The following is a 114813-nucleotide window of genomic DNA, read 5'->3' as shown; positions in this document are numbered from 1 at the left end:
CTGCCGCGTCCTTCGCCGTCATCGACCTGACGCCCTGCTTGGGCAGCCAGTGGTACTTGACCAGCTTGGTCTCGCCCTCGGCGTTGACCCACTTGTAGGTGTTCACGCCGAAGCCCTGCTGGGTGCGGTAGCTGGCCGGCAGACCGCGGGGGCTGAAGACCAGGGTGAACATGTGGATCGACTCCGGCGTCTGCGACGCGAAGTCGAAGACCCGGTTGGCGACCTGGCGCTCGAAGGTGACCGGGTCGGGCTTCTGCGAGTGGATGAAGTCGGGGAACTTGATGGCGTCGCGGATGAAGAAGACGCCCAGGTTGTTGCCGACGAGGTCCCAGTTGCCGTCCTCGGTGTAGAACTTCACCGCGAAGCCGCGCGGGTCGCGGGCGGCCTCGGAGGAGTCGCGGCCACCGGCGACGGTGGAGAAGCGGACGGCGACCTCGGTCTCCCTGCCCTTCTCCTGGAAGAGCTTGGCGCGGGTGTACCTGCTGATCGGCTCGTCGCCGACCGTGCCGTCGGCCACGAAGACGCCGAACGCGGTGGCGCCGCGGGCGTGCACCACGCGCTCCGGGATGCGCTCGCGGTCGAAGTGGCTGATCTTCTCGAGGAACTGGTAGTTCTCCAGCGTCGCCGGGCCGCGGGCGCCCACCGTCCGCTGGTTCTGGTTGTCGTAGACCGGGTGGCCCTGACGGTTGGTCAGGACGGCGCGGTCGGCCTCACTGGCGGCCGGGCCCTGCGATGCGACGTCGGTCATGCGTGTGCTCCTCCTCGGTTGTCGTGCTGAAGGACCTGAGCGGTGCCCTCCGGCGTCGGCACCCGGCACTGCCGGCACAGACCCCAGAAGACGACCTCCGCCTCGTCCACGACGAAACCCGCCGTGTCCGAGGGCGTCAGGCACGGGGCCGCTCCCACGGTGCAGTCGACATCGGCGACCGCGCCGCACGAGCGGCAGACCAGGTGGTGGTGGTTGTCCCCGACGCGGACCTCGTACAGCGCGGGGGCGCCGGCGGGCTCGACCCGCCGGGCCAGGCCGACGCCGACGAGCGCCTTGAGCACGCCGTAGACCGCCTGGGGCGAGAGCGTGGGGTGCGCCTGGCGGGCCACCGTGACCAGCGTGTCCGCGTCGGCGTGCGGGTGTGCGCCGAGGGCGTCGAGCACGGCCAGGCGCGGCCGCGTCACCCGCAGCCCGGCGTCCCGCAGCCGGGGCGCCCACGTCGTGTCCATCGGGTCCCACCCAACCCGCTGTTCTTGAACTAGTCAAATCAAGAACCCACCGGCGCCGTCCCGGGTCCCGCCCCGAGCTCGCGAGCGGTGGGGAGGACGGGGTCCTTCAGGCGAAGACGATGGTGCGGTCGCCCTCGACGACGACGCGGTCCTCGACGTGCCAGGTCACCGCCTGGGCGAGCACCTGCCGCTCCACGTAGCGGCCCACCCGGCGCATGTCCTCGACGGTGGCGCGGTGGTCGACCCGGGCCACCTCCTGCTCGATGATCGGGCCGGCGTCGAGGTCGGGGGTCACGTAGTGCGCCGTCGCCCCGATGAGCTTCACCCCGCGGTCGTGCGCCGCCCGGTACGGGTTCGCGCCGACGAAGGCCGGCAGGAAGCTGTGGTGGATGTTGATCAGCCGCTCGGGGAAGCGGCTGCAGAAGTCCGCCGAGACGATCTGCATGTACCGGGCCAGGACGACGAGGTCGACGTCGCCCACGAGCTCCAGCGCCCGCGCCTCGGCCTGCGCCTTGGTCTCCGGCGTCACCGGCACGTGGTGGAAGGGCACCCCGGCCGCCCGCGCCACCGGCTCGAGGTCGGGGTGGTTGGACACGACGGCGACGATGTCCGCGCGCAGGTCACCGGCGCGCACGCGGTAGAGCAGCTCCTGCAGCACGTGGTCGGTGCGCGACACGAAGACCGCCACGCGCGGGCGGGTGACCGCCTCGGCCAGCCGCCAGGTCAGCTGCCACTGCTGGGCCAGCAGCTCCAGCGCGCCCTCGAGCTGGGTGCGGCGGGCCGCCAGCCCCGGCAGCACGAACTCCAGCCGCAGGGTGAAGGTGCCGCCGGTCGGGTCCGAGGAGTGCTGCTGCGACTCGATGATGTTGGCCCCGACGTCGGCCAGCAGCCGGGACAGCACCGCGACGATCCCGGGGCGGTCGGGGCAGCGGACCACCAGCCGCCCGACGTCGGCGGTGGCGGGGTCGTGCGCGAGCGGGGCGGCGGACACGGTGCCACATGGTCGCAGAACCGCAGCGTGCCCCTGCGGCCCCGTCCGGAGGCTCGCCGCGAGCGTGCGAGCGGTGAGAGGGACGGGGTCCTTCACACAGCGGGCAGCCGGGCGCGGGTGCGGTCGGCGACGTCGAACAGGTCGCCGTACTCCTCCACCCGGGCCAGCACCTCCTCGGTGCGGAACCGCAGCTCGCCGGGGTCGGCGCCGCCGGCCCGGACGGCGTCCACCTCGTCCCACCCGATCGGCGTCGACACCGTCGCGTCGGGCCGCGCCCGCAGCGAGTAGGGCGCCACCGTGGTCTTCGCCGGGTTGTTCTGGCTCCAGTCGATGAGCACCTTGCCCGACCGCAGCACCTTCTCCATCCGCCAGACGACCCGGTCGGGCGTCTCGGCCGACAGCTCCTGCGCCAGCGCCCGGGCGTAGCGGCTGGGGTGCTCGCGGTCGGTGACGCGGATCGGCGCGTACACCTGCATCCCCTTGGAGCCCGACGTCTTCACCACCGGGTCCAGTCCGTCGTCGACCAGCCGCTCCCGCAGCCGCTCGGCGACCTCGCAGCACTCCCGGATCCCGGCGTCCGGTCCCGGGTCGAGGTCGAGCACCAGCAGGTCGGGCAGCGTCGGCTGCAGCCTGCTGCCCACCTGCCACTGCGGGACGTGCAGCTCCAGCGCGGCGAGGTTGGCCGCCCACGCGAGGTCGGCGACGGTCTCCAGGACGACCATCTCCAGCACCTCGCGGTCGCGCGAGCTGCCGGGGCTCGGCACGGTCACCTTCCGCACCCAGTCGGGCGCGTGCCGGGCGCTGTTCTTCTCGAAGAACGCCTGACCCTCCACCCCGTCGGGCCAGCGGGTGAAGGTCACCGGCCGACCGGACAGGTGCGGCAGCAGCACCGGCGCGATCCGCACGTAGTAGTCGATGACCTGCGCCTTGGTGAACGAGACCTCCGGGAAGAGGACCTTCTCCAGGTTGGAGACCGACAGCTGCCGGCCGTCCACGCGCACCCGCTGACGGCTCACGCGCTCCACTCCACCACGACGTCGTCGACGTCGAGGTCCTCGCGCAGGCCGCGCCACGCGGGGTGGCGCATCCGGCCGTCGGCGGTCCAGGCGGCGAAGGCGACCTCCCCGACCAGCTCCGGCTCCACCCACCGCGCGTCGCGGGCGACCTCCCGCGGGATGGCGTCGGCGAACGGCGGGGTCCGGCGGGCGGTGACCAGGCTCCCCAGCTCGCGCAGCACCGCGTCGGTGAGACCGGTGCCGACGTGGCCGGCGTAGACCAGCCGGCCGTCGTCGTCGTGGACGCCGACCAGCAGCGAGCCCACTCCCCCGGCCCGCCGTCCCTTGCCCGGCCGCCACCCGCCGACGACGACGCTCTGCATGCGGACGTGCTTCACCTTGCGCCACTCCGGCGCGCGCACGCCCGGCCGGTACGGCGAGTCCAGCCGCTTGGCGACGACGCCCTCCAGGCCGTTGTCCCGGCTGGCCGCGTGCACGTCGGCGCCGCCGCCGCGGAACCACGGCGTCGTCACCCAGTGCCGCCCCGCGGCGCCGAGGTCCTCCAGCCGCTCCCGGCGCTCCTCGTAGGGGTGGTCGAGCAGGCTCCGGCCGCCGACCGTCAGCAGGTCGAAGACCAGGTAGGTGACCGGCGCCGCGGCCGCCAGCCGGGCGACCTCCGCCCCGCCGGTGCGGTGCATCCGGTTCTGCAGCAGGCCGAAGTCGGGGCGGCCCCTCCGGTCGAGGGCGACCACCTCCCCGTCGACGACGAGGTCCACGCCGGTCAGCGCGTCCGGCAGTCGACCGAGTTCGGGGTAGCGGGCGGTGGTGTCGGTGCCGCTGCGCGCCCAGAGACCCAGCCGGCCCTCGCGGACCGCGGCCAGCGCGCGGACGCCGTCCCACTTGAACTCGTAGCCCCAGGCGGCGTCCTGCCCGGCCGGCGGCAGCTCCCCGGCGACGGCGAGCATGGGCGCCGGCACCGGGGGCTCGGGCAGGACCGGGGACACCGGATCAGGGCACCGTCAGGCGCTGCGGCGCGGTCGGGTCGTGCGCTTCTTCGGCGCCTCGTCGGCCGGCGCGGCCTTGGCCGCCGTCACCTTGCGCGCCCGCGGACGCGCCGGGGCCTCCTCGGCACCGGCGGCCGCCGACCGCCTCCTCCGGGTGGTCGGCGCGGCGGCCTTGCCGGCCGCGGTCTTCTTCGCCGGGGCCTTCGCGGCCGGCGCGCGCTCCGCCGGAGCGGGCTCCTCCGGCTCCGCGGCACGGGCGGCCCGCCGGACGCGCGGTGCGGGCTCGTCCTCGGCGTCCCCGCCGCCGCGGGCCCGCTCGACGCTGCGCCGCAGCGCGCTCATCAGGTCGACCACGGCCGCACCGGGATCGGCGGTCTCGGGCACCGGCTGCACGTCACCGCCGGTCCGCTTGGCCTCCAGCAGCGCGGTCATGGCCTCGCGGTAGTCGTCGGTGAACTCGCCCGGGTCGAACTCGCCGGCCATCGAGGTGATCAGCGCCTCGGCCATCTGCAGCTCCTGCGGCCGGACGGCGACGTCCTCGTCGAGGAACCCGAAGTCGGGACGGCGGATCTCGTCGGGCCAGCGCATCGTGTGCAGCACCAGCACGCCGTCGCGCACCCGCATCGCGGCCAGCGACTCCCGCTGCCGCAGCGCGATCTTGGTGATCGCCACCTGGCCGGTGTTGTCGAGCGCGTCGCGCAGCAGCACGTAGGGACGCGTGGCCGGGCCGTCGGGCTCGAGGTAGTAGGTCTTCTCGAAGTGGATCGGGTCGATCTCGCTCTGCTCGACGAACTGCAGGACCTCGATCTCGCGCCGGGTCGACAGCGGCAGCTCGGCGAGGTCGTCGTCGGTGAGGATCACCAGCTGGCCGTCGGGGAGCTCGTAGCCCTTGGCGATGTCGCCGTACTCGACCTCCTCGCCGTCGATCGAGCAGACCCGCCGGTACTTCACCCGCCCGCCGTCGACGGCGTGCACCTGGTGGAAGCGGACGTCCTTGTCCTCGGTCGCCGAGTACAGCTTCACCCCGATGCTGACCAGGCCGAACGACACCGCGCCGCGCCAGATCGAGCGCATGTCCACTCCTCTTCCCCGGGTCTCCGGACTCCCGGATGGCCGGGCCCGCAGGATAGGTGCGGGCTCCGGTCACCGGCAGCTCCGGAACGGCGGTCTCCTCCGCCCGGGGGAAGCGGGCGCTGCGGGTCAGTCCTGCTCGGCGTGCTTGCCCGCGGTGTCGGCGTCCTCGTCGCCGGCGTCGTCCCCGCCGCCGGTGACGCTGCTCTGCAGGGCGTCGTAGGCGAACTGCAGGACGTCGGAGCCGGCGACCATCGTCATGGTCAGCGCGGCCAGCCGGGTCGCCCTCGGCGCGGCGACGTAGCTGAAGACGAAGGCGGTGCCCACCCACTGCGCCAGGCAGAAGGGGCAGGTGACCAGCTCGCCGACGGCGTGCTTCCAGCCGTGCTCGACGCGCACCTGCTCGGACAGCTCGGCCTCGCCGGAGGCCCCGTCGAAGCGGGCGAACGGGGCGCGCAGCGGGCTGGTCACGGGGTCCTTGGCGATCCGGCGGGCCAGCCGGAACGTGCCGACGGTCAGCAGGACGGCGTCCCCGAACGGGATGCGGCCGGGCAGCTCGCGGCCGGAGGCGCGGACGACGGCGGCGCCCGTGGCCACGGCGGCGCTGTAGACGCTCATCGCCCCGAGGAACCCGCCCAGCGGCCGTTCCTCCCCGCCGGTGTAGGCCCGCCCCTGGTCCTCCGCCCAGCGGCGGACCGGCCGGCTCATCCGCAGCACCTCGTCCTGGATCGCCATGCAGGGCCGCTACCCGGCTGGGCGGTGACCCATGCCGCCGCGGCGGGCCCGTCGGTCCCGTCCCGGTGGAGCGGTCGGGACGGCCACCCCGGCACGGCCGCATGACACGGCGGGGCCCGGGTAGGCGGGGGAGCGATCGCTCCCGCCGGCACCGACCGACGCCCGGCGTCCGCGCGCCGAACGGGAGCCCCGACAGAGAGGACGCACGATGACAGAGCCGGGCCGGACCCAGCCGGAGGGCCAGACCGCCCGCGACGTCTTCCCCGAGGACGAGGGCATCCCCGAGATCGCCCAGGACGACTCGCCCACCATGCAGACGGCCGAGGACCCCCAGTTCGCGCCGATGCCCGGTGAGGACCCCGGTGCGGTCACCGACTTCGGCACCACCGCGTTCGAGCAGTCGCAGGGCGAGTCCCTGTCGGGCCGCCTCGACCGCGAGGAGCCCGACGTGCAGCCCGGCGTGCGGGCGGCCGAGGACCCCCAGGCGGCGACCCTGCAGCTGGAGCAGGACACCTCGACCACGCCGGACAGCGACTCCGGGACCAACCGGACCGCCGACGACGTCGAGGCGACCGCCGACGTGCGGGCGGGCGGGGAGGGCCCCGAGGAGGGCGCCGTCCACGTGATCGACCCCTGACGCCGGCCGCACCGACCGAGCACAGCACGCCGGCCAGCCCGGTGGGACGCCCCCGAGGCGTCCCACCGGGCTGGTTGGCGTCTCGCGATCCGGTTGTCTACGTTTGAGGACGCGGTTGAGCAGTCAGCCGTACGCGCCGGCCGGCCCACGGCCCCCGGTGCACCCTGGAGGACCACCGGTCCACCCCGGGGGTGACCACGTCCCGGCGCGCGCGTCGGTAGATTGACCGGTGGCCGCGCCGATCGGTGCGACCACTGAGAGGAGCTGCGTCCGTGACCGCATCCGACCTGCCTGCCGGAGGGCAGCACGACGTGTCGAACGACGGCACCGAGGCACCCTTCGACGACGTGATCACGCTCGCCACCTCCACCGGTGAGGACGGCGCGGTCACGGTGACGGTCGTCGGCGAGGTCGACACGTTCACCGCCCCGGTGCTGCGCTCCTCGCTCGACACCCAGCTCGAGCAGCAGCCCCGCGAGCTGGTCATCGACCTGTCCGGCGTCCAGTTCCTGGGCTCCGCCGGCCTGGCCGTCCTCGTCGAGACCCAGAAGTCCGCCCGCTCGCGCGACGTCGACCTGCGACTTGTCGCCACCACCCGGGCGGTCACCCGCCCGCTGGAGGTCACCGGCCTGATCGACCTGTTCACGATCGTGGACAGCAGCGCCCGCTGAGGGAGGACCCCGTCCTCCGCACCCTCCGCACGCTCGGGGCGGGCCGCGGGACGGGGCCGTGCCACACGGAGGCCCCGCCGGCGGCGGGGCCTCCGTGGCGCTTCAGGCCGACAGCATCTGGCAGACCGCGGCCTCCAGGACCTTCTGCGCCTCGCGGTCGTCGTCGGCGTCGGCCAGCCCGGCCAGGGCGTGGGCCACGGTCTCCCCGTGCTCGTACCGGTCGACCACCCGCGGGTCGACGTAGCTCGCCTTGCACACCGCCGGGGTGTTGCCCAGGTGCTCGGACACCCGCACGTAGGCGGCCTTGATCGTCTTCTGCCGCGCCGTCTTGTTCCTGGGCGGCGGCTCCTCGGCGAGCGCCGCGGCCATCAGCACCGTCGCGTTCCAGGTCCGGAAGTCCTTCGCGGTGATCTCCGCCCCGCTGACCTCCTTGAGGTAGGCGTTGATCTCGTCGCTGGTGACGTCGCGCCAGGAGCCGTCCTCGAGCTGGTAGGCGAGCAGCTCGTCACCGGCGTCGTCGGGCCGCTCGAGCAGCTGCCGGACGACGGTGGCGGTCGGCCGGTCGGTGATCTCGACCTCCCGCTCGATGCCGCCCTTGGCGGTGTACCGGAAGAACGTCCGCTCCCCGCGCACGGTGACGTGCTCCCGGCGCAGGGTCGCCAGCCCGTAGGTCCCGTTCTCCTCGGCGTACTCCTCGCTGCCGATCCGGAAGGTGCCCAGGTCCAGCAGGCGCAGCGCGCAGGCCAGCACCCGCTCCCGGTTGGGCCCGCGGGTGCGCAGGGCGGCCGCCACCCGCTCGCGGACCTCGGGCAGCTCGGCGGCGATGGCCAGCACCCGCTCGTGCTTCTCCGCGTCCCGCCGGGCCCGCCACGCGTCGTGGTAGCGGTACTGACGCCGACCGGCGGCGTCCAGCCCGGTGGCCTGGATGTGCCCGTTGGGCCACGGGCAGATCCAGACGTCCTTCCACGCCGGCGGGATCGCGATCGACCGGATGCGGTCGATCCGCTCGGGGTCCTTGATCAGCGCGCCGGTCTCGTCGCGGTAGGAGAAGCCGCGGCCGGCACGGCGCCGGGTCCAGCCGGGGCCGTGTACGTCGCTGCGCCGCAGTCTCACCCTCCGTGGATGGTCACCGGGGACGCGCGCCAAACCGTCAGCGCAGCTCGACCAGCCGTTCGAGCCCGCTGACCTGCAGGATGTGCCGGGTCACGCCGCCGACGGGCGCGTGCACCACCAGCCGCCAGCCCTCGGCCTCGGCGATGGCGGCCACGGCGAGCACCACCCGGACCGCCGCGCTGCTGAAGAGCGTGACCGCGGTGAGGTCGAGCTCGACGCGGACGGTGCCGCCGTGGCTGGCCTCCAGCAGCCGGATGCGCAGCTGCTCGGCGCTGACCATGTCCACCTCGCCGGCGGCCCGCACCACCGGGCTGCTGCCCGTCCGGTCGACCACGACGGCCACGCCGGTGCCGGCGGCGAGGTGCTCGGGCTCCTCGTCCGGCGACTGCCGAAGCCGGGTGCGCAGGGTCACGGTGGTGCCGTGCTCCCCCTGCACGACCATGCCGTCGACGAGCTGGCGCATGATGAGCAGCCCCCGGCCGCGGTCGCCGGGGTCGCGGTCCGGCGGGCGCCACGTGCCCTCGTCGCGGACTGTCACGGTCAGCACGCCGTCGACGTCGACCGCCGCGGTCACCTGCACCGGGCCGGGCTCGGTGTCGCGGTAGGCGTGCTCCGCGGCGTTGGCGCAGGCCTCCCCCACGGCGACCATGACGCCGACCCGGTCCTCCTCGCCCATGCCCAGCGCGGTCAGCCAGGCGCTCAGCCGCCGGCGCACGGCGGGCAGGGACGCCGGGACGGCGAGCAGGTCCAGTTGCAGCGGCTGTACCGAGTGGGCGAGGCGGTGGGTGACCAGGACCGCGATGTCGTCGGGGCGGCCGCCGTCGGTGAGCAGGCCCTCGGCGATGGTGCCGGCCAGCCCGGCCATGGCCTCGCCGTCGAGGACGGCCGGCTCGGCCAGCGCGGCCCGCGCCACCTCGGTGAGCCGCGAGATGCCCTGGGCCGGCGGCGGTCCGCTGGCGGCGACCGCGCCGTCGGAGTAGAGCACCAGCGTCGCGCCCGGCTCGAGGTCCGCACGGGCGACCGGGTTCGGGGCGCCGCGCAGCGTGCCCAGCGGCGGCCGCGCGGTGACGGGCAGGTAGACGGTGGTGCCGTCGGCGTGCACGAGCAGCGGTGCCGGGTGACCGGCCGCGGCGTAGGTGAGCCCGCCGGTCTCGGCGTCGAGGACGGCGTAGAAGACCGACGCACCCTGAACGTCGTCCATCTGGGCGGCGAAGTCGTCGAGGGCGGCGAGCACCGACGCCGGGGAGGGGTCGCGCAGCGCACTGGAGCGCAGCGCCCCGCGCAGCCGGCTCATCGCCGCCGCGGCGGGGACGCCGTGGCCGACGGCGTCGCCGATGACCAGCGCCAGCCGGCCGTGACCGAGGGACACCGCGTCGTAGAAGTCGCCGCCGGCCGCCCGCACCGAGCTCGCCGGGTGGTAGCTGCCGGACAGCCGGACGTCCGGCAGCAGCGGCAGCGAGGGGGGCAGCAGGGAGAGCTGGGCCTCCCCGACGGCGTCCTGCCCGGCGGGGTCGTGCGCCGCGTACCCGGGGCCGGCCGCGACGTCGTCGGGACGCTCGTCGCGGCTCTCGGCCACGAGCACGACCCCCGGCCCCCCGCCGGTCGGCAGCAGGCGCAGCGTGACGGTCATCGGCGCCTCGCCCCCGGGGAGGACGCCGGTCAGCGTCTCCGGCCGGCCGCTGTCGAGCACGGCGGCCGCGACATCGGCGACCCCCCGCCCGCCGGCGACGGGCAGGTCGGTGTCGTCGGGCACCAGCGCGCGGGCGCGGGCGTTGGCCCACAGCGTGCGCGGCCCGGGGCCGGCGAGGAACCACAGGGCCGACGGCGCGTGCTCGAGGGCCGCCAGGAGTGCCGCAGGGCCCGCGTCCTCGGCGGGACGGGGGCCCGACGGCGGTGTGCCCTGGCTGGCGTTCATCCGGCACAAGCAGACAACAGGGCCAGCGCCCCGGCAACCGCGCTCCGCCGCCTCGGCGGACCGCCACCGGGACGGCCACGTGCGTGTTTGGCCACCCGGCCCGGGCGGGTAGGCGTCCGTGCTGGACAGCGGGGCCCGCCCCGCGCGCGGCCCGGACCGGGTGGCCGGGCAGGATGGGGCACCAGCAGCCGCGGCCCCCCGTGCCGGTGGTCCGCACGGGCCCCCGCGCAGTCGACCGGCCGCAGCAGACGGATGAGGAGCAGACGACGGATGGCGGACTCGAGGAGTGCCCTCGCGCAGGACGGCCGGCGCGCCGAACGACTGGAGCTGCGCGTGCCCAGCACGCCGACCCAGCTGCCCGCGGTGCGCGCGATGGCCGGTGACCTGGCCATCCGCATGGACTACGACCTCGACTCGGTCGAGGACCTGCGCCTGGCGGTGGACGAGGCGTGCGCGACCCTCGCGGCCATCGCCCTCGGGGACGCCCCGCTGACCGTGGTCTTCGAGACCACCCGCGCCGGGCTGCACATCGACGCCTGGGTGCCGGTGGCCGACGGGACCGACGTCCCGCGCGACGGCTTCGGGTGGACGGTGCTGCAGACGCTGGCCGACAACGTCGACGGGCGCACCGCGACGCAGGGCGAGGTGCCCGCCGGCGACGGCGGCAGCGCGCGTGTCGCCGTCATCTCCCTGGACAAGTACCTGCCCGGCCGGCGCCCGGGCGAACTCGTGGGCGGTGCGGGCCAGAACCGCTCGGTCGCCCCGTGACCCCGGCGGCCGCCAGCCACCGGGCCGTCGAGGAGGACCCCCTGTCCGACCACACGTCCGAGGTCCCCGAGGGTCCGGCCGAGGAGACGGCGCCAGCACCGGTCCCGGACGTCCGCGAGGCGGAGCCCGACGCACCGCCCATCTCGGACAACCGCCGCCGCGCCGAGCGGACCGCCCCGCTGTTCGCCGAGCTCGCCACCCTGGCGAAGGACGACCCGCGCCGGGAACGGCTGCGCGAGATCCTCGTCGAGGAGCACCTGCCCCTCGTCCGGCACTTCGCCCGCCGCTTCAGCAACCGCGGCGAGCCCTTCGACGACCTGCTGCAGGTGGGCACGCTGGGCCTGATCGCGGCGATCGACCGGTTCGACCCGAACCGCGGCGTCGAGTTCCTCTCCTTCGCCGTCCCCACGATCACCGGCGAGATCAAGCGGCACTTCCGCGACCAGGGCTGGTCGGTCCGGGTGCCGCGGCGGCTGCAGGAGCTGCACCTGTCGCTGAACTCCGCCGTCGGCGAGCTCGCGCAGAAGAACGGCCGCGCGCCGACGCCGTCGGAGCTGGCCGAGCACCTCGGGATCCCGCGGGAGGAGGTCCTCGAGGGCCTCGCCGTGGCCAACGCCTACCGCAGCAGCTCGCTCGACGAGCGGCTCTCCGGCGAGGACGACTCCCCCACGCTGGCCGCCACGCTCGGCGAGGAGGACGCCGCGCTTGAGGGCGTGGAGTACCGCGAGTCGCTGCAGCCGCTGCTGGCCACGATCCCGGCCCGCGAGCGCCGCATCCTCATCCTGCGGTTCTTCGGGAACATGACGCAGTCGCAGATCGCCGCCGACATCGGCATCTCGCAGATGCACGTGTCCCGGCTGCTCAGCCAGACCCTGGCCAAGCTCCGCGAGGGCCTGCTCAAGGACTGAGGCCCCGCCCTCCCCGGTCGCTCACGGGCGGGACGGCTCCGCGCCGTCCTGCCTCGGCGCCGGCCGGGCGGAGACCTCGTCCTCGGCGACGCGTGCCAGGGACGTGGTGTCCGGGATCGCCGGCGCGGGGACGGCCGGCGTGCTGTCGGTGATGCTGGAGAGCTCGATCTTCGCCTCGGGCTGGTCGGCGGCCCGGGGCAGCGCCGACTCGAACCAGCCGGAGGTGTCCATCTCGGCGGTCGGCCTGCTCACGCCGTTCCGTGACGGGTCGACGTCCATCCAGGAACGTCCGTCGCCGTCCGCACCGCCGAGCTTCGCCAGGCCGTCCAGGGCCTTGCTGAACTCGCTGGGGACGATCCACATCTTGTTGGCGTCGCCCTGGGCGATCTGCGGCAGCGTCTGCAGGTACTGGTAGGCCAGCAGCCCCTGGTCCGGCTTGCCGTCGTGGATCGCCTGGAACACTGTCTCGATGGACTTGGCCTGGCCCTGCGCCTGCAGGTAGAGCGCCGCCCGCTCGCCCTCCGCGCGCAGGATGCGGCTCTGCCGCTCGGCCTCCGCCTCGAGGATCGCGGCCTGCTTCTTGCCCTCCGCGGAGAGGATCGCCGAGGCCTTCTGCCCCTCGGCCGTGGTGATCGCCGACTGCCGGGCCCCCTCGGCCTGCAGGATGATCGCCCGCTTGTCGCGGTCGGCGCGCATCTGCTTCTCCATCGAGTCGCGGATGGACGGCGGCGGGTCGATCGCCTTGATCTCGACGCGGGCGACGCGCAGCCCCCACGGGCCGGTGGTGCCGTCGAGCACCTCGCGCAGCTGGCTGTTGATGCCGTCACGGCCGGTCAGCGCGCCCTCGAGGTTGAGCCCGCCGACGACGTTGCGCAGCGTCGTGGTGGTGAGCTGCTCCATGCCCTGGATGTAGTTGGCGATGCCGTAGGTGGCCAGCCGCGGCTCGGTCACCTGGAAGTAGACGACGGTGTCGATGCCGACCTGCAGGTTGTCCGAGGTGATCACCGGCTGCGGCGGGAAGGAGATGACCTGCTCGCGCAGGTCGATCGTGGCGCGCACGCGGTCGATGAAGGGCACGAGCAGGGACAGGCCCGGCGAGAGCGTGCGGCTGTAACGACCGAGCCGCTCGACCACCTTGGCCTGCGCCTGCGGGACGATCGTCACGCTCTTGGCGACGACCACGATGAACACCAGGGCGACGACGACGAGGGCGATCAGGGCGGCACTCACGGGATCCTCCGATGCGTCGCGGACGGTGCTGGCACCGATACTGCCGCGCGGGGGACCGCCGGTCACGCCCTCGCGGCGTGGCTCACCCCAGTTCGAGGGCGTCACCCACGACGGCGGTGGCGCCGTCGACCTGGAGGATGCGCACGGTCGCGCCGACGTCGAAGGTCTCGCCGCCGTACTGGCTGCGCGCGCTCCACTCGTCGGCGCCCACCTGGATGCGGCCACTGGAGGCATCGACCGGGCGGGTGACCCGGGCGGTCCGCCCGATGAGCGCCTGCACGCCGTCCAGGTGCTGGGGCATCCGGTTCTCGAGGTGCGCCTTGGCCGCCGGCCGGACGACGGCGACCAGCAGCGCCGAGGCGGCGATGAAGGCCAGCACCTGCACGGCGACCGCGCCGCCGGCCAGCGCGACGAGCATCCCGCCCAGGGCGCCGCCGGCGAACATCAGGAGCACGAGGTCGCCGCTGGCCACCTCACCGGCGACGAACAGGCCCGAGGCGATCATCCAGAGCAGCCACGCAGCCATGCCCACAGTCTCCCAGAGCCGCCGGTCCTCGCGGGGACCTCCCGGCGCCGACGTAACCTCACCCGGTGCACGACCTCCCCGCCGGCCGGTTCGCGGTCTGGGCGACCGCGTGGCTGTCCGGACGCACCGCCTACGACACCGCGCTCGACGCGCTGTCCGACGACCGCGCGCACCGCGTCACCGGCCTGCCCGGCAGCGACGGCGCCGTCCCGCTCGGCTGGGCGCTCACCGCGCTGCGCGGCCTCGGCGAGCGCCGGCTGCGGGTGGTGCTGCCCGTGCCGGGCGACGTCCGCGGGCTGCCGCGCGCACCCGGGCTGGCCGCGCTCGCCACGGGGGCCGGGCAGGCCGCCGTCGGTGAGCACGTCGCCCTGGTGCCCGAGGAGCTCGGGCCGGAGGTGACCGCGTGGACGGCGTTCGACCTCGACGGGCTCCCGCCCGCGCCGCCGCCGGTCGAGGGGTCGCTGCGGCAGGTGTCGGGAGCGCTGGACCTCGCCGTGGGCGACGCCGCCCGCACCCTGGTCGCGCTGGACCTGGCCCGCTGGAACCCCGAGGTGCCGGCGCTCCTGGCCGGGCTCGGTGCCGCGCAGGCGCCGGGCCTCCCGCCGGACACCGACCCGCTGGCGCTGTCGGTGCTCGCCCGGGCCCGGCGGCTGGCGCGGGTCCTCGACCTCGCCACGGCCGACGCGCCCGGTGCCGCGGTGACCCACGCGCAGGCCGCCGCGCGGGACGACGCGCTGCGCCCGCTGGCCGCCGCCGTCCGCGAGGCCACGGTCGCCGCCTACAACGCCGTCCCCCGCTGACCGCTCCCGCCTGCCGCGCGCGGCGGCCGGCAGCGCGGGAGGGCTCACGCGCGCGTGGCCGTCACCAGCCAGGTGGCCGAGCCGAACTCGACGCCGTTGGGGCCGGCATGCGCCTCGATGCGCCGCCGCATGTCGTCCACGGCCCGGGCCCGGGCGACGTCGTCGAGCCCGTCGAGCAGCCAGCCGGCGAGGCCGAGCACGAACCCCAGGGCGTCGTCGGCGTCGGCGCCCCACCACTCCGGCTCGGCCAGACCCTCGACCTCCACCTGACGGTGACCCGCGGCGGTGAGGACGTCCCGGATGCGCGCGGGGTCGGCGAGGGAGAACGGCCCGGGCGCCCCGGGTGGCGGGGTGGGCAGCGGGCGCCCCGCGGCCAGGGCGCCCAGGATCTCGGTCATCCACTCGTTGGCCTCCAGCGCCTGCCACACCAGCAGGACCAGCCGCCCGCCCGGCACGAGCGCGCGGCCCACGTTGGCCAGCGCGGCGACCGGGTCGGCGAAGAACATCGCGCCGGTCCGGCTGACGGCGACGTCGAACCCCTCCGCAGTGAAGGGCGCGACCTGGGCGTCGGCCTGCTCGAAGCGGACGTTGGCCAGGCCCTCGTCGGCCGCCCGCCGACGGGCGACCTCGAGCATCGCGGCGGAGAGGTCCACGCCGAGCGCCGAGCCGCGGACCGCGACCCGGGCGGCGTCCCGCGTCGTCCGGCCGGTGCCGCAGCCGACGTCGAGCACCCGGTCGTCGGCGCGCAGGCCGGCCGCGGCCAGGAACGGGGTGTCGTAGCGGGCGATCGACCGGTCGAAGCGGTCGGCCTCGGCGGCCCAGTACGCGCCCTGCGAGCCGTCCCAGGCGCCGAGCTGACCGGCGTTGCCGGGGTCGACGTCGACAGCAGGGGTCACGCTGCACCGTCCTCGTCCGGCCCCCGATGGTCCGACGGTCTACTCCCGGACGGCGGCCGGGTCAACGCCCCTCAGGACGGGCGGGCCGCCGGACGCTGGACGAAACAGCAGGCCGCCGGGCAGTTGGTGCCCAGCCGGGGCTGCCCGCCGCCGCGGCGCTCCTCGAGCAGCTCGCGGACCATCGCCACGAACGCCGGGTGGGTGCCCGCGGTGCCGGCCCGCACGAACGCCATCCCGAGCTCCTCGGCGGTCTCGCGCGCCTCGTTGTCCAGGTCCCAGACCACCTCGAGGTGGTCGCTGACGAAGCCGACGGGGAACAGCACGACCGCCGTCTCGCCGTTCTCGTGCAGCGCCCGCAGGTGGTCGTTGACGTCGGGCTCGAGCCACGGCACGGACGGCGGGCCGCTGCGGCTCTGCCAGACCAGGTCGAAGTCCCGGCCCGGGTCGACGGCGTCCACCACGGCGCGGGCAGCGGCCGTCAGCTCGGCCTCGTAGGCGTGCCCGTCCGGCCCGGCGACGGCGGCCATGGAGTCGGGGATCGAGTGCGCCGTCGCCACCAGCCGGGCGGAGGCCCGGACGTCCGCGGGGAGCTGCTCGAGCGCGGCGGCGAGCGCGTCGGCGTTGGCCCGCACGAAGCCCGGCGCGTCGAAGTAGTGCGGCAGCTTCTCCGCCGTGGGGCCCCCGCCGGTCGCGATCCGCGCCCGGGCGACGTCCTCGTGGTACTGCCGGCAGCCGGAGTAGGAGGCGTAGGCCGAGGTGGCCAGGACGTAGACGTGCTCGATGCCGTCGTCGGTCATCTGCTGCCAGGTGTCCTCGACGTAGGGGTCCCAGTTGCGGTTGCCCCAGTACACCGGCAGGTCGGTGCCCGCGGCCGCGAGGTCGGCCCGCACCGCGGCGATCAGCGCCTGGTTCTGCTGGTTGATCGGGCTGACGCCGCCGAAGTGGTGGTAGTGCTCGGCGACGTCGAGCAGCCGCTCGGGCGGGATGCCGCGGCCGCGGGTGACGTTGTCGAGGAACGGCATGACGTCGTCGTGGCCCTCGGGCCCGCCGAAGGACAGCACCAGCAGCGCCTCCCGGCGGCCGGCCGGGGCGGGGGCGGACGGCGGCGGCACGCCCCCGTTGTTGCGGACGGCCAGCGACGGGTCCTCGTCGGGGCGCTGGCCGGGGTGCAGGTCGACGGTGGCGCGGGGCACGGACTCTCTTCTCGGTGTGGGGCGGCGGCGGATGCGGTCACACCCCGACGGCGTGACCGCGTGATCTCACACGCCCACGGCGTGGAAGCCGCCGTCGACGTGGACGATCTCCCCGGTGGTGGCCGGGAACCAGTCCGACAGCAGCGCGACGACGGCCTTGCCCGCGGGCTCGGTGTCGGTGACCGACCAGCCCAGCGGCGCCCGGCCCTCCCAGGCCTCCTCGAACTGGGCGCTGCCGGGGATGGACTTCATCGCCATGCTGCGCAGCGGGCCGGCGGCGACGAGGTTGACCCGCACGCCCTCGGGACCCAGCTCGCGGGCGAGGTAGCGGGAGGTCGACTCCAGCGCCGCCTTGGCCGCGCCCATCCAGCCGTAGACCGGCCAGGCGACGGTGGCGTCGAAGGTCAGCCCGACGACGGAGGCGGTCTCGCCGAACAGCGGCCGGCAGGCCTGGGTGAGGGAGGCCATCGACCAGGTCGACACCTGGAAGGCGGTGGCCGCGTGCTCCCACGCCACCTCCGGGAAGCCCTCCCCCATGGCCTCCTGCGGCGCGAAGCCGATGGAGTGGACGACGCCGTCGAGGGTGTCGCCGACGTGCTCGCGCAGCCGGTCGGCCAGCGTCGCCAGGTGCTCGGTGTTCGTCACGTCGAGCTCGACGACCGGCGCCTCCTGCGGCAGCCGCTTGGCGATCCGCTGGCACAGCGACAACGCGCGGCCGAAGTTGGACAGGACGACGGTGGCGCCCTGCTCCTGCGCGATCCGGGCGGTCGCGTACGCGATCGACGCCTCGGTGAGGACGCCGGTGACCAGGATCTTCCTGCCCGCCAGGATCCCGCTGCCCGCCATGCCGCTCATCAGTGCCCCATCCCCAGTCCGCCGTCGACCGGGACGACCGCCCCGGTGATGTAGCCCGCCGCGTCGCTGGCCAGGAAGCGCACCACGCCCGCGACCTCCTCCGCCGAGGCGTACCGGCCCAGCGGCACCTGCCCGAGGATCTCCTGCTGCCGCTTCTCCGGCAGCTGCGCGGTCATGTCGGTCTCGACAAAGCCCGGGGCCACCACGTTGGCGGTGATGCCGCGGCTGCCGAGCTCGCGGGCGATCGAGCGGGCCAGGCCGACCAGGCCGGCCTTGCTCGCCGCGTAGTTCGCCTGCCCGGCCGAGCCCAGCAGCCCGACGACGGAGGAGACGAAGACCATCCGCCCCGAGCGGGCGCGCACCATCCTCGCCGCGGCCCGCTTGGACACCCGGTAGGCGGCGGTGAGGTTGGCGTCGAGGACGTCGGTGAAGTCGTCCTCCTTCATCCGCATCAGCAGCCCGTCGCGAGTGATGCCGGCGTTGCTGACCAGGACCTCGACCGGGCCGTGGGCCTCCTCGACCTCGCCGAAGGCCCGGTCGACGGCGGCGGCGTTGGTGACGTCGCACTGCACGCCGAGCAGCCCGTCCGGAGCGCCGCTGCCGCGGTGGGTGACCGCCACCCGGTCGCCCTGTTCGGCGAAGGCCCGCGCGATGGCCAGCCCGATCCCCCGGTTGCCGCCGGTGACCAGCACCGACCTGCCGGACTCCCCCATCCGTGCCCTCCTCGACGTCGGCTCGTGTCGGCTCCCGAACCTAGTCGCTGGCCGCCGGTCCCACCCGGCCGCCGCCGGCCGTCCGGCCCGGCCCGGGACGGCGACCCGAACGACGTCCTGGTCGTGCGGATCCGCCCGGTCCGGGTTCCTGACACCGCTCACGCCGCTCCGGAGGTCCACGGGACGACGCCGCCGCCGTCGTCGCGCCGGTGCTGACCGCCGAGGGCACCCGGCCGGCCGGGCAGGTCCTCGTCCACCCCGCCGTCGACGCGATGGGCGAGCACCCCTCCCGCGTGGAGAACGCGCGCGGCTCCTTCCCCGGGCAGCCGACGACGGACTGGTTCCACGGGCACCACGCCGGCGCGGTCGAGGACGCGAAGGACCCGCGCCCGTCGCCGCTGCACGCGGCCGACCTCTCCGGCCTGCCGCCGGCGATCGTCGTGACGGCGGAGTCCGGCCCGCTGCGCGACGAGGGCGAGGCCCACGGCGAGGCCCGGCGCGCCGCCGGCGTGCCGGCCAGGCGGCGATCGACGAGAGCAGCGCCCGCTCCGGGGAGCTGCTGCACGCCGACCGCCCGGCCCGGGCCCGGTCCTCACCCGAGGCGCAGCGGCAGCTCCCGCGGGCCGCGGATCTGGCCGGTCGACCACCGCACCCCCGCCGGGTCGGCGAGGGAGAACTCGGGGACCCGGTCGAGCCAGACGTCGAGGGCCACCCGCAGCTCCATCCGGGCCAGGTGGGAGCCGACGCAGCGGTGGATGCCCAGGCCGAAGGCGGCGTGCCGGTTGACCTGCCGGTCGATGACCACCTCGTCGGCCCGGTCGAACTGGGCGGGGTCGCGGTTGGCGGCGGGGAAGGACAGCAGCACCCAGTCCTCGGCCCGCAGGTCGACACCGCGCCAGTGCACGTCCTCCTTCACCAGCCGGGCCATGGTCACCGGCGCGTACGCGCGGAGGAACTCCTCGACCGCGGTCGGCCGCAGCGCGGGGTCGGCGACGAGGCGGCGCCGGTCCCCGGGGTGCCCGGCCAGGTGCCACAGCGAGGCGCCGATCGCGCTCCAGGTGGTGTCGATGCCGGCGATGAGCAGCAGCGCCATGGTCCCGGCCACGTGCGCCGGCGCGAGCTTGCGCCCGTACAGCTCGGCCTCGAGCAGGTAGCTGGTGAGGTCCTCGCGCGGGTGCTCGAGGTGGTCGCGGATCTGCACGAGCAGGTACTCGAACAGGTGGCTGCTGCGCTCGATCCGCTCCTGCGGCGGCAGGTTGATCGCCTCGAGCGCGTTCTCGACGAAGTGCCGGAACCGCGGCCCGTCCTCGGGCGGGAAGCCGAGCATGTCGGCGATCACCCGGACCGGGATGTGCTGGGCGTAGTCGGCGGCCGCGTCGACGACGTCCCGGCCGGCGAGGTCGTCGACCAGCGCGTGGCAGTAGGCCCGGGTCGGCCCCTCCTGGCGGCTCACCGCGCTCCTGGTGAAGGCCGGCAGCAGCAGCTTGCGGGCGTCGTGGTGGAACGGCGGGTCCGACGAGATCGGCGGGGTGCCGCCCACCGGGGCCAGGGCGCGGGGTGGTCGGAAGTTGCCCGCGACGATCGCCCGGGAGGAGAAGTGCTCGGTGTCGTAGGCCACCGCGGCGACGTCCTCGTAGCGGGTGGGCAGCCAGGCGCCGCCGAAGCGCTCGGTGTGCGCGATCGGGCAGCGCTGCCGCAGGTCGTCCCAGATGCCGATCGCGCCGTCGGCCCACTCCTGGTCCACGTGGGAGAAGTCGGTGGCCCAGTCGCTCACCGGCCCGGTCACCGGCTCGGTGAGGGAGCCGAGCGCGGGGTCCGAGCGCAGCGCGCCGGCGTCGGCGGTGAAGCGGTCGTCGACGCTCACGGCGCCGCCTCCTCGTACACCAGGACGGCGGCCTCGGGGCAGTTGTCGGCGGCCAGGCGGACGTCGTCCTCCCGGTCGGGCGGCACCCGCCCGCCGGCGGTGAGGTCGGTCAGCGTGGCGTAGCCGTCCCCGTCCTCGCCGAACAGGTCCGGCGCCAGGTCGTAGCAGCGGCCGTGGCCCTGGCACAGGTTCGGGTCGATCTGGACTCTCATGGACGGCTCCCCATCTGTTCTCCGGTGGTGGCTGGTGCGCGCGCCGGTCCCAGGGACTCGACGAGGCGGGCGAGCAGGGCGGTCCACTCCTCGTCGTCGACCGGGTCGACGTCGGGGCCGACGAGCGCGGTGCCGACGGCGAGTGCGAGGCAGAGGTGGGCGACGGCGTGCGGGGACAGCGCGGCGTCGATGCCGCCGTCGTCCTGCCCCCCGCGGACCAGGCCGGCCAGCCAGTCGACCCGCTCCTGCACGTAGCCGCGCACGGGCACGAGTACCTCGCCGTCGCGCCGGGCCGCCACGAGCGCCTCGACCAGCAGCTCGCCGTCGGGCTCCCGCCGCCGGCGCAGCGACCGGCCCCCGGCGAGCAGCAGGTCGGGCAGCGACCGGGTGGGGTGCGCGGCGACGAGGTCGGCCAGCAACCTCCGGCCGTGCACGCGCAGGGCGTCGACGAGCAGCTCGGCCTTGGACCCGAAGTAGGCGTACATCGCGCCGTTGCTCAGCCCGGCCGCCTCGGCGACCTCGGACACGCGGGTGCCCTCGTAGCCCCGGCGGGCGAAGACGTCGGCGGCCGCCCGCAGCAGGCGGTCGCGCGTGCCCGCGGCGGTCGCGCCCGGAGTGCGACCCACGTCACGAATCGAACAGTGGTTCAATTCCCGCCGTCAAGGGGCCGCGGCGCGGGAGGCGACGATGACCGGGGTCGATCGCGCACCGGACCGGGCCGGCGGCCTGCTGCCCCTGCTCGACCTGCGGCCGGCCGGGCCGGGCGCGTTCACCGCCGGACCGCGCCGGACGTCGCCCGAGCGGGCCTTCGGCGGTGCCGTCGTCGCGCAGGCGCTGCTGGCGGCCGGCCGCACCGTCCCGGCCGACCGGGCGGTGCACTCGCTGCACGCGTACTTCCTGCGGGCCGGGGAGGCCGCCGAGCCGACCGGGCTCACCGTCGAGCACGTGCGCGACGGCGGGAGCTACGCCACCCGCCGGGTGCGGGCCGAGCAGCGCGGGCGGACGACGCTGGAGCTCACCGCGTCCTTCCACCGGCCGGAGACCGGCTTCACCCACCAGGTGCCGGTGCTCGACGCGCCGCCGCCGGAGGACCTCCCCGACCCGGTGGCGGCCGGGGCCGGCGCGCGGGGGCTGCTCCGCGAGTGGTTCGACCGGCTCGCCGACCGCCACCCGTTCGAGCTGCGCCTGGACGGCGAGCTGCCCCGCCTGGCGGCCGCGCGGGGCGAGGCCGCGCCGCCCCGCCAGCGCTTCTGGCTGCGCTGCCGCGAGGCGCTGCCGGACGAGCCGCTGCTGCACGGCTGCGCGCTGGCCTACGTGTCGGACCTGCTGCTGCTGTCCACGGCACTGGCCCCGCACCGGACGATGGTCGGCGCGCCGGACGTCGCGGCGGCCAGCCTCGACCACGCCGTGTGGTTCCACCGCCTCGCCCGCGCCGACGACTGGCTGTACTACGAGCAGGAGAGCACCTGGGCCGACGGCGGGCGGGTGATGTGCTCGGGCCGGGTCTTCGACCGCGCCGGCCGGCTGGTGCTCACCGTGGCCCAGGAGGGGACGGTGCGTCCGCTGGGCGGGCGCTGACCTCCTCGCCGATGACCTGGGTCAGCACGGGGACGGTGGGGCGGCCGAGGGCGTGGTCCGGCGTCCGCAGCAGGACGGCGTCCTGCCGCAGCCACTCCGAGGCCCGGCGGCGGCGCAGAGCTCGAACCCGGGCGGGCCGTCGCGTCGACGAACAGGCCGCCCACGGCCCGGCCCTCCCGGGACCCGCGCAGGGAGCCGCGGGCGCCGGAGACGAAGAGCGCGAGCGGCCGGGTCTCCCCCGCCGCGCGCGCCGCGGCTCCCGCGCGGGCCGCGCGCTGCCCCTGGTCGCCCTGCCCGTCCTCCCACGGCGCCAGGAACAGCTCGCTCTCGCCGCCGAGGTGGTGGTACGGGCTGCCCACGCTGGAGCCGGCCCGCTCGACGACCTCGGCCACCCCCGCGTCGGCGAAGCCGCGCTCGGCGAAGACCGCGCGGGCGCGTCGAGCAGCACGCGGCGGGTCTCCCCGGTGCGGCTCCACGTCCACGGGCTGCGGCCCGGAGGTCCCTCGACGTCGCCGGGCACGCGCCCTCCGCCCGGGTCCGGCCCGGCGGACCCGGGCGGAGCAGAGCGTGGGGCGCGGCGCCGGCCACGGGCGGGCGCCGGCGGGCCCGCTGCCTACGCTGGCCCGGTGTTCCTCCTCTTCGGCCTCCGCACCCGCCAGCAGGACCTGGGCCCCGGGGACGTCCGCACCTGCCCGCGCTGCGGCAACACCACGCGGTGGGCGCGGGTGCGGCGGTCCCGGCAGCTGACGGTGTTCTTCGTGCCGGTCGCCCGGTGGGGACGCCGTCGGCTCGAGGTGTGCGGCATCTGCGGCACCGCCGTCGAGGTCTGAGCCCGGTCGCCCCGGTGGCCCGCGCGACGGACGCCGACACCCGTGGCGGCTGGGCGTAGCGTTCGGGCACGGAGCCGCTCAGGCTCCCGACCAGGGAGCGCCTCATGGCCGACAAGTCCCCGCGACACTCGATGTCGAAGAAGTCCGGCAAGTCCCTCAAGGAGAAGCGCTCGGAGCGCAAGGTCAAGGCCGACAGCCGGTCGCAGATGGACCGGCTCACCACCACCGACAAGAAGAGCTGACCGCCTCCGGCGTTCCGCGGGGCCGGTCGCCAGGACCAGCGCGGCCGGCTCCGCGGCCGTACGCTCGGTCCCACGCCCGCGCGAGCGGGCACTGCCCCGGACCCGGCAGCGGCACGTCCGACTGCCCGGGGGCGAGACGTCACATGGCTGCACGGTCACGGCACGGTCTGCACGTGGTCCGGGAGGACCTCCCGCCGACCGGTCCCCCTCCCCCGCCGGCCCACCCCGAGCGCCTCGTCCTGAGCCTGCACCAGCAGTCCGTGGTGCTGCGCATCGGAGGTCAGCTGAACGCGGACACCGCGGGCCGGCTGCGCCTGTTCCTGTCGATGTTCACCGTCGACGGCGGCCCCGAGGAACTCGTCCTGGACCTCGCCGGGGTCCACGCCGTCGACGAGGAGGGGATGGCACCGGTCCACGAGGCCGACGACTGGATGCGCCTGCGGCAGGCGTCCCTGCGCGTGGCGGCGGTGTCGCCGGCGGTCGCCGCCCACCTCGGCGACGCCCGCTGCTCCCGGACGCTCGACACCGGCCCGCCGTTGGAGCGGTCCGACCGCTGAGGTCCCCGCTCAGCCTCCGTGCACGGGGCTCGCGCCGCCCTCCTCGCCCAGTGCCCACCACGCGAGCTGTCCCGGGGCCAGGGTCACGTGCGCGAACTCCCGCTGCCCCGGCAGCCGCGCCATGATCGTCACGACCTGGTTGCTCGCCCGCGCGGTGACCATCTCCTCGGCACGGCTCGCGAGGTCGACGGAGTCCTCGACCTCCCACACCAGGTCCGTCCCGGCCATCCGCAGCGTCTTCGTCACGTCGACGGCGACGCGTCGGCAGCCGGGGTGGGCCGCTCGACCGGCGGACCGGCCGCGCCGAGCGCGTCGAGCAGTGCGGTGGGGGTCCGCCGGTCGGCGCGGTCGCCGGCCGCGGCGAAGGCCTGCTCCGCGGACGCCGCCGTCGTCTCGGGCGGGATCACCAGCAGGTCGACCCGGCCGCGGGCCGGGTCACCGGTGAGGTTCAGCTGGTGGGGGTCGAGGCCGCGGAACCAGCCAAGGCGGATGGTCCGCCCGTCGGCCTCCAGCCGCCGTGGCGTCGGGCCCCAGGCGGTGGGGTGGTAGCCCACCCGCGTCACCGTGATCCCCCTGCGGTGCAGCTCCTCGACCAGGCCGGACAGCTCCCGCGACAGGTCGGTGGTGCGGGGCCACCACGCCCCGTCGAGCGTCGTCCGTGGGGCCACGGGTTCGATCAGCTCGAGCCGGACCCGGTGCCGGCGGGTGACCCGGATGGTGGTCACGACCGGGCCGTTCCGGGCCGGGGGGACGTGCGTGCAGTGGTGAGCCCCATGGAGGGACCGCCGATCTCCCTCCGCCGGCGGAGGGGCATGACACCGAGCTGGCGTCACTGCCGAACCTACTCGCTCCCGCCGGTCCGCAGGCGCTGCGCGCACCGCTCCAGGTAGCGGCGTTCCGGCAGGTTCAGCGTGCCCGCCGCGGCCCGGCCGTACTCGCTGCGCGCGGCGTCCGGCCGTCCCGCCCGCTCCAGCAGGTGGGCGCGGACGGCGGCGGTCCGGTGGTGTCCGGCCAGCGGTGACCCGGCGACCAGAGCGTCCAGCTCCGCCAGGCCCGCCTCGGGTCCCCGGACCACGGCGAGGGCGACGACCCGGTTGAGGGCGACCATGGGGCCGGGGTCGATCGTGCGGAGCAGCTCGTACAGCCCCAGGACCTGCAGCCAGTCGGTGTCCTCGACGCGGGCGGCCTCGTCGTGGACGGCGGCGATCGCGGCCTGCAGCTGGAAGGCACCGACCGGCGCCGTCGCCAGGGCGGCGGAGACGAGCGCGACCCCCTCGGCGATCGCGGCCCGGTCCCACAGGCCGCGGTCCTGCTCGGCCAGGGGCACGAGGCCGCCGTCGGGCCGGGTCCGCGCCGGGCGCCGGGCGTCCGTGAGCAGCATCAGCGCGAGCAGGCCGGCCGTCTCGCCGTCCCCGGGGAGGGCTGCGTGCAGCTGCCGGGTGAGCCGGATCGCCTCGCTGCTGAGGTCGACCCGGTGCAGGGCGGCGCCGGCGCTGGCGGTGTGCCCCTCGGTGAACACCAGGTAGAGCACGTCGCGGACGGCGGCCACCCGCTCGGCGCGGGCGTCGGGCGCGGGCAGCTCGAAGCGCGCGCCGCCGGCCCTGATCCGCTGCTTCGCCCGGCTGATGCGCTGCCCCACGGTCGCCGGGGGCACGAGCAGCGCGCCGCCGATCTCCGCGGTGGTCAGACCGCCCACGGCGCGCAGGGTGAGCGCCACCCGGGCGTCCGCGGTCACCGCCGGGTGGCAGCAGAGCAGGAGCAGGGTCAGCGTGTCGTCGGCCGCGCGGGCGACGACCGGCTCGTCCGGCTGCTGCGCCGCCACCGACTCCTCCCGGCGGCGGCGGGCGACGTCCTGCCGCCACGCGTCGGTCCACCGGCGGGTGGCCACGGTGACGAGCCACCCGGCGGGGTTGCGCGGCACGCCGTCGGCCGGCCACCGGGACGCCGCCGCGACGAGGGCCTCCTGGACGGCGTCCTCGCACGTGTCGAAGGAGCCGCCGCGGCGCAGCAGGGCCGTCAGCACCCGGGGCGCGAGCGCGCGGAGCAGGTCCTCGAGCTCCGGCGTGCCGACCGCCCGGCCGCCGGTCCCGGTCACAGGTCGAACGCCCTGAGGTCGTGGACCGGACGGACCTCGACCGAGCCGGTCGCGGCGTCCGGCGCCCTCGCGGCGATCTCCACGGCCCGGTCGAGGCCGGCGACGTCCACGAGGTAGAACCCGGCCAGGTACTCCTTGGCCTCCGCGAACGGGCCGTCGCTGGTGAGCGTCCGCCCGTCGCGCACGCTCACGAGGGTGCCGGCCGAGGGGTCGGGCAGCCCCTCGGAGACCACCAGCTCGCCCGTGCCCACCAGCTCGTCGGTGAGCGCGAGGTGGGCCCGCCCGAAGGCAGCGCGCTGCTCGTCCGACAGGCCCTCCCAGACCTCGCGGGAGCGCGGGTTGCTCTGGATCAGGATCAGGTACCTCACGGGTCCTCCTCGTGCCGTGTCCTGCACCGACACCACCGTGTCGAGACCGGCGTCCCGGCTTCGACACCCCGGTGACAGCACCGGCGGAGGTGCTGCGGGACGCAGGAGGCAGCGATGGCCAGCGTGCAGCACGGACCGACGGCGCAGGGCACGGCGACGCGTGACGAGCAGCGGGTCCGGGCGGTGATCGAGGACAGGGACCGCGCGGTCGCCGACCGGGACGCCGAGCGCTTCGTCGCCTCCTACACCCCCTCGGTCGTCGTCTTCGACCTCGCGCCGCCGCTGCGCCGGCCGGCGGCCGAGGTGCTCGACCCCGGCGGCAAGCGGGCGTGGATGGCCGGCTTCGAGCCGGGGATCGCCCACGACACCTCCGACCTCACGGTCACGGTGGACGGGGACGTCGCCGTCGCCCACGGCCTGGTGAGCATGACCGCGACGCCGAAGGGGTCGGCCCGGGGCTTCACCGTGTGGTTCCGGGCCACGCTGGTCCTGCGCAGGAGCGGCGACACCTGGCTCGTCACCCACGAGCACGTCTCCACGCCGTTCCACATGGACGGCTCGTTCCGCGCGGCGGTGGACCTCGTGCCCTGACCCGTGCCCTGACCGGCGCGGCGCCGTCCCCGCCGGGTGGGGCAGGATCGCGGCGTGCTGAGCGACGTCGACCGGGCCCACCTGCGCCGCTGCGTCGAGCTGGCCGCCGGGGCGCTGGACGCCGGGGACGAGCCGTTCGGGTCGGTGCTGGTCGGCCCGGACGACGCCGTGCGCTGCGAGGACCGCAACCGGGTGGCCGGCGGCGACGCCACGCAGCACCCGGAGTTCGCGATCGCCCGGTGGGCCGCCGCGCACCTGTCGCCGGAGGACCGGGCGGCGAGCACGGTCTACACGTCGGGCGAGCACTGCCCGATGTGCGCGGCCGCGCACGGGTGGGTCGGCCTCGGCCGCATCGTGTACGCCAGCTCCTCGGCGCAGCTGACCGGGTGGCTGGCCGAGCTCGGCGTCCCGCCGGGGCCGGTGCGCCCGCTGCCGGTGACCGAGGTGGCGCCGGGCGTCGCCGTCGACGGTCCGGCGCCGGGCCTGGACGAGCAGGTCCGGGAGCTGCACCGGCGGCTGCACCGCGGCTGAGCCGCACGCGCCGGCACGGCGGGGGGTGCCGGGGTCACACCGAGAACTGCGCCACCAGGCCACGCAGCTGCCCGGCGAGGGCGGCGAGCTCGTCGGAGGCGCGCTGGGTGCTCGCCGCTTCCTCCTGGGCGGCGTCGGCCGCCGAGGCCAGGCCGCCCACCGTCGCCGAGATCGCGCTCGCTCCCCCGGCCACCTCGCCGACGCTGCGGCTCATCTCCTGGGTGGTCGCCGTCTGCTCCTCCACGGCGGTGGCGATCGCCGACTGGAAGGCGTTGATCCGGTCGATGGTGTCGGAGACCTCGGCGATGGCGCGGGTCGCCTGACCGGTGTCGGCCTGGATGGCCTCGACCCGCCGCGCGATGTCCTCGGTGGCCTTCGCCGTCTCCTGGGCCAGCTCCTTGACCTCGTTGGCCACCACGGCGAACCCCTTGCCGGCCTCCCCGGCCCGGGCGGCCTCGATGGTGGCGTTGAGCGCCAGGAGGTTGGTCTGCTCGGCGATCGAGGTGATCACCTTGAGCACGTTGCCGATCTCGGCCGAGGACTCCCCGAGCTTGGCCACCGTCGCGCTGGTGTCCCGGGCGGTCTCCACGGCGGCGGCGGCGACCTGCGCCGCCTGCTGGGCGTTGACCGCGATCTCGCGGATCGAGGCACCCATCTCCTCCGCGCCGCCGGCCGTGGTCTGCACGTTGCGACTGACCTCCTCGGCCAGGCCGGCCGAGCCCTGGGCCTGGTCGGAGACCTGCGCCGCCGAGGAGGACAGCCGGGTGGCGACGTCGGACAGCCCGGTCGAGGCGCTGCTGAGCGTCTCGACGCTGCGGCCGATGTCGGCGACGGCCTCGCGCATCCCGCCGCCCGCCTCGTTGAGGGCGTCGGCCATCTCGCCCATCTCGTCGCGGGTGCGCAGGTCCAGGCGGGCGGAGAGGTCCTTGCGGCCGAGCGCGCGCAGCGCCGCCACGCACCGCTGCAGGGGACGGGTCACCGACACCTGGACGGCGTGGGCGAGGAGGAGCGCGGCCAGCAGCGCCAGGCCCAGCGTGACGAAGGTGGCCGTCCGGTAGGCGCTGGCCTGCGCGGCCGCGTCGGCGGCCGTCCGTGCCGCGCGCTCCTGCACCTCGGTGACCATGGTCGCCGAGACCGCGGTCAGGTCCAGGTAGACCGCCAGCTGGCCCTGCTGGTCGTCGTTGAGCCACGTCACGAGCCGGGTGGTGGCGTCCGGCGCCCCCGAGGTGAGGATGGCCCGCGCCTGGTCGGCGGTGGCCAGGAAGCCCTCCCACTTCTCGGTCAGGAGGGCGAAGTCCTCGCGCTCGGCGGCGGTCATGTACTCGGTGTGGACCGAGGCCAGCATCTCCCGGGCCGCGGCGAGCTCGCCCTGCAGCCCCTGCCAGTTCGGCCCGTCCGCGGAGACCGCCTGCCGGGGGCCGAGGGCGAAGGCGTCCGTGCTGAGGCCCATCTCCCACGCGCCGATGCTGGCGGTGTAGTAGGCCGACTGGTCCATCTCCTGGACGAGCACGCGCAGCCGGTCGGCCTCGACCGCCGCGGCGTGCTGCTCGCTCAGCCCGACCAGGCCGACCACGGTCGCCACCGAGGAGAGGCCGAAGACCAGCAGGAAGGCCAGGAACAGGCGGGGGCCGGTGCGCAGGCGGCTGAGCAGGCTCACGGTGTGGGGTCTCCAGGGGCGCGGGCGGGGAGGACGGTCAGACCATCGGCGCCCCCGCCCCCGGGTTGAGCCGAGCCGGCCTCCCCGCGACGTCAGGCCATGCTGGCCGCGCCCACCCGCACGTCCGGCGCGCCCAGGCGGGCGGCGTCGGCGGTGCGGTCGTCCACCTGCTCCTGCGACTCCCGCTCGGCCTGGACCCGCAACCGGTAGTGCGCCACCTCCCGCTCGACGTGCTCGGCGTCCCAGCCGAGCAGCGGCGCGACGATCTCCGCGACGTCACGGGCCGCGGCGACGCCACGGTCGGGCACCTCGATCGAGATCCGGGTGCGGCGGGTCAGGACGTCGTCCAGGTGCAGGGCTCCCTCGTGGCTGACCGCGTAGAGCGCCTCGACCTTGAGGTACTCGGGTGCGCCCGCCAGCGGTTCCCGCAGTGCGGGGTGCTCGGAGACGAGGTCGAGGAGCTCCCCGCTGAGGGTCCCGTACCGCCCCAGCAGGTGCTCCACCGTCGACAGCGGCAGGCCCGTGCGCTCGGCGGTGAGCCGGCGCGCGTTGTGCGCGGCGAGGTAGCCCTCCGCGCCGACCAGGGGGATCCGCTCGGTGATCGACGGCGGCACCGTGCGCTCCAGGCCGTGCACGGCGGAGTCGACGGCGTCCTTGGCCATCACCCGGTAGGTCGTGTACTTGCCGCCCGCGATGACGGTCAGGCCACGCACCGGACTGGCGACGGCGTGCTCGCGGGAGAGCTTGCTCGTCGCCTCGGACTCCCCGGAGAGCAACGGCCGCAGCCCGGCGTAGACGCCCACGACGTCCTCCCGGGTGAGCGGGTCCTCCAGCAGCCCGTTCGCGTGCTCGAGCAGGTAGTCGATGTCGTTGCTGCTCGCGGCCGGGTGCGCCAGGTCGAGGTCCCACTCGGTGTCGGTCGTCCCGATGATCCAGTGACTGCCCCACGGGATGATGAACAGCAGGCTCTTCTCGGTGCGGGTGATGACGCCGGTGGCGCTGTTGATCCGGTTCCGGGGGACCACCAGGTGGACGCCCTTCGACGCGCGGACCTGGAACTGTCCCCTCCCGCCGACCATCTGCTGGATCTCGTCGGTCCAGACCCCGGCCGCGTTGATCACCTGCTGCGCCCGGATGGCGAACTCCCCGCCGCCCTCCAGGTCGCGGACCCGGACACCGGCGATCCGGTCGCTCTCCCGGAGGAACTCGGTGACCCGCGTGCTGTTCACGCACAGCGCGCCGTACGCGGCCGCGGTCCTGGCCAGCATCATGGTGTGCCGCGCGTCGTCGACCTGGCCCTCGTAGAAGCGGACGGCGCCCCGGATCGCCGACCGCCGCCCGGACGGGAAGGACTCCGCCGTCTTCCGGCGGCCCATGTGCCGGAGGTGTCCGGGCACGCCGCGCCCGGCACCCATCACGTCGTAGACGCCGATGCCCAGCCCGACGTAGGCCCGGTCGATGCGCTTCTGCAGGGGGTAGATGAACGGGACCGGCCTGGCCAGGTGCGGGCAGAGGGTGTCGAGCACCAGGCGGCGCTCCCGCAGCGCCTCGAAGACGAGGCCGAAGTCGAACTGCTCGAGGTAGCGCAGGCCGCCGTGGAAGAGCTTGCTGGACCGGCTGGAGGTGCCGGCGGCGTAGTCCCGCGCCTCCACCAGTCCCACCTTCAGTCCCCGGGTGACGGCGTCGAGCGCGGCGCCCGCGCCGACGACGCCGCCACCGATGACCAGGACGTCGAGCTCCTCCGCCGCCAGCCGCTCGAGGGCGGCGGCGCGGTTCCCGGGGCTGAGCCGTTCGGAGATGGGCACGGTCGCTCCTGTGCTCGGGTGGCGCCGGACGTCGCGGCGCCCGGTCAGTGGCGGATGAGGTTGGAGCGGCTGCGGTCGTGCCGGGTCTCGATGACGCGGATCGCCCCGGACCTCGAGCGCATGGACAGCGACTGCGTGACCACCGCGTCCCGCTGGAAGCGGACGCCGCGCAGCAGTGCGCCCGTGGTGACACCCGTGGCGCCGAAGAACACGTCGTCGCCCGACACGAGGTCGGTGGTGGTGAGGACGCGGTCGAGGTCGTGTCCGAAGTCGAGGGCGGCGGCCCGCTCGCCGTCGTCCCGCGGCTGGAGCCGGCCGAACAGCTCGCCGTCGCTGCACCGCAGCGCGCAGGCGGCGATCACGCCCTCGGGCGTGCCCCCGACGCCGACCAGCAGGTCGACCCCCGAGTCCGGCTGCCCCACGGCGATGGCACCGGCGACGTCGCCGTCGAGCAGCGACCGGACCGCCGCCCCCGCGCGGCGGATGTCCGCGACGAGGTCTGCGTGCCGGGGGCGGTCGAGGACGGCGACCGTCAGGTCCTCCTGGCGCTTGCCGAGCGCGCGGGCCACCGCCGCCAGGACGTCGGCGATGGGCGCCTCGGGGTCGACGGCGCCGGCGGCGGCGCCCGGGACGACCAGCTTGTACATGTAGACGCAGGGCCCCGGGTCGAACATCGTGCCCCGCTCGGACAGGCCCACGACCGCCACCGCGTCGGGCAGCCCCTTGGCGGCGGCGGTGGTGCCGTCCACCGGGTCGACGGCGATGTCGACCTCCGGGCCCGAGCCGTCGCCGACCTGCTCCCCGTTGAAGAGCATCGGCGCCTCGTCCTTCTCCCCCTCGCCGATGACGACGACCCCGGACATGCCGACGGTGCCCAGCACCGGCCGCATCGCATCGACGGCCGCCTGGTCGACCTGGTTCTTGTCCCCCCGGCCGACGTAGCGGGCCGAGGAGATGGCCGCGGCCTCGGTGGCGCGGACCAGCTCCAGGGCGAGGTTGCGATCCGGGTCGAGCGCAGTGCCGGGCCTGCGGAGTTCGGCGGACATGCCAGCACCTCTGCTCGGGTGATCCGTGGCGTCTGGGTCCCATCGGGAGCTCGCCGCCCCCACGGAGACGACCCTCGTGGACGGTAACGTCCTGTGATCCCGATCACAACAGCCCCGCGGTCAGGCCGTCGCGACGACGACCTTGACCTGCCCGGGCGCGGGACGGACCGCGTGCTCGAAGGCCGACTGGGCGGCGTCGACCGGGAACACGTGGCTGACGTAGCACTCCGCCAGCGCAGGGTGCTCGCGCAGGTACTCCTCGGCCAGCGCCAGCACCCGCCGCCGCTCCAGCGTCACCCCGGCCCGCAGCGTGAGGTTCTTGCGCAGCATCAACCGCATCGGCAGGGGGTACACCAGCTCGTCCGGGACCCCGAAGTAGAAGACCTCGCCGCCGGACGCCACGGCCTCGACCGCGTGGGTCAGGGTGGCCGTCTGGTGCCCGACCGCCTCGACGACCAGGTCCGGGCGCTCCCCGGCGGGCAGCGACGCCGCCCACAGGTCGCTCGAGGCCAGGACCGCCTCGTCGACCCCGAACACGGCGGCGGAGTCCGACCGGTCGACCCGGTCGACACCCACCACGCGCGCGGCACCGGACGCCTTCGCGACGTGGCCGAAGAGCGACCCGATGGGCCCCTGGCCGATCACCGCGACCGTGCGGCCGGCAACCGGGCGCACCTGCTCCATGGCGTACAGGACGCACGCGAGGGGCTGGATCATCACCGCGGTGCGCGCCGGGAGCCGGCGGTCGTGGGCGTGCAGCCCGTCCCCGTCGCAGACGACGAGCTCGGCCAGGCCGTCGAAGCGGGGCGCCCACCCGACGACGTCCTCGCCCACGCCGATGTCGGGGTGCCGGGAGGCCACCACCGCGCCGGCGACCTCGTGCATCGGGAACCCCGGCGTGCCGAACTCGCGGGCGTCCGGGCCCGCGTCCGGCGAGATCCCACCCCGGAACAACGGCAGGTCACTGCCGCAGATGCCACCGGCGGCCACCGCGACGAGGACCTGCCCCGGCGCGAGCGCGGCCTCCTGCGGCGCCGGGACCTCCGTCGTCTCCAGCCGCTGAGGAGCCACCAGCCGGTGTGCCCACATGCCCGCCTCCGCTCCTGCCGCGCTCACCGTGGCGGACGAGCCGCCGTCGCGTCATCCTCCTGCACCGCCCGGGAGCCGGCGCCGCGACGGGAGCGGACGGCCTCGGCCAGCTCCGCCAGCATCTCCTCGGTCGTCCCGGGGTCGACGCAGGCGTCGGTGACGCTCTTGCCGTACTCCAGCCGCTCGGGGTGCCGCTGGTCCAGGTCCTGCCGGCCCGCGACCAGGTGGCTCTCGACCATCACCCCGCGGATCGCCCGCTCACCGCCGGCGACCTGCCCGGCCAGGTCCCGCACGACGCCGGGCTGGCGCCGGTGGTCCTTCCGGCTGTTGCCGTGCGAGGCGTCGACGACGACCACCTCGGGCAGCCCGCGCGCCGCCAGCTTGCGCCTCGTCTCGGCGATGTGCGCCGCGGAGTGGTTCGGGCCGTCCTCGTCGCCGCGCAGGATGACGTGGCCGGTGTCGTTGCCCGTGGTCGACAGCTGGGCGCTGACGCCGTGGTGGTCGACCCCCAGGAACTCGTGCGGCGCCCGCGCCGTCAGCACGGCCGAGACGGCGGCGTCGATGCTGCCCTCCGGCGAGTTCTTGAAGCCGACGACCGACGAGAAGCCCGACACCCGCTCCCGGGCGGTCTGGTCGGTGACGTTGCGGGCCCCGACGCCGTTGTAGGTGACCAGGCCGTTGACGTACTGCGGCGTCAGCGCGTTCAGCGGCTCGGCGGCCACCGGGACGCCGAGAGCGGTGATGCGCGACATGAGCACCCGGGTCGCCACGAGGCCGACGCTGATGCGGCTGGACCCGTCGAGGAACGGGTCGTAGGCGAAGCCCTTCCAGTCGACCTCGGTCCGCGGCTTCTCGGTGTAGGTCCGCATCAGGATCTCCAGGTCGTCGCCGTGCCGCTCCCGCGTGCGGGCGAGGAAGCCGGCGTACTCCAGCGCGGCGGCCGGGTCGTGGATCGAGCACGGCCCGGCGATGACGACCAGGCGGTCGTCGTCGCCCCGGACGATGTCGGCCACGGCGCGGCGCCCGGCCCGCGTCGTCGCCGCGGAGGCGGCCGACAGGGGGACGACGGTCGCCACCGCGGCCGGTGTGACGACGACGCTGAGGCCGGTGATCCGGGCGTTCACCAGGTCGGAGAGGTCGGCGTCCTCCCCTCCTCCGACGCCCAGCCGCTGCCGCACGGCCGGCAGCAGCTCCGCCAGCGCCGCGTCGATCTGCCCGTTCACTCGCGTCTGGACGTCCAGCAGGTGGTCGGCGATCCGCGTCGCCTCGTCCAGGATCTGGTCAACCGGAATGGGAGCCTCCTCGATCGTCACCACTCTCCTCGACCGGCCGGCGGCCCGCGCGCCCGGCCGCGACACGTCGTCTCTTGACCGGCTCAAGAGTGACCGACACGATGAGCCCGTGCCGGACGCCGCAGACCTCGAGCGCGTCCTGCGCGCGGCGGGTCTGCGGGTCACCCGTCCGCGCCTGGCGGTGCTCGACGCCGTCCACGCGCACCCGCACGTCGACACCGACGCGCTGATCGGTGCCGCCCGCGCCCGCCTGGGCGCGGTGTCGCACCAGGCGGTGTACGACGTGCTGCGCGTCCTGACCGACAGGGGCCTGGTGCGGCGCATACAGCCCCGGGGCTCGGTCGCGCGCTACGAGGCACGGGTCGGCGACAACCACCACCACCTCGTCTGCCGCTCCTGCGGCTCGATCGTCGACGTCGACTGCGCGGTCGGCCCGGCTCCGTGCCTCGCCCCTCCCGACGACGCCGGCTTCGTGGTCGACGAGGCCGAGGTCGTCTTCTGGGGCCGCTGCCCCGCCTGCGCCACCGCCTGACCCGTGACCGTCCAGCCCACCCCGACGCCCAGGAAGGCTCGCTGTGACCGACGAGTCCGACAAGCTCACCACCGACAGCACCAGCGAGAGCGAGAACCCGGCGATCCCGTCGCCGAAGCAGGTCACCGACCGCCGACCGCAGAGCAACCGGGACTGGTGGCCCAACCAGGTGGACCTGTCGGTGCTCAACAAGCCGTCGAAGGACTCCGACCCCCTGGGCGAGGACTTCGACTACCGGGCGGAGTTCGCGGAGCTGGACGTCGAGGAACTCAAGCGCGACGTCACCCGGGTGATGCGCACGTCGCAGGACTGGTGGCCGGCCGACTGGGGCCACTACGGCCCGCTGTTCATCCGCATGTCCTGGCACGCCGCCGGCACCTACCGCATCGCGGACGGCCGGGGCGGCGGCGGCGAGGGCGCGCAGCGGTTCGCCCCGCTCAACAGCTGGCCGGACAACGCGAACCTGGACAAGGCCCGCCGCCTGCTGCTGCCGATCAAGCAGAAGTACGGCCGCAGGCTGTCCTGGGCCGACCTGCTCGTCCTGGCGGGCAACGTCGCGCACGACGACATGGGCCTGAGGACCTTCGGCTTCGCCTTCGGTCGCGAGGACACCTGGCAGCCGCAGGAGGTCTTCTGGGGCCCGGAGGACACCTGGCTGGGCGACGAGCGCTATGCCGACGAGGTCCCGCTCGACCTCGACGAGGGCCACCTCGCCGCCGTCACCATGGGCCTGATCTACGTCAACCCGGAGGGTCCGAAGGGCCGGCCCGACCCGGTCGCCTCCGCCCACGACATCCGCGTGACCTTCAGCCGCATGGGCATGACCGACGAGGAGACCGTCGCCCTCATCGCCGGCGGCCACACCTTCGGCAAGACGCACGGCGCCGGCAACCCCGAGCTCATCGGCCCGGAGCCCGAGGGCTGCCCGGTCCACGGCAACGGCCTCGGCTGGATCAGCCAGCACGGCACCGGCAAGGGCGCCGACACCATCACCAGCGGTCTCGAGGGTGCCTGGACCCCGACGCCGACGCAGTGGGACAACTCCTACTGGGAGACCCTCTTCGGCTTCGAGTGGGAGCTCACCGAGAGCCCCGCCGGCGCCAAGCAGTGGAAGCCGAAGGACCCCGAGGCGCAGGAGCTCGTCCCCGACGCGCACATCGAGGGCAGGAAGAACCCGCCGATGATGGCGACCACCGACCTCGCCCTGGTCATGGACGCCGGGTTCCGCGCGATCTCGGAGCGCTTCCGCGACGACCCCGAGTACTTCGCCGACCAGTACGCCCGCGCCTGGTTCAAGCTGCTGCACCGCGACATGGGCCCGAAGAGCCGCTACCTCGGCCCCGACGTGCCGGACGAGGAGCTCATCTGGCAGGACCCGGTCCCCGCGGTCGAGCACGAGCTGGTCGGCGAGGCCGAGGTCGCCGACCTTAAGCAGCGCCTGCTCTCCTCCGGCCTGACCGTGTCGCAGCTGGTGCACACGGCCTGGTCCGCCGCCGCCTCCTACCGCGGCACGGACAAGCGTGGTGGGGCCAACGGCGCCCGGCTGCGCCTCGAGCCGCAGATCGGCTGGGCGGTCAACGAGGGCGTGCGGGACGTGCTGCCGGTGCTCGAGCAGGTGAGGGCGGACTTCGAGTCCGGGACCGGGAAGCGGATCTCGATCGCCGACCTGATCGTGCTCGGCGGCAGCGCGGCGGTCGAGCGGGCCGCGGCGGACGCCGGCGTGCAGGTGACCGTGCCGTTCACGCCCGGCCGCACCGACGCGTCGCAGGAGCAGACGGACGTCGAGAACTCCCGCTGGCTCGAGCCGCGGGCCGACGGCTTCCGCAACTGGATCGCGCCGGGCAGCAAGCTCCCGCCGGAGACGCTCCTGGTCGACCGCGCCTACATGCTGGAGCTCACCGCCAAGGAGATGACGCTGCTCGTCGGCGGCCTGCGGGTCCTCGGCGCCAACACCGGCGGCGTGCGGCACGGCGTCTTCACCGACCGCCCGGGCGTCCTGTCGCAGGACTTCTTCCGCAGCCTGTTGGACCTGGGCACCTCGTGGCGCACCTCGGTGGACGCCGAGGACGTCTACGAGGGCCTGGACGCCGACGGCACCGTGGTCCGCACGGCCACCGCCGCCGACCTGGTGTTCAACTCCAACTCCATCCTCCGCGGCATCGTCGAGGTCTACTCGGCCGACGACGCGAGGGAGAAGTTCGTGCGGGACTTCGTCGCCGCGTGGGTGAAGGTCATGGAGCTCGACCGCTTCGACCTGCGGTAGGCACTCCCCGTCCGGATGCCCCGGCCTGCCTCGTGCGGACCGGGGCACCCGCGCGTCCGGCGGCGCCCGCTCGGCGGGGCTCCGGCCGCCGCCCGCGCGGGCTCAGGTCCGGTCGCTCGCCGGGGGGGACGCGTCGCCCGCGGTCGACGCCGCGGAGGTCGCCGCCCAGCTGGCGAGCAGCTTGAGGCCGTCCTCGGAGGGCGTCCCGGGCTCGGCGGTGTAGATGGTCAGGCGGAGGTCCGCGTGGTCCTCGGTGGGCAGGTCGAGGGTGCAGTACCCGAGGTCGAGCGTGCCGACGACGGGGTGGCGGAACTGCTTGGCGCCGTTGTGGTGGATGCGGACGTCGTGCGCGGCCCAGCGCGTCCGGAACTCCTCGCTGACCGTGGACAGCTCCCCGACGAGCTCGCGCAGCTGCGCGTCGTGCGGGCGGCGGCCGGCCTCGGCACGGAGCAGGGCGACGGTGACGTTGGCCGCGCTGCCCCAGTCCAGGTAGTAGTCCCCCGCCTGCGGGTCGAGGAACTGGAAGCGGGCGAAGTTCGCCGGCCGCCGCGGGTCACCGAACAGCGGTGAGAGCAGCGCCCGCCCCAGGGTGTTGGTCGCGAGCACGTCCAGGCGGCCGTTGGCGACGAACGCGGCCGACCCCGTCATCGAGTCGAGCATCCACTGCACGCGGGGCTGGATCGGCGCCCTGCCGCCACGCCGCTGCGGCGCGCGGGACGGCCGGGCGGCGGCGCGGGCCAGGTTGAACAGGTGGGCCCGCTCGGCCTCGTCCAGCTGCAGCGCCCGGGCGACGGCCTCGAGGACGTCCTCGGAGACGCCGGCGATGTGGCCCTTCTCCAGCCGGGTGTACCAGTCGGTGCTCACCCCGGCCAGGACGGCGACCTCCTCGCGGCGCAGACCGGTCACCCGCCGCCGGCCTCCGCCCGGCAGCAGCCCCGCCCGCTCGGGGGTGATCCGCGCCCGGCGGGTGGTGAGGAAGTCGCGGATGTCGGCGCGGTTGTCCACGCCGTCGACGCTACGTCGCCCCGCCGGTGGAGGGAGGTCGAGCTTCTCCCCCCCACAGACCCGACCTCCCACACGCGCGCCCGGAGGCGTTCCGTGGAGTCCAGTCCCCCCACTCCACGAGGAGCACCGACATGCGAGCAGCCGTCCTCCACGCCCCCGGCGACGTCCGCGTCGAGCACCGGCCCGACCCGACGATCGAGCAGCCCACCGACGCGGTCATCCGGCTGGCCGCCACCTGCGTGTGCGGGTCGGACCTGTGGCCCTACCGCGGCGTCGAGGCGGTCGACGGGCCCTCCCCGATGGGCCACGAGTACGTCGGCGTCGTCGAGGAGGTCGGCAGCGACGTCCGCGCCATCCGCCCGGGGCAGTTCGTCGTCGGCTCCTTCTTCGCCAGCGACAACACCTGCGAGATCTGCCGGGCCGGCTACCAGTCGCGCTGCGTGCACGCCGAGCCCATGGGCGCCATCGGCACCCAGGCCGAGTACGCCCGCGTCCCGCTGGCCGACGGCACCCTCGTCGCCACCTCCGACACGCCCTCGGACGACCTCGTCCCGGGTCTGCTCGCCGCCTCCGACGTGCTGGGCACCGGCTGGTTCGCCGCCGTCGCCGCCGAGGCGGGGCCGGGGAAGACCGTCGCCGTCGTCGGCGACGGCGCCGTCGGCCTGCTCGGCGTCCTCGCGGCGAGGCAGCTCGGCGCCGAGCGCATCGTCGTGTTCAGCCGGCACGGGTCCCGGCAGGCCCTGGCCCGTGAGTTCGGCGCCACCGACGTCGTCGCCACGCGCGGCGACGAGGGCGTGGCCGAGGTCAAGGAACTCACCGGCGGCCTCGGCGCGCACTCGGTCATCGAGGCCGTCGGCACGCAGGAGTCGATGCTGCAGGCCATCCGCGCCACCCGTCCCGGCGGGCACGTCGGCTACGTCGGCGTCTCGCACGACGTGCAGCTGCCCGGCGACGAGCTGTTCTTCTCCGGCGTCCACCTGCACGGCGGGCCCGCGCCGGTGCGCCGCTTCCTGCCCGAGCTCGTCGACCTGATCACCGACCGGGCCATCGACCCGGGTCGGGTCTTCGACCTCGACCTGCCGCTCGAGCAGGCGGCCGAGGGCTACCGCGCCATGGACGAGCGGCGCGCGATCAAGACGCTGCTGCGTCCCTGACCGACAGCCGAGGAGGAGCACCGTGCAGATCACCCGCAGCTCCATGGACACCGTCAGGGGCCCCGCGGACCGGTTCACCGGCGACGTCCGGATCGACGCCGTCGCCGCCGCGCCCAGGCCGTCCCGGGTGACCGCCGACCCGGTGCACTTCACGCCCGGCGCGCGCACCCGCTGGCACCGCCACCCGCTCAGCCAGACCGTGCTCGTCACCTAGGGCGTCGGCCTGTGCCAGCGCCGCGGCGGACCCGTCGAGGTCATCCGCCCCGGCGACCGCGTCCTGTCCGGGGCCGACGAGGAGTACGCCGCCGGCCCGGCCGCCGACCGACGCCCGCCCCACCCCGACCACCACCGCTGAACGAGGAGCACTCCCCCATGCGCGTCCCCGCCTACGCCGCCCCCGCCGCCGGCCGGCCCCTGGCCCCCACCACCATCGAGCGCCGGGCCGTCGGCCGCCACGACGTCCTCATCGCGATCGAGTACGCCGGCATCTGCCACTCCGACATCCACACCGTCAACGGCGACTGGGGGCCCCAGCCCTTCCCCGTCGTCCCCGGCCACGAGATCGTCGGCGTCGTCGCCGAGGTCGGGCCCGAGGTCACCACCCACCGGGTCGGCGACCGGGTCGGCGTCGGCTGCATGGTGGACTCCTGCGGGCAGTGCACCAACTGCCGCAACGGAGACGAGCAGTACTGCCTCGACGGCATGGTGCCGACCTACGCCGGCACCGACCGCGACGGCACCACGACGCAGGGCGGCTACTCCACCCACGTCGTGGTCGACGCCGGCTTCGTGCTGCGCGTGCCCGACGGCATCGACCCGGCGTCCGCCGCGCCGCTGCTGTGCGCCGGCATCACCACCTACAGCCCGCTGCGCCGCTGGGGCGCCGGGCCGGGCAGGCGGGTCGCCGTCGTCGGCCTCGGCGGGCTGGGTCACATGGCCGTCAAGCTCGCGCACGCCATGGGTGCCGAGGTGACGGTGCTGTCGCAGTCGCTGAAGAAGCAGGAGGACGGCCTGCGGCTCGGGGCCGACGCCTACTTCGCCACCGGCGACCCGGCCACGTTCGACGAGCTGGCCGGGCGGTTCGACCTGATCGTCAACACCGTCAGCGCCACCATCGACGTCGACGCGTACCTGTCCCTGCTGGCCGTCGACGGCACGCTGGTCAACGTCGGCGCGCCCGCCGAGCCGCTGAGCCTGAACGCGATGTCCCTGATCGGCGGCCGCCGCTCCTACGCCGGCTCGATGATCGGCGGCATCGCCGAGACCCAGGAGATGCTCGACTTCTGCGCCGCGCACGGCATCGGCGCCGAGGTCGAGGTCGTCCCCGCCGACCGGGTCAACGAGGCCTACGAGCGCGTGCTGGCCTCCGACGTCCGCTACCGGTTCGTCATCGACGCCGCGACCCTGCGGTGACCGCGGACCAGCTGACGCACCCGGCCGGGCCGGCGGCACCGCCCGCCGGCCCGGCCGCCGGGGCCCGGGGACCGCTCCCGCTGGTCGTGTACGTGCTGGCGGCCGGCACCTTCCTCATGCTCACCACCGAGTTCGTGGTGGCGGGACTGCTGCCGGAGATCGCCGGCGACCTGCAGGTGACCGTGGCGCAGGCCGGGCTGCTGATCACGGTGTTCGCGGCCGGGATGATCGTCGGCTCACCGGCGATGGCGCTGCTGACCCGGCGGATGCCGCGACGGACGACGCTGCTGCTGGCCCTGGTGGTCTTCGCCGCCGGGCACGTCGTCGTCGCCCTCGGCTCCAGCTTCGAGCTGCTGCTCGCCGCCCGGTTCGTCACCGCGTGGGCGACCGGGGCGTTCTGGTCGGTGGCGTCGGTGGTGGCCACCCGCGCCGCCGGTCCCGGCGCCGGCGCCCGCGCGCTGGGCCTGGTGGGCGCCGGGGGCATGCTGGCCAACGTCCTCGGCGTGCCGCTCGGCGCGTTCGCCGGGCAGCTGAGCGGCTGGCGGGGACCGTTCTGGGCGCTCGCGGTGCTCGCGGTGGCCGCCGTGGCGCTCGTCGCCCGCCAGGTGCCCGACGACGGCCCCGACCGGCAGGCGGTGTCCCTGCGGTCGGAGCTGGGCGCGCTGCGCTCGGTCCGGCTGTGGCTGGTGCTGGCCGCCTGCGCGACCACGACCGGCGGCGTGCTGTCGGCCTACTCCTACGTCTCCCCGCTGCTGACCGACCGCGCCGGTCTCGCGGCCGGCCTGGTGCCGCTGGTGCTCGTCGGCTTCGGCGTCGGCTCCCTGATCGGCACCGTCGTCGGCGGGCGCCTCGGCGACGTCCACCCGCACGTGACCACGATCGCCGTCCCCGCGGTCACGACCGTCGTCCTGCTGGCGATCACCCTGCTGTCCCCGCTGGCCGTGCCCGCGGTGGTGCTCGTCGCCCTGCTCGGCCTCGTGGGCCTGAGCGCCAACCCGGTGCTGTCGGCGATGGCCGTCCGCTTCGCCGGCGTGGCACCCACCCTGGGGGTGGCGATGTCGGTCGCGGCGTACAACCTCGGCACCGCCGCCGGCTCCGGGATCGCCGGGCTCACCCTCGGCTCCGGCCTCGGGGCCGCCGGCCCCGCGGCCGTCGGCACCGTCCTCGCCGCACTCACGCTGGTCCCGGCAGTCGCCGTCCTGCTCGTCCAGCGCCGCCGCGGCGCCGGGGGGACGCCTGCGACCGGCGCGCTCTCCGGCCCGCGGGTCGGCTGATGGACTGGCTCAGCACCCTGCCCGCGTGCACCGTGCCGGCGGTGGTCGCCGTGGTGCTGGTGGCCGAGTCGGGCCTGATCATCGGCCTGGTGCTGCCCGGCTCGTCGCTGGTGGTCGGTGTCGGCGTCCTCGCCGGTGCCGGGCTGGTCCCGGTGCCGGTGGCCGCCCTCACCGTGGCCGCCGCCACGGTGGGAGGCGCCGCGCTCGGTCACCGCCGCGCCGCGCGCACCGGCCCCGGCACGCTCCTGCCGACCCGCGGGCCGCTCGGACGGCTGCTGCCCGGGCCGGTGCGGGCGCTGGTCGACCGGTCGGCAGGGCCGTGGTCGGACGCCGTCGCCCGGCGGCCGGTGCGCGTGGCCGGGGTGTCGCAGCTCGTGACCGGGTCGCGGACGCTCGCACCGCGCATCGCCGCCCGAGCCGGGGTGCCGCTGACGACGATGCTGCGGGGAACGGTCCCCGCGGCGCTGCTCTGGGCCTGGGGTCTGGTCGCCGCGGGCACCGCGGTGGGCGCCACCGCACCGCTCCTCGACGGCGTGGTCACCCTGGCCGGACTGCCGGTCCTCGCGGTCACGTGGCTGCTCCTGCGACGCCGCGCCCGCGGCCAGGACCGCGGGAACCCGACGGTGGCCGTCGGGATGGCGACCTCGCCGGTGCTCGCCACCGGCCGGGTCACGGGAGCGGCAGTCGGCCGGTGCGGACCACGGCGTCGGCGACCTGTCCGATCGTCGTCCTGGTCGTCATGGCCGTGCGTGCGAGCACGTGGAACGCCTTGTCCGGGGTCCACCTGTGACGTCCCATCAGGATGCCCTTCGCCTGGTCGATGACCGCGCGGGACTCCAGCGCGGCCTGCAGCGCGTCGGCCCTGTCCAGGGCGCTCCGGTAGGCGTGCATGTCCCCGGCGGCGACCGCGGCGTAGGGGGCGAACCTCGTGGCTGCCCTGCGGCTGTCCTCGTCGAAGGCGTGTGGCTCACGGGCGTAGACGTTGAGCGCGCCGGCGACCTGCTCGTCCTCGTCGATGGCCAGCGGGACCGACAGGGAGCTGAGGTTGCCGTGGGTGACCGCCCGGGGCATGTAGTCCGGCCACCGGCTGTCGGTGCGGGTGTCGGGCACCTCGGTCAGTTCACCGGTGCGGGCGGCGTGCAGGCAGGGGCCGTGGCCGCGTTCGTACTGCCGCTCGTCGAGATCGAGGGCCAGCTGGTCGGTGTGGACCACGGTGGTGGGCCGGTCCTGCACCAGCAGCGTGATCGACGCCTCGGTGTGACCGGGCATGACGGCCTTGGTGAGACCGACGACCGATCGGAGCAGGCTCTCCATCGAGTGCTCCCGCAGGGACACCCGACCCAGGCGCTCGAGTGCCTCCGCCGCCGTGACGGGATGCGGCTGACTGTCGGCCATGACGCGGCCTCCGGTCTGCTGGTACCGAGGGGTCATCTCGGCCGCGGACCCGATCTGGGCTCCGTGCTCGGTGCGCCCGCTGTGGACGCACGACGAACGCCGGGCCGGCCCGACGCCCCACTGACGCTACGCGCGTCGCCGAGCCGCCGGACCCGGCGGGATGCCGTCGGGGTGGTCGGGTCGTCGGCGGCCGGCCCTCCTCCGGACGGCCTCTGCCGGACGGCCTCCGCCGCGAGGGCCGACCACGAGCGCCGTGCCACGCTGCTCCTCAGCGGCCGACGCCGAGCGTGGTCAGGTAGGCGGCCAGGCCGAGGGCCAGGCACCCGGCGATGACCGGGGCGTAGGAGCCGGAGGCGTCGACGGCGGCACCGGCGAGCGGAGCGCCCACCGCCGATCCGATCCCGGCGCTGGTGTAGAGCACTCCGAGCAGCCCGCCCAGGCGGGTGGTGCCGAAGCGCTCGGCGACGACGGCGGGACCGATGGCGACGAAGCCGCCGTAGCCGACGCCCAGCACGACGGCGAAGACGAGCAGCACGCCGTAGCCGCCGCCGAGGCCCCACAGCGCGAAGCTCGCACCCATGGTCAGGAAGCACCCCTGGAAGGCGCGCAGGGCGCCGGTCCTCGCCGCGACCACCCCGAGCACCAGTCGACCGGCGGTGCTCGCAGCGCCGATCACCCCGACCAGCGCCGCGGCCGCGACCCGGTCGACCCCGGCCTGCTCGGCGTACCCGGGCAGGTGCACGAACGGCACGAACAGCGCGACGGCCATGAGGCCCGAGGCCAGGTACAGCCGCCGGTAGTCACGGTTGCGCACGGCCTCGCCCAGCGTCAGCGCCGCCGGCCCGGACTGCACCGGCGGTCGGGTGACGACCAGGGCGCAGAGCACCAGCACCGCTGCACCGGCCACCCCGAGCACCAGGTGGGTGTCCCGCCACCCCAACTCGTCGATCAGCGCGGCGGCCAGCGGCGCGACGGTGAGGGTCCCCAGGCCGATCCCGGTCACCGCCACGCCGATCGCGAGCGTGCGCCGTCGCTCGAACCACCCGCTGACCACGGCCACCATCGGGACGTAGGCGCAGGCCACGCCGATGCCGACCCCCAGGCCGTAGGTGAGCAGTCCGACCCACAGCGCACCCGCCTGCGAGGTCGCCGCCAGCCCGGCGCCGAGGGCGACTCCACCCACGAGCAGCACGCGCCGAGGGCCGTAGCGGTCCACCGCGACGCCGCTGAGCGCGCCGAGGCCGAAGTAGGTGAGCGACGTCAGGGCGAAGAACGTGGACGTGGCGCCGCGACCGGTGCCGAACTCCTCCGCCATCGGCTCGAGGAACGCGCCGAAGGAGTAGGCGATCCCGAACGAGGCGAACATCGCCGCGAACGCCGCGGCGACCACCACCCAGCTCCGGACCGAGTCGACCGACGCCGCGGGCCGCATGCCGGAGGACGATACGAGGACGACACCAGGCCGCCACCCGACCGCCGGGCGGGGAGACCGGATGTCGACGCGCGGCTCTGCGCGGTGAGCTCGTCGGGCGTCGATCGTGCTGCTCCGCACCACCGGCTGTAGTAGGACTCACCTCGGCCCCGGCGCCACCCGTCCCGTCGTCGGGACGGGTGACGCCGGCACCGGCGTCCGACCCGCACGATGTCGACCACGATGCACAGGGAGCCCCGGCATGCAGGCGACCCACCTCGATCCCCTCCGCAGCGCCGGCGTCCCGCGCGTGCGCCGGGACCCCGCGTGAGCACGGCAACCCCGGCCGCCGGACCGGGCACCTGGACGCTCGTGGTCGCCGACCGTATCCACCCGCTCGCCGGTCCGCCGGGAGAGGCGCTGGTCCTGCTCGACGACCGGGTGGCGGCCGTCGGCGACCCGCGTGAGCTGCGCGAGCGGTTCCGCCCCGACCGCACGGTCGAGCTCGACGGCGTCCTCGTCCCCGGCTTCAACGACGCGCACGCCCACCCGAGCATGACCGCGGAGAACCTGCTGCACGTCGACTGCTCACCGGAGGTCGCCACCGACGAGGACGTGCTCGTCCGGCTGCTCCGCGAGGAGGCCGCCGCGATCGACCAGGGGCAGTGGGTCGTCGGCTCGCGCTACGACCACACCAAGACCACCGGCGGCCGGGTCGTGGACCGCGAGTTCCTCGACCGTGCCGTCCCGGACCGCCCGGTGCTGCTGACCCACGTGGCCGCGCACTGGGGGGTGCTCAACTCCGCCGGGCTGGCGGCCGCCGGACTCGCCGATGCGAGCACGGACCCGCCGGGCGGCGTGCTGGGCCGCAACGCCGCCGGGGAGCTCAACGGCGTCGTGTACGAGCAGGCGCTGTTCGACGTCTCGTACCCGTCGCTGGCGCGGGGCAGGACCGTCGTCCCTCCCTCGACGCCCGCCGCCCGCCTGCGCGGGCTCGCCCGCGCCCAGCAGGTGTTCCACGCCGCCGGGATCACCTCGATGGTGGACGCGCTGTGCGGGCCCGACGACGTCGCCCTGCTGTCCGAGGCAGCCCGCACCGGGCAGCTGACCCTGCGCGTGGCGATGCTGGTGGCCTTCCCGCACTACGACCGCATCGCCGCGCTGGGTCTGCGCAGCGGCTTCGGGGACGAGCGGCTGCGCCTGCTCGGGGTCAAGGCGTTCGTCGACGGCGCCTGCGCCGGCGGGAACTGCCTGGTGGACGAGCCGTTCGAGGGCACCGACGACCACGGCATGCAGACCATGGACGACGCCGACCTGCGCGACCTGGTCGAGCGGGTGGCCGGCGACGGCGTCGTCCTCGCCGTGCACGCCAACGGTGACCGGGCCATCCGCAAGCTGCTCGACGCCCACGAGCGGGCCCGTGCGTCGGGGGCACCGCCTCGACGGCACCGCATCGAGCACTGCTCGCTGGTCGACGCCGACATCGTCGGCCGCATCCGCGCGCTCGGGCTCGTCGTCGTCCCGTTCGGTTCCTACGCACGGTTCCACGGCGACAAGCTGGTCGGCTACTACGGGCGGGACCGGCTCGAGCGCATGTTCGCCCACCGGACGCTGCTCGACGCCGGCATCCCCGTCGCCGGTTCCAGCGACTACCCGTGCGGGCCGTACGAGCCGCTGGCCGCGATCACCAGTTGCGCCGAACGGCGCGCGCTGGACGGGACCGCCATCGGGCCGAGCCAGCGGATCAGCGTGCGCGAGGCGTTCGGCCTGTACACGACCGGAGCCGCGTACGCCGCGGGCGAGGAGCGCCTGAAAGGCACCCTGGCTCCGGGCATGCTCGCGGACTTCGTCGAGCTGGGCCGTGACCCGTTCCAGGTGCCACCCGACGAGGTCGTCGACATCCCCGTCCGCTCGACGTGGGTCGGTGGCCGTCCCGTCCACACCGCTCAGTGAGGGGTGGGCCGGTAGACGAGCTCGTGGGTGCGACCGTCGAGCGTCCGGCTCTCGACCAGCTCCAGGTCGAAGTCGGCCGCACCCCGGAAGACCGGGTCCAGCCCGGTCCGACCGGTGATGACGGGGAAGATCATCACCTGGACGCGGTCGACCAGGCCCGCCGCCATCAGCGCCCGGTTCACCGACAGGCTGCCGTGCGAGCGCAACGGCACCGGCGACTCCTCCTTGAGCCGGGCGACGACGTCGACGGCGTTCCCGCTCGCGACGGTCGCGTCCGGCCAGTCGAGGGGTTCCCTCAGCGTCGTCGACAGCACCGTCGCGGGCAGGTGCACCATCCGGGTGACCCACGGGTCACGCACCTCGGAGTCCTCGCCGCCGGCGGCCAGCATCTGCACGAACGCCCGGTACGTGGTGGCCCCGAAGACCATCCGCTGCTCCTCGCGGTACAGCTCCAGGCGGTGGTCGAGCAGCTCGGGGCCCTGCTTGCCCCAGTAGCCGGTCCAGTCGCCACCGGCGGCGCCGTAGCCGTCGAGGCTGGAGAAGACGTCGAACGTGTAGGTCGCGGTCATCTCGTCCTCCTCGGAGCGGTCGTTCGGTGCAGTGGAGACCGCGGCCACTGCGACGACTCATCGCCGTCGACCGGTCCTCCGCGCCGACGTCGAGGTCCCGGCTAGCGCGGCCAGCCTCCGACCTGTGCGAGGAGGCCGACGTCGTCGCGGCAGGCCCAGTGCTCGACGATCGACCCGTCCGCGACCCGCCAGATGTGGATGAAGTCCCACGCGACGGCGTTCCCAGTCGGGGTCAGGTCGGCGAGCAGCGGCATCGTCGACGCCACGTGCCGCCCGTGCATCGTGAGGTGCACGACGACGAGGTCGTCCTGGGCCACGACGCGGTGGATCGTGACCGTCGGGCGGTCGAGGTCGTGGTCGAGCGTCGCGGCGGTCCGTCGCAGGCCCTCGCGGCCCTGCGGCCCCGCGGCGTGCTGGACGAGGTCCTCGGCGACGAGTCCGAACGCGGAGCCGTCCCGCAGCTCCGCGGCCCGGTGGAAGGCCAGCACGGTCTCTGCGGGCGTCATCGCGCCATTCCACACCCGGCTCGGTCGCGGGTGCCGGACCGACGTCGCGCCCGGAGGTGCCGGCCCGGCTCCGGCGGGGGACGACCGGACGGCGCCCCGGCTCGATGCGGTCAGCGCCGCCGACCGGCTCGCTGGGTACCGCGTCGTCCAGCGCGTGCCGTCGCAGGTCGTGCGGCAGGCTGGCCGGGTGAGCGAAGCGGAGCTGCGCGGCCTGGTCGGGTGGCGCGTGCAGGACGCCACGCCCGAGGCCCGCGCGGGGCGGGTGCTCGGCGCCGTCCTGCACGCCGTCTCCGCCGTGGTCACCCTGGGCGCGGACGCTGCCGGTGGTGCCCGCCGCCCGACCTGGACGGTGCCCACGGACCCGGCCGCCTACCTGGACCTGGGCGTCGTCCGGCTGCACTGGCCGGCCTCCTCCCCGGGCGAGTCGGTGGCGGCCTCACGGGAGGGCGTCTGGGTGGTCGCACCGGGACGCCCGCCCCGGGCGCTGCCGGTCGGGTCGTGGCAGGTGCTCCGCGCCGTGCCGGGCAGCGGCTCCCGGCGGCCACGGCAGGCCGGTGCGCCGTGGCAGCTCGAGGTCAGCGACGGCACCGGCACCGGGTCGCTCACCGGCGCCTGGCTCGCGCTCGCCTGGATCGGCGCCCTGGCCGGCTGGCCCGAGCCGGCCGGTCCCGGCGGCAGCACCTGACCGACAGCGGCTCCTCCGCCACCGCGGCACCGCGGGTGCCGGTCGCGCTCGGCCTCACGTACCTGGTCTGCCGTCGTGCACCCGCCGATCGTGTCGGACGTCCCGACGACGGTCAGCCCGTGCTCATCGAGGGCCGCGGTCCGTCCCGCCCCAGGAGGTGCATCAGCACCGCGGCCTCGTCCGTGATGATCGCGTCGACCCCCAGGGACAGCGCGAGGTGCATGTCGCGTGGACGGTTGACCACCCACACGTGGACCTGCAGGCCGGCCCGGTGCAGCCGTCGGACCAGGCCCGGGTCCTGGCGCAACAACGCGAGCGACGGACCGACGGCGGTGCCGGCCGGGAGGACGGTCCGCGTCCGCGTCCGCGGCAGCATCTGGCGGACCAGGTGCACGGTGGGGAGGTCCGGCGCCAGGACACGCACCCGCCGCAGTGCCGTCGGGGAGAAGCTCATGACCCGGACCGCCGGACGCCCCGACCACTCGAGCGGACGCCCGCCAGCGAGCAGCCCGAACCGCCGGAGGCTCGTGAGCAGGGCCACCTCGACCTGGCCGGCGTGACGGGTCGGGTGCTTGGTCTCGATCGCCAGCCGCACGCGCCCGGGCGAGGCCGTCACGTAGTCGAGCAACCGGTCCAGGGTCAGCACCCGCCCGGCGTCCTGGTCGGCCTCTTCGTCGTCGTCCTCCTCGACCGCGGGACGCGGCGGGCGGCCCCGGATCGCGGCGCCCCGTGGTCGCCGGTGGACGACGCGGTGCTGCTCCAGCTCGGCGAGGTCCAGCGCCGACACCACACCGCGGCCCGTGGACGTCCGGTTGATGCGGCGGTCGTGCACGCAGACGAGGACGCCGTCGCGGGTCATCCGGACGTCGCACTCCACGGCGTCCGCCCCCAGGGTCAGCGCCTGCTGATAGGCCGCGAGGGTGTGCTCGGGGGCCTTCGCCGAGACGCCGCGGTGGGCGACGACCTCGATCTCGGACGGTGCCCGCGGCAGCAGGCTCACGACGTCCCCGCCGCGGCGCCACCGAACCCAGTACGGGGCACGCGGTCTCCTCGAACGCTCTGAGCACCAGGCGCGAGCACCAGGTCGCTGTCGTCCGGCCCCAGGACCCACGTCCTGCCGCCGCTGGCACCGGCGACTACCCGGCGTCCGCCGGGCGACACGTGCGCCGTCGCCCGGGACGCGGTCGGCCACCGGGGTCCCCCGCCCGGCGCACCACCGCGCCCCCGAGCGATGGCGGCCAGGTGTCCGGCCGGACGGCCAGCAGCCTGGGAGAGGGGCGGCGTGCTCAGAGGGACGGGTCGCCCTCCGGCACCTCGGTCGCGACCACCTCGGCCACCTCCGCGTCCTCGCCGGACAGCCCCTCGGCCTGCTCGTGCTCGTCGTGGAACGCCAGCCAGCGCATCCCGAGGGCCTCGCGCTGCTCGTCGTCGACGGCCTCCTTGAACGGGGGGAAGAAGTCCGTCTCCTCCTCGGCCATGTGGTCGGCGTTGACCTGCCGCGCGGTGCGCACCGCCTCCCACCACGCCTCGCTGCCGACCTCGTGCTCCTCGACGGCGGCCGCAGCGTGCCGGATCTCGTTGTGGTCGTGCACACCCTCCGCCGTCTCCTGCTCGCCCCCCGCCTCCTGGGCGAGCAGCGGGTAGAACAGCTGCTCCTCGGCGACGGCGTGCACCTCCAGCTTGGCGTGCAGTGCCTCCCACGCGGCGGCGAGCTCCTGGCCGGACAGGTCCTCGAGCGCTGAGAACTCCCGCCGGAAGACCTCGTGCTCGGCCAGGACGAGGGCGGTGATCTCGAAGTCGGACATGCGGGACGCCTACCCGTACCGAGGGGGCGGTAGGCGGATGGAGCGGGCCGGCCCGGTGCTCGACCACCCGACGGCGACGGCGCGCGGTGCAGGTGGGAGGTGCCCGGTACGACGCCTTCAGGTCCCCGACGGCAGCACCGAGCCCGTCGTCGGCGACGTCTCCGGTCACGATCAGGGGCCGTCGCGGTCATGGCGCAGGTGCGGAACGTGCTGCGCGGGATCGTCCACCCGATGGTGGCGCGCTGGGGATCAGTCCTGGAAGTCGGTGCTGGCGCTCAGCTCCTCCCACTCATCGGCCTCGGCGAGGGCCGTGCCGAGCACCCGCCGGTAGCTGGTCAGGGCGTCGCTGCCCAGCAGCAGCACCGCCGGCGGATCGGCGGCCTCCACGGCGGTGAGGATGGCCCGGCCGGCGCGCGCCGGGTCGCCTGGCTGGGTCCCGTGCGTCGTGTCGTGTTCCCTGCGTCGCTTGCCCGCCGTCTCGGCATAGTCGTCGATCACGGTCCGGGACTGGGTCAGCGAGCGACCGGAGAAGTCCGTGCGGAATCCGCCGGGCTCGACGACCGTCACCGAGATGCCCAGCGGTCGCAGCTCGCCGCGCAGGGAGCCGGACATCCCCTCGAGTGCCGCTTTCGCCGCCGCGTAGTAGCCGGATCCCGGTGGGGTGACCTGCGCCCCGATCGACGAGACGTTGACGATCGCCCCCGCACGGCGCGCCCGCATGCCGGGCAGCACCGCCTTGATCATGGTCACCGACCCGAAGAAGTGGGTCTCGAACAAGGCACGGACGTCGGCGTCCTCACCTTCCTCGACCGCGGCGCGGTACCCGTATCCGGCGTTGTTGACCACGACGTCGACGGCGCCGAAGCGATCCTCGGCCTGTCGACAGACAGCTGCCGCTCGCGCCGGGTCGGTGACGTCCAGCGCCGCCCCCAGCACGCGATCCGGAGCCAGCTCCACGAGGTCGGCGACCTTGGCCTCGTCTCGCGCGGTGACCACGGCGTGGTGGCCGGCCCCGATGACTGCTTCGGCAAGGGCTCGACCGAGCCCGCTCGAGCAGCCGGTGATGAGCCAGGTGGACATGCTGTTCCTCCCCGAGGGTGGTCCTGTGCGGGCTGTCGAGGCCCAGACGGTCGACCGCGACCGCTCCCGGTCTGCCGGCAGGTTCCCCAGCCGAGAACGGTCCCAACCACACGGGGCAGCCGCTGACGGGCGGTCCACTGCGCACCGGTCGCCCTGTGCGCGGACGGCTTCCCCGGCCGCGTGGACGCCGGCCGCGTGGACGCCGGTCGCGGGGCTCGGGGAGGATGGCGGCGCCATGGTCACAGCCCCGCCGCCCCGGCGACCGGACCCATGGCCCGGGTGCAGTCGACCCCCGGCCGTCACCGTGCTCCGGGAGTACCGGTGATCGGCCGGTTGCTCCTGCTCGGTGCCACGGGCGACCTCGCCGGGCGGTTCCTGCTGCCTGCGCTCGCCCGGCTGTCGGCCGACGGCCGGATACCCGACGGCCTGCAGGTCGTGGGCGGCGCCGTGCAGGACTGGGACGACCGGACGTTCCGATCCCACGTGGCCACCCGACTGCGCGAGCACGCCGGGGACGTACCGACCGCGGTACGGGACGCGCTGGTCGGTCGCCTGCGGTACCGGGCGGTCGACCCCGGAGCCGCCGGCACCGTCGCCGCCGCGGCGCGGGCCTTCGACGGCGGCGACGGCGCCGCTGACCGCGCGCCGGTAGCCGTCTACCTGGCCCTGCCCCCCGCGCTGTTCCCCGCGATGCTGGGCGCGCTCGGTGACGCGGACCTGCCGGCCGGCAGCCGCATCGCGGTGGAGAAGCCGTTCGGCGTCGATCTGGCGAGCGCAGTGGCACTGAACGACCTGCTCGCCCGCGTGACCGGCGGCGTCGAGGAGGCTGCGTTCCGCGTCGACCACTTCCTCGGGATGCCCACGGTGCAGGCGCTGCTGGACCTGCGCGCGCCCGGCCGCTCGCTGGCACCCGTCTGGGACGGTGCCTCCATCGCGGAGGTCGACGTGCTGTGGGAGGAGACGCTGGGGCTCGAGGGCCGAGCGGACTTCTACGACCGGACCGGTGCCGTCAGGGACGTGATGCAGAACCACATGCTCCAGGTCCTGACCCTCGTCGCGATGGAGCTGCCGGCTCGGCCGACCGAGGGCGACCTGCACGCGGCCAAGCTGGAGCTGCTGCGGTCGGTCCGCGTGCTCTCCGCCGCGGAGGTCCCCGTCCGGACCCGACGGGCGCGCTACACCGCCGGGACACTGAGCGGGACAGGCACCACCATCGGTCGGACCGTGCCCGGGTACACCGACGAGGACGGCGTCGACCCCGCTCGCGGCACCGAGACCTACGCCGAGGTGCTCCTGGAGCTGGACACCCCTCGGTGGACCGGCACCCGGTTCGTGCTGCGCACCGGAAAGGCACTCGGGACGCCCCGCAAGGGAGTCGTCCTCTCCTTCCGGACCGCCGCGCCGGCGTGCGACCCGTGCGACGCCGAGCGGGTGGCGGCCGACCGGTTGTGGATCGAGCTGGACGCGCCGGAGGAAGGCCGGCAGCCCGGTGTGCAGGTGGCAGCCCCGGGCGAGCGCACCGCGTACGGCCAGGTCCTGACCGACCTCCTGTCCGGCGGTGGCCGACTCTCGGTGAGCGGCGAGGAGGCGGAGCAGGCCTGGCGGATCGTCGATCCGGTCCTGCAGGCGTGGGCGCAGGACGCCGTGCCGATGCTGGAGTACCCCGCCGGCGCGGCCGGCCCTCCCCCGCTCGAGGGGACCGCCGACTCGAGGCGGTGGTGAGCATTCCGAGGAAGGCCAGCAGCTCCACGAGGTCCCGGAAGCCGGCGTGGACGTCGCCGACACCCACCAGACCCTGTCCTGAGAGGTACGTCAGCAGCACGGGAGGGGCACGCAGATGTCCCGCGGCGTGGAGATCCGAACTCCCCTCGGACACCGGCTGCCGCCCACCTCCGATGTGTGCGCTACGCGGTTCCTCGTGGCAGGACCCATCGATGCTCGAACGCGAGCACCTCGGCAGCGATCTGGAAGTCGCTGTCGTAGTGCAGGACCGTCATCCCGTGCTCGGCTGCCAGCACGGCGGTCAACAGGTCGGCGATGCCGACCGCTCGGTGCCGCCCGGTCCGAGCCAGGACGCGCTGCGCGTCGAACGCACGTCGCCAGTGGACGTCGTCGGTCGGCAGGTACTCATACGCCTCGCGGCGGTCGGCCCGCACCTGCTCGTACTCCGCGGGGCTCCGCGCGCTGTAGAGCGCCTCGGCCTCCAAGGGAGCGCAGGTGGCCACCAGACCGCCTGTGATCAGCGGCTCCAACCGATCGGCAACGGCGGCCAGCCGCATCCGGGCCGCCGCGCTGGTGTCGATGAGGAAGCGGGCGATCACCGCCACACGTCAGCTCGCTCGGTGGGATCCGTCATCGCTTCGAGTCCGCCCTCACGCAGCCAGGCCACTTGGCGCGCTCGTGCGCCTGCGCTCGCCGCCTGTCGCAACGCGGCGCGGACGGTGTCCGACACCCCGGTCGTGTTCAACTCGCGTTGGGCCACAGCCAACAGCTCGTCGTCGAGGTCGATCAAGCGCTTCGTCACCGGGGAGACCCCTTGCGGTCGCTGTATATGTACGAACTCGGTGAAGTATATGCCGCGGCGTGCTCGGAGGCGCCTGGCCCGCTCCCCCGACAGCAGGCCCACAGGCGCGACCGGCGCCTACGCCCGGCCGTGTCAGGGGGGATGACACCCGGCCGTCCGGGCCGTGCACGGTCCCAACTGCTCGCCCTCCTAGCCTCAAGCGCATGCGAGCCGTGCAGATCACCCGCTTCGGCGGCCCCGAGGTCCTCGACGTCGTCGACCTCCCCGACCCCGTCCCCGGCGACGGCCAGCAGCTCTACGAGGTCTCAGCGGCCGGCGTCAACTTCGCCGACACCCACCAGACCGAGGACAGCTACCTCGCGCCGCAGCAGCTGCCGCTGGTCCCGGGCGCGGAGTTCGTCGGCCGTCCGGCCGGGGGCGGCGAGCGCGTCGTGGGTCTGCTCGAGGGCGGCGGGTACGCCGAGAAGGTGGTCGCCAACCCGCGGCTGACCTGGGCGGTGCCCGACGCGGTCACCGACGAGCAGGCCCTCGCCGTCGTCCTGCAGGGCGCCACCGCGTGGCACCTGCTGCGCACCAGCGCACACCTCGCCGCCGGGGAGTCCGTCGTCGTCATCGCCGGTGCCGGCGGAGTGGGCTCGCTCGCCGTCCAGCTGGCCCGCCGCTGGGGCGCCGGGCGGGTCATCGCCACGGCCTCGAGCCCGGAGAAGCGCGCGCTGGCCGAGGAGCTCGGCGCCGACGCCACCGTCGACCCCGCCCTCGCCGACGACGACCCGAAGACCTTCGCCGCCGCGCTGCGCGAGGCCAACGGCGGCAGCCGGGTCGACGTCGTCCTGGAGATGACCGGCGGCAACGTCTTCGACGGGTCGCTGTCCGCGCTGGCGCCCTTCGGCCGGCTGGTCGCCTACGGCATGGCCGGCCGCCGTCCGCCCAAGCCGGTGCAGGCGCCCGCGCTCATGGGCACCAGCCGCGCGGTGATCGGCTTCTGGCTAGCCCACTGCATGAGCCGCCCGTCGATGATGGACGACGCCATGACCGAGCTGCTGCCGCTCGTGGCCGACGGCGCCCTGGAGCCCGTCGGCGGCGGCCGGTACCCGCTGACCGCCGTCCGCGAGGCGCACCAGGACCTGCTGGCCCGCCGCACCACCGGCAAGCTCGTCCTCGACCCCTCCCGCTGAGGTCCGCCCCGGGGCGGTGACGCTGCGCAGGCGCACCGCCCCGGGCCCTCCCGCTCCAGGTGAGCCCCCTCCCCCCGACGGGTTGGAGGGGCTCCCCGCACGCCCTGCCGGCGACATACGGTCGATCCCGTTCGCAGTCGGGGGTGTGCAACGGCGCCCGGTCCCCCTGCGGTCTTCCAATCGCTTCCCGAGGGGGGACCCCCGTGCCCGAAGGCACACCTGGACCGCGCACGTCCGCGGTCCGCACCACGGCGGCCCGTGCGGCCGCGCTCGCGCTGTCGGCGGCCCTGCTGGCCGGCTGCCAGCTGCCCGACGTCAGCATGAGCCCCGACCTGCCGACCGGCGACGACGTCGCCGCCGCGTCGGAGACCGCCCGGCCCACCGCGGCCAGGCGCACCGCCGCCACCGCCGCGGTCGCGGCGGCGCCGTCCACCCCGGACCGGCCGGCCGGTGACCTGGACAGCGGCTCGCTCACCCGCACCCTGCCGGCCGGTGACCGCACCGTCGTCGTCGACTACTGGACCGCCGACCAGGCGACCACGTGGACCGCCGAGGACGACAAGACGATCCAGCTCGCCGCGCACGTCGAGGGCGGCGACACCGGCGACTCCCGCGGTGACGAGACCCCCGAGGTGCTGGTCACCCGCTTCGCCGTCACCGGCGACGACGGCACCACCCGGACGCTGGTCACCGAGGACCGCGGCGAGTTCGCCCTCACCCCGCCGTTCAGCTACACGACCGCGCTGTCGCTGCCCGGGGCGCCGTCGGCCGCCACCGCGCTGAGCCTCTCGGTCCAGTTCGACCTGCTGGTCGAGACCGAGCCGGGCTCGGCGCGCTACTACCGCCAGACCGTGCTCGACACCCTCGAGCTCCCGCTCCTCCAGGAGGACCCCTCGTGACCCAGCTCGTCATCCAGGGCCAGCGGCGGGCGACCGACCGCGTGCACCTGCTCGCCCGCGGCGGCCAGTCCGTCCCGGACATCAGCTCGCTGGTGCCCGAGGAGTTCGGCGGCCCGCAGGCCCGGGACGAGCAGCGGCACGCCACGATCAGCTGCGTCATCCCGGCCTACAACGAGGAGTCGACGATCGCCGACGTCCTCACCTCGCTGCTGTCGCAGACCCGACCGCCGGACGCGATCCACGTCGTCATCAACAACACCGACGACGACACCCCGGAGATCGCCGGCCAGTTCGTCGGCGAGCACGTCCGCGTGGTCAAGGGCGAGAGCTACCTGACCGTCGTCCACGTGCACGACATCGGCGAGAACCCCGACAAGAAGGTCGGCGCGCTCAACTTCGGCTACTTCGTCAGCCGCGGCTACGACTACATCCTCGGCGTCGACGGCGACACCACCCTCGACCGCCGCTGCGTCGAGTGGCTGGAGAAGGAGATGGTCACCGACCCGCGCATCGGCGGGCTCTCGGCCATCTACACCTTCGACAAGACCCGGGTGCGCGGCGCGATGGCGAGGTTCCTCGTCGCCGGCCAGCGGGCGCAGTTCGCCGGCTTCAACATGGACAACCTGGTCCGCGGCCGGAACATGGCGGTGCTCGGCGGGCAGTGCAGCCTGTTCAGCGTCCGCGCGCTGGAGGCGGTCATGTACCGCCACCACCAGTCCGCCCCGTGGGTGCGCGACTCCGAGGTCGAGGACTCCAAGCTCTCGCTGCAGATCAAGGACGCCGGCTTCAGCACCAAGATCAGCGCCCACGCCCGGGCGTTCGTCGGCCCGATGACCACGCTGCGGGCGCTGCACGGCCAGCAGGTGAAGTGGAACTTCGGCGGCATCGACCTGCTGTGGCCCGGTCAGCGCGGCGACAGCAAGGGCCAGCCGCTGCACCCCAACCTGCGGCTGCGCTGGTACGAGAACGTCTCGATGCTGTTCAACATCAGCGCCCGCATGGGGTTCCTGCTGCTGCTGGCCGCCGCCCTGTCGATCGACGCGTTCGTCTTCAACCCGGTCTGGCTGATCCCGCCGGCGGTGGCGATGCTGCTCAACCTGCGCATCGCGCTGTCGATGCACGACAAGAGCGCCGTCGACATCTTCTACGCGCTGCTGATCGCCCCGGCGGAGCTGTACATGTGGGTCCGCATGGGCCACTTCGTCACCGCGTGGGTGCAGTTCTTCGCCCGGGTGGAGAAGGACAACTGGGCGGCGCAGGCGGCGGCCGAGCGCGGCCGCGGCTCGGCCTACGTCATGCCGGCGGTCTGCGCGCTCGCCACGTTCCTCGTGCTCATCTACGCCTGGAGCCAGCAGAGCATCGGCGTCCAGTCGGCGATCCTGTCGATCGGCTGGCCGGTGCTGTACCTGCTCACGGTGCTGCAGACGGTGTTCATGGTGAAGAAGCTGGTCCGCCGCCAGCGCGGCTTCACGGTGTAGCACTCCCCGTCCCCTGAGGGGACACCACGAGCCCGGGGCCGCCGGGGACAGCGTCGTCCCCGGCGGCCCCGTCGTCGTGCGGTCAGGAGCCGGGCGGACCGGAGGGGGACCGTGGCCGGCGGCCCGGCCCCGGCGGGCCGGCGAACGCCTGGGCGACGTCGAGCCAGTGGTCGGCGACCGGACCGGTGGCCTGCAGCGACAGGTCGGCGCGGTGCCGGCGCTGGGTGACGAGCAGGCAGAAGTCCAGGGCCGGCCCGGTGACGCGGTCGGTGGCCCCGGCCGGGCCCCAGGTCCAGGTGCCGCCGTCGGGTGCGCCGAGCTCCACCCGGACGGGCGTGGCGGGGGGTTCCTCGCCGCGCACGCGGTGGCTCCAGCCGAGGGTGGCGACGCCGAGGTGGGCGACGTGACGCAGCCGGCCGGTGGGTGCCCGGGCGGCCCCGACCGCGTCGACGACGTCCTGGCCGTGCGCCCAGGTCTCCATCAGCCTGGCGGTCACCGAGCGGCGGCGCTCATCGGCGGGCCGTACCAGGGCAGCGGCGTCGCGGGGTCGAGCCCGCCGAACACCCGCAGGTACCCGGCCCGCGCGGTCCGCAGCCAGTCGAGCAGGTCGGCGGGGGAACGGCCGCGGTGGGCGGCGGTGACCCCCTCGACGAGGTCCTCGCCGTCCGCCGTGAGGGCCTCGGCCTGCGCCCGGAAGCCGGCGGGGTCGAGCGCCGCGCGGGTGGCGGCCTCGTCGAAGAAGGCGAGGTGGGCGACCTGGTCGCCGACGCTCCAGCCGGCGGCCGGGGTCGGCGCGGCCCACGCCTCGTCGGGCAGCGCGGCGAGCACCCGGTCGAGGTCGGCGGACTCGGCGGCCAGGTCGGCGACGAGCGCCCGCATGTCCACGCCCATCAGCGGTCAGAACAACCGCTGCAGACGCCAGGCGGCCAGCCCGAGCCCGCAGGCGAGCAGCAGGGTGGCCACCCGCACGAACCAGTACGAGACGTCCTGCGGCTCGGTGGTGTAACCGATCTGGCTGCCCAGGTCGTCGTAGACGGCCTCGAGCTCGGCGCGGGTGCGGGCCTCGTTGTACTGCCCGCCGGTCTCCTCGGCGATCTGCCGCAGCGCGTCGCGGTCGATCGGCACCGGCGTCACCTCGCCGCCGATCTCGATCGAGCCGTAGTCGGTGCCGAAGGCGATGGTCGAGACCTCGACCCCGGCCCCCTGGGCGGCGGCGATCGCCTGGGTGTTCTCGCGGCCCACGGTGTTGTAGCCGTCGGAGAGCAGCAGGATCCGCGCCGGCGGCAGGTCCTCCCCCTCCGCGACGTCGAGCGAGGACTGGAAGGTGCTGATCGTCGTCAGCGAGGTGAAGATCGCCTCGCCGATCGCGGTGGCCTCCGACAGCTCCAGGTTGGAGATGGCGCCGTTGACCTGGTCGCGGTCGGTGGTCGGGGCCACCAGCGTCGAGGCGGTCCCGGAGAACGACACCAGCCCCAGGTTGATCCGCGGCGGCAGCAGCTCGACGAAGTCGGCGGCGGCGTCCTTCATCGCCTCGAACCGGCTGGGCTCGATGTCCTCGGCCTGCATCGACAGCGAGACGTCGAGGGCGAGCACGACCGTCGCGGTCTCGCGCGGCACCCGCACCTCGGTGCTGGGCCGGGCGAGGGAGAGCACCAGCCCGAGCAGCGCGGCCAGCGTCAGGCCGAAGGCCACGTGCCGCACCCAGCCGGCCCGCTTGGGCAGCAGGCTCGACGCCAGCCCGGTCTGGCTGAACCGCGCCGCGTACACCCGGCGGCGCAGCTGCCTGACCACGTACAGGACGGCCAGCGCGACGACGGGGACGAGCGCGGTCAGCCACAGCGGTGACTGGAAGCTCACGGGCGGGCCTCTCTCGTACGGCGGGTCGGGCCGCTCACCGGGACGCCCCTCCGGAGCCGGCTCGTCGGCGGTCGGCGACGAAACGGACGACGTCCATCAGCCAGTCGCGGTCGGTGCGCAGCTGCAGGTGCCCGGCGCCGGCGCGGCGCAGGCCGGTGGCGATCGCCCGGCGCTGCTCGGCGGCGCCCTCGGCGAAGCGGGCGCGGAACCGCGGGTCCCCGGTGGGCACCTCGAGGGTCTGGCCGGACTCGGGGTCGACCACGGTGAGCAGGCCGACGTCGGGCAGCTCGAGCTCGCGCGGGTCGACGACCTCGATGCCCAGCAGCTCGTGCTGGGCCCCCAGCCCGCGCAGCGGGCGCTCCCAGTCGGTGTCGCCGAGGAAGTCGCTGACGACCACCACGAGTCCCCGGCGGCGCGGTGGGCGGCGCAGCGTCTCCAGCGCCGCGGCGAGGTCGCCGCGGCGGCCGCTGGTGGCGCGCGGGGTGGCGACGACGGCGCGCAGCAGCCGGTCCGCGGCCAGCCGCCCGGCCTGCGCCGGGTACCGGTCGACCCGCTCGCCGGTGGTGACGACGGCACCCAGGCGGTTGCCCCCGCGGACGGTGAGGTGGCTGACCGCGGCCAGCCCGGCGATCGCCAGGTCGCGCTTGTCGCACAGCCCGGTGCCGAAGTCGAGGCTGGCGGAGAGGTCGACCACCGCCCACGTCTCCAGCTCGCGGTCGGCGATCGTCTCGCGGACGTGCGGCACCTGCGTGCGCGCCGTGACCGGCCAGTCCATGCGCCGGACGTCGTCACCGGGGTGGTAGGTGCGCGAGTCGCCGGCCTCGGTGCCCGACCCGGGGACCAGGCCCAGGTGGTCGCCCTGCAGGAGCCCGTCGAGCCGCCGCCGGACGGTCAGCTCCAGGCGCTGCAGGAGGACGTCGGCGGGACCCTCACCGAAGTGCGGTGGCGCGCCACCGCCGTTCCCGGGGTCGATGCCCGAGCCGGGTGTGGGCGCGCCGGCGCCGACGAGCGCCAGCCCGACGTCCTCCCCGGCCGGGTCGCCGGCCGCGCCGTCCCCCGCGCCGCCGCCCTTCCTCCGGCCGCGACGGAGGATCACGCCGGCGGGTTCCCGGGGACGTGCCCGTTCCCGCCGGGCTGGCCGGCACCCGGCTGGCCCGGCGCGCCGAACTGACCACCCGGCTGACCGCCCTGGCCGTTCATGCCGGCGGGCGGCTGCGCGACCGGCAGGAACCCCTGGCCGTAGGGCGCGCCCTGCGGCGGTCCGTACTGCGGGGCACCGGGCGGCGGGACGGCCGGGCCGCCCGGGACGGCCGGGCCGTAGCCACCGGCGCGCTGCCGCGGGGCGACCTGCGGCAGCGGCACGGTCTGCAGGATCCGCTTGACCACGTGGTCGGCCGGCACCCCGTCGGCCAGGGCGTCGTAGGACAGCACCAGCCGGTGGCGCAGCACGTCGGCGGTCACGTCGAGGACGTCCTGCGGCAGCACGTAGTCGCGGCCGCGCACCAGCGCCAGGGCACGGCCGGCGGCGATCAGGCCGAGCGAGGCGCGGGGGCTGGCGCCGTAGGACACCCACGAGGCGACGTCGTCCATGCCGTGCTCGCGCGGCTGGCGGGTGGCGACGACGAGCCGGACGACGTAGTCGACCAGCGCGTGGTGCACGAACACCTGCGAGGCGGTGCGCTGCATGCGGCGCAGGTCCTCGGGGCCGAGGACCGTCTCGGCGACCGGCGGGGTCGAGCCCATCCGGTAGATGATCTCGCGCTCCTCCTCCGGGGTCGGGTAGTCGACGAGCACCTTCATGAGGAAGCGGTCGCGCTGGGCCTCGGGCAGCGGGTAGACGCCCTCGGACTCGATCGGGTTCTGCGTGGCGAGCACGAGGAACGGGTCGGGCAGCGGGTGGCTGACGCCGCCGATGGACACCTGCCGCTCGGCCATGACCTCCAGCAGCGCCGACTGCACCTTCGCCGGCGCGCGGTTGATCTCGTCGGTGAGGACGAAGTTGGCGAACACCGGGCCGAGCTCGGTGTCGAAGGCGTCCTGGCCGGCCTTGTAGATGCGGGTGCCGAGGATGTCGGCCGGCACCAGGTCGGGGGTGAACTGCAGGCGGGCGAACCTGCCGCCGACGACGGTGGCCAGCGTCTCCACCGCGAGGGTCTTGGCCACGCCGGGCACGCCCTCGAGGAGGACGTGGCCGCGGGCGAGCAGGGCGACCAGCATGCGCTCGACCAGCCGGTCCTGCCCGACGATCACCCGCTTGATCTCGAACAGCACGCGCTCCAGCCGGGCGGCGTCCGCCGACGGTGGGACCGGGGCCCCGGAGCCCGCGGCGGTGGCGCCGACGGTCTTCTCGAGCGGGGTGCTGGCAGCGCTGGTCACGGGGCTCCCTGTCGTGCCGGTCCGCGGCCCCCGGGCCGTGACGAGCATCGACGCGGGGAGGCCGGTGACGGGACTCCTCGCCCGTCCGGGGCCAGTGTCCCACCCGGAGCTGGGAGTCCGTCCCCTGCGCAGGAGCGCCGCGCCGACGCCGTCCGCGGGCGACACCCCGACCCGGCCACCGGCGGCGACGCGCCCGAGGACCCTGCGGACGCGGCACCGCGGCTGCTAGCGTGGAGGGGCGTCGGGCAGCTCCCCCCGTGGCTGCCCGACGCCCCGACCTCCCGACTCCCTGCGGGGGGTCCTCACCCGGTCGGCCGGACCGCCCCGAAGTAGTCGCTGCCGAACCACATCGACGACACCTTGACGACGTCGCCGCTCTGCGGGGCCTGCACCACCTTGCCGTTCCCGATGTAGAGCGCGACGTGGTAGATCGACGTGTACGAGCTGCCCGAGCTCCAGAACACCAGGTCACCGGCGCGCAGGTCCGCCCGCGCCACGGTCGAGCCGCGGAAGCGCCACCACTGGTCGCGGCTGGTGCCACCGATCTGGATGCCGGCCCGCCCGTAGGCGTACTGGGTCAGCCCCGAGCAGTCGAAGCCGTAGATCCCGGTGTCCGGCGGGATGCCGTAGCTCGGGCCGTTGCTGCCGCCGCCGCCCCAGCTGTAGGGCAGGCCGCGCTGCGACACGGCCGCCGCGACGGCGGTGTCCACGGCCGAGGCCGAGGGCGCGCCGGCCGTGGTCGCCGGTGGCGGCGTCGGGTTCGACGACGGGGTGCCGCTCGTCGCCGAGGAGTTCGCGGACGTCGAGGAGGAGCTGGTCGACGAGCTGGACGACGACGCGCCACCGGAGCTCGGGGACGGGCTGCTCGCCGGAGCCGGAGCCGGAACCGGAGCCGGTGCCGGTGCGGACGACACCGGGGCCGGGGGTGCGGCGGCCGGCCGGGACGCGGCCGCCCGTGCCGCAGCGGCAGCGGCGGCCTCGGCGGCGGCGGCCTCGGCGGCGGCGGCCTCGGCGGCGTCCTGCTCCGCCTGCATCCCGGCGACCTGCTGCCCGGCGGCTCCGGCCCGGGCGGCGAGGGCGTCGCGCTGCTCCGCGAGCGCGGCGGTCTGCTCGCGGGCGGAGACCTCCTGCGCCTGGGCGCCGGCCAGCTGCGTGGCGGCCTGCGCCTGCAGCGACTCGGCCTGCACCGACGCGGCGGCGGCCTGCTCGCGGGCGGTGGTGGCCTGCTCCTGGAGGACGGTCAGCGTGGCGAGGACGTCGGCCCGGTGGGTGCCGGCCGCCTCGAGCAGCGCGGCGCGCTCGATCAGCTGTGCCGGGCCGTCGCTGCTCATGAGCGCGGCGGCACCGGGCGCGGTGGTGCCCTGCACGTAGCTGTCGCGGGCGAAGGCGGCGACGTCGGAGCGGCCGCCGGCCAGGTCGGCGTCGGCCTGCACGACGGCGGCCGCGGCGGCGGCGGCGTCCGCGCGGGCGGCCTCGTAGGCGGCCTGGGTCTCCTCGTAGTCCTGCAGCGCGATCTGCGCCGCCTGGTGCGCGGAGGCGGCAGCCGCCTCGGCGTCGGCCAGCTGCGCGCCGAGCACGCCGACCGCGGCCGCGGCGGCGTCGCGCGCGGCCTCGGCTGCGGCGATCTCGGCGTCGCTGGGGGCCGCGGACGCCACCCCCGGGGTCAGCCCGGCGACGACGAGGCCGGCCAGCACCGTCCCGGCCGCCCGTGCGCCCCAGCGTCGCGCCGTGCGGTGTCGAGTGCGCGCTCGCGTGCCCACGTCCGGCCCCTCCCGGTGCGACCGGCGGACCGGTCGCACGTGCTCTCCGGGCGCCCCCGTGGGCGCCGCTCAGAGCGGGGATCGACCTCGCCGGGAGGCCGGTTGACCACGTCTCCCCCGCAGGGGTGAGCGGGAGGACCCCGTCCTCCCCACCCCTCGCGCGCTCGGGGCGGGGCCCTGGACGGGGCCGGGGTGCTCCGCGCTAGTTCACCTGGCGGTCGGCGTCGGACCAGAAGGCCTCGCGCAGCTTGAACTTCTGGATCTTGCCGGTGGCGGTGCGGGCCAGCTCGCCCCGGAACTCCACCCGCTTGGGGATCTTGTACCCGGCGATCCGGCCGCGGCAGTGGGCGACGATCTCCTCCTCGGTGACCTGCTGGCCCTCGGCGACCACCACCAGGGCGGTGACCATCTCGCCCCACTTCTCGTCGGGGATGCCGATGACGGCGACCTCCGCGACGGCCGGGTGGCTGAAGACCGCGTCCTCGACCTCGATCGACGAGACGTTCTCCCCGCCGGTGATGATCACGTCCTTCTTGCGGTCGGAGATGGTCAGGTAGCCGCCCTCGTCGAGGCTGCCGCCGTCGCCGGTGTGGAACCAGCCGCCCTCGAGCGCCTCGCCGGAGGCGTCGGGGTTCTGCCAGTAGCCGGCGAGCACGGTGTTGCTGCGCACCAGCACCTCGCCGCTCCCACTGGTCTCCAGCCGGGTGCCCAGGGCCGGCACCCCGGCCCGGGACAGCCGCTTGGCGCGCTCCTCCGGCTCGAGGTCGTCGAACTCGGCGCGCGGCCGGTTGACGGTGACCAGCGGGGCGGTCTCGGTCAGGCCGTAGATCTGGTTGAACTCCCAGCCCAGTTCCGCCTCGACCCGCGCGATGGTCTTCGACGGCGGCGGCGCGCCGGCCACGACGATCCGCACCCGGTCGCGGCCGGGGACCTCGCCGTCCCAGTCGGCCGCGGCGTCCAGGACCGCGTTCCACACCGCGGGCGCCCCGGCCATCACCGTCACCCCGTGCTGCTCGACGCGGCGCAGGATCTCCGCGCCGTCGATCTTGCGGATCACCACCTGGCGCGCGCCGAGGCCGGCCATCGTGTACGGCAGCCCCCAGCCGTTGCAGTGGAACATCGGCAGCGTGTGCATGTAGACGTCGCGGTCGCCGACCTGCACGTGCATGCCGAAGGTGACCGCGTTGACCCACTCGTTGCGGTGGGTCATCTGCACGCCCTTGGGCCGGGCCGTCGTCCCGCTGGTGTAGTTGATCGTGGCGGTGGCGTCCTCGTCCGGCTCCGACCACGGCACCGGCTCGGTGTCGTACCGCAGCAGCTGCTCGTACTCCTCGCCGGTGGTGAACCGGTGCTCGGCCTCCACGCTCTTGAGCGAGGCCTCCAGCTCCGGGTCGACGAACAGCACCCGCGCGCCGCTGTGGCCGACGATGTAGCTGACCTCCTCCGGCTGCAGCCGGAAGTTCACCGGGACGACGACCCGCCCGGACGAGGGCAGGGCCAGCAGGCACTCGAGCAGCCGGCCGGCGTTGTGGCTGACGACGGCGATCCGCTCGCCCTCCCCCACGCCGAGCGCGTCGAGCCCGGCCTGCAGCGCCCGTCCGCGGCGGGCCACCTCGCGGTAGGAGACCTCGCCCAGCGACGGTGCCGGCTGGTTCGGCTCGTCGACGATGCCGACCCGGTCGCCGTAGACGAGCTCGGCGCGGTCGAGGAAGTCACGGGTGGTCAAGGGCACGCGCATGCCGGGCTCCCGGTTGCCAGGGCTGCCGGAGGGGCCCGGTCAGCCGCTCGACGTGGTCCCGGTCACGCTAGCCGCCGCCGGGGCCCGTGGCGTGCTCAGCCGTCCGCGGTCAGCACCAGCCACGCGGCGGCGAGCGTCCCGGCGGTGGCGGCGACCGCGCGGGCGGTGTCGGCGCGCAGCAGCCGCCGGTGCGTGCCGCCGTCCCACCCCTCCCCCAGCCGGCGGTGCAGCGGGACGGCCAGCACCGCGGTCACCCCCAGGACGACGGCGAGGCAGGCGGCGCCGGCGAGCACCGGGACCAGCGGCACCCCGGCCGGGCGCGCGGCCAGCAACCACAGCGTGGTGACCGCCTGGCCGGCGAACAGCGGCCCGACCACCCGGCTGACCCGCCGCTGGTGGGCCCGCTCGTAGGCGGGGAACGCCGCGTCGGGCACGCCGGCGAACTGCGGGTAGACCAGCACCCGCACGGTCCACTGGAAGCCGGCGTAGGCCGCAGTCAGCGCGAGGTGGACGACGAGCAGCGTCACGGCTTCGGCGGCTTGCCGCGCCAGGTGAGGCTCTGCGCGTCCAGCTCGCGCAGCAGCGGGTCGCCCTCGGCCAGCACCCGCTCGGCGAGGGCCACCGCACCGGCGAGCTGCTCGTCGGACAGCTGCGCGAAGGCCGGGGACCGCCGCCGGTCCAGGACGTCGTACCAGCACCCCGCCACGGCGTGGTCGAGCACGATCCGGCCGAAGCAGTGGTCGTGGGTCACCACCCAGCGCCCGGCCCGCGCCCGGCGCGGCAGCTCGTCGAGCACCAGCGCGCGGTAGCGGGCCTCCAGCTCCCGGCGGTTCACGCCCGGGCCACCAGCCGCGGCAGCGCCGTCGAGATGGGCTCCCGGACGACGAGGTCGGCCAGCCCGTCGTAGGGCGTCGGCTCGGCGTTGACGACGACCACCCGCGCGCCGGACGCCGCGGCGACCTCGACCAGCCCGGCGACCGGGTACACCACGAGCGAGGTGCCCACGGTGAGGAACACGTCGCAGTCGGCGGCGGCCGCCGCGGCGGCGTCGAGCACGGCGCCGTCGAGGGCCTGGCCGAAGCTGACCGTCGCCGACTTGAGGATGCCGCCGCAGACGAGGCAGGCCGGGTCGGGGTCGCCGGCGTCGATCCGCTCCATCGCGCTGTCCATCGACGTCCGGTCACCGCAGGAGAGGCACTGCACCGCGTGCACCGTGCCGTGCAGCTCGAGCACCCGCTCCGGCGCGGAGCCGGCGGCCTGGTGCAGCCCGTCGACGTTCTGGGTCAGCAGCGCGCGCAGCCGGCCCTGCCGCTCGAGGTCGACCAGCGCGCGATGCCCGGCGTTGGGGGTGACGTCGCCGGCCCGCAGGTCGGCGCGCATGCGCCAGGCCTTGCGGCGGATCCCCGGGTCGGTCACGTAGTAGGACAGCGTGACGAGCTTCTCGGCGTCCGGGTCGCGGGTCCACACGCCGTTCGGTCCGCGGTAGTCGGGGATGCCGCTGTCGGTGGAGATCCCCGCGCCGGTCAGCACCGTGACCCGCCCGGCACCGGAGAGCCAGCCGGGCAGCGGGTCGGGGACGTCGCCGGTCACGCCGTCCACCGTAGGGAGCCCTCGTCGGCCGTGCCGGTCGGTGCAGGCGGGGGGATCAGCGCACCAGCGGGGTCAGGACCGGGACCGCCTGGTCGCGGAACGCCGGGGTGACCCGGCTCTGGTCCCGGAGGAGCGCCAGCAGCGCGGCCGCCTCGTTGCCCTGGTCGAAGACGGGCAGCTCGGCGATGGCCCGCAGGGACGCCAGGACCTCCTCGGCGGCGGGCCCGACCCGGCCGGGGTCGCGCTCGACGTCGGCGAGGAGGACGCGCAGGGCCTGGTCGGCGGCGGGGTCGGCCAGCCCGCTCAGCGTGGGCAGCGCCGCGGCGGCGAAGGCCTCGCTGACCTCCCCCGTCGCGCTCGCCTCGGTCACGCGGCCGACCAGGGCCGCGGCCCGGTCCGCGATCTCGCCGCCGGGAACCTGGTGGTCCAGGGCCACGAGCTCCTCCAGCAGCCCGGGTCCGGCCGGCCCGATCGCCGGCGGGTCGTGGGCCACCGTCTCCACGAGGTCCACCAGGCGCCCGGGCCGCGCGACCTCGCCGAGCACCTGCCGGACCCGCTCCCCCACCGCCGGGGTCAGCGTGCCCGCCGAGACGGCGTCGGCGACCGTGCCGGAGGCCACCAGCGCGGCCGACCGGCGCGCCGGGCCCTGCCTGCGCGCCACCTCCTCCAAGCCCGCCAGGACTTCCCCGCCGGCGGCCCCGACCGACGCGGGGTCCCCGTCCGTGGCGGCCCGCAGGGCGGTGACCGTGGCCCGCAACCGTTCGTCCGGCGTCTCGGCGTCGGAGGGCAGGGGCGGCAGGCCGGCGGCCGACGCGGTCGCACCGTCGGAGGACCGCGCGGCGCCGTCCGGCGTCCCGCCCTCGCCGCGGCCCAGGACGACAACGAGCACGATCCCCAGCAGGGTGGCCACCAGCAGGCCGGCGGCCAGCAGCCGCCGGGCGCGGCGGCGGGGCGAGCGCCGGGGGCCGACGACGACCCGGGGCCGGTCGGGGATGGTACCGGGGACGGGCATCGCGCCGGTGCCGGAGGGACGACCGTCCCCCTCGACGTGCAGCGCGGCGGTGCGGGCCGGGGCGTCCGGGGCGACCGCTCCCGGGGGCACGGTCGCGGGCGGGACCCCTCCCCGCAGCGGCGTCCGCGCGACCCGGGCCAGGGCCCGCGCCGCCTCGTCGGCGGTGGTCCGCGCCGCGGGATCGCGCTGCAGCAGCCCCTCCAGCACCGGGGCGAGCAGGCCGGCGCGCAGGTAGGGAGCGTGGTCGCCGACCATGACGAGGGCCAGCGTGGTCATCGGGTCGCGGCCCTCGTAGGGCGGCCGGCCCTCCACGGCGGTGAACAGCGTCGCGCCGAGCGCCCAGAGGTCGGAGGCAGGCCCCGGCTCGTCACCACGCGCCCGTTCCGGTGCCATGTACCCCGGCGAGCCGACCAGCAGCCCCGTCGAGGTCAGGCTCGGGTCGCCCGGCACGGAGGCGATCCCGAAGTCGGCGAGCAGGACGTGGCCGACGGGGTCGGACGGGTCCTGCGAGGACACCAGGACGTTGGAGGGCTTGACGTCCCGGTGGACGACACCCCGCGCGTGCACGGCCCGGAGCGCGCCGAGGACGGCCAGCCCGACCCGTGCGGCAGCCTGCGGCGACAGCGGGCCGTCCTGCTCGACGACCTCGGTCAGCGTCCGGGCCGGGACGTACTGCATGACCAGGAAGGTGGCTGCGCCCTCCTCGACGACGTCGTGGACGGTGACGATGTCGGGGTGGTCGAGCCCCGCCGCGGCCCGCCCCTCCCGCCGCATGCGCTCCTGCATCACCTCGCGGTCGGCGGCGGAGGCACCCACGGGGAACGTGAGCTCCTTGACCGCGACGACCCGCCCGAGCAGCAGGTCCTCCGCCCGCCAGACCGTGCTCATCCCGCCGGCGCCGAGGCGCTCGCCGAGGCGGTAGCGGCCCACGACGACCTTCCGGTCCCCGTCGGCGCCGTCCGGGACCTGGAGCCGGGGGCTCGTGGACACCGCGCGGTGCTACCCCGCCCGGAGCGGCCCAACCGCGGGCCATCCGGTGGTGCGCCACCGTCCGCCCCCGCCCTGGACCGGGGTCCCGGCCGCGGGTGAGACCGAGGTCACGGGGGCAGGGAAGGGTCGCCTTCCCAGCGGGCCGCGGGCGTGGCCTGGGATGATGGGGGGTGGCATTCAAGCCCGATGGACACTCGAGGGTGAGGCGCAAGCAGTGGCAGCCAGCAAGGACAGCTTCGGGGCCCGGTCGACGCTGAGCGTCGACGGCACCGACTACGACATCTACCGGCTCGACGCGGTCGAGGGCTCCGGCAAGCTCCCCTTCAGCCTGAAGGTCCTGCTCGAGAACCTGCTGCGCACCGAGGACGGCGCGGACATCACCGCCGACCACATCCGGGCGATCGCGAACTGGGACCCGTCGGCCGAGCCCGACCAGGAGATCCAGTTCACCCCGGCCCGCGTGGTCATGCAGGACTTCACCGGCGTCCCGTGCATCGTCGACCTGGCCACCATGCGCGAGGCCATGGCCGACCTCGGCGGCGACCCGAACAAGATCAACCCGCTGGCGCCGGCCGAGCTGGTCATCGACCACTCGGTGATCGCCGACGTCTTCGGCACCCCGGAGAGCTTCGAGCGCAACGTCGAGATCGAGTACGAGCGCAACGGCGAGCGCTACCAGTTCCTGCGCTGGGGTCAGGGCGCCTTCGACGACTTCAAGGTCGTCCCGCCCGGCACCGGCATCGTCCACCAGGTCAACATCGAGCACCTGGCGCGCGTGGTCTTCCCGCGCCCGGAGGGCGACCGCGTGGTGGCCTACCCCGACACCTGCGTGGGCACCGACAGCCACACCACGATGGTCAACGGGCTGGGCGTGCTGGGCTGGGGCGTCGGCGGCATCGAGGCCGAGGCCGCCATGCTCGGCCAGCCGGTGTCGATGCTCATCCCGCGCGTCGTCGGCTTCAAGCTGACCGGCGAGCTGCCCGACGGGGCCACCGCCACCGACCTGGTCCTCACGATCACCGAGATGCTGCGCCAGCACGGCGTCGTCGGGAAGTTCGTCGAGTTCTACGGTCAGGGCGTCTCCGCGGTGCCGCTGGCCAACCGCGCCACGATCGGCAACATGAGCCCGGAGTTCGGCTCGACCGCGGCGATGTTCCCCATCGACGAGGAGACCATCACCTACCTGCAGCTGACCGGCCGCAGCGAGGAGCAGGTCAAGCTCGTCGAGGCCTACGCCAAGGAGCAGGGCCTCTGGCACGACCCGTCGCGCGAGCCGGCCTTCTCCGAGTACCTGGAGCTGGACCTCGCCACCGTCGTCCCCTCGATCGCCGGACCGAAGCGGCCGCAGGACCGGGTGGCGATCACCGACGCCAAGCACGCCTTCCGCGCCGCGCTGGCCGACTACGTCTCCGACGACGAGACCGGCGGCGAGGACCGCAAGCCCGGCGTCCCGGCCAACGAGCAGCCCTACGGCGTCGAGTCCTCCGTCGACGAGGCCTCGGCCGAGTCCTTCCCGGCCTCCGACCCGGCCAGCCCGGCCCCGGGCACCGGGCACGGCAACGGCAGCGCCGGCCAGCCGCACCACTACGAGAACGACGCCGTCTCCAGGCGGCCCTCGAAGCGGACCCGCGTGGTCATGGAGGACGGCACGGAGACGTTCGTCGACCACGGCTCGGTCGTGATCGCGGCGATCACCTCGTGCACCAACACCTCCAACCCGCAGGTCATGATCGGCGCCGCGCTGCTGGCCAAGAACGCCGTCGAGCGCGGCCTGACCACCAAGCCGTGGGTGAAGACGACGCTGGCCCCCGGGTCCAAGGTCGTCATGGACTACTACGAGAAGGCGGAGCTCACCCCGTACCTGGAGAAGCTCGGCTTCTACCTGGTCGGCTACGGCTGCACGACCTGCATCGGCAACTCCGGCCCGCTGCCGGAGCCGGTCAGCCAGGCGGTCAACGAGGCCGACCTCGCCGTCGTCTCGGTGCTCTCGGGCAACCGCAACTTCGAGGGCCGGATCAACCCCGACGTCAAGATGAACTACCTGGCCTCCCCGCCGCTGGTCATCGCCTACGCGCTGGCCGGGTCCATGGACGTCGACCTGAACAACGACCCCCTGGGCCAGGACGAGGACGGCAACGACGTCTTCCTGCACGACATCTGGCCGTCCCCGCAGGAGGTCCAGCGGGTCATCGACCACGCCGTCTCCGCGGAGATGTTCAGCAAGGACTACGCCGACGTCTTCGCCGGCACCGAGCAGTGGCAGAACCTGCCCACGCCGACCGGCGACACCTTCGCGTGGGACCCGCAGAGCACCTACGTGCGGCGTCCCCCGTACTTCGAGGGCATGCCGGCCGAGCCGTCCCCGGTGCAGGACATCTCCGGCGCCCGGACGCTGGCGGTGCTCGGGGACTCGGTGACCACCGACCACATCTCCCCCGCCGGGTCGATCAAGGCCGACAGCCCGGCCGGGAAGTACCTGTCCGAGCACGGCGTGCAGCGCCGCGACTTCAACTCCTACGGCTCCCGGCGCGGGAACCACGAGGTGATGATCCGCGGCACGTTCGCCAACATCCGGCTGCGCAACCAGCTGGTGCCCGGCACCGAGGGCGGCGTCACCAAGAACCACCTGACCGGCGAGACGACCACGATCTACGACGCGTCGGTCGCCTACCAGGAGCAGGGCATCCCGCTGGTCGTGCTGGCCGGCAAGGAGTACGGCTCGGGCTCCTCGCGGGACTGGGCGGCCAAGGGGACGGCGCTGCTGGGCGTCAGGGCGGTCATCGCCGAGAGCTACGAGCGGATCCACCGCTCCAACCTCATCGGCATGGGCGTGCTGCCGCTGCAGTACCCGGAGGGGCAGAACCGCGAGTCTCTCGGCCTGACCGGCGACGAGGAGTTCACGATCACCGGGATCACCGCGCTCGACGACGGCGAGACGCCGCGCACGGTGAAGGTCAGGGCCGGGGACGTCGAGTTCGACGCCCGCGTCCGCATCGACACCCCCGGTGAGGCGAACTACTACCGCAACGGCGGGATCATGCAGTACGTCCTGCGCTCGCTGCGGGGCTCGGCCGCCTGATGGACCTGGGCCTGGGCGGTCGCGGGTACCTGCTCACCGGCGCGAGCCGGGGGCTGGGCCTGGCGACCGCCCGGGCCCTGGTCGCCGACGGGGCGCGCGTCCTCGTCAGCTCCCGCGCGGCCGACTCGGTCGACCGCGCCGTCGCCGAGCTGGGGGACGGCGCCTCGGGGGTGGCGGCGGACCTCGCCGACCCCGGCGCCGCCGACACCCTCGTCACGACGGCGCTCGAGCGCCTCGGCCGGGTCGACGGCGTGCTGGTCTCCGTCGGCGGTCCCGCGCCCGGTTCGGTGCTCGGGACGCCGGAGGAGGCCTGGCGGGCCGGGATCGACAGCGTGCTGCTCGGCCCGCTGCGGCTGGTCCGCGCGCTCGTGCCGCACCTCGGCGAGGGCGCGGCCATCGCCTTCGTCCTGTCCACCTCCGTGCGCTCGCCGCTGGAGGGCCTCGCGGTCAGCAACGGGCTGCGCCCCGGGCTGGCGATGACCGCCAAGGGGCTGTCCGACGAGCTCGCGCCGCGCGGCATCCGGGTGGTGGGGCTGCTGCCCGGCACCATCGCCACCGACCGCGTCGCCGAGATCGAGGCCGCCTCCGGGGACCCCGCCGCGGCCCGGGCGCGCGCCGAGGCCGGCATCCCGCTGGGCCGCGTCGGCGAGCCGGACGAGTTCGGCCGGGTGGCCGCCTTCCTGCTCTCCCCCGCCGCCTCCTACGTCACCGGCACGATGGTCGCCGTCGACGGCGGCCGCCTGCGGGTGCCGTGACCGCCGACCCGGTCACCACCCCGGTGCTGGTCGCCTGCGCGCACGGCACCCGCAACCCCACCGGACGCCGGCTGGTCGCCGAGCTCGCGCTGGCCGCGCGGCGGCTGCGCCCGGGCCTGGTGACGACGGCGGCCTTCGTCGACGTGCAGCCGCCCACGGTGGTCGACGTCGTGGCCGGGCTGGCCGCCGACCGCCACCCCGCCGTCGTCGTCCCGCTGCTGCTGTCGGGCGGCTACCACGTGCACGTGGACATCGCCGGAGCCGTGGCGGCGCACGCCTCGGCCGTGGCCGCGCGCCCGCTCGGACCCGACCCGCGGCTGGCCGCGGTGCTGTCCGACCGCCTGGTCGAGGCCGGCGCCGACCCGGCCGACCCGCTGACCGCCGTCGTGCTGGCCGCGGCCGGCTCCAGCGACCCGCGGTCGGTCGCCGACGTCGAGGACACCGCCGACCTGCTGCAGCGCTCGTGGGCCGGGCCGGTGACCACCGGCTACGGCTCGGCCGCGCAGCCGCCGGTGGCCGACGCCGTCGCCGCGGCCCGCCGCGGTGGCGCCGAGCGGGTGGTGGTCGCGTCCTACCTGCTCGCGCCCGGCCACTTCCACGGCAAGCTGGCCGAGGCCGGCGCCGACGTCGTCACCGCGCCCCTGCTGCCCGACGAGCGCATCGCCGCCGTCCTGCTGGACCGCTACGACGCCGCCGTCGAGCCCGACCAGCACTAGGACGGCGCTCACAGCGGAGTGCCGATTGGTCGGCGGCCGTGGCCTCCGACGCCGGCGGTGACGTGCGCTGAGGGCTCGTTCTGCAGACCGACGTGCACCGTAGGCGCACAGTGCTGCAGGTCACGCCCCCACTGTGGTCAGCCGACCGGCACCAGCGCCCGCCAGCGTGCGCGCCCGGGCCGGCACCTGGCAACCAACGCGCACACCGCTGTCAGGGGCCCGTCGCCACGGGACGGGCGGGGTCGGCCGACCACTGCGACCACGACCCCGGCCACAGCGCCGCCTCGATCCCGGCCTCCGCGAGCGCGGCCACCTCGTGCGCGGCGGTGACGCCGGAACCGCAGTAGACGCCGACCGCCGTCCCCGGCCGCACGCCCAGCGCGGCGAAGCGCTCGGCCAGGTCGGCGCGGAAGGTCCCGCCGGGATCGAGGTTCTCCGCCGTCGGCGCGCTCACGGCTCCCGGCACGTGCCCCGCGCGGGGGTCGACCGGCTCGGTCTCGCCGCGGTACCGCTCCCCCGCCCGGGCGTCGAGGAGCACGCCGCCGCGCGCGGGCAGCGCCGCCGCCTCGTCGGCCGAGAGCACCGGCATGCCGCCACCGGTCAGCACCACGTCTCCGGGCTCCGGGACGACGTCGCCGGTCTCCAGCGCCCCGCCGGCCGCCGTCCACGCGGCCAGCCCGCCGTCGAGCAGCCGGACGTCGGCCAGGCCGCCCCAGCGCAGCAGCCACCACGCCCGGGCGGCGGCGAGCCCGCCGGTGGCGTCGTAGGCGACCACGGCCTCGCCTTCCCGGATGCCCCACCGCCGCGCGGCGGCCTGCAGGTCGGCCACGGACGGCAGCGGGTGCCTCCCCTCGGCCGGTGACGGCGGCGCGGCCAGCTCGGTGTCGAGGTCGACGAACACCGCGCCGGGCAGGTGACCGGCCAGGTACCGCTCGCGGCCGCGGTGATCGCCCAGTGCCCACCGGACGTCGAGCAGCACGGGCGGCTCCGGCGCCGCCAGCAGGTCCGCGGCACGGACCAGCACGCTCACCGGGCGGTGGCCAGCAGCCCGCGCAGCTCCGCCGTCAGCGCCTCGCGGGCGTCCCGGCGCCCCAGCCACGCGGCCGGGGTCGCCTGGAACAGCGAGATCTTCCAGCGACCGCCCTCGATGACGGCGACCACGGTGTGGATGGCGTGCAGCCCGGGGTCGATGTCGTCCTCGCCCGGCGGGATCATCCCGGAGTGGGCGATCAACACGGCCACGCCCTCGCCGATCGAGCGCACCGAGCGGACCAGCCCGACGTAGGTGGCCGTGGGGTGGCTGCCGAAGACCCGGCGCAGGTCCGAGGCGATCGACAGCCGGCCGTTCACGGTGGTGCCGTCGTAGCCGACCATGTCCCCGTCGTCGGCGAACCCCGACGCCACGGCCGCGCCGCTGCGCCGGTTCCAGCCGTCGAGGAAGGCGGCGTAGAGCGCGCGGATCTGGGCGTCGTGCGGGTGGGCGGACGTCACGGAGCTCCTCCTGGTGCTGCTGGGGCAGGAGGAACGCTAGTTGCTACGCCGCGCCGACCGTCCGACGCTCGCCGTCGGCGAACTGGGTCCGGTACAGGTCGGCGTAGCGCCGCCCGAGCGCCAGCAACTCCGCGTGAGTACCCGACTCCACGATGCGACCGCCGTCGACGACGAGGATCCGGTCGGCGCTGCGGATCGTGGACAGCCGGTGCGCGATCACCAGCGACGTCCGGCCGGCCAGCGCGGTGTCCAGGGCGTGCTGGACGGCCACCTCCGACTCGCTGTCGAGGTGCGCGGTGGCCTCGTCGAGGATGACGATCCCCGGCGCCTTGAGCAGCACCCGGGCGATCGCCAGCCGTTGCTTCTCCCCGCCGGAGAGCCGGTAGCCGCGGTCGCCGACCACGGTGTCCAGCCCGTCGGGCAGCGAGGCGATGAGGGCGGCGATCCGCGCGCCGGTCAGGGCCGACCACAGCTGCTCCTCGGTGGCCTCGGGCCGGGCGTAGAGCAGGTTGGCGCGGATGGTGTCGTGGAACAGGTGCGCGTCCTGGCTGACGACGCCGATCGCGTCGCGCAGCGAGGCCAGCGTGGCCTGCCGGACGTCGACCCCGCCGACCCGGACCGCGCCGCCGGTGACGTCGTAGAGCCGCGGCACCAGGTTGACGATCGTCGACTTGCCGGCGCCGGAGTGCCCGACCAGCGCCACCATGTGCCCCGGCTCGACGCGGAAGCTGACGTCGTGCAGCACCGCGGTGGGGCCGCCGTGCTCGGGCAGCGACACGTCCTCCAGCGAGGCCAGCGAGACGTCGGCGGCGGCCGGGTAGCTGAAGGAGACGTTCTCGAACTCGATCGAGCGGTCGTCGGCCGGCACCCGGACCGCGTCGGGCGCCTCGTCGATCATCGGGGGCAGGTCGAGCACCTCGAAGACCCGGTCGAAGCTGACCATCGCGCTCATGACGTCGACCCGGACGTTGGACAGCGCCGTCAGGGGTCCGTACAGCCGCGACAGGAGCAGCGCGAGGGCGACGACGTCGCCCGGCGAGAGCGACCCGGTGAACGCCAGCCAGCCGCCCAGGCCGTAGACCAGTGCGGTGGCCAGCGCGGCGACCAGGGTGAGCGCGGTGAAGAAGGTGCGGCCGTACATGGCCGACAGGACGCCGATGTCGCGGACGCGCGCGGCGCGGCCGCGGAAGGAGTCCGCCTCGACCTCGGGCCGGCCGAACAGCTTGACCAGCAGCGCGCCGGCGACGTTGAACCGCTCGGTCATCGAGGAGTTCATCGACGCGTTGAGCCCGTAGGACTCGCGGGTGATCTCCTGCAGCCGCTTGCCGATCCGCCGCGCGGGCAGCACGAACACCGGCACCAGCACGATCGACAGCAGGGTGATCTGCCACGACAGCGTGAACATCACGCCGGCGGTGAGCACCAGGCCGATCACGTTGGAGACGACGCCGGACAGCGTCGAGGTGAACGCCTGCTGCGCGCCGATGACGTCGTTGTTGAGCCGGCTGACCAGCGCACCGGTCTGGGTGCGGGTGAAGAAGGCGACCGGCATCCGCTGCACGTGCTCGAAGACCCGGGCGCGCAGGTCGTAGATGACGCCCTCGCCGATGCGGGCGGAGTACCAGCGGGTGGCCAGGGAGATGGCCGCGTCGACGACGGCGAGACCGGCGATGAACAGCGCGATGCGGACCACGCCGCCGGCGGTGCCGTCGAGACGGGCGATGCGGTTGACGATCTGCCCGGCCAGCAGCGGGGTGATGACGCCGATGACCGAGGAGCCGACCACCAGCAGCAGGAAGAACGTCAGCTCCCGCCGGTAGGGCCCCGCGATGCCGAGGATGCGGCGGACCGTCCCCTTCGGCAGCTCGCGCGAGGTGACCGACGGGTCACGGCGGAACGACCGCATCGCCGCCATGGAGGTCATCGGACCCATGGGACCGCTCATGGCACGACCTCCTCCCCCGGCAGCAGGGACGGCCGGCGGCACGGACAACAGCCGCCGGCCGTCCCCTGTTCCGGCGTCGTGCTCAGCTGCCGGCCAGCTCGGCCAGCCGCCGCGCCTGCGCCGCCCGCTCCGCGGCGTCCTGGCCGTCCGGGTCGTTGCGGACGGCGGAGCGCACCAGCGCCGCGGTCTCCCGGCTGGCACCGGCCGGCGGGGCGGTGAGCGCGGCCACCAGCCCGCGGACCGCCTCGTCGAGCCCGCCGGCCGGGACGACGGCGTTGGCCAGGCCCATCGTCAGCGCCTCGGCCGCCGCCACCGCCCGCCCGGTCAGGCAGATCTCCATCGCGCGCGAGTAGCCGACCAGCTCGGTCAGCGTGCTCGTGCCGGTGAGGTCGGGGACCAGGCCGAGGGTGGCCTCCGGCAGGCGCAGCGAGGCGTCCTCGGTGAGCACCCGCAGGTCGCAGGCCAGCGCCAACTGCGCGCCGGCCCCGATGGCGTGCCCCTGCACCGCCGCCACCGACACGATCCCCGGTGACCGCAGCCACCGGAACCCGGCCTGGTAGGTCCGGATGCGCTCCTGGGCGACCTCGGCGGGCATCCGGCCGAGCTGGCCGAGGCCCCCCGGGGTGTCGGGGTCGGTGCTGAAGAGGCTGCGGTCCAGCCCCGCGGAGAACGAGCGGCCGGCGCCCCGCACGACGACCACGCGGACGTCGTCGTCGAGGGAGGCACCGACCGCCGCGAGCGCCGTCCAGGTGGCCGGCGTCTGCGCGTTGAGCTGGTCGGGACGGTCGAGCGTGACGGTGAGGACGGCGCCGTCGCGGGCGGTGCGGACCCGGCCGTCGGCGTCGGCCGCCGTCACGCGCTCTTCTTGTTGTTCCGGTTCGCTCCGCCACGGCTGCGCAGCGTGGCACCGGACTCCGACAGGAGCCGGTGCACGAAGCCGTAGGACCGGTTGGTCGAGGTGGCCAGGGACCGGATGCTCTCCCCGCCGTCGTAGCGCTTCTTGAGCTCGTCGGCGAGGGACGTGCGGTCCCCGCCCGTGATCCGCTTGCCCTTGCCGAGGTCCGCCGTGCTCGAGTCGGCCATGACTCCCCTCCGTCGTCGCCGTCCGCGCCGGCGACGCCGGCCCGTCGGGTGCTCGTCCGCGTGGTGCCGCCGTCCCCGTGACGCCGGCCTCCCGCGTCGATGATCACCCAGAGGACCGAGGTCGGCCACGCGAACGGGGGAATCGAGGTCCGGCCCCGCGCAGGACGGCGGACCGGTCGCGGGGCCGCAGGCTCCCGGCCGGGACGCCGGGGGAGGGCTCGGCGCGGCTGGGGGACGGCACGTGGCCGCGGTGCCGTCCGCGAGGACGGCAGTGACGGAGCGCTACGCGAGCTCGACGAGGTCGGCGAGGTCCTCGCTCCAGGCGTCCTCGGTGCCGTCGGGCAGCATGATCACCTTGTCGGGGTCGAGCGCGCGCACCGCGCCCTCGTCGTGGGTGACGAGCACGATCGCGCCGGCGTAGGTGCGCAGCGCGTCGAGGACCTGCTCGCGGCTGGCCGGGTCGAGGTTGTTGGTCGGCTCGTCGAGCAGCAGCACGTTGGCGCCGGAGACGACCAGCGTGGCCATGGCCAGCCGGGTCTTCTCCCCGCCGGAGAGCGTGCCGGCCCGCTGGTCGGCGGCGTCGCCGGAGAACAGGAACGCGCCGAGGATCCGCCGCAGCTCCGTGTCGGTGCTCTGCGGCGCGGCCGCGCGCATGTTCTCCAGCAGCGACCGGTCGTGGTCGAGGGTCTCGTGCTCCTGCGCGTAGTAGCCGATCCGCAGGCCGTGCCCGGGGCGCACCTCGCCGGTGTCGGGGACCTCGGTGCCGGCCAGCATGCGCAGCAGCGTCGTCTTCCCGGCGCCGTTGAGCCCGAGGACGACCACCCGCGCGCCCCGGTCGACGGCGAGGTCGACGTCGGTGAACACCTCGAGCGAGCCGTAGCTCTTCGACAGGCCCTCGGCGGTGAGCGGCGTCCTCCCGCACGACACCGGCGTCGGGAACCGCAGCTTGGCCACCCGGTCCTGCACCCGCACGGCCTCGAGCCCGGCGGCCAGCCGCTGGGCGCGCTTGTCCATGCTCTGCGCGGCCTTGGCCTTGGTGGCCTTGGCGCGCATCTTGTCGGCCTGCGCGGACAGCGCGTCGATCTTGCGCTCGGTGTTGGCCCGCTCCTGCCGGCGACGGCGCTCGTCGGTCTCCCGCTGGGTCAGGTAGGCCTTCCAGCCGAGGTTGTAGACGTCGACGGTGGCCCGGTTGGCGTCGAGGTGCCACACCTTGTTGACGACGGCGTCGAGCAGCTCGACGTCGTGGCTGATGACGACCAGCCCGCCCTTGTGCGCGGCGAGGAACGACTTGAGCCAGGTGATCGAGTCGGCGTCGAGGTGGTTGGTGGGCTCGTCGAGCAGCAGCGTCTCGGCGTCGGAGAACAGGATGCGGGCGAGCTCGACCCGGCGCCGCTGGCCGCCGGAGAGGGTGCGCAGCGGCTGCCCCAGCACCCGGTCGGGCAGGCCGAGCGCGGTGCAGATGCGGGCGGCGTCGCTCTCGGCGGCGTACCCGCCGAGGGCGGCGAACTGGTCCTCGAGGCGGCCGTAGCGGCGGACGGCGCGGTCGCGCTCGGCGTCGTCGGCCGGCTCGGCCATGGCCACCTGCGCCTTGACCAGCTGCGCCTTGAGGACGTCGAGGCCGCGGCCGGAGAGCACGCGGTCGCTGGCGGTGGTGTCGAGGTCGCCGCTGCGCGGGTCCTGCGGCAGGTAGCCGATCTCGCCGCTCACCTCGACCCTGCCCGCATGAGGGAGGCGCTCACCGGCCAGCGTGGTGAGCATCGTCGTCTTGCCGGCGCCGTTGCGCCCGACCAGACCGATGCGGTCGCCGGCCTGCACGCGCAGGTCGACGTCGCCGAGGAGGATGCGGGCGCCGGCGCGCAGTTCCAGGCCGGTCGTCGTGATCACTGATCCCAGGGTAGGCGCTCCGGCGCCGGATCCCGAGCCGATTCCCGGTGACGTCGGCGGCACCGGCCCTCCACAGACGGGGGAGGACCCGTTCCGCGGCGCCGTCCGTGCCGCCACCATGCCGGCATGACCTGGACGGACGCTCCCTGGGGCCCGCCCTGCCCCGTCTGCGGCACACCCGCCGCACCGGCGCCCGCGCCCTGCCCGACGTGCGGGCTGCCGGCCGTCGGCCAGGCGGCGACGGTCGTCGCGCGGCTGGGCGCGACGATCGAGGAGTTCGCCCGCGAGCGGGACGCGCTGGTGGCGACGCTCCGCGCGGCCGCCCCCGGCCCGGCCGCCCCGGCCGCCGGGAGGGTGCCCGTCCCGGCCTGGCCGCCGGCCCCGCCGACGGCCCCGTCGTCGCCCACGCCTCCCCCGCCTCTCCCGCCCGTGCCGCCCCCGGCACCGCGCCGGCGGATCAGCCCGCAGCAGGTGCTGCTGGGCCTCGGCGCGCTGCTCGTGGTGGCCGCCGCCCTCGCCTTCGTGGCGGTCGCCTGGACCCGGCTCGGGGTGACCTTCCAGGCGGCGGTCATGGCCACCGTCACGGCCACCGCGATGGCCACGTCGGCCTGGACCGCCCGGCGGGGGCTGCGGGCCACCGAGGAGGCGCTCGCGGCCGCCGGTGCCGCACTGCTGGCCGTCGACCTCGGGGCGGCGCACGCCCTGGGCCTGTGGGGCGTCGACGCGGTGCCGGAGCGGCTGTGGACCGGGCTCTCCGGCGCGGCCGTCGCGCTGGTCGCGCTGGGGCTCGGGCGGCTGACCCGCAGCACCGTCACCTGGCCGGTCGTCGCGCTGCTGGCCGCCCAGCCGGTCGGGCTGCTGCTCCTGCCGGAGCCCGCGGCCGGGCAGGCGGCCGGGGCGGCGGTGGCCCTCGGGACGGCGCTGGCCGACGTCCTCGTGGTGCTGGCCCTGCGCCCGTCGCTGCACCGGCTTGCCCTCGCCCTGGCCGGCCTGTGGACGGCGGCCGGTGTGCTGCGTGGCATCGGGGTGGCCTGGGAGCTCGGGTCGCTGCAGTCGTGGACCGCCACCGGCGTCCTGGTCACCGCCGGCGCCGTGGCCGTCCCCCTCCTGCGCGAGCTGCGGCTGGTCCCCGACCTGCGCCCGGTCGCCGCCGGCGCCGCGGGGCTCCCGGCCCTGGCGCTGAGCGGGTCGCTCGCCGGCACGGGGACGGGGGTGGCCGGGTCCGTGGCCGGGGCCGGGCTCGGGCTGGTGCTGCTCGCGGCCGCGGCGCCGGTGCGCTCGGCGCCCGCCGTGCTCGCCGGCCTGCTGGGCGCGAGCCTCACGCTGGCCGGGGCCGGCGCCGCGGTGCTCGCCACCGCCGGCCGCACCGACCTGCTGGCGCTGCTGGCCCTCGCCGCTGCCGTGCCGGCGGCGCTGGCCGCCCTGCTGCGTCCGGAGGTGCGTCCCGCGGCGACGGGCACGGCCCTGGCACTCCCGGTTCCGGCGGTGCTGCTGGCCGTCGACGCCGGGCTGCTCGGCCCGGAGGTCGCGGGGCTGCTCCTCGCGCTGCTCGCCGCGGTGGCCTTCGGCATGGCCGCCCTCCGGGCGCGGTGGCCCGAGGAGGTGGCCGCGGCCGCGGTCGGCGCAGGCAGCGGCCTGCTGGCGGGCGTGGTCGCCGGCACCGCCGGGGCCTGGGGGCAGGTGGGGGTCGACCTCGCCGTCGCGGGCGCGGCCGCCGGCGTCTACGCCGTCGTCGCGCGGCGGCGGCCCGTGGCGGTGCTCGCCGTCGCCGACCTCGTGGTCGCCGGCTGGATCGCCGCGGCCGGGGCCGACGTCCGGACGCCGGAGGTCTACTCGCTGCCCGCCGCCGCCGGCCTGCTGCTCCTCGCGCTGCCGGCACTGCGGGCACGCGCCGGCTCCTGGGCGGCGGAGGGCGGGGCGGTGGCGGTCGCGCTGGTGCCCTCGGCGATGGTGGTCGTCACCGACCCGACGTCGCTGCGCCTGGTCCTGGTGGTCGCCGCGGCGGCCGTCCTGACCGTCGGCGGCACGCTCACCCACCGGCAGGCGCCCTTCGTGGTCGGCGCCGCGACGCTGGCCTTCGTGGTCCTGGGCCGGCTGTCGTCCTACGCGCCGCTGGTGCCGCGCTGGGTCACCCTCGCCACCGCCGGCCTGCTCCTGCTGGTCGTGGGGGCCACCTACGAGCGCCGCCGGCAGCAGGCGCGGGAGGCCGTCGCCTGGGTCGCGCAGATGCGCTGACCCCCGGTACCGCCTCCCCGCCCGCCGGTGCACGGGGCGGTTCAGCCGGCCGGGGCCGTCCCCCGCCCGAGCAGGTGCCGGTTGCGCTCGTCGGTCCGCGGACGACCGAGGCGCAGGTACAGGGCCGGCGTCACGAAGAGGTTGAGCAGCGTGGAGGTGAACAGGCCGCCCAGGATGACCACCGCGAGCGGGTGCTCGATCTCGTGCCCCGGGCGGTCGCCCAGGACCACGAGGGGCACCAGGGCCAGCCCGGTGGCCAGCGACGTCATGAGGATGGGCGACAGCCGCTCCCGCGCGGCCCGCAGCACCAGGGCGAGACCGAACGTCTCCCCCTCCTCCCGCTCCAGGTGCTGCGCGTGGTTGATCAGCAGGATGCCGTTGCGGGCCGCGATGCCGAACACCGTGAAGAACCCGACGAGGGAGCCGATGGAGAGGACCCCCCCGGTGGCGAACGCGGCCAGCACGCCCCCGATCAGGGCCATCGGCAGGGTGAGCAGGACCAGGAGGGTGGGCCGCCAGCCGCCCAGCGACGCGTGCAGCAGCAGGACGACCAGGGCGAGGGCGATCCCCGCGGTGGCGAGCAACCGCGCCTGCGCCGCCTCCTGCTCCTGGTACTCACCCAGCAGCTCGGCGTGGTACCCGCGAGGGAGGCCGCGGTCGGCCAGCGCTGCGGCCACGTCCTCCCCGACCGACCCCAGGTCGCGGCCGGACACGTCCGCCAGGATGTCCAGGTGCCGGGACCCGTCCTCCCGCTCGATGGCGTTCGGGCTGGGCTGGAGGGTCACGCCGGCCACGTCGCCCAGGCGGACCCGCTGTCCGGACGGTGTGTCGATCAGGAGGCCCTGGATGGCCGGCACGCTGCTGCGCACCTCGGGCAGCCCCACGACCACGGCGTCGTACGCCCGGCCCTCCTGCCAGTTGTCGCCGACTTCCTCCCCTGCCACCAGCGCCGCGGCCGCGCGTCGCACGTCCCCCGGCTTGAGCCCGTACCGGGCCGCCGCCGCCAGGTCCACCTGCACCTCCACCTGCGGGATGTCGCTGGAGATGTCGACGTGTGCGTTCGCGGTGCCCTCGACGCCGGTGAGGACGTCCTCGATCTCGGCCGCCTGTCCGCGGAGCACGTCGAGGTCGGGACCGAAGAGCCGGACGACGATGGGCTCGCTCCCGCCTGCGACCACCTCCTTGACGCGCTCGTCCAGGTAGGTCTTGCGGTCGCGGAACAGGCCGGGGTAGTCGGCGATCACCGCGTCGATCGCCGCGATGGTCTCGTCGTAGTCGACGGACGGGTCGATGCTGACCCAGTTCTCGCCGAAGTTCACGCCGTAGACCTCGTCACCGGCGACCGCCTGGCCGATGTGCGCACCGAAGTTGCGCACCCCGGGGATCTGTCTGAGCTCCTCGCTGGCCGCCAGGGAGATGCGGTACATCTCCGTGACCGAGGTCCCGGGCTGGGCGACCCAGTGCATGAGGAAGTCCCGCTCCTTGAAGTGCGGGAGGAGGGCCTGCCCGAGGGTGGGGGTCACGAGCAGGCCGAGCAGGACGACCGCCAGGGCGCCGGCGTAGAGGCGGCGCGGCCGGTGGATGGTGCGCTCCAGCACCCGCGTGTAGCGGTGCTGCAGTACCCGCACCAGCGGCGACTCCCGGCGCTCGACGGGAGCGTTGCGGAGCAGGATGAGCGCCAGCGCCGGGGTCACGGTCAGCGCGACCACCAGCGACGCGACGATCGCCAGCGTGTAGGACAGCGCCAACGGCCGGAAGAAGGCCCCGGTCAGCCCCTCCAGGAGGAACACGGGGATCGCCGCCGCGACGATGATGAGCGTGGCGAAGACGATCGGGCTCCGCACCTCGAGCGAGGCCCGGAGGATCACCGACGCCGTCGAGGAGGGACTGCCCGACAGCCGGTTCAGGCGCAGCCGCCGGACGATGTTCTCGACGTCGATGATCGCGTCGTCGACCACTGCCCCGAGGGCGATCACCAGCCCGGCCAACGTCATCGTGTTGATCGTCTGGTCCCGGGAGTACAGCACCAGGAGCGCGGCGACCAGGGAGAGCGGGATGGTGAGCAGGCTGATCAGCGCGACCCGCCACTCGAAGAGGAACAGCGCGAGGATCACGGCGACCAGCAGGAAGCCCAGGAGCATGGCCTCGGTGAGGTTGTCGATGGCCGTCTCGATGAACCCGGCCTGCTGGAAGATCGTGGTGTCGATCTGGACGCCGGGCAGCCCCGGCTCCAGCGCGCGGACGACCTCCTCGATGCCACGGGTCAGCTCGACCGTGTCCGCCCAGGGCAGTTTCTCCACGACCAGGAGCATCCCGGGACCGCCGTTGACGACCGCCTCGCCGATCAGGGGTTGGTGCCCTTGGACGACGGTGGCGACGTCCCCGATGCGGACCGTCCGGCCGTCGGTGGTCTGCACGGGGACCTCGGCGAGGTCGGCCGGCGTGAAGACGGTCAGCACGTTGCGCACGTCCAGCCGCTGGTTGGGCGTCTCGATCACGCCGCCCGTGCCGATGATGGAGCCGGGGTGGAACCGGAGCAGACCGGAGTCGACCGACTCCGACGTCGTCCGCATCACCTGCTCGAGCGTCACGTCCAGCTCGGCCATCGCGGCCGGGTCCACCTGGACCTGGAGCTGGTCCTTGCGCTGCCCCCACAGCATCACGTTCGCGACGCCCGGCACCGCCATGAGCCGCGCCCTGATCACGTAGTACGCCGACACCGACACCTGGATGAGCGAGTGGTCCGTCGACGTGATCCCGATCTTGACGGCACGGGCGGTCGCCGAGGCGGGCGCGAGGATCTCCGGCGGCGCGGCCCACGACGGCAGGGTCGCCGAGACCCCGGCGATCCGTTCCTGCACGAGCTGCCGGGCCTCCATCAGGTCGACGTCGGACTCGAAGACGAGCTCGATGTTGGACAGCTGGGGCACCGACTTGGACCGGAGGACGTCCAGACCCTCCACACCGTTGAGCGCCTGCTCGAGCGGGACGGTGATCAGCTCCTCGACGTCGGTCGTCGCGAGCCCCAGCGCCCCGGTCTGGACGATCACCCGGGGGGGCGCGAACTCGGGGAACACGTCCAGGCGCGACTGCGGGAGGAGGACGACGCCCAGCCCCATGAGCAGGACACCGCCGGCGGCGACCAGGTACCGGAACCTCAGGCTGGTGGCGACCGTCCAGGCCATCAGCGTCCGCCGGGCCACCGTCACTCACCACCGCTGATGCCCGCCTCCACGCCCACCAGCAAGGCGGCGCCCACGGTCACCACCTCGGTGCCGGGTGCGGGACCCGCGCCGAGCAGCGCCCGGTCGTCGACGATGTCGAGGATGCTGATCGGGGCGCGCTGGTAGGTCCGCTCACCGACCACGGCGAAGGTCCACGCCTCTCCCTCGTTGTCGTAGACGACCCCTCCGTAGGGGATGGACAGCCCGTCCGGCGACGTCGCGACCGCCTCGGTCTCGAGCCCGATGCGATCCCGGGCCTCCCTGGTGAGGGTGATCCGCCCCGGCTCGCCGTCGTCGGCCACTTCCAGCACGGCGGGCTCCTCGCCGGCCGCCGCGTCGGTTCCCTGCGCGGTCCCCGAGCACCCGGTCACGACCAGGCCGGCGGCGACGAGGAACGACGCGAGCCTGGCGGGGCTGCTGGTCATCACGGTGCTCCCTCGCTCCCGTCCCGTGCCCGGCCGGCCGTCGGCCCGCCGCGGGCCCGTCTCCTGCCGGACGCCCTCGTCCTCGTCGTCCTCCACGTCCTCGTCGTCCTCGCGGGCCTCGTGTCGCCCGGCGAAGACGTCGTCGGGTCCGCCGGTGGTCGGGGTCAGGGCCCCGACGGCCGGGAGGAGCGCGGGGACCAGGACGAGGACGACCAGCGTGGACGTGACCAGCCCGGCCAGCAGGGTGACCGCGAACGGGCCCAGCAGCTCCAGCCCGGCGCCGCGCGGCACGACCGCGGCCGGCAGGAAGGCCGCGGCGGTGGTGAGGACGACGACCACCACCGCCGGCGCCTTCTCCTCGACCGCCCGTCGCATCGCCGCGGTGGCGTCCCGCACGCCGGTCCCGGCGGCGAGCGCCTGCGCCCGGCGCACCAGGACCAGTGCCTGCCGGACCGCCAGCGCCACCGCGGAGGCGATCGCCGCGAGCACCGGCAGCGAGCCGGCGCTGCCCAGCAGCGTCCCGGCGGCGAGACCGCCCACGCCGGCCAGAGGCAGGCAGAGCACCAGCGCCGCGGCCCCGCGCCAGCTGCTCGTGGCCGCCTGCAGCAGCAGGAAGACCAGCCCCACGACGACCAGGACGGCCAGGACGAGCCACTGCTGCACGTCGGCGCGGTCGCCGGCGTCGTCGATCACCTCGGCGCGGTACTCGTAGGGGTAGCTGAGCTCCTGCAACCGGGTGGTCACGTCGTCCGAGACCTCACCGCGGTCCCGGCCCTGGACCCGTGCGGTGACGTCCAGGCTCCGGGAGACGGCGTCGTGCGTGATGACCGTCGGATCGGAGGTCTGCACGACGTCGGCGACGGCACCCAGCGGCACCTGCGCTCCGGACGGGGTGTCGATCAGCAGGGCCTCGATGTCGAGGATGCTCTGCCGCGTGGCCGCGTCGCCCCAGACGACGACCTCGAAGATCGCCTGCTGCTCGTAGAGGCTGCCCACCACCAGTCCGGAGACCACGGTGCTGGCGGCACGTCGCACGTCCCCGGGCTTGACGCCGTACTGCTGGGCGGCGTCCAGGTCCACGCGCACCTCCGCGACGGGCTGGCGGGGCTGCGGCTCCACCACGGGCGTGACCACGCCCTCCACCGTGGCGAGGGCCTCCTGCACCATGTCCGCCGTCTCGCGGATGGTGCCGAAGTCCTGGCCGTAGACCCGGACGACCAGCTCGTCCCCCCGGGGGTCACCGGCCGACGCCAGCCGGCCCTGCACGTAGGAGCGGACCTCGCCGGCCAGACCGGGGTAGCCGGCCACCGTCGCCCGGATCGCGTCGAGGGTGGCGGCGTGGTCGGCGTCCTCACCGATGGCGAGCCAGATCTCGCCGGCGTCCACGTCCACGACCGCGTCCCCGCCGACCGCTCGTCCGACGTGGGTGGCGGCGGACTCGACGCCGGGCAGGCCCCGCAGTTCCCCGGCGGCGCGACCGGTGATCCGGTCCATCTCGCCGAGGGACGTCCCCGGCGCGGCCTCGAGCCGGACCAGCACGTTGCGCTCGTGCGGCTCCGGGAGCACGCCATCGGGACGGAACTGGACACCGGCGACGACGCCCAGCCCGAGGAGCAGCACCAGGGCCACCACGGCGGGGCCCCGGCGCCCGACGGACGGCGCCAGCCGGTCGACCCCCCGGTGGACCCAGCCGGTGGACCGGGGAGGCGGGGCCGGGCGGGCGCCCCGCCCACCGAGCAGCGCGACGGCCAGGGTCGGCGTGACGACGAGAGCCACCAGCAGGGAGAGCAGGGCGGCGAGGGCGAAGCTCAGCACCGCCGGCCGGGCGAACGCACCGGCCGTCCCGCTCAGCAGCAGGAGCGGGGTCACGGCGACCAGGACGACGACCGTCGCGTAGGCCAGGGCGCCGCGCCGCGGGACCAGTGCGCCCGCGACCAGGGCGCCGACCGGCGAGTCCCCGGCCTCGCGGCGGCGGTCGAAGCGCGCGCGCAGCTCCAGCGCGTCCCCGACCGCGTCGTCGACGACGAGGGCCGTGACGGCGGCGAGCCCGACGACGGTCATGGTGGTGAGCGTCGTGTCCCGGAGGTGCAGCACGTACAGGGCACCGACCAGCGAGGTCGCGACCGAGACGACGGCGATGACCGCGACCCGCCACGAGGACGAGACCACGAGGACCACGGCGAACGCGAGCAGCAGGCCGATCAGCACGGCGAGGCCGAGACGTCCCAGCGCAGTGTCCAGGTACGCCCTCGGCTGGTAGACCGTGGGGTCGAGGGTGATGCCGGACAGCCCGGGCGCCATCGCCTCGAGCGCGGCCTCCACGTCGCGGCCGACCTGGGCCGTGTCGGCGTCCGGGAAGCGCTCGACGACCAGCACGAGCCCCTGCTCGCCGGCGGAGCTGGCGTCGCCGATCAACGGCGGGTGGTCCTCCCGGACGTCGGCGACGTCCCCGAGCCGGACGGGTGCACCGTCGGCTCGCTGGACGGTCACGTCGGCCAGCTGACCGGAGTCGGTGACGGGCGAGACGTGCTGGACGCCGATGCGCTGGTTCGGCGACTCGAGGAACCCGCCCGTGCCCGGCGTGGACGCCTGCACGAAGCTCAGCGGGGACACCCACAGCGCGTTGCCCGTGGTGGTGATGAGCTGGGTCAGCGTGACGTTGCTGGCGACCAGCCGCTCCGGGTCGATCCGCACCTGCAGCTGGCGGTCCCGCAGTCCCCAGATCGAGACGTTGGCGACGCCCGGGATGCTCATCAGCCTGGGCCGCATGTGCCACTGGGCGAGGACGGACATCTCGATGAGCGGGACGTCGTCCGACCGCATGCCGACCATGGCGACGCGGCTCGCGCTGGCCGTCGCCTGGATCATGGTCGGCGGGTGCCCGACCTTGGGCAGCAGGCTGCTGCGCGCCATCCGCTCCTGCACCAGCTGGCGGGCGAGGTAGAGCTCGGTACCCGTCTCGAAGGCCAGGTCGACGACCGAGAGCCCGGACATGGAACGGGAGCGGATCTCCGCGAGCCGCGGGATGCCGTTGAGCAGGTTCTGCTCCAGCGGGACGGTGATCAGCTGCTCGACCTCCAGCGCGGAGAGGCCCAACGCCTCGGTCTGCACCTGCACGACCGTCGGCTCGTACTCCGGGTAGACGTCGACCGTCGCCTGCTGCAACTGCACCAGCCCCAGCGCCAGCACCGCGACGACACCCGCGACCACCAGGCGACGCAGCCGCACGGCGGACCCGATCAGCCAGCTCACCATGGGTGACCCTCTCCGATCGGATCCGAGTCGTGTGGTGCTCCGCGCCGCTCCGGCGAACGGCTTCCCGCCCCGGACGGCCGGAGAGTGCGCGGCTGGACGCTAACGAGATCCCTTGCCCGTCCGCGTCCTCCTGCGGGACAGTGCGATGCGCACCATCCGGCGTCCCGGCGGGCACCACAGGGGGAGACCGGTGTCCTCCTCGGGGGAGGTCACGGGGATGAGGAGTACCGGCTCCGACAGCCAGAGGTCGGTGTCCGGAGGCGACCTCGTGCTGGCCGTGCTGGTGGCCGTCCTCCTGGAGATCGGCTTCACGGTCTCGCTGACCGACCACGACCAGGTGACGCTGCCCCCACCGGACCTGGTCGGGAGGTCGTTCCTGGTGGCGGGCGCGCTCGCGCTGGCCTTCCGGCGGGCTGCCCCGCTGTCGGTCCTCGCCCTGAACGGCGCGGCGGACGTCGCCTACCAGGCGTTCGGTCACCGCCCTGCACCGCTGCCCCTCGGCGTGCTGATCGCCCTGTACGCCGTGGCGGTCGCGAAGCGGCCGCTGCTCAGCGGCTCGGCCACGGCGGCGTACGTCGGTGCACTGGCGGTGGGCTCGTCCACCGGGGTCATGCCGCTCGACGACGACCAGTTCTACGTGTACCTCGTGTCGGTGTCGGCCGTCGTGACGGTCGGCTACGGCGTGGCCCTGAGCCGTGCGCGGACGACGCTCGCCGAGCAGCGGACCGCCGTGCTGGCACGCGAGCAGGACGGCCGGATCCGGTCGGCCGTGCGGCAGGAGCGGGAACGCATCGCCCGTGAGGTGCACGACGTCGTCGCCAACGACGTGAGCGTGATGGTGGCGCAGGCGGCGGCGGCCCGGCGGGTGTTCGACGAGCAGCCCGGGACCGCCCTGGACGCGCTGGCCTCGATCGAGACCGTCGGTCGGGACGCCGTGCAGGGCCTGCGTCGCCTGCTCGGGTTGCTGAGGACGGGCGACGCGGACACCGGGTCCCCGGCGCCGGCGAGCCTGCAGAGCGTGCCGTGGCTGCTCACCGGGCTGCAGCAGGCCGGGCTGCCGGTCGACCTGACGGTCGTCGGGACGCCGCGGCACCTGCCCGCCGCCGTGGAGCTGCACGCCTTCCGGATCATCCAGGAGTCGCTGACCAACAGCCTGAAGCACGCGGGACCGACGCGCGCCAGCGTCACGCTCACCTACGGCGAGGCGGCCCTGGGCGTGGAGGTGCGGGACCGGGGACGTGGGGTCACCGGGTCGACGTCCCTGGGCCACGGGCTGATCAGCATGCGCGAGCGGGTCGCGATGCTCGGCGGGGACCTGCACGCAGGCCCGGACGCCGACTCGGGGTTCCGGGTGACGGCCGAGCTCCCGATGGCCGGGGGGAGCGCCCGATGACGACGACGGTCGTCATCGCCGACGACCAGCCACTGATGCGGACGGCCCTGCGCACCTGTCTCGACGCCGAGCCCGACCTGTCGGTGGCCGGTGTGGCGGGCGACGGCGCGGAGGTCGTGCGGATGGCCGCGCGGCTACGGCCGTCGGTCGTCGTGATGGACCTGCACATGCCGATCATGGACGGCATCGAGGCGACGAGGCGGCTGGTGGCCATGGCCGGCGGGACGCCGGTCCGGGTCCTGGTGATGACCAGCTTCGACCTCGACGAGCACATCATCGACGCCTTGCGGGCCGGCGCCAGCGGGTTCCTCGTCAAGGACGCGACCCCGGAGGAGCTGGTGCACGCCGTCCGGGTGATCGCGGCGGGTCACGCCTTCCTGTCCCCCTCGATCACCAGACGGTTGCTCGACCTGCGCGCCGGCAGCATGCCGCGGATCGCGTCCGACGGCGCGGACCCTGCGGTCGCCGCGCTCACGGTCCGGGAACGCGACGTGCTGCGCCTCGTCGCGCGGGGCCTGACGAACCTCGAGATCGCCACGGCACTGGACCTGGCTCCGAGCAGCGTGAAGACGCACATCGGACACCTGCTGGCCAAGCTGCACGTCTACGACAGGGTGCAGCTGGTCGTCTTCGCCTACGAGCACGAACTGATCCGCCCGGGCTGGATCGAGCCGGAGGACGCAGCACCGGGCCCCGGCCCGTCGGCTGGTCACCACGGGCCCCACCACGTGGACCGCACCACCGACGTCCCGATCCGGTGATCGGCGCGCGTTCCGCCCCTCCCCGCCCCTACGGTCGGGGAGTGGGCGAATCCCGGCTGCCCTCGCACACCCGGCCGCTGCACGTGCTGCTCGGCGTCGGGGCAGCGCTGGTGGTGCTCGCCGCGCTGTCGGCCGTCGACGGCGGCGCGTCGGCCCGCTACCTCTCGCTGGCTCTCGCCGTCGCGGCCGCGGGCCTCTCGCTCGCCGCGGCGGCGAGCGGGCTGCGCAGCACCGGGGAGGCGCTCGCGCTCAGCGCCGCCGGCCTCGCCGGCACCGCCTCCTGGGGGTCGGGGCCCGGGAACGCGATCGCCCTCGCCGGGTTGGTGGCCCTCGTCCTCGCCCTGCGGGTGCTCGCGCCCACCACGGCCGGCTGGTCGCTGGCCGCGTGGGCGTTCCTGCAGCTCGCGGTGCTCCGGGTCGTCGACGCCGTCCCCGACCCGCTGCACCCCTCGCTGTTCCTGGCCGTCACCCTGGTCGGCCTGGGCCTCGCGCTCGGAGGACGGCGGCTCGTGGCCCGGGTCGCCCTGCTGACGACCTTCCCCTGGTGGGTCGCCGGCGTGGCCGGCGGTCTGACGACGGCGTGGTCGGGCGCGGGCGCCGCCCGGCACCTGGCGGCGCTGCTGGTGGTCGCGGCCGCCGCGGGGCTGCTGGCGGCGCGCCTGCGGACCGACCTGGACGCGCTGCTCGGCCCGCCGGTCGCCGTCCCGGTGCTGGCCGGCGCGGTGGCCGGAGCGGCGGTGTCCGGCTCGCTGGCCACGCTGGGCACCCCGGGCACCACCGCGGTGGGGTCCGCCGGTGTGCTGCTGGCCTCGACCCTGCCCGAGTACCTGCACGGCTGGCGCCGCGGGTTGTTCCGGCCGGTCGCGGTCGCCGCCGGCTCCGTCATGGCGCTGGCCGCCGTGGCGCCGTCGTCGGCCCGCGGCGAGTGGGGCGCGCTCGTCGCGCTGTTCCTGCTCACGGCCGTCCCGACACTCCTGGTCGCGGGACGGCGGTCCGGCGAGCGGGCGTCGGCGCTGCCCTGGGCGATCGGTTGCCTGGCCGCGGCCGCGGTGCTGTCGGTCCCGGCGGGCTGGCTGGGCGCGGTGCCGGCGGCCGTCGTCCTCACCGTGGTCTACGGCGTCGGGCTGCTGGCCGCCGCGCCGATGCCCGCCGCGGACCGGGCCGGCACCCTGGTCGCCGCCGCTGGGAGCGCGGCTGCCGCGGTGGTGCTCGTCGCCCTGCAGGCCGATCGGGACGTCGTGGCGCTGCTGCTGCTCGTGCAGGCCGTGGTCACCGTCGAGTGGGCGGTCTGGTCCGCCCGGCCCGTCGACGAGCACCCGCCGTCGTCCGCCTGGCGCGTCGGCGCCGCCCAGGCGGTCGTCGCCGTCTGGCTCGCGGTGTCCGGCGGCGACGTCCACGTCGTGGAGGCGTACACGCTGCCGCTGGCGACCGGGCTGCTGCTCGCCCAGGGACCGCGCCTGGTAGAGGCGGCGTCGTGGCCGGCCTGGGGGCCGGCTCTGCTGCTGGCCGCGGTGCCGTCGGCGGCGATGGCCGTGGTGCTGCCGGGTGCGGTCCGGCCCGTCGTGCTGCTCGTCGCCTGCGCGGTCACGATGGTCGCCGCCGCCGCGACCGGCGTGCGCGCGCCGCTGGAGATCGGCGCTGCGACGGCCGTGGGCACGACCCTGGCCCTGGCCCTCTCCGCCCTGGTGTGGCCGGTCGCCGCCGCCCTGCTGACCGGCGTCGCCCTGCTCGCCGTGGGCGCCCGCCGCGAGCTGTTGCCGACGCCCTCCTCCGCCTCGCGCCTGGCCGAGCTCCGCTGAGCGCCGTGCTGCAGGATGGTCAGCGCGGCCCGGGGTGGGGCAGCCGGGCGACGTCGGCCCCGCCCCCGGCGGAGGGGTGCCGGCCGGCGGCGGCCAGGTCGGCCAGCTGCAGGACCCGCGTGACGTCGCTCGGGGACACCACGCCGACCACGCGGCCGCCGTCGAGGACCACCGCCCGCCCGTCGCTGCACCCCTGCATCCGGCCGAGCAGGTCGAGCAGCGGCTCCTCCGGGCGGGCGGTCGGGATCTCCGCCGGCGGGCACGCGACGTCGCGCAGCCGCGTCGTCGCCCGGGCGTGCGCGGGCACCGCCCGGAGCCGGTTGAGGGTGACCAGGCCCACCAGCGCGCCGCCGCGGTCGACCAGCGGGTAGGTGCTGAACCGGTGCACGAGCGCCACCTCGTGCAGGAACTGCTCGACCGGCTGCTCCGGGTCGGCGAGCAGCACCGGGCCGCTCATCACCCGGCCGACGGCCAGCCCGCCGAGCCGCGCGGACGCGCGGGCGTGCTGCTCCTCGGCGGTCGCGGCGTTGACCAGGAACAGGCCGATCAGCGCCAGCCACAGTCCGCCGAGCCCCCGGCCGGTGACCAGCTGGAGGACGCCGAGGGCGACGAGCGCGAAGCCGAAGAACCGCCCGGCCCGGGACGCCGTCACCGCGGAGGACCACGGGTCGCCGCGCCGCCACCACAGCAGCGCCCGCAGTAGCCGCCCGCCGTCGAGCGGGGCCGCCGGGACCAGGTTGAAGAGGGCCAGCGAGACGTTGATGACCGCGAGGTAGTCCAGGACGGCCACGGGCAGCCCGCCGGCGCCGGCCAGCCGGGCCAGGACGGCGGCCGCCATGAACAGCGCGCCGAGGACGAGGCTGGTCAGCGGGCCGACGCCGGCGATGCGGAACTCCGCCCCGGGGGTCCGCGCGCCGCCGCGCAGCCGGGCCACCCCGCCCAGCAGCCACAGGGTGATGCCCTCGACCTCGACCCCGTTGCGCCGGGCGACCAGCGCGTGGGCCAGCTCGTGCGCCAGGAGCGAGGCGAGGAAGGCCGCCGCGGCCACCAGGGCGGCGGCGGCGTAGGCCAGGCTGCTGCGGCCGGGCAGGACCAGCGGGAACCGGCCCAGCGCCAGGCCGCCGGCGATGATCAGCACGATCACCAGGACGCTGGCGTTCACGCCGACCCGGATGCCGGCGATGCGGCCCAGGCGGAAGGTCTCGTTCATGCGGTGCTCCTCGGGCTGCGCGGGTGCGCAGATCGCTGGCGCCCTACCCGGTTGCCCGCCATCGACAACCTGCCTGCCCGTGGCAGGGCGGTGACGCGGGCGACGTCCGCGGCGCCGACGTGCCACGCGGTGCCCCGGACGACGGCTGCCCGCGCCCCGGAGGGCGCGGGCAGCCGTGAGGTCGTGACGCGGTGGAACGGCCCCTCCGCACGGCCCCGCCCCGAGCGTGCGCGGGGTGGGGGGCGGAGGAGTCCTGCGTCAGACGCGGAAGCCGAGCGCGCGCAGCTGCTCGCGACCGTCGTCGGTGATCTTGTCGGGGCCCCACGGCGGCATCCAGACCCAGTTGATCCGGATGTCGTCGACCAGGCCGGGGCCGGGGCCGCCGGTCAGGGCGGTGCGCGCCTGGTCCTCGATGACGTCGGTCAGCGGGCAGGCCGCCGAGGTGAGCGTCATGTCCAGGATCGCGACGTTGTCGTCGTCGACGTCGATGCCGTAGACGAGGCCCAGGTCGACGACGTTGACGCCGAGCTCGGGGTCGACCACGTCGCGCATGGCCTCCTCGACGTCCTCGAGCAGGGCCGACTTGTAGGCCGGCAGGTCGCCCGGCGCGCCGTCGGTGGCCGGGGTGGCGTTCTCGGTGCTCTCGCTCATGCCTGTCCTCCTGTTGGGGTGGCGGGATGGGCGACCGGCACGGGGGTGGCCGCCATCGCGCGGGCGGATGCGTCCTTGAGGGCCATCCAGCTCATCAGCGCGCACTTGATGCGCGCCGGGTACTTCGACACCCCGGCGAACGCCACGGCGTCCTCGAGCTCGTCCTCGAGCTCCTCCGCCACGGACGCGTCGCCCTTGCTCTGCATCAGCGTCATGAAGTGGTCGCCGGTGCCCAGCGCGTCGGTCACCGACTTCCCGACGACCAGGTCGTACATCGCCGACACCGACGCCTGGCTGATCGAGCAGCCCATGCCCTCGTAGGAGACGTCGGCGATCGTCTCGCCGTCCAGGTGCACCCGCAGGGTGACCTCGTCACCGCACGTGGGGTTGACGTGGTGCACCTCGGCCTCGAACGGCTCGCGCAGCCCGCGGCCGTGGGGGTTGCGGTAGTGGTCCAGGATGATCTCCTGGTACATCGACTGCAGCTGCATCAGGCGGTTGCCTCCTCCGGCGTCACTCCGAAGAAACGCTGCGCGGCCCGCACACCTTCCACCAGCGCGTCGACGTCGTCGTAGCCGGTGTGCACGTAGAACGTGGCGCGCGTGGTCGCCGGGACGCCGTAGCGCCGGACCACCGGCCAGGCGCAGTGGTGCCCCACGCGCACGGCGACGCCGAGGTCGTCGAGGACCTGGCCGACGTCGTGCGGGTGGATGCCCTCAACGGTGAACGACACCGCTCCCCCGCGCGCGACGGTGTCCGGCGGGCCGATGACGGTGACGCCCGGGATCGCCTGCAGCTGCTCGAGGGCGTAGCCGGTCAGCGCCTCCTCGTGCGCCTGCACCCGGTCCATCCCCAGGGCCTGCAGGTACTCGACGGCAGCACCGAGCCCGACCACCTGGGCGGTCATCGGCACGCCGGCCTCGAAGCGCTGCGGCGGCGGCATGAAGGTGCTGCCCTCCATCCGCACGACCTCGATCATCGAGCCACCGGTGAGGAACGGCGGCAGCGCGTCGAGGACCTCGTAGCGGCCCCAGAGCACGCCGACGCCGGTGGGCCCGAGCATCTTGTGCCCGGAGAACACCAGGAAGTCCGCGCCGAGGGTGGCGACGTCGACCGGCTGGTGCGGCACCGACTGGGCGCCGTCGACCAGCACCAGCGCCCCGACCTCGCGCGCGCGGGCCACGATCGGCTCCAGCGGGTTGATGGTGCCGAGGATGTTCGACTGCTGGGTGACCGCGACCAGCCTGGTCCGCTCGTTGACCACGGTGGCCAGGTCGGAGAGGTCGAGGCGGCCGTCGTCGGTGAGCCCCAGCCAGCGCAGCGTGGCGCCGGTGCGCTCGCACAGCTGCTGCCAGGGCACCAGGTTGGCGTGGTGCTCCATCTGGGTCACGACGATCTCGTCGCCCTGGCCGACGGCGTACCGGCGGAAGGACGGCTCCTTCGCCGTCGCGGCGTTGGACAGCGCGTAGGCGACGGTGTTGATCGCGTCGGTGGTGTTGCGGGTGAACACCACCTCCTCGACGGCGCCGCCGATGAAGTCCGCGATCCGCGCCCGGGCCGCCTCGTAGAGGCCGGTGGCCTCCTCGGCGAGCTGGTGGGCACCGCGGTGCGGAGCGGCGTTGTGGTTCTCGTAGAAGTCGCGCTCGGCGTCGAGGACGCTGCGCGGCTTCTGCGAGGTGGCGCCGGAGTCGAGGTAGACCAGCCGCTTCCCGTCGCGCACGGTGCGCGTCAGGATCGGGAAGTCCGCCCGGATCGCCTCGACGTCCAGCGGCAGCGGGGCCCTCTGCGCCCCGGTACCGGGACGCGAGACGGTCTGGGTCATGCGGATGCGACCTCCGGAGAGCCCTTGACGTAAGCGGCGTAGCCCTCGTCCTCGAGCTTGTCGGCCAGCTCCTGGCCGCCCTCGTCGACGACCCTGCCGTTGACGAAGACGTGCACGAAGTCGGGCGTGATGTAGCGCAGGATCCGCGTGTAGTGGGTGATCAGCAGGACGCCGACGTCACCCTCCTCGCGGGTGCGGTTGACGCCCTCGGAGACGACCCGCAGGGCGTCGACGTCGAGGCCGGAGTCGGTCTCGTCGAGGATCGCGATGCGCGGCTTGAGCAGCCGCATCTGCAGGATCTCGTGGCGCTTCTTCTCACCGCCGGAGAAGCCCTCGTTGACGTTGCGCTCGGCGAACGCCGGGTCCATCTCCAGGCCGGCCATCTCGGTCCTGACGTCCTTGACCCAGGTGCGCAGCTTCGGCGCCTCGCCCTTGATCGCGGTGGCCGCGGTGCGCAGGAAGTTCGACACCGAGACGCCGGGGACCTCGACCGGGTACTGCATGGCGAGGAACAGGCCGGCGCGGGCGCGCTCGTCGACGCTCATGGCGAGGACGTCCTCGCCGTCGAGGGTCACCGTGCCGCCGGTGATCGTGTACTTCGGGTGCCCGGCGATCGAGTAGGCCAGGGTCGACTTGCCCGACCCGTTCGGGCCCATGATCGCGTGGGTCTCACCGGAGCGGACGGTCAGGTCGACGCCCTTGAGGATCTCCTTGGCGTCGTCCCCCTCGCCCACGGTGACGTGCAGATCGCGGATCTCCAGCACGGACACTTGTCTTCTCGCTCCTCAGTTCGCGGCCCGGTCGTCGGCGGAGGTCAGGGGGCGCGTGCCGTCGGCGTGCGTGTCGACGTACACGTCCTCCCCGTCCACGCGGACCGGGTAGACGTCGACCGGCTCGGTGGCCGGCAGGTTGGTGGGCTCGCCGGTGCGCAGGTCGAAGCACGACCCGTGCAGCCAGCACTCGATGGTGGGGGCGCCGCCGAACTCCTCGACGTCGCCCTCGGACAGCGGGACCTCGGCGTGCGAGCAGACGTCCTGGATCGCGTAGACGCCGCCCTCGAACCGGACGACGGCCACGTCGACGTCGGCCAGCTCGACCCGCAGCGCGCCGTCCTCCGGCACCTCCGAGAGCCCGCAGACCCGCTCGAAGGCCATGGTCAGGCCACCTCGACCGGCTGCTCGTCGAGGCCGGGCAGCGCGCCCAGGCGCGTCTCGATCGAGCGCATCAGCCGGTCCTGCAGCTCGGGCAGCCCGATCCGCTGGACGACGTCGGCGAAGAAACCGCGCACCACCAGGCGGCGGGCGGTCTCGGCGTCGATGCCGCGCGAGCAGAGGTAGAACAGCTGCTCGTCGTCGAAGCGGCCGGTGGCGCTGGCGTGGCCGGCGCCGACGATCTCGCCGGTCTCGATCTCCAGGTTGGGCACCGAGTCGGCGCGGGCGCCGTCGGTGAGCACGAGGTTGCGGTTGAGCTCGTAGGTGTCGGTGCCGGTGGCCGCCGGGCGGATCCGGACGTCGCCGATCCACACCGTGCGGGCGCCCTCGCCCTGCAGCGCGCCCTTGTAGAGCACGTTGCTGGTGCAGTTGGGCACCGCGTGGTCGACCCAGAGCCGGTGCTCCTGGTGCTGGGTCTCGTCGGAGAAGTAGACCCCGAACAGCTCCGCCCGCCCGCCGGGACCGGCGTACTGCACGTTGCTGACCAGCCGGACGAGGTCGCCGCCGAGGGTGACCACGACCTGGCTGAAGGAGGCGTCGCGGCCGACGACGGCGTCGAACTGCCCGCCGTGCACGGCACCGGGCGCCCACTCCTGCACCGAGACGAGCTCGACCTGCGCGCCGTCGCCCACGAGGACGGCGACGCCGCCGGCGTAGCGCGCCAGGCCGCTGTGGTCGAGGACGACGGTCGCCTTCGCGTACGCGCCGACCTCGACGACGAGCTGGCCCCACACGACCTCGTCCGAACCGGTGCCGGCCAGGCCGAGGACGACCGGCCGGTCGAGCTGCGCCTCGGCGGGCACCCGGACGACGGCGGCGCCGCCACTGTGCCGGCGGGCCAGCGCGGCGAGCCGGTCGACCGGCTCGGGCAGACCCTTGAGCAGCGGGTCGTCGGCCTCGACGCCGGTGAGCTCCACGCCGTCGGGCAGGTCCGTCGTCCACGTCAGGTGCGCATCCGACGGGGCGCCGTCCAGCAGCGGCCGGATCCGCTTCATGGGCGTGAAGCGCCAGGTCTCCTCGCGGCCGGTGGGCGAGCCGAAGGCGTCCGGGTCGGTGGAGGTGAACCGCTCGGACGGCGAGCCGGTGCGGGCCGGCCCGCCGTGCGAGTGCGCACCCGGCGCGGCCTGCCCGGCGCTGCCGGTGCCGGCGGCCGGGGTGGTCGGCGGGCCGGCCTGGGCACCGACGCCCTCGGCGAACAGCTCGCCGGCGAGGGTGGCCGACTCGGTGGTGAGGCCGGTGGTGTTGGCGGGGGTGGTCTCTGCCGACATCAGCCGACGGCACCTTCCATCTGCAGCTCGATCAGGCGGTTGAGCTCGAGGGCGTACTCCATGGGCAGCTCGCGGGCGATCGGCTCGACGAACCCGCGCACCACCATCGCCATGGCCTCGTCCTCGGACAGGCCGCGGCTCATCAGGTAGAAGAGCTGGTCCTCGCTGACCCGGGAGACGGTCGCCTCGTGGCCCATCGACACGTCGTCCTCGCGGACGTCGACGTAGGGGTAGGTGTCCGACCGGCTGATCGTGTCGACCAGCAGGGCGTCGCACTTGACCGTCGACCTGGATCCGTGCGCGCCCTCGTCGATCTGCACGAGGCCGCGGTAGGACGTCCGGCCGCCGCCGCGGGCCACCGACTTGGACACGATGGTCGAGGAGGTGTGCGGCGCGGCGTGCACCATCTTGGCGCCGGCGTCCTGGTGCTGGCCCTCGCCCGCGAAGGCGATGGACAGGACCTCGCCCTTGGCGTGCTCGCCGGTCATCCAGACGGCCGGGTACTTCATGGTCACCTTGGAGCCGAGGTTGCCGTCGATCCACTCCATGGTCGCGCCCTCGTGGGCGATCGCCCGCTTGGTGACCAGGTTGTAGACGTTGTTCGACCAGTTCTGGATGGTCGTGTACCGGCAGCGCGCGTTCTTCTTGACGATGATCTCGACGACCGCAGAGTGCAGCGAGTCCGACTTGTAGATCGGCGCGGTGCAGCCCTCGACGTAGTGCACGTAGGCACCCTCGTCGACGATGATCAGCGTCCGCTCGAACTGCCCCATGTTCTCGGTGTTGATCCGGAAGTAGGCCTGCAGCGGGATCTCGACCTGCACGCCCTTGGGCACGTAGATGAACGAGCCGCCCGACCACACCGCGGTGTTCAGTGCGGCGAACTTGTTGTCGCCCGACGGGATCACCGTGCCGAAGTACTCGCGGAAGAGCTCCGGGTGCTCCTTGAGGGCGGTGTCGGTGTCGAGGAACAGGACGCCCTGCTCCTCGAGGTCCTCGCGGATCTTGTGGTAGACGACCTCGGACTCGTACTGGGCTGCGACACCGGAGATCAGCCGCTGCTTCTCCGCCTCGGGGATGCCCAGCTTGTCGTAGGTGTTCTTGATGTCCTCGGGCAGCTCGTCCCAGGAGGCGGCCTGCGCCTCGGTCGAGCGCACGAAGTACTTGATGTTCTGGAAGTCGATGCCGGACAGGTCCGAGCCCCAGTCGGGCATGGGCTTGCGGCCGAACAGCTTGAGGGCCTTGAGCCGGCGCTCGAGCATCCACTCGGGCTCGCTCTTGAGCGCCGAGATGTCGCGGACGACCTCCTCGGACAGACCCCGCCGGGCCGTGGACCCGGCCACGTCGGTGTCGGCCCAGCCGTACTGGTAGCGGCCGAGCTGGTCGATCTGCTCGTCCTGCGTCAGCGGCGTGCCGGCCACCGGCTGCTGCGTGCTGGTCATGCGGGCGTCCTCTCCCGGTCGTTCGTGGGGGTGGTGCTGGTGGACGGTGCGGTGCGCGGGACCCGCGCTGCTCGCTCACCTGGTACAGGGCCCGCGGGCAGGGATCTGTTCCCCCCGCGGGTGTGGTCCGGGCCGCTGCCGGCCGGCCCGTGGCCCGGCCGTCGCGGGCCGGGGATGTGGGTGGTGCAGACCCCGTCGCCGTGGGCGATGGTGGCCAGGCGCTGGACGTGCGTGCCCACCAGCCGGCCGATCACCGCCGTCTCGGCCTCGCACAGCTGCGGGAACTCCGCCGCGACGTGCGCCACCGGGCAGTGGTGCTGGCAGAGCTGCCCGCCGCCGGAGATCGCCGAGGCCGAGGCAGCGTAGCCCTCGGTCGTCAGCGCCTCGGCGAGCGCCTGCGCCCGGTCGACCGGGGCGCCCGCGGCGCGGGCCACGGCGTCCGAGGCGCGCTGCTCCAGCCCCGCCAGCTGCGCCTCGGCGACGGCGCGGACGGCGTCCGGCCCGCCGGAGGCGGCGACGAAGCGCAGCGCGGTGAGCGCCAGGTCGTCGTAGGCGTGCCCGAACCCGGACCGGCCGGCGTCGGTGAGGTGGAAGCGCCGGGCGGGCCGGCCCCTCCCCCGGTGCGCACCCGGTGTCGCGCGCTCCTCGACCCGGCCGCGCGCGGCCAGGGCGTCGAGGTGGCGCCGGACGGCGGCCGGGCTGATGCCCAGCCGGCCGGCCAGCTCGCTGGCGGTCTGCGGCCCGTGCTCGAGCAGCAGTGCGGTCACGCGGTCGCGCGTGCGGACGTCGTCGACCCGCACCGTCCCCACCTGCCCCGCGTCGCTTTCCACAACACGATTGTGACCTATATCGGGAGGCCCGCAAGGAAGGTGCACCTAACCCACCCGGCCCCCGACCGCGCTGGTCAGGGGCCGGGTGGGCCAGGTCACAGCGGCCCGGTCGCGACCGACCGCTCAGACCTGGCCGGCCACCTCCGCGGCGGCCACCGCGAGGTCGAGCGCGCCGTCGCGGACGCCGACGGTCACCGCCCGCCCGGAGCCCAACCGGCCGTCGAGCAGCAGCCGGGCCAGCGGGTTGTCGACCTCCCGCTGGATCGCCCGGCGCAGCGGCCGGGCGCCGAACTGCGGCTCGTGGCCGCGCTCGGCGATCCAGGCGACGGCCTCGTCGGTGAAGGCCACCTCGATGTCCTGGGCGGACAGCCGGCGGCGGGTCTCCTCCAGCAGCAGCCGGGTGATCTGCTGCAGCTGCTCGCTCTCCAGCTGCTGGAACACCACGATCTCGTCGATCCGGTTGAGGAACTCCGGCCGGAAGGACTCGCGCAGCCGCCGCACCAGCCGGTCGCGCAGGCCGGCGTCGGCCGCCGCGCCGTCGCCGGTGCCGAAGCCCAGCGGGGCGTTGCGGCCCTGGATGAGCTCCGAGCCCAGGTTGCTCGTCATGACCAGCACGGTGTTCGTGAAGTCGACCGTGCGGCCCTGCGAGTCGGTGAGCCGGCCGTCGTCGAGCACCTGCAGCAGGGTGTTGAAGACGTCGGGGTGCGCCTTCTCGATCTCGTCGAGCAGCACCACCGAGTACGGACGGCGGCGGACGGCCTCGGTCAGCTGCCCGGCGTCCTCGTAGCCGACGTAGCCGGGCGGGGAGCCCACGAGGCGGCTGACGGTGTGCCGCTCCTGGAACTCGCTCATGTCCAGCCGGACCATCCGGTCCTCGTCGCCGAACAGGGCCTCGGCCAGCGCGCGGGCCAGCTCGGTCTTGCCGACGCCGGTGGGCCCGAGGAACAGGAAGCTGCCGATCGGCCGGTCGGGGTCACCGAGCCCGACGCGGGAGCGCCGGACGGCCTCGGCCACCACGCGGACGGCGTCGTCCTGGCCGACCACCCGCCGGTGCAGGTGCTCCTCCAGCTGCAGCAGGCGCTCCATCTCCTCCTGGGTGAGCTGGGCGACCGGGATGCCGGTGGACCGGGAGACCACCTCGGCGATGTCCTGGACGCCGACCTCCGGGACGCCGGCCTGCCCGCCGCCCGACCGCGCCTGCTCCAGCCGCGCCTGCGCCCCGGCCAGCTCGTCGCGGAGCTCCGAGGCCCGCTCGTACTGCTCGGCGGCGACGGCCTGGTCCTTCTCCCGCTGCAGCCGCTCGACCTCCTGCTCGAGGCCGCGCAGGTCGGTCGGCGGGGTCTTCACCCGCCGGCGCACCCGGGCACCGGCCTGGTCGATGAGGTCGATGGCCTTGTCCGGGAGGTGCCGGTCGGTCACGTACCGGTCGGAGAGGTCCACCGCAGCGCGGATCGCGTCGTCGGTGAAGCGGACCCCGTGGTGGGCCTCGTAGCGGTCGCGCAGCCCGCAGAGGATCTGCACGGTGTCCTCGACGCCCGGCTCGGCCACCAGGATCGGCTGGAACCGGCGCTCGAGGGCGGCGTCCTTCTCGATATTGCGGCGGTACTCGTCGAGCGTGGTGGCACCGATGACGTGCAGCTCGCCGCGCGCCAGGGCCGGCTTGAGCATGTCGCCCGCGCCGCCGGAGCCCTCCGAGACGCCGGCGCCCACGACGGTGTGCAGTTCGTCGATGAAGACGATGACCTCGTCGGAGTGCTCGCAGATCTCGTCCATCGTCTTCTTGAGCCGCTCCTCGAAGTCACCGCGGTAGCGGGTGCCGGCCACCAGGCCGGTGAGGTCGAGCTCGATCAGACGCCGGCCGCGCAGGGTCTCGGGCACGTCGCCCTCGACGATCTGGGCGGCGATGCCCTCGACGATCGCCGTCTTGCCGACGCCGGCCTCGCCGATGAGCACCGGGTTGTTCTTCCGCCGCCGGGAGAGGACCTCGACGGTCTGCTCGATCTCCAGCTCACGGCCGATGACCGGGTCGATGCGTCCGTCGCGGGCCAGCTGGGTGAGGTCGCGGCCGAACTCGTCGAGCGTCGGGGTGGTCGACGTGCCGGGCTGGCCGGGGCCGCCGGGACGCCCGCCGCTGCCGGGCTGCGGACCGCCCGTGGCGGCCTGCTGGAGGGCCTCCGGGGTCACGCCGCGCTCGCGCAGCACCCGTCCGCCCGGGGAGTCGGGGTGGACGGCGAGCGCGAACAGCAGGTGCTCGGGACCGATGTAGGTCGAGCCCAGCGCGCGGGAGACCTGGTGCCCGTCGAGCAGGGCGCGCTTGGCGGCCGGGGTGAGCGACGGGGGCTCGTCGCGGGGCTCGCCACGCTGGAGCTGCGGCTCGAGCTGGGACCGCAGCTGGTCGGGGTCGACGCCGGTGCGGGCGAGGAACTGGCGGGTCGTCTCGTTCCCGGTCATCGCCCAGAGCAGGTGCTCGGTGCCGAGGTCGGTGCTGCCGGAGGCCACCGCCCGGTGCGCCGCGGCGTTGACCAGCTCCCGTGCCTGCTGGCTGAGGAACTGGGTGATGTCGATCCGCTGGCGCTGCGGCTGCTGTGCGCCGCCGGTGAAGCGGGCGAGGAAGTCGTCGAAGGGGCTCCCGTAGGGGCCCGGGTAGAAGGGGCTGGTCATACCTCACGTCCAAGGGGAGTCGGATCGGCCGGTGGGCTCCCGCGGAGGGCTCCCCGCCGGGAGGGCCCGTACCCGGATGCGCGCACCGACACCGCGGCGTCTCGGTCGCTCGCGCCCCGTACAGCGCGGGACGCCGGCCCGCGCTTCCACCGTGTGATCCGCCCTGGGCGAACAGGAGGCGCCCGTCCGCGCGGCTAGCATCGGGACGTGCAGGTCACCCCCTCGCTCGTCTCGCGGGTCGCCCTCGTCAACCTGGTCGCGAACGGTGCGATCGTCGTCACGGGCGGGGCCGTCCGGCTCACCGGTTCCGGCCTCGGCTGCCCGACGTTCCCCACGTGCACCGAGGAGAGCCTGGTCACCACGCCCGAGATGGGCGTCCGCGGCGTCATCGAGTTCGGCAACCGCACGCTGACGTTCGTGCTCGCCGCCGTGGCCCTGGCCGTGGTCGTGGCGGTCTGGCGGTCGCCGCGCCGCGACCTGCGCCCGCTGGCCCTGCTCAGCTTCCTGGGCATCCCCGCCCAGGCCGGCCTCGGCGGGGTCACGGTGCTCACCGGGCTGAACCCGTGGACCGTCGCCGCGCACTTCCTGATCTCCATGGTGCTCATCGCGATCGCGACCGTCCTGTGGCTGCGCTCGCGGGAGCCCGGCGTCGGCCAGCCGCTGGTCCGCCGTCCGCTCGCCCGTCTGGTCGGGGGCGTCGCCGCGGTCACCGCCGCCGTCCTGGTGCTCGGCATGCTCGTGACCGGCAGCGGCCCGCACAGCGGCGACGTCGACGAGAACGACGTCCCGACCGGCGACCGCATGGGCTTCGACCTGGAGACGATCAGCCAGGTGCACGCCGACGCCGTCTTCCTGCTCGTCGGCCTGACCGTCGCGATGCTGGTGGCCCTGTACGCCACCGACTCCCCCGGCCGCGTCACGCGCGCCGCACGCGACCTGCTCGTCGTCCAGCTCGCGCAGGGACTGGTCGGGTTCGCCCAGTACTTCACCGGGCTGCCGGTCGTGCTGGTGCTCCTGCACATGCTCGGCGCGGTGCTGGTCGCGGTGTTCACCGCCCGGCTGGTCTGGTCGGTGCGCGGACCGGCCAGCGAGCAGCCGCTCGACACCGCCGCCGTCCGCGCGGCCGCCACCCGCTGAGGCCCCACCCGGCACCGCCGCGCCGGCCACGGCGCCGGCCATGGCTCAGCCGGGCCGGTCCCGGTCGTCGACGGTGAGGGTCAGCGTGCTGGTGTACGCGGCGGACGGCGGGTCGGCGGGCGCGTCCGCCGGCTCGGCGCCGGCCGGCCAGACCCGCACCGCGCGGTACGCGTAGCCGTCCTGCTCCGCGGCCTCGTGGTCGAGCTCGACCTCCTGCCCCGGCCGCAGCGCCCGGTACCCGGGCACGAGGACCTGGCTGAAGCCGACCCAGCAGCCCCCAGGGGTCTCCCGGTGAGTCGACGACGCCCCAACCCTCCTCGTCCCGCCAGAGCCGCAGCGTCGCCCGTGTCGTCACACCGGGAGGGTGGCCCTGCCCGAGCGGGCCGCGCCGGCGGGTTCCACCCGTCGACGGGCCTCCCCTGGATGGACCCGGGCCCCCGAGGGACGGGGCGGGGAGCTCCTCGTCCTCAGACGAGGACGTCGACGGCGATGGCGATCGACAGCAGCGTCATGTGCGTGATCGACACCGAGAAGAGCCGCATCGGCCGGTCGGGCACAGCGCTCCGGATGCGGTTGAGCCACTGGTGGGACTCGGCCACGTACCACGCGCCGAGGAGTCCCCCTCCGATGGCGAAGGCCCAGTTCAGGACAGGGCTGAGCGATCCCATCAGCAGGGTGGCCCCGAGGGTCGCCCACGCCCACGCGACGGACTGCCGGCCGACGCTCGCCGGGCCGGCGACGACGGACAGCATGGGGACGCCGGCGCGGGCGTAGTCGTCGCGGTACCGGCTGGCCAGCGCCCAGAAGTGCGGCATCTGCCAGCAGAAGACGACGGCGAAGAAGGCGAGCGCCGGCCAGTCGAGCGAGCCGGTCACCGCCGCCCAGCCGATGAGCACCGGCGCTGCCCCGGGGAAGGCCCCGAAGACCGTGTTGTGCCGGGTCCGGCGCTTGAGCACCATCGTGTAGACGACGGAGTAGGCCAGGATCGCGACCGCGGCCAGCGCCGTGGCCAGCGGTGTGGTGGCCACCCACAGCAGTGCCAACGACGCCGCGGCGAGCACCGCCCCGAAGACCAGGGCCGCCTGCGGGGACACCACCCCGGCGGGGATCGGCCGGTTGCGCGTGCGGGACATCAACCGGTCGATGTCGCGGTCGTACCAGCAGTTGAAGGTGTTGGCCGCGCCGGCGGCGAACATCCCGCCGACCATCGTGGCGCCCACCAGCTGCCAGGAGGGCCAGCCGTCGGCGGCCATCATCATCGCCGGCAGCGTGGTGACCAGCAGCAGCTCGACGAGCTTCGGCTTGGTCAGCGCCACGTAGGCGCCCACCACGGCGGACACCCGGCGGGTGGAGACGACCGGTCGCTCGGAGATCGCCGTCACCGGACGGTCCCCCGCGCGCGCGGGCACGGGCGGCAGGGCACCACCGAGCGGGGAGGCAGCACGGAGGTCCCTTCGAACCGGGGATGCAACGGCTCCCACTGTAGCCCGCGGCCATCCCGGCGACCGGCCGGGATGACTAGGGTTCGATCACGTTGACGGTGCGCGAGCAGCGGGTAGGGCCGTCGGTGACGACGACGGCGCCTCGGGTCAGCGACGCCCGGAGGCACGGCGCCCTGCCGGGCACCGAACCGCGTCAACCGCCCGGGAGCACGGGGAACCGGTCCCCCGGACGGCCCCGTGCACGGCCGACCTCGAGGAGCACCGCCCGACATGGACACCAACGCCACGGACACCCGGAGCACCGAGTCCGAGGCCCCCGCCGAGGCCGCGAGCGACACCCCGACCGGCTCGCCCCGCCAGCCGCACCCGACGCTGCCCGACGACCTCGGCGACCTCGACCGCCGGGCCGTCGACACCGCCCGCGTGCTGGCCATGGACGCCGTGCAGAAGGTCGGCAACGGCCACCCCGGCACCGCGATGAGCATGGCGCCGACCGCCTACCTGCTCTTCCACAAGTGGCTGCGGCACGACCCGACCGACGCGAACTGGGTCGCCCGGGACCGGTTCGTCCTGTCGATGGGCCACTCGAGCCTGACGCTGTACGTGCAGCTGTACCTCTCCGGTTACGGCCTCGAGCTCGAGGACCTGCAGGCCCTGCGCACCTGGGGCTCGAAGACGCCCGGCCACCCCGAGGTCAACCACACCCCCGGCGTGGAGACGACGACCGGCCCGCTGGGCCAGGGCGTCGGCAACGCCGTGGGCATGGCGATGGCCGCCCGCCGCGAGCGCGGCCTGCTCGACCCCGACACCCCCGAGGGCGAGAGCCTCTTCGACCACACCATCTGGGCCTTCGCCTCCGACGGCGACCTGGAGGAGGGCGTCAGCGGCGAGGCCTGCTCGCTGGCCGGCACCCAGCAGCTGGGCAACCTGGTGCTCGTCTACGACGACAACCGGATCTCCATCGAGGACGACACGACCGTCGCCTTCACCGAGGACGTCGGCAAGCGCTACGAGGCCTACGGCTGGCACGTGCAGCACGTCGACGACGGCGAGGACCTCGCCGCCGTGGACGCCGCGTTCGCCGCCGCGAAGGCCGAGACCGGCCGCCCGTCCATCATCGTGCTGCGGACGATCATCGCCTGGCCGGCACCGAACAAGCAGAACACCGGCGCCGCGCACGGCTCGGCGCTCGGCGACGACGAGGTGCGGGCCACCAAGGAGCTCCTCGGCTTCGACCCGGAGCAGACCTTCCAGGTCGACGACGAGGTGCTCGCCCACGCCCGCTCGGTCGTCGAGAGGGGCCGGCAGGAGCACGCCGAGTGGCAGCAGCGCTTCGACGCCTGGACGCAGGCCGAGCCCGGGCGCGCCGCCCTCCTCGAGCGCATGCGCGAGCGCCGGCTGCCCGAGGGCTTCGCCGAGGCCCTGCCCACCTTCGACGCCGACCCGAAGGGCGTGGCCACCCGCAAGGCGTCGGGCAAGGTCCTCGCCGCCCTCTACCCGGCGCTGCCCGAGCTGTGGGGCGGGTCGGCCGACCTGGCGGAGAGCAACAACACCGCCGTCGAGGGCGAGCCGTCGTTCCTGCCGGCCGACCGCCAGACCAAGATGTGGAACGGCGGCCCCTACGGCCGGACCCTGCACTTCGGCGTCCGCGAGCACGCCATGGGCGCGATCATGAACGGCATCGCGCTGCACGGCGGGACCCGCGTCTACGGCGGCACCTTCCTCACCTTCTCCGACTACATGCGCGGCGCGGTCCGGCTGGCGGCGCTCATGCAGCTGCCGGTCACCTACGTGTGGACGCACGACTCGATCGGCCTCGGCGAGGACGGCCCGACGCACCAGCCGATCGAGCACTTCGCCGCGCTGCGCGCGATGCCCGGCCTCGACGTCGTCCGCCCGGCCGACGCCAACGAGGTCGCCGTCGCCTGGCGCACGGTGCTGGAGAACAACGACCGCCCGGCCGGCCTGCTGCTGTCGCGGCAGAACCTGCCGGTGTTCGACCGCTCGCAGATGGGCCCGGCCGAGGGCACCGCGCGCGGCGCCTACGTGCTGGCCGACGCCTCGAACGGCAGCCCCGAGGTGATCCTGCTGGGCACCGGCTCGGAGGTGCAGATCGCCGTGGCCGCGCGCGAGCGGCTGGAGGCCGACGGCGTCCCGACCCGCGTGGTCTCGGTGCCCTGCGTCGAGTGGTTCGCCGACCAGGACCAGGCCTACAAGGACGAGGTGCTGCCGCCGACGGTCCGCGCCCGGGTGAGCGTCGAGGCCGGCGTCCCCATGGGCTGGCGGGAGTTCGTCGGCGACGCCGGGCGGATCGTCGGCCTGACCCACTACGGCGCCAGCGCCGCCTACTCCGTCCTCTACGAGGAGTTCGGGCTCACCGACGAGGCCGTCGTCGCCGCCGCCCGCGAGAGCATCGAGGCGGCCCGTTCCGGCGCCGCCGTGCCGGCCGGTCCGGTCGCGGCGACCGGTGGCCTGCCCCACCCGACCGGCGACCGCTGAAGAACGACCTCCTGCCCCCCACCACTCGCGAGCCCGCGGCGGGACCCTGCAGGGGGCCGCACACCACCAGTCCGGAAGGAACCTGACCATGGCACAGAACGAGAAGCTGGCCGAGCTGTCGGAGGCCGGCGTCGCCGTCTGGCTCGACGACCTGTCCCGCGACCGCATCCGCAGCGGCAACCTCCAGTCGCTCGTCGACGAGCACTCCGTCGTCGGCGTCACCACGAACCCGACCATCTTCGCCGCGGCGATCAGCGGGTCGGAGTCCTACGACGACCAGCTGCACGCGCTCGCCGTCCGCAAGGTGAGCGTCGAGGAGGCGCTGCGCACCATCACCGCCGCCGACGTCCGCGACGCCTGCGACCTGCTGGCGCCGGTCGCCCAGCGGCAGCCCGGGGACGGCCGGGTGTCGCTCGAGGTCGCCCCCGGCCTCGCGCACGACACCGACGCGACCGCCGCCGAGGCCGCCCACCTGTGGTGGCTGGTCGACCGGCCCAACCTGTTCATCAAGATCCCGGCGACCGAGGAGGGGCTGTCGGCGATCACCACCTCGATCGCCCGCGGCATCAGCGTCAACGTCACCCTCATCTTCAGCCCCGAGCGGTACCGCGCCGTCATGGACGCCTACCTGTCCGGGCTGGAGCAGCGGCGGGCCGAGGACCCCGACGCCGAGCTGTCGCACATCGCCTCGGTGGCGTCCTTCTTCGTGTCGCGCGTCGACACCGAGATCGACAAGCGGCTGGACGAGGCAGGGGCCGACCCCTCGCTCAAGGGCAAGGCGGCGCTGGCCAACGCCCAGCTGGCCTACCAGGCCTACGAGGAGGTCTTCTCCTCCGACCGCTGGAAGGCGCTGGAGGACGAGGGCGCCCGCCCGCAGCGGCCGCTGTGGGCCTCGACCGGCGTCAAGAACCCCGACTACCCCGACACCCTCTACGTCAGCGAGCTCATCGCCCCCGGCACGGTCAACACCATGCCGGAGAAGACGCTCATGGCCTACGCCGACCACGGCAGCCCCGGCACCCCGGTGCAGAAGACCTACGAGGAGGCCGCCGCGACGATGAAGGCGGTCGCCGAGGCCGGGGTCGACCTCGACGACGTCTTCCAGGTCATCGAGGACGAGGGCGTGCAGAAGTTCGTCGACTCGTGGGACGAGCTGACCACCTCGGTGCGCGAACAGCTGGAGGACAAGGCGTGACCCTGCGGGTCCTCAGCAGTGGTCTCGAGGTCCCGGAGGTCGTCCGCACCCAGCTGGCCGGCGACGACGTCGCCGGCCGGCTGGTCGGCAAGGACGCCACCCTCTGGGGCCCCGAGGCCGAGGCGGCCGTCCGCCTCGGCTGGCTCGACCTGCCGGCGACCAGCCGGGAGCTGGTCGCCCCGCTGGCCGCGCTGCGCGCCGAGCTGGCCGCCGAGGGCCTGGACCGCGTGGTCCTCGCCGGGACGGGCGCCTCGTCGCTGGCACCGGAGGTCGTCTGCCGGACGGCGGGCGTGCCGCTGGTCGTGCTCGACAGCACCGACCCCGGCCAGGTCGCCGCGGCGATGACCGACCTGCACCGCACCGTCGTCGTGGTCAGCTCCCCCTCCGGCGACACGGTGGAGACCGACAGCCACCGGCGCGCGTTCCTCGCCGCCTTCGCCGAGGCCGGGCTGGACGACACCCAGGTGGGCCGGCGGTTCGTCGTCGTCACCGACGCGGGCTCGCCGCTGGCGGACACGGCGGCGGCGATGGGCGCCCGGGCGGTCTTCCTCGCCGACCCGGACGTCGGCGGCCGCTACAGCGCGCTGTCGGCCTTCGGCCTGGTGCCCGCGGCGCTGGCCGGCGTCGACGTCACCCCGCTGCTCGACGACGCCGCCGACCTCGCCGAGCACCTGGCCGAACCGGGCAACGCCGCGCTGGAGCTGGGCGTGGCGATCGGCGCGGGTTTCCGCACCGGCCGGGACAAGGTCGCGCTGGCCGACGGCGGGCCGGGCAGCGGCGGCCCGCGGACCGTGGGCCTCGGCGCGTGGGTCGAGCAGCTGATCGCGGGGGCCACCGGCAAGCACGGCCGCGGGGTGCTGCCGGTCGTCCTGGAGTCGCTCGACGCCCCCGGCGTGGCGGCGCCGGACGCGCTGCTCGTCGTCCTGGGCGGCAGCCCGGTGGAGGGCCGGCCCTCCGTCGGCGTCACCGGCCCGCTCGGTGCACAGTTCCTCGGCTGGGAGTACGCGACGGCGGTGGCCGGGCGGGTGCTCGGGATCGACCCGTTCGACCGGCCCGACGTGACCGGCAGCGCGGCGGACACCGCCGGCACCCTCGACGGCGGGCTGCCCGAGGAGCGGCCGGTGACCACGCTGGGCGCGGTGCAGCTGCACGCCTCCGGCGGCGTGCTCGACGGCGTCGACCTGTCCCAGACCGACGCGCTCACCCTGGCCCTCGACGCGCTGCTGGCCGCGGTGCCGCCCCGGGGGTACCTCGCGGTGACGGCCTACCTCGACCGGCGGGCCGACGCCCGGGCCGGCGAGCTGCGGGCCGCCCTGGCCGGGCGCACCGAGCACGCGGTGACCTTCGGGTGGGGGCCGCGGTCCCGGCACACCACCGGCCAGTACCACGCGGGAGGGCCCCAGGTCGGCGCGTACCTGCAGGTGACCGGCGCGGTGGCGCAGGACCTGCCCGTCCCCGACCGGCCGTACTCCTTCGGCACGCTGCAGGCCGCGCAGGCCGCCGGGGACCGGCAGGCGCTGGCCGACCGCGGGCGCCCGCTGCTGCACCTGCACCTGACCGACCGGTCCGCGGGCATCGACCAGCTGCTGCGCGCCGCCGCCTGACCCCGTGCTCGGCCGGGGGCCGTCCCCCGGCGAGCGCCCCGGCACGACCCTCGAGGAGGGCCCATGATCCCCAACCCGCTCCGGGACCCGCGCGACCGGCGGCTGCCGCGCGTCCCCGAACCGTGCGCTCTCGTGGTCTTCGGCATCACCGGCGACCTGGCCCGCAAGAAGCTGCTCCCGGCCGTGTACGACCTGGCCAACCGGGGGCTGCTGCCCACCAACTTCGCGCTGCTCGGCCTCGCCCGGCGCGACTGGGGGAACCAGGACTTCGCCGAGCTCGCCCGCGACGCCGCCCGCAAGGCCGCCCGCACCCCGTGGCGCGAGGAGGTCTGGGAGCGGCTGGCCGGCAACGTCCGCTTCGTCCAGGGCTCCTTCGACGACGACAACGCCTTCGACGAGCTGGCCGCCACGCTCGACGAGCTGGAGGGCAGCCACGGGATCGGCGGCAACGCGGCGTTCTACCTGTCGATCCCCCCGGCGATGTTCCCCGTCGTGCTCAAGCAGATGCAGCGCACCGGCATGGCCGAGAGCACGCCCGACCGGTGGCGGCGGGTCGTCGTCGAGAAGCCCTTCGGCACCGACCTCGCCTCCAGCCGGGAGCTCAACGAGCTGGTCGACTCGGTGTTCAGCGCCGAGGACGTGTTCCGCATCGACCACTACCTGGGCAAGGAGACCGTCCAGAACCTGATGGCGCTGCGGTTCGCCAACACGCTGTTCGAGCCGGTGTGGAACGGCCACCACGTCGACTCGGTGCAGATCACCATGGCCGAGGACGTCGGCATCGGCGGGCGCGCGGGCTTCTACGAGAAGACCGGCGCCGCGCGCGACGTGCTGCAGAACCACCTGCTGCAGCTGCTGGCGCTGACCGCCATGGAGGAGCCGGTCGAGTTCTCGGCCGACGAGATCCGCACCGAGAAGCTCAAGGTGCTGCGGGCGGTGTCGCTGCCCGAGGACCTGCGCACCTTCGCCGTCCGCGGCCAGTACGAGCAGGGCTGGCTGGCCGGTCAGCGGGCCACCGGCTACCGGCAGGAGGAGGGGGTCGACCCCGCGTCGAACACGGAGACCTTCGCCGCGGTCCGCCTGGGCGTGGAGACCCGCCGGTGGGCCGGCGTCCCGTTCTACCTGCGCACCGGCAAGCGGCTGCCGCGCCGGGTCACCGAGATCGCGCTGGTCTTCAAGCGGGCGCCGCACCTGCCCTTCGCCGACACCGACACCGAGGAGCTGGGCAACAACCAGCTGGTCGTCCGCGTGCAGCCCGACGAGGGGGTCACCCTCAAGTTCGGGTCGAAGGTGCCCGGCAGCGTCATGGAGGTCCGGGACGTGTCCATGGACTTCCTCTACGGCGAGCAGTTCACCGAGGCCAGCCCCGAGGCCTACGAGCGGCTGCTGCTCGACGTGCTGCTCGGCGACGCGACCCTGTTCCCCCGCAACGCCGAGGTCGAGGCGTCCTGGTCGGTCATCGACCCGCTCGAGGAGTTCTGGGCCGGCAGCACGCCGGAGCCGTACCGGGCCGGCGAGTGGGGCCCGCGGGCCGCCGACGACATGCTCGCCGCCGAGGGCCGCCGGTGGCGGCGCCCGTGAACCCACCCCACGAAGACGCTCCGCTGCGCTCCACGTCTCCGCGGGGACCCCGGAGCAGCGGCACCCGACGGGAGGACACCCGATGACGACCCTCTGGGACACCACCGGCTCGGCCGTGGTCAAGGAGCTGGCCGCGCAGCGGCGGACCGGCGGCGCGGTGCTGTCCGGGGTCGCGCTGACCCTGGTCGTCGTCGCCGACGAGAGCCGGGTCACCGAGGCCGAGGATGCGGCGACCACCGCCGCCGAGCAGCACCCCTGCCGGATCCTCGTCGTCGTGCGCCGGCAGATCGACGCGCCGGTGCCCCGGCTGGACGCCGAGGTCTCGATCGGTGGCCGGCTCGGCCCCGGTGAGGCCGTCGTCATGCGGATGTACGGACGGCTGGCGCTGCACGCCGAGTCGGTCGTGCTGCCGCTGCTGGCCGCCGACGCGCCCGTGGTCACCTGGTGGCACTGCAACGCGCCGACGCGGCTGACCACCGACGCGCTGGCGGTCATCGCCGACCGGCGGATCACCGACAGCGTCACCGCCGAGGACCAGCTGCGGGCGCTGCGCACCCGCGCGGAGGACTACGCCCCCGGCGACACCGACCTGGCCTGGACCCGGACCACCCCGTGGCGGGCGACGCTCACCTCCGCGGTGGACTCGGTCTCCGGCCGCCGCGGCGACGCGGTGCGGGTGCTCGGCGGCCGGGTCGAGGGCGACCCGGGCGCGGCGACGGCGCAGCTGCTGGCCGGCTGGCTGCAGTCGCGCTCCGGCGCCCCGATCGACGTCGTCCAGGCCAGCCGGCACCCCGGGCCCAGTGGCGTCGACTCGGTCGTGCTGCAGCTGGACCAGGACGAGGAGGTCCGGGTGCACGCCGACCGCCGCGGCGGCGCGGTGATCAGCCAGCCCTTCCGCCCCGACGCCACCGTGGCGCTCCCCGACCGCCCGCTCGGTGACCTGCTCGGCGAGGAGCTGCGGCGGCTGGACCCCGACGAGCCCTACGCGGAGGCCCTCGAGGCCACCACCGGCGTCTCCGGGCTGGTCGGACGGGCCTCGGTCCGCGCGCACGTGTGGGTCGACCCGGCCGAGCACGGCGGCTCCGGCGGGGTGGCCGAGGAGGTCCCCGCGGACGGGACCGGGGACGGCGGCGCGGGCGGCGTCGGCGCGGGCAGCCCGCACGGCGCGGCGCCGACCGTGCCCGCGGACTCCGAGGGCGCCGACGAGGTCGCCGAGCACGGCGAGCACGACACCCCGGACCCGACCGCGCCCGAGGTGGTCCGGTGACGCCGACCCCCGGGGACCGCATCGTCGCCCGGCTGGCCGAGCGGACCGACGGGCCGGTGCCCGACGTCGTCGTCGAGCCCGACGCCGAGGTGCTCGCCCGGGTGGCCGCCACCGCGCTGGTCGCCCGGCTGGCGGCCGCCCAGGCGGTGCACGGGACGGCGTCGGTGGTGCTCACCGGCGGTGGCGTCGGCACCGCCGTGCTGCGGCTGGTGGCCGACCTGGCGGAGGAGCCGGCGCGGGAGCGGGTCGACTGGACGGCGGTCGACGTCTGGTGGGGCGACGAGCGGTTCGTGCCCGCCGACGACGACGAGCGCAACGAGAAGGGCGCCCGCGCGGCCCTGCTGGACCGGGTCGGGGTGCCGGCCGGGCGGGTGCACGCGTTGCCCGCCTCCGACGCCGGCTTCGCCGAGCCCGAGGACGCCGCCGAGTGGTACGCCGGTCAGCTCGCGGCGGCCGCCGGCGAGGGCCCGCTGCCCCGCTTCGACGTGCTGCTGCTGGGGATGGGACC

The 114813-nt window shown here is 75.0% G+C and carries 106 protein-coding genes and 2 pseudogenes (2 of these 108 only partly in view); 38 read left to right on the top strand and 70 right to left on the bottom strand.

Features of this window, described 5'->3' with window-relative positions:
• The 7 genes from JOD57_RS22690 to JOD57_RS22660 form a co-directional block, all read right to left on the bottom strand.
• Positions 1–748 carry the 5' portion of a catalase gene (locus tag JOD57_RS22690; RefSeq protein WP_204694089.1) on the bottom strand. 920 nt of this gene lie to the left of the window's left edge, so only the first 748 of its 1668 coding nucleotides appear in the window; its start codon is at positions 746–748; the stop codon falls past the left edge of the window.
• Positions 745–1218, bottom strand: coding sequence for a Fur family transcriptional regulator (locus JOD57_RS22685; RefSeq protein ID WP_204694088.1), 474 nt, complete (start codon positions 1216–1218; stop codon positions 745–747). Before JOD57_RS22685 ends, JOD57_RS22690 begins: the two co-directional genes overlap by 4 nt.
• 106 nt (positions 1219–1324) lie before the next feature.
• Entirely contained in the window at positions 1325–2209 is an 885-nt protein-coding gene (gene purU / locus JOD57_RS22680; RefSeq protein WP_204694087.1) for a formyltetrahydrofolate deformylase, read from the bottom strand.
• Between the two features lie 92 nt (positions 2210–2301).
• Positions 2302–3225, bottom strand: coding sequence for a non-homologous end-joining DNA ligase (ligD, locus tag JOD57_RS22675; protein WP_204694086.1), 924 nt, complete (start codon positions 3223–3225; stop codon positions 2302–2304).
• On the bottom strand, positions 3222–4208 hold the full coding sequence (gene ligD, locus JOD57_RS22670) for a non-homologous end-joining DNA ligase (RefSeq protein WP_307824870.1): 987 nt from the start codon (positions 4206–4208) through the stop codon (positions 3222–3224). Before ligD (JOD57_RS22670) ends, ligD (JOD57_RS22675) begins: the two co-directional genes overlap by 4 nt.
• A 15-nt stretch (positions 4209–4223) precedes the next feature.
• Entirely contained in the window at positions 4224–5282 is a 1059-nt protein-coding gene (gene ku, locus JOD57_RS22665) for a non-homologous end joining protein Ku (protein ID WP_204694085.1), read from the bottom strand.
• A 126-nt stretch (positions 5283–5408) separates the two neighbouring features.
• Complete coding sequence (locus JOD57_RS22660) at positions 5409–6014, bottom strand: DUF1360 domain-containing protein (protein ID WP_204694084.1); 606 nt, start codon at positions 6012–6014, stop codon at positions 5409–5411.
• A 208-nt stretch (positions 6015–6222) separates the two neighbouring features.
• Between JOD57_RS22660 and JOD57_RS22655 the strand changes: the two genes are divergently transcribed.
• Positions 6223–6651 carry a hypothetical protein gene (locus JOD57_RS22655; RefSeq protein ID WP_204694083.1) on the top strand — a complete coding sequence of 143 codons (429 nt, stop codon included), beginning with the start codon at positions 6223–6225 and terminating at the stop codon, positions 6649–6651.
• Between the two features lie 272 nt (positions 6652–6923).
• Positions 6924–7322: an STAS domain-containing protein gene (locus JOD57_RS22650; protein ID WP_204694082.1), complete on the top strand. Its 399-nt coding sequence runs from the start codon at positions 6924–6926 to the stop codon at positions 7320–7322.
• Between the two features lie 102 nt (positions 7323–7424).
• On the opposite strand, the gene JOD57_RS22645 is transcribed toward JOD57_RS22650, so the two are convergent.
• Positions 7425–8435, bottom strand: a complete 1011-nt coding sequence (locus JOD57_RS22645) for a DNA topoisomerase IB (RefSeq protein ID WP_204694081.1) — start codon at positions 8433–8435, stop codon at positions 7425–7427.
• A 37-nt stretch (positions 8436–8472) separates the two neighbouring features.
• Entirely contained in the window at positions 8473–10350 is a 1878-nt protein-coding gene (locus JOD57_RS22640; protein WP_204694080.1) for a SpoIIE family protein phosphatase, read from the bottom strand.
• A 270-nt stretch (positions 10351–10620) separates the two neighbouring features.
• Between JOD57_RS22640 and JOD57_RS22635 the strand changes: the two genes are divergently transcribed.
• Both JOD57_RS22635 and JOD57_RS22630 read left to right on the top strand, forming a co-directional pair.
• The gene (locus tag JOD57_RS22635; RefSeq protein ID WP_204694079.1) at positions 10621–11118 is read left to right on the top strand and encodes an ATP-binding protein; all 498 of its coding nucleotides are present in this window, start codon (positions 10621–10623) and stop codon (positions 11116–11118) included.
• Positions 11115–12026, top strand: coding sequence for an RNA polymerase sigma factor SigF (locus JOD57_RS22630; RefSeq protein WP_204694078.1), 912 nt, complete (start codon positions 11115–11117; stop codon positions 12024–12026). The genes JOD57_RS22635 and JOD57_RS22630 overlap by 4 nt, the downstream gene beginning before the upstream one ends.
• 21 nt (positions 12027–12047) lie before the next feature.
• Here the strand turns inward: JOD57_RS22630 and JOD57_RS22625 are convergent, their stop codons facing one another.
• Together JOD57_RS22625 and JOD57_RS22620 are read right to left on the bottom strand one after the other, a co-directional pair.
• Positions 12048–13256, bottom strand: coding sequence for an SPFH domain-containing protein (locus JOD57_RS22625; RefSeq protein WP_204694077.1), 1209 nt, complete (start codon positions 13254–13256; stop codon positions 12048–12050).
• 82 nt (positions 13257–13338) lie between these two features.
• Positions 13339–13782 (bottom strand): NfeD family protein, encoded by a 444-nt coding sequence (locus JOD57_RS22620; RefSeq protein ID WP_204694076.1) that lies wholly within the window; start codon positions 13780–13782, stop codon positions 13339–13341.
• A gap of 65 nt (positions 13783–13847) precedes the next feature.
• Between JOD57_RS22620 and JOD57_RS22615 the strand changes: the two genes are divergently transcribed.
• On the top strand, positions 13848–14582 hold the full coding sequence (locus JOD57_RS22615; protein ID WP_204694075.1) for an Rv1486c family protein: 735 nt from the start codon (positions 13848–13850) through the stop codon (positions 14580–14582).
• A gap of 44 nt (positions 14583–14626) precedes the next feature.
• On the opposite strand, the gene JOD57_RS22610 is transcribed toward JOD57_RS22615, so the two are convergent.
• From JOD57_RS22610 to fabG, 4 genes are all read right to left on the bottom strand, one after another.
• Positions 14627–15478, bottom strand: a complete 852-nt coding sequence (locus JOD57_RS22610; protein ID WP_204694074.1) for a class I SAM-dependent methyltransferase — start codon at positions 15476–15478, stop codon at positions 14627–14629.
• Positions 15479–15549: 71 nt separating this feature from the next.
• The gene (locus JOD57_RS22605) at positions 15550–16671 is read right to left on the bottom strand and encodes a ferrochelatase (RefSeq protein WP_204694073.1); all 1122 of its coding nucleotides are present in this window, start codon (positions 16669–16671) and stop codon (positions 15550–15552) included.
• 66 nt (positions 16672–16737) lie between these two features.
• Positions 16738–17526: an enoyl-ACP reductase FabI gene (fabI, locus tag JOD57_RS22600; RefSeq protein ID WP_239568748.1), complete on the bottom strand. Its 789-nt coding sequence runs from the start codon at positions 17524–17526 to the stop codon at positions 16738–16740.
• The gene (gene fabG, locus JOD57_RS22595) at positions 17526–18239 is read right to left on the bottom strand and encodes a 3-oxoacyl-ACP reductase FabG (protein ID WP_204694072.1); all 714 of its coding nucleotides are present in this window, start codon (positions 18237–18239) and stop codon (positions 17526–17528) included. Before fabG ends, fabI begins: the two co-directional genes overlap by 1 nt.
• 209 nt (positions 18240–18448) lie before the next feature.
• Between fabG and JOD57_RS22590 the strand changes: the two are divergent.
• Positions 18449–18703 (top strand): annotated as a pseudogene (locus JOD57_RS22590) (alpha/beta hydrolase fold domain-containing protein); the annotation flags it as partial.
• A gap of 128 nt (positions 18704–18831) precedes the next feature.
• Here the strand turns inward: JOD57_RS22590 and JOD57_RS22585 are convergent.
• Genes JOD57_RS22585 through JOD57_RS22575 form a run of 3 tightly spaced genes read right to left on the bottom strand, consistent with a single transcriptional unit; the run spans position 18832 to position 20941 of the window.
• Positions 18832–20103, bottom strand: a complete 1272-nt coding sequence (locus tag JOD57_RS22585; RefSeq protein ID WP_204694071.1) for a cytochrome P450 — start codon at positions 20101–20103, stop codon at positions 18832–18834.
• Positions 20100–20315 (bottom strand): ferredoxin, encoded by a 216-nt coding sequence (locus tag JOD57_RS22580; protein WP_204694070.1) that lies wholly within the window; start codon positions 20313–20315, stop codon positions 20100–20102. Before JOD57_RS22580 ends, JOD57_RS22585 begins: the two co-directional genes overlap by 4 nt.
• Positions 20312–20941, bottom strand: a complete 630-nt coding sequence (locus JOD57_RS22575; RefSeq protein ID WP_307824869.1) for a TetR/AcrR family transcriptional regulator — start codon at positions 20939–20941, stop codon at positions 20312–20314. The genes JOD57_RS22580 and JOD57_RS22575 overlap by 4 nt, the downstream gene beginning before the upstream one ends.
• Positions 20942–21002: 61 nt before the next feature.
• On the opposite strand from JOD57_RS22575, the gene JOD57_RS22570 reads away from it, so the two are divergent.
• Entirely contained in the window at positions 21003–21893 is an 891-nt protein-coding gene (locus JOD57_RS22570; protein WP_204694069.1) for an acyl-CoA thioesterase, read from the top strand.
• A 320-nt stretch (positions 21894–22213) separates the two neighbouring features.
• On the opposite strand, the pseudogene JOD57_RS27375 reads toward JOD57_RS22570, so the two are convergent.
• Positions 22214–22369, bottom strand: a pseudogene (locus JOD57_RS27375) (TetR/AcrR family transcriptional regulator); the annotation flags it as partial.
• A 150-nt stretch (positions 22370–22519) separates the two neighbouring features.
• Here JOD57_RS27375 and JOD57_RS22565 point away from each other — a divergent pair.
• The 3 genes from JOD57_RS22565 (at position 22520) to JOD57_RS22555 (ending at position 23522) form a co-directional block, all read left to right on the top strand.
• The gene (locus JOD57_RS22565) at positions 22520–22723 is read left to right on the top strand and encodes a zinc-ribbon domain-containing protein (protein ID WP_204694068.1); all 204 of its coding nucleotides are present in this window, start codon (positions 22520–22522) and stop codon (positions 22721–22723) included.
• 104 nt (positions 22724–22827) lie between these two features.
• Complete coding sequence (locus tag JOD57_RS22560) at positions 22828–22965, top strand: hypothetical protein (protein ID WP_204694067.1); 138 nt, start codon at positions 22828–22830, stop codon at positions 22963–22965.
• A 173-nt stretch (positions 22966–23138) separates the two neighbouring features.
• Positions 23139–23522, top strand: coding sequence for an STAS domain-containing protein (locus tag JOD57_RS22555; RefSeq protein ID WP_204694066.1), 384 nt, complete (start codon positions 23139–23141; stop codon positions 23520–23522).
• 9 nt (positions 23523–23531) lie between these two features.
• On the opposite strand, the gene JOD57_RS22550 is transcribed toward JOD57_RS22555, so the two are convergent.
• From JOD57_RS22550 to JOD57_RS22535, 4 genes are all read right to left on the bottom strand, one after another.
• A complete protein-coding gene (locus tag JOD57_RS22550) occupies positions 23532–23768 on the bottom strand; it encodes a hypothetical protein (protein ID WP_204694065.1) in 237 nt (78 codons plus the stop codon).
• A complete protein-coding gene (locus tag JOD57_RS22545) occupies positions 23765–24247 on the bottom strand; it encodes a DUF5994 family protein (RefSeq protein WP_204694064.1) in 483 nt (160 codons plus the stop codon). Before JOD57_RS22545 ends, JOD57_RS22550 begins: the two co-directional genes overlap by 4 nt.
• 116 nt (positions 24248–24363) lie before the next feature.
• Positions 24364–25617, bottom strand: coding sequence for an RNA polymerase sigma factor (locus tag JOD57_RS22540; RefSeq protein WP_204694063.1), 1254 nt, complete (start codon positions 25615–25617; stop codon positions 24364–24366).
• On the bottom strand, positions 25614–25985 hold the full coding sequence (locus JOD57_RS22535) for a YciI family protein (RefSeq protein WP_204694062.1): 372 nt from the start codon (positions 25983–25985) through the stop codon (positions 25614–25616). The genes JOD57_RS22540 and JOD57_RS22535 overlap by 4 nt, the downstream gene beginning before the upstream one ends.
• Positions 25986–26099: 114 nt before the next feature.
• Here JOD57_RS22535 and JOD57_RS22530 point away from each other — a divergent pair, with 114 nt between their 5' ends.
• Positions 26100–26576 (top strand): YybH family protein, encoded by a 477-nt coding sequence (locus tag JOD57_RS22530; protein ID WP_204694061.1) that lies wholly within the window; start codon positions 26100–26102, stop codon positions 26574–26576.
• 54 nt (positions 26577–26630) lie between these two features.
• Positions 26631–27107: a nucleoside deaminase gene (locus JOD57_RS22525; protein ID WP_204694060.1), complete on the top strand. Its 477-nt coding sequence runs from the start codon at positions 26631–26633 to the stop codon at positions 27105–27107.
• A 34-nt stretch (positions 27108–27141) separates the two neighbouring features.
• Here JOD57_RS22525 and JOD57_RS22520 read toward each other — a convergent pair whose 3' ends face one another.
• The 5 genes from JOD57_RS22520 to JOD57_RS22500 all read right to left on the bottom strand — a co-directional run bounded on the left by JOD57_RS22520 (position 27142) and on the right by JOD57_RS22500 (position 34017).
• Positions 27142–28764, bottom strand: coding sequence for a methyl-accepting chemotaxis protein (locus tag JOD57_RS22520; RefSeq protein WP_204694059.1), 1623 nt, complete (start codon positions 28762–28764; stop codon positions 27142–27144).
• 92 nt (positions 28765–28856) lie between these two features.
• Positions 28857–30569, bottom strand: a complete 1713-nt coding sequence (locus JOD57_RS22515) for a glycerol-3-phosphate dehydrogenase/oxidase (protein ID WP_307824868.1) — start codon at positions 30567–30569, stop codon at positions 28857–28859.
• 44 nt (positions 30570–30613) lie between these two features.
• Entirely contained in the window at positions 30614–31615 is a 1002-nt protein-coding gene (gene glpX / locus JOD57_RS22510) for a class II fructose-bisphosphatase (RefSeq protein ID WP_204694058.1), read from the bottom strand.
• A 120-nt stretch (positions 31616–31735) separates the two neighbouring features.
• Entirely contained in the window at positions 31736–32704 is a 969-nt protein-coding gene (locus JOD57_RS22505) for a zinc-binding dehydrogenase (protein ID WP_204694057.1), read from the bottom strand.
• Between the two features lie 23 nt (positions 32705–32727).
• Positions 32728–34017 (bottom strand): 3-deoxy-7-phosphoheptulonate synthase, encoded by a 1290-nt coding sequence (locus JOD57_RS22500; protein ID WP_307824867.1) that lies wholly within the window; start codon positions 34015–34017, stop codon positions 32728–32730.
• A gap of 88 nt (positions 34018–34105) precedes the next feature.
• On the opposite strand from JOD57_RS22500, the gene JOD57_RS22495 reads away from it, so the two are divergent.
• Both JOD57_RS22495 and katG read left to right on the top strand, forming a co-directional pair.
• Positions 34106–34528 (top strand): Fur family transcriptional regulator, encoded by a 423-nt coding sequence (locus JOD57_RS22495; protein ID WP_307824866.1) that lies wholly within the window; start codon positions 34106–34108, stop codon positions 34526–34528.
• Positions 34529–34571: 43 nt separating this feature from the next.
• Positions 34572–36791 carry a catalase/peroxidase HPI gene (gene katG, locus JOD57_RS22490; protein ID WP_204694054.1) on the top strand — a complete coding sequence of 740 codons (2220 nt, stop codon included), beginning with the start codon at positions 34572–34574 and terminating at the stop codon, positions 36789–36791.
• 102 nt (positions 36792–36893) lie between these two features.
• Here the strand turns inward: katG and JOD57_RS22485 are convergent, their stop codons facing one another.
• Positions 36894–37796, bottom strand: a complete 903-nt coding sequence (locus tag JOD57_RS22485) for a helix-turn-helix transcriptional regulator (RefSeq protein WP_204694053.1) — start codon at positions 37794–37796, stop codon at positions 36894–36896.
• A 131-nt stretch (positions 37797–37927) separates the two neighbouring features.
• On the opposite strand from JOD57_RS22485, the gene JOD57_RS22480 reads away from it, so the two are divergent.
• From JOD57_RS22480 to JOD57_RS22465, 4 genes are all read left to right on the top strand, one after another.
• A complete protein-coding gene (locus JOD57_RS22480; protein ID WP_204694052.1) occupies positions 37928–38950 on the top strand; it encodes a zinc-dependent alcohol dehydrogenase family protein in 1023 nt (340 codons plus the stop codon).
• 22 nt (positions 38951–38972) lie between these two features.
• Complete coding sequence (locus JOD57_RS22475; protein WP_239568745.1) at positions 38973–39164, top strand: cupin domain-containing protein; 192 nt, start codon at positions 38973–38975, stop codon at positions 39162–39164.
• 158 nt (positions 39165–39322) lie between these two features.
• Positions 39323–40363, top strand: a complete 1041-nt coding sequence (locus JOD57_RS22470) for an NAD(P)-dependent alcohol dehydrogenase (RefSeq protein ID WP_204694051.1) — start codon at positions 39323–39325, stop codon at positions 40361–40363.
• The gene (locus JOD57_RS22465) at positions 40360–41637 is read left to right on the top strand and encodes an MFS transporter (RefSeq protein ID WP_204694050.1); all 1278 of its coding nucleotides are present in this window, start codon (positions 40360–40362) and stop codon (positions 41635–41637) included. The genes JOD57_RS22470 and JOD57_RS22465 overlap by 4 nt, the downstream gene beginning before the upstream one ends.
• Positions 41638–41845: 208 nt before the next feature.
• Here the strand turns inward: JOD57_RS22465 and JOD57_RS22460 are convergent, their stop codons facing one another.
• The 3 genes from JOD57_RS22460 to JOD57_RS22450 all read right to left on the bottom strand — a co-directional run bounded on the left by JOD57_RS22460 (position 41846) and on the right by JOD57_RS22450 (position 44464).
• Positions 41846–42151: a hypothetical protein gene (locus tag JOD57_RS22460; RefSeq protein WP_204694049.1), complete on the bottom strand. Its 306-nt coding sequence runs from the start codon at positions 42149–42151 to the stop codon at positions 41846–41848.
• Positions 42152–42306: 155 nt separating this feature from the next.
• Positions 42307–43032 (bottom strand): GAF and ANTAR domain-containing protein, encoded by a 726-nt coding sequence (locus JOD57_RS22455; RefSeq protein ID WP_204694048.1) that lies wholly within the window; start codon positions 43030–43032, stop codon positions 42307–42309.
• A gap of 268 nt (positions 43033–43300) precedes the next feature.
• Positions 43301–44464 carry an MFS transporter gene (locus tag JOD57_RS22450; protein WP_204694047.1) on the bottom strand — a complete coding sequence of 388 codons (1164 nt, stop codon included), beginning with the start codon at positions 44462–44464 and terminating at the stop codon, positions 43301–43303.
• Positions 44465–44770: 306 nt separating this feature from the next.
• On the opposite strand from JOD57_RS22450, the gene JOD57_RS22445 reads away from it, so the two are divergent.
• A complete protein-coding gene (locus JOD57_RS22445) occupies positions 44771–46396 on the top strand; it encodes an amidohydrolase (protein WP_204694046.1) in 1626 nt (541 codons plus the stop codon).
• On the opposite strand, the gene JOD57_RS22440 is transcribed toward JOD57_RS22445, so the two are convergent.
• Both JOD57_RS22440 and JOD57_RS22435 read right to left on the bottom strand, forming a co-directional pair.
• Positions 46390–46965: a dihydrofolate reductase family protein gene (locus JOD57_RS22440; protein WP_204694045.1), complete on the bottom strand. Its 576-nt coding sequence runs from the start codon at positions 46963–46965 to the stop codon at positions 46390–46392. The two genes, JOD57_RS22445 and JOD57_RS22440, sit on opposite strands and share 7 nt — an antisense overlap.
• A 101-nt stretch (positions 46966–47066) precedes the next feature.
• Positions 47067–47471 (bottom strand): ester cyclase, encoded by a 405-nt coding sequence (locus tag JOD57_RS22435; RefSeq protein ID WP_204694044.1) that lies wholly within the window; start codon positions 47469–47471, stop codon positions 47067–47069.
• A 187-nt stretch (positions 47472–47658) separates the two neighbouring features.
• Here JOD57_RS22435 and JOD57_RS22430 point away from each other — a divergent pair, with 187 nt between their 5' ends.
• Entirely contained in the window at positions 47659–48156 is a 498-nt protein-coding gene (locus JOD57_RS22430) for a hypothetical protein (protein ID WP_204694043.1), read from the top strand.
• A gap of 112 nt (positions 48157–48268) precedes the next feature.
• Here JOD57_RS22430 and JOD57_RS22425 read toward each other — a convergent pair whose 3' ends face one another.
• The 3 genes from JOD57_RS22425 to JOD57_RS22415 form a co-directional block, all read right to left on the bottom strand.
• Positions 48269–49156, bottom strand: a complete 888-nt coding sequence (locus JOD57_RS22425; protein WP_204694042.1) for a glycerophosphodiester phosphodiesterase — start codon at positions 49154–49156, stop codon at positions 48269–48271.
• A gap of 286 nt (positions 49157–49442) precedes the next feature.
• Positions 49443–49961: a hemerythrin domain-containing protein gene (locus tag JOD57_RS22420; RefSeq protein ID WP_204694041.1), complete on the bottom strand. Its 519-nt coding sequence runs from the start codon at positions 49959–49961 to the stop codon at positions 49443–49445.
• Positions 49962–50210: 249 nt separating this feature from the next.
• Entirely contained in the window at positions 50211–51041 is an 831-nt protein-coding gene (locus JOD57_RS22415; RefSeq protein WP_204694040.1) for an oxidoreductase, read from the bottom strand.
• 321 nt (positions 51042–51362) lie between these two features.
• Here JOD57_RS22415 and JOD57_RS22410 point away from each other — a divergent pair, with 321 nt between their 5' ends.
• Positions 51363–52763, top strand: a complete 1401-nt coding sequence (locus JOD57_RS22410) for a glucose-6-phosphate dehydrogenase (RefSeq protein ID WP_204694039.1) — start codon at positions 51363–51365, stop codon at positions 52761–52763.
• A gap of 182 nt (positions 52764–52945) precedes the next feature.
• Here the strand turns inward: JOD57_RS22410 and JOD57_RS22405 are convergent, their stop codons facing one another.
• Both JOD57_RS22405 and JOD57_RS22400 read right to left on the bottom strand, forming a co-directional pair.
• Entirely contained in the window at positions 52946–53362 is a 417-nt protein-coding gene (locus JOD57_RS22405) for a PIN domain nuclease (RefSeq protein ID WP_204694038.1), read from the bottom strand.
• Entirely contained in the window at positions 53359–53565 is a 207-nt protein-coding gene (locus JOD57_RS22400; protein ID WP_204694037.1) for a DUF2191 domain-containing protein, read from the bottom strand. The genes JOD57_RS22405 and JOD57_RS22400 overlap by 4 nt, the downstream gene beginning before the upstream one ends.
• Before the next feature lie 203 nt (positions 53566–53768).
• On the opposite strand from JOD57_RS22400, the gene JOD57_RS22395 reads away from it, so the two are divergent.
• The 3 genes from JOD57_RS22395 (at position 53769) to JOD57_RS22385 (ending at position 57117) form a co-directional block, all read left to right on the top strand.
• Positions 53769–54740, top strand: a complete 972-nt coding sequence (locus JOD57_RS22395) for a quinone oxidoreductase family protein (RefSeq protein ID WP_204694036.1) — start codon at positions 53769–53771, stop codon at positions 54738–54740.
• Positions 54741–54943: 203 nt separating this feature from the next.
• Positions 54944–55639: a hypothetical protein gene (locus JOD57_RS22390; protein ID WP_204694035.1), complete on the top strand. Its 696-nt coding sequence runs from the start codon at positions 54944–54946 to the stop codon at positions 55637–55639.
• Entirely contained in the window at positions 55636–57117 is a 1482-nt protein-coding gene (locus tag JOD57_RS22385; protein WP_204694034.1) for a glycosyltransferase family 2 protein, read from the top strand. Before JOD57_RS22390 ends, JOD57_RS22385 begins: the two co-directional genes overlap by 4 nt.
• A gap of 82 nt (positions 57118–57199) precedes the next feature.
• On the opposite strand, the gene JOD57_RS22380 is transcribed toward JOD57_RS22385, so the two are convergent.
• From JOD57_RS22380 to JOD57_RS22330, 11 genes are all read right to left on the bottom strand, one after another.
• Positions 57200–57598, bottom strand: coding sequence for a maleylpyruvate isomerase family mycothiol-dependent enzyme (locus JOD57_RS22380; RefSeq protein ID WP_239573008.1), 399 nt, complete (start codon positions 57596–57598; stop codon positions 57200–57202).
• Between the two features lie 11 nt (positions 57599–57609).
• Positions 57610–58008 carry a DinB family protein gene (locus JOD57_RS22375; RefSeq protein WP_204694033.1) on the bottom strand — a complete coding sequence of 133 codons (399 nt, stop codon included), beginning with the start codon at positions 58006–58008 and terminating at the stop codon, positions 57610–57612.
• Positions 58009–58014: 6 nt separating this feature from the next.
• Complete coding sequence (locus JOD57_RS22370; protein ID WP_204694032.1) at positions 58015–58974, bottom strand: VWA domain-containing protein; 960 nt, start codon at positions 58972–58974, stop codon at positions 58015–58017.
• 34 nt (positions 58975–59008) lie between these two features.
• Complete coding sequence (locus JOD57_RS22365) at positions 59009–60070, bottom strand: DUF58 domain-containing protein (protein WP_307824865.1); 1062 nt, start codon at positions 60068–60070, stop codon at positions 59009–59011.
• Entirely contained in the window at positions 60067–61350 is a 1284-nt protein-coding gene (locus JOD57_RS22360) for an AAA family ATPase (protein ID WP_307824864.1), read from the bottom strand. The genes JOD57_RS22365 and JOD57_RS22360 overlap by 4 nt, the downstream gene beginning before the upstream one ends.
• Before the next feature lie 302 nt (positions 61351–61652).
• Entirely contained in the window at positions 61653–63110 is a 1458-nt protein-coding gene (locus JOD57_RS22355) for a C40 family peptidase (protein WP_307824863.1), read from the bottom strand.
• Positions 63111–63312: 202 nt separating this feature from the next.
• Positions 63313–64848: an AMP-binding protein gene (locus JOD57_RS22350; protein ID WP_204694031.1), complete on the bottom strand. Its 1536-nt coding sequence runs from the start codon at positions 64846–64848 to the stop codon at positions 63313–63315.
• Between the two features lie 95 nt (positions 64849–64943).
• A complete protein-coding gene (locus tag JOD57_RS22345; protein ID WP_204694030.1) occupies positions 64944–65375 on the bottom strand; it encodes a DUF1772 domain-containing protein in 432 nt (143 codons plus the stop codon).
• Positions 65372–65683, bottom strand: a complete 312-nt coding sequence (locus tag JOD57_RS22340; RefSeq protein ID WP_204694029.1) for a hypothetical protein — start codon at positions 65681–65683, stop codon at positions 65372–65374. The genes JOD57_RS22345 and JOD57_RS22340 overlap by 4 nt, the downstream gene beginning before the upstream one ends.
• Complete coding sequence (locus JOD57_RS22335) at positions 65680–66438, bottom strand: SIR2 family NAD-dependent protein deacylase (RefSeq protein ID WP_204694028.1); 759 nt, start codon at positions 66436–66438, stop codon at positions 65680–65682. The genes JOD57_RS22340 and JOD57_RS22335 overlap by 4 nt, the downstream gene beginning before the upstream one ends.
• Before the next feature lie 55 nt (positions 66439–66493).
• Positions 66494–68440, bottom strand: a complete 1947-nt coding sequence (locus tag JOD57_RS22330) for a serine/threonine-protein kinase (RefSeq protein ID WP_204694027.1) — start codon at positions 68438–68440, stop codon at positions 66494–66496.
• A 214-nt stretch (positions 68441–68654) separates the two neighbouring features.
• Here JOD57_RS22330 and JOD57_RS22325 point away from each other — a divergent pair, with 214 nt between their 5' ends.
• From JOD57_RS22325 to JOD57_RS22315, 3 genes are read left to right on the top strand one after another with little or no spacing between them, the layout of a single operon-like run.
• Positions 68655–71519 (top strand): aconitate hydratase, encoded by a 2865-nt coding sequence (locus tag JOD57_RS22325; RefSeq protein WP_307824862.1) that lies wholly within the window; start codon positions 68655–68657, stop codon positions 71517–71519.
• Positions 71519–72274, top strand: a complete 756-nt coding sequence (locus tag JOD57_RS22320) for an SDR family oxidoreductase (protein ID WP_204694025.1) — start codon at positions 71519–71521, stop codon at positions 72272–72274. Before JOD57_RS22325 ends, JOD57_RS22320 begins: the two co-directional genes overlap by 1 nt.
• The gene (locus tag JOD57_RS22315; RefSeq protein WP_307824861.1) at positions 72271–72990 is read left to right on the top strand and encodes a sirohydrochlorin chelatase; all 720 of its coding nucleotides are present in this window, start codon (positions 72271–72273) and stop codon (positions 72988–72990) included. Before JOD57_RS22320 ends, JOD57_RS22315 begins: the two co-directional genes overlap by 4 nt.
• A 211-nt stretch (positions 72991–73201) precedes the next feature.
• On the opposite strand, the gene JOD57_RS22310 is transcribed toward JOD57_RS22315, so the two are convergent.
• From JOD57_RS22310 to JOD57_RS22285, 6 genes are all read right to left on the bottom strand, one after another.
• On the bottom strand, positions 73202–74020 hold the full coding sequence (locus JOD57_RS22310) for a sulfurtransferase (protein ID WP_204694024.1): 819 nt from the start codon (positions 74018–74020) through the stop codon (positions 73202–73204).
• Positions 74017–74481, bottom strand: a complete 465-nt coding sequence (locus JOD57_RS22305) for an SgcJ/EcaC family oxidoreductase (RefSeq protein ID WP_204694023.1) — start codon at positions 74479–74481, stop codon at positions 74017–74019. Before JOD57_RS22305 ends, JOD57_RS22310 begins: the two co-directional genes overlap by 4 nt.
• A 43-nt stretch (positions 74482–74524) precedes the next feature.
• On the bottom strand, positions 74525–76426 hold the full coding sequence (locus JOD57_RS22300; RefSeq protein WP_239568743.1) for an ABC transporter ATP-binding protein: 1902 nt from the start codon (positions 76424–76426) through the stop codon (positions 74525–74527).
• Between the two features lie 82 nt (positions 76427–76508).
• The gene (locus JOD57_RS22295; protein ID WP_204694022.1) at positions 76509–77282 is read right to left on the bottom strand and encodes an enoyl-CoA hydratase/isomerase family protein; all 774 of its coding nucleotides are present in this window, start codon (positions 77280–77282) and stop codon (positions 76509–76511) included.
• A complete protein-coding gene (locus JOD57_RS22290; RefSeq protein WP_204694021.1) occupies positions 77279–77509 on the bottom strand; it encodes a helix-turn-helix domain-containing protein in 231 nt (76 codons plus the stop codon). Before JOD57_RS22290 ends, JOD57_RS22295 begins: the two co-directional genes overlap by 4 nt.
• Positions 77510–77791: 282 nt before the next feature.
• On the bottom strand, positions 77792–79393 hold the full coding sequence (locus tag JOD57_RS22285) for an ABC-F family ATP-binding cassette domain-containing protein (RefSeq protein ID WP_204694020.1): 1602 nt from the start codon (positions 79391–79393) through the stop codon (positions 77792–77794).
• Between the two features lie 126 nt (positions 79394–79519).
• On the opposite strand from JOD57_RS22285, the gene JOD57_RS22280 reads away from it, so the two are divergent.
• On the top strand, positions 79520–81628 hold the full coding sequence (locus JOD57_RS22280) for an SCO7613 C-terminal domain-containing membrane protein (RefSeq protein WP_204694019.1): 2109 nt from the start codon (positions 79520–79522) through the stop codon (positions 81626–81628).
• 41 nt (positions 81629–81669) lie between these two features.
• On the opposite strand, the gene JOD57_RS22275 is transcribed toward JOD57_RS22280, so the two are convergent.
• Both JOD57_RS22275 and JOD57_RS22270 read right to left on the bottom strand, forming a co-directional pair.
• Positions 81670–84831: an efflux RND transporter permease subunit gene (locus JOD57_RS22275; protein ID WP_204694018.1), complete on the bottom strand. Its 3162-nt coding sequence runs from the start codon at positions 84829–84831 to the stop codon at positions 81670–81672.
• A gap of 2 nt (positions 84832–84833) precedes the next feature.
• On the bottom strand, positions 84834–88532 hold the full coding sequence (locus tag JOD57_RS22270) for an efflux RND transporter permease subunit (protein WP_204694017.1): 3699 nt from the start codon (positions 88530–88532) through the stop codon (positions 84834–84836).
• A 217-nt stretch (positions 88533–88749) separates the two neighbouring features.
• On the opposite strand from JOD57_RS22270, the gene JOD57_RS22265 reads away from it, so the two are divergent.
• Genes JOD57_RS22265 through JOD57_RS22255 form a run of 3 tightly spaced genes read left to right on the top strand, consistent with a single transcriptional unit; the run spans position 88750 to position 92485 of the window.
• Complete coding sequence (locus JOD57_RS22265) at positions 88750–89925, top strand: sensor histidine kinase (protein WP_204694016.1); 1176 nt, start codon at positions 88750–88752, stop codon at positions 89923–89925.
• Entirely contained in the window at positions 89922–90686 is a 765-nt protein-coding gene (locus JOD57_RS22260; RefSeq protein WP_204694015.1) for a response regulator, read from the top strand. The genes JOD57_RS22265 and JOD57_RS22260 overlap by 4 nt, the downstream gene beginning before the upstream one ends.
• Positions 90687–90727: 41 nt before the next feature.
• Positions 90728–92485, top strand: a complete 1758-nt coding sequence (locus tag JOD57_RS22255) for an SCO7613 C-terminal domain-containing membrane protein (protein ID WP_204694014.1) — start codon at positions 90728–90730, stop codon at positions 92483–92485.
• A 19-nt stretch (positions 92486–92504) separates the two neighbouring features.
• Here JOD57_RS22255 and JOD57_RS22250 read toward each other — a convergent pair whose 3' ends face one another.
• The 10 genes from JOD57_RS22250 to JOD57_RS22205 all read right to left on the bottom strand — a co-directional run bounded on the left by JOD57_RS22250 (position 92505) and on the right by JOD57_RS22205 (position 103580).
• Complete coding sequence (locus JOD57_RS22250; RefSeq protein WP_204694013.1) at positions 92505–93695, bottom strand: site-2 protease family protein; 1191 nt, start codon at positions 93693–93695, stop codon at positions 92505–92507.
• Between the two features lie 258 nt (positions 93696–93953).
• On the bottom strand, positions 93954–94346 hold the full coding sequence (locus JOD57_RS22245; protein WP_204694012.1) for a metal-sulfur cluster assembly factor: 393 nt from the start codon (positions 94344–94346) through the stop codon (positions 93954–93956).
• Positions 94343–94837, bottom strand: coding sequence for a Fe-S cluster assembly sulfur transfer protein SufU (gene sufU, locus JOD57_RS22240; protein ID WP_204694011.1), 495 nt, complete (start codon positions 94835–94837; stop codon positions 94343–94345). Before sufU ends, JOD57_RS22245 begins: the two co-directional genes overlap by 4 nt.
• The gene (locus JOD57_RS22235; RefSeq protein ID WP_204694010.1) at positions 94837–96168 is read right to left on the bottom strand and encodes a cysteine desulfurase; all 1332 of its coding nucleotides are present in this window, start codon (positions 96166–96168) and stop codon (positions 94837–94839) included. The genes sufU and JOD57_RS22235 overlap by 1 nt, the downstream gene beginning before the upstream one ends.
• Positions 96165–96938, bottom strand: coding sequence for a Fe-S cluster assembly ATPase SufC (gene sufC / locus JOD57_RS22230; RefSeq protein WP_204694009.1), 774 nt, complete (start codon positions 96936–96938; stop codon positions 96165–96167). The genes JOD57_RS22235 and sufC overlap by 4 nt, the downstream gene beginning before the upstream one ends.
• A gap of 15 nt (positions 96939–96953) precedes the next feature.
• Positions 96954–97322 carry a non-heme iron oxygenase ferredoxin subunit gene (locus JOD57_RS22225; RefSeq protein ID WP_204694008.1) on the bottom strand — a complete coding sequence of 123 codons (369 nt, stop codon included), beginning with the start codon at positions 97320–97322 and terminating at the stop codon, positions 96954–96956.
• Between the two features lie 2 nt (positions 97323–97324).
• Complete coding sequence (gene sufD / locus JOD57_RS22220) at positions 97325–98647, bottom strand: Fe-S cluster assembly protein SufD (RefSeq protein WP_204694007.1); 1323 nt, start codon at positions 98645–98647, stop codon at positions 97325–97327.
• Complete coding sequence (sufB, locus tag JOD57_RS22215; RefSeq protein ID WP_204694006.1) at positions 98647–100089, bottom strand: Fe-S cluster assembly protein SufB; 1443 nt, start codon at positions 100087–100089, stop codon at positions 98647–98649. The genes sufD and sufB overlap by 1 nt, the downstream gene beginning before the upstream one ends.
• Positions 100086–100919: a helix-turn-helix transcriptional regulator gene (locus tag JOD57_RS22210; protein WP_204694005.1), complete on the bottom strand. Its 834-nt coding sequence runs from the start codon at positions 100917–100919 to the stop codon at positions 100086–100088. The genes sufB and JOD57_RS22210 overlap by 4 nt, the downstream gene beginning before the upstream one ends.
• A gap of 123 nt (positions 100920–101042) precedes the next feature.
• Positions 101043–103580 (bottom strand): ATP-dependent Clp protease ATP-binding subunit, encoded by a 2538-nt coding sequence (locus tag JOD57_RS22205; protein WP_239568739.1) that lies wholly within the window; start codon positions 103578–103580, stop codon positions 101043–101045.
• A 207-nt stretch (positions 103581–103787) separates the two neighbouring features.
• Between JOD57_RS22205 and JOD57_RS22200 the strand changes: the two genes are divergently transcribed.
• Complete coding sequence (locus JOD57_RS22200; RefSeq protein ID WP_204694004.1) at positions 103788–104717, top strand: COX15/CtaA family protein; 930 nt, start codon at positions 103788–103790, stop codon at positions 104715–104717.
• Positions 104718–104762: 45 nt separating this feature from the next.
• Here JOD57_RS22200 and JOD57_RS22195 read toward each other — a convergent pair whose 3' ends face one another.
• Together JOD57_RS22195 and JOD57_RS22190 are read right to left on the bottom strand one after the other, a co-directional pair.
• Positions 104763–104963: a hypothetical protein gene (locus tag JOD57_RS22195; protein WP_204694003.1), complete on the bottom strand. Its 201-nt coding sequence runs from the start codon at positions 104961–104963 to the stop codon at positions 104763–104765.
• 221 nt (positions 104964–105184) lie between these two features.
• Positions 105185–106099: a heme o synthase gene (locus tag JOD57_RS22190; RefSeq protein ID WP_204694002.1), complete on the bottom strand. Its 915-nt coding sequence runs from the start codon at positions 106097–106099 to the stop codon at positions 105185–105187.
• Positions 106100–106429: 330 nt separating this feature from the next.
• Here JOD57_RS22190 and tkt point away from each other — a divergent pair, with 330 nt between their 5' ends.
• The 6 genes from tkt to pgl form a co-directional block, all read left to right on the top strand.
• Positions 106430–108658 (top strand): transketolase, encoded by a 2229-nt coding sequence (tkt, locus tag JOD57_RS22185; RefSeq protein WP_204694001.1) that lies wholly within the window; start codon positions 106430–106432, stop codon positions 108656–108658.
• Between the two features lie 88 nt (positions 108659–108746).
• The gene (gene tal / locus JOD57_RS22180) at positions 108747–109853 is read left to right on the top strand and encodes a transaldolase (RefSeq protein WP_204694000.1); all 1107 of its coding nucleotides are present in this window, start codon (positions 108747–108749) and stop codon (positions 109851–109853) included.
• Complete coding sequence (locus JOD57_RS22175) at positions 109850–111457, top strand: phosphoglucose isomerase-related protein (RefSeq protein ID WP_204693999.1); 1608 nt, start codon at positions 109850–109852, stop codon at positions 111455–111457. The genes tal and JOD57_RS22175 overlap by 4 nt, the downstream gene beginning before the upstream one ends.
• Before the next feature lie 63 nt (positions 111458–111520).
• Positions 111521–113038, top strand: coding sequence for a glucose-6-phosphate dehydrogenase (gene zwf / locus JOD57_RS22170; protein ID WP_204693998.1), 1518 nt, complete (start codon positions 111521–111523; stop codon positions 113036–113038).
• Positions 113039–113120: 82 nt separating this feature from the next.
• Positions 113121–114305 carry a glucose-6-phosphate dehydrogenase assembly protein OpcA gene (locus JOD57_RS22165; protein ID WP_204693997.1) on the top strand — a complete coding sequence of 395 codons (1185 nt, stop codon included), beginning with the start codon at positions 113121–113123 and terminating at the stop codon, positions 114303–114305.
• On the top strand, positions 114302–114813 hold the 5' portion of the coding sequence (pgl, locus tag JOD57_RS22160; RefSeq protein ID WP_204693996.1) for a 6-phosphogluconolactonase. It continues 304 nt past the right edge of the window; 512 of the gene's 816 nt are visible here — the first part of the coding sequence; it begins with the start codon at positions 114302–114304; its stop codon lies off the right edge, out of view. The genes JOD57_RS22165 and pgl overlap by 4 nt, the downstream gene beginning before the upstream one ends.

The sequence above is a fragment of the Geodermatophilus bullaregiensis genome (assembly GCF_016907675.1).
GTDB classification, from domain to species: domain Bacteria; phylum Actinomycetota; class Actinomycetes; order Mycobacteriales; family Geodermatophilaceae; genus Geodermatophilus; species Geodermatophilus bullaregiensis.
Note: the sequence above shows the minus strand (reverse complement) of the source record. Positions and strands in the feature narration are given on the sequence as shown.

Coding starts and splice junctions, on each gene's coding strand:
- JOD57_RS22395 (WP_204694036.1), top strand. CDS start 53,769: ATGCGAGCCGTGCAGATCACCCGCTTCGGCGGCCCCGAGGTCCTCGAC.
- tkt (WP_204694001.1), top strand. CDS start 106,430: ATGGACACCAACGCCACGGACACCCGGAGCACCGAGTCCGAGGCCCCC.
- sufU (WP_204694011.1), bottom strand. CDS start 94,837: ATGCAGCTGCAGTCGATGTACCAGGAGATCATCCTGGACCACTACCGC.
- JOD57_RS22560 (WP_204694067.1), top strand. CDS start 22,828: ATGGCCGACAAGTCCCCGCGACACTCGATGTCGAAGAAGTCCGGCAAG.
- JOD57_RS22415 (WP_204694040.1), bottom strand. CDS start 51,041: ATGTCCACCTGGCTCATCACCGGCTGCTCGAGCGGGCTCGGTCGAGCC.
- JOD57_RS22435 (WP_204694044.1), bottom strand. CDS start 47,471: ATGACGCCCGCAGAGACCGTGCTGGCCTTCCACCGGGCCGCGGAGCTG.
- JOD57_RS22660 (WP_204694084.1), bottom strand. CDS start 6,014: ATGGCGATCCAGGACGAGGTGCTGCGGATGAGCCGGCCGGTCCGCCGC.
- JOD57_RS22420 (WP_204694041.1), bottom strand. CDS start 49,961: ATGTCCGACTTCGAGATCACCGCCCTCGTCCTGGCCGAGCACGAGGTC.
- JOD57_RS22250 (WP_204694013.1), bottom strand. CDS start 93,695: ATGAACGAGACCTTCCGCCTGGGCCGCATCGCCGGCATCCGGGTCGGC.
- JOD57_RS22655 (WP_204694083.1), top strand. CDS start 6,223: ATGACAGAGCCGGGCCGGACCCAGCCGGAGGGCCAGACCGCCCGCGAC.
- glpX (WP_204694058.1), bottom strand. CDS start 31,615: ATGTCCGCCGAACTCCGCAGGCCCGGCACTGCGCTCGACCCGGATCGC.
- sufB (WP_204694006.1), bottom strand. CDS start 100,089: ATGACCAGCACGCAGCAGCCGGTGGCCGGCACGCCGCTGACGCAGGAC.
- tal (WP_204694000.1), top strand. CDS start 108,747: ATGGCACAGAACGAGAAGCTGGCCGAGCTGTCGGAGGCCGGCGTCGCC.
- JOD57_RS22205 (WP_239568739.1), bottom strand. CDS start 103,580: ATGACCAGCCCCTTCTACCCGGGCCCCTACGGGAGCCCCTTCGACGAC.
- JOD57_RS22270 (WP_204694017.1), bottom strand. CDS start 88,532: ATGGTGAGCTGGCTGATCGGGTCCGCCGTGCGGCTGCGTCGCCTGGTG.
- JOD57_RS22530 (WP_204694061.1), top strand. CDS start 26,100: ATGGCCAGCGTGCAGCACGGACCGACGGCGCAGGGCACGGCGACGCGT.
- JOD57_RS22620 (WP_204694076.1), bottom strand. CDS start 13,782: ATGGCTGCGTGGCTGCTCTGGATGATCGCCTCGGGCCTGTTCGTCGCC.
- JOD57_RS22280 (WP_204694019.1), top strand. CDS start 79,520: ATGACCTGGACGGACGCTCCCTGGGGCCCGCCCTGCCCCGTCTGCGGC.
- JOD57_RS22635 (WP_204694079.1), top strand. CDS start 10,621: ATGGCGGACTCGAGGAGTGCCCTCGCGCAGGACGGCCGGCGCGCCGAA.
- JOD57_RS22245 (WP_204694012.1), bottom strand. CDS start 94,346: ATGAGCGAGAGCACCGAGAACGCCACCCCGGCCACCGACGGCGCGCCG.
- JOD57_RS22265 (WP_204694016.1), top strand. CDS start 88,750: ATGAGGAGTACCGGCTCCGACAGCCAGAGGTCGGTGTCCGGAGGCGAC.
- JOD57_RS22640 (WP_204694080.1), bottom strand. CDS start 10,350: ATGAACGCCAGCCAGGGCACACCGCCGTCGGGCCCCCGTCCCGCCGAG.
- JOD57_RS22375 (WP_204694033.1), bottom strand. CDS start 58,008: ATGGGCGTGGACATGCGGGCGCTCGTCGCCGACCTGGCCGCCGAGTCC.
- JOD57_RS22470 (WP_204694051.1), top strand. CDS start 39,323: ATGCGCGTCCCCGCCTACGCCGCCCCCGCCGCCGGCCGGCCCCTGGCC.
- JOD57_RS22570 (WP_204694069.1), top strand. CDS start 21,003: ATGACCGGGGTCGATCGCGCACCGGACCGGGCCGGCGGCCTGCTGCCC.
- JOD57_RS22505 (WP_204694057.1), bottom strand. CDS start 32,704: ATGTGGGCACACCGGCTGGTGGCTCCTCAGCGGCTGGAGACGACGGAG.
- fabG (WP_204694072.1), bottom strand. CDS start 18,239: ATGGGGGAGTCCGGCAGGTCGGTGCTGGTCACCGGCGGCAACCGGGGG.
- fabI (WP_239568748.1), bottom strand. CDS start 17,526: ATGAGCGGCATGGCGGGCAGCGGGATCCTGGCGGGCAGGAAGATCCTG.
- JOD57_RS22320 (WP_204694025.1), top strand. CDS start 71,519: ATGGACCTGGGCCTGGGCGGTCGCGGGTACCTGCTCACCGGCGCGAGC.
- JOD57_RS22480 (WP_204694052.1), top strand. CDS start 37,928: ATGCGAGCAGCCGTCCTCCACGCCCCCGGCGACGTCCGCGTCGAGCAC.
- JOD57_RS22455 (WP_204694048.1), bottom strand. CDS start 43,032: ATGGCCGACAGTCAGCCGCATCCCGTCACGGCGGCGGAGGCACTCGAG.
- JOD57_RS22380 (WP_239573008.1), bottom strand. CDS start 57,598: ATGGAGACCTGGGCGCACGGCCAGGACGTCGTCGACGCGGTCGGGGCC.
- JOD57_RS22685 (WP_204694088.1), bottom strand. CDS start 1,218: ATGGACACGACGTGGGCGCCCCGGCTGCGGGACGCCGGGCTGCGGGTG.
- JOD57_RS22260 (WP_204694015.1), top strand. CDS start 89,922: ATGACGACGACGGTCGTCATCGCCGACGACCAGCCACTGATGCGGACG.
- sufD (WP_204694007.1), bottom strand. CDS start 98,647: ATGTCGGCAGAGACCACCCCCGCCAACACCACCGGCCTCACCACCGAG.
- zwf (WP_204693998.1), top strand. CDS start 111,521: ATGATCCCCAACCCGCTCCGGGACCCGCGCGACCGGCGGCTGCCGCGC.
- JOD57_RS22300 (WP_239568743.1), bottom strand. CDS start 76,426: ATGAGCGGTCCCATGGGTCCGATGACCTCCATGGCGGCGATGCGGTCG.
- JOD57_RS22235 (WP_204694010.1), bottom strand. CDS start 96,168: ATGACCCAGACCGTCTCGCGTCCCGGTACCGGGGCGCAGAGGGCCCCG.
- ku (WP_204694085.1), bottom strand. CDS start 5,282: ATGCGCTCGATCTGGCGCGGCGCGGTGTCGTTCGGCCTGGTCAGCATC.
- JOD57_RS22580 (WP_204694070.1), bottom strand. CDS start 20,315: ATGAGAGTCCAGATCGACCCGAACCTGTGCCAGGGCCACGGCCGCTGC.
- JOD57_RS22165 (WP_204693997.1), top strand. CDS start 113,121: ATGACGACCCTCTGGGACACCACCGGCTCGGCCGTGGTCAAGGAGCTG.
- JOD57_RS22450 (WP_204694047.1), bottom strand. CDS start 44,464: ATGCGGCCCGCGGCGTCGGTCGACTCGGTCCGGAGCTGGGTGGTGGTC.
- JOD57_RS22440 (WP_204694045.1), bottom strand. CDS start 46,965: ATGACCGCGACCTACACGTTCGACGTCTTCTCCAGCCTCGACGGCTAC.
- JOD57_RS22225 (WP_204694008.1), bottom strand. CDS start 97,322: ATGGCCTTCGAGCGGGTCTGCGGGCTCTCGGAGGTGCCGGAGGACGGC.
- JOD57_RS22350 (WP_204694031.1), bottom strand. CDS start 64,848: ATGCGCGTGCCCTTGACCACCCGTGACTTCCTCGACCGCGCCGAGCTC.
- JOD57_RS22290 (WP_204694021.1), bottom strand. CDS start 77,509: ATGGCCGACTCGAGCACGGCGGACCTCGGCAAGGGCAAGCGGATCACG.